The 114,226-nt window shown below is 61.4% G+C and carries 101 protein-coding genes and 6 pseudogenes (1 of these 107 only partly in view); 51 read left to right on the forward strand and 56 right to left on the reverse strand.

Annotated elements, in window-relative coordinates; all coding sequences use genetic code 11:
- The first annotated feature begins 124 nt into the window (after positions 1-124).
- From F8N66_RS11405 to F8N66_RS11455, 11 genes and pseudogenes are all read left to right on the forward strand, one after another.
- Positions 125-1,615, forward strand: coding sequence for an aldehyde dehydrogenase (locus tag F8N66_RS11405; protein WP_150770266.1), 1,491 nt, complete (start codon positions 125-127; stop codon positions 1,613-1,615).
- A 53-nt stretch (positions 1,616-1,668) separates the two neighbouring features.
- On the forward strand, positions 1,669-2,952 hold the full coding sequence (locus tag F8N66_RS11410; protein ID WP_150770267.1) for an NAD(P)/FAD-dependent oxidoreductase: 1,284 nt from the start codon (positions 1,669-1,671) through the stop codon (positions 2,950-2,952).
- 271 nt (positions 2,953-3,223) lie between these two features.
- Positions 3,224-3,772, forward strand: coding sequence for a cupin domain-containing protein (locus F8N66_RS11415; protein ID WP_150770268.1), 549 nt, complete (start codon positions 3,224-3,226; stop codon positions 3,770-3,772).
- A 115-nt stretch (positions 3,773-3,887) separates the two neighbouring features.
- On the forward strand, positions 3,888-4,661 hold the full coding sequence (locus F8N66_RS11420) for a hypothetical protein (protein WP_150770269.1): 774 nt from the start codon (positions 3,888-3,890) through the stop codon (positions 4,659-4,661).
- A gap of 91 nt (positions 4,662-4,752) precedes the next feature.
- A pseudogene (locus F8N66_RS11425) lies at positions 4,753-4,931 on the forward strand (cupin domain-containing protein); the annotation flags it as partial.
- A gap of 88 nt (positions 4,932-5,019) precedes the next feature.
- Positions 5,020-5,565 (forward strand): annotated as a pseudogene (locus F8N66_RS31705) (nucleotidyltransferase family protein); the annotation flags it as partial.
- Between the two features lie 352 nt (positions 5,566-5,917).
- Positions 5,918-6,469 (forward strand): thioesterase II family protein, encoded by a 552-nt coding sequence (locus F8N66_RS11435; protein ID WP_191622975.1) that lies wholly within the window; start codon positions 5,918-5,920, stop codon positions 6,467-6,469.
- The gene (locus F8N66_RS11440) at positions 6,459-7,376 is read left to right on the forward strand and encodes a serine hydrolase (RefSeq protein WP_150770271.1); all 918 of its coding nucleotides are present in this window, start codon (positions 6,459-6,461) and stop codon (positions 7,374-7,376) included. The genes F8N66_RS11435 and F8N66_RS11440 overlap by 11 nt, the downstream gene beginning before the upstream one ends.
- 1 nt (position 7,377) lies before the next feature.
- Positions 7,378-8,136 (forward strand): class I SAM-dependent methyltransferase, encoded by a 759-nt coding sequence (locus tag F8N66_RS11445; RefSeq protein ID WP_191622976.1) that lies wholly within the window; start codon positions 7,378-7,380, stop codon positions 8,134-8,136.
- The gene (locus F8N66_RS11450; protein WP_150770273.1) at positions 8,123-8,509 is read left to right on the forward strand and encodes a hypothetical protein; all 387 of its coding nucleotides are present in this window, start codon (positions 8,123-8,125) and stop codon (positions 8,507-8,509) included. The genes F8N66_RS11445 and F8N66_RS11450 overlap by 14 nt, the downstream gene beginning before the upstream one ends.
- Positions 8,428-8,949, forward strand: coding sequence for a hypothetical protein (locus F8N66_RS11455; RefSeq protein ID WP_150770274.1), 522 nt, complete (start codon positions 8,428-8,430; stop codon positions 8,947-8,949). Before F8N66_RS11450 ends, F8N66_RS11455 begins: the two co-directional genes overlap by 82 nt.
- Positions 8,950-8,956: 7 nt before the next feature.
- On the opposite strand, the gene proS is transcribed toward F8N66_RS11455, so the two are convergent.
- Complete coding sequence (proS, locus tag F8N66_RS11460; protein WP_150770275.1) at positions 8,957-10,447, reverse strand: proline--tRNA ligase; 1,491 nt, start codon at positions 10,445-10,447, stop codon at positions 8,957-8,959.
- 201 nt (positions 10,448-10,648) lie between these two features.
- On the opposite strand from proS, the pseudogene prfC reads away from it, so the two are divergent.
- A pseudogene (gene prfC / locus F8N66_RS11465) lies at positions 10,649-10,894 on the forward strand (peptide chain release factor 3); the annotation flags it as partial.
- Between the two features lie 96 nt (positions 10,895-10,990).
- On the opposite strand, the pseudogene F8N66_RS31715 reads toward prfC, so the two are convergent.
- Positions 10,991-11,235 (reverse strand): annotated as a pseudogene (locus tag F8N66_RS31715) (fructose-bisphosphate aldolase); the annotation flags it as partial.
- Here F8N66_RS31715 and F8N66_RS11475 point away from each other — a divergent pair.
- Positions 11,235-11,558 (forward strand): annotated as a pseudogene (locus tag F8N66_RS11475) (GTP pyrophosphokinase); the annotation flags it as partial. The pseudogenes F8N66_RS31715 and F8N66_RS11475 overlap by 1 nt on opposite strands.
- Positions 11,559-11,669: 111 nt before the next feature.
- Positions 11,670-12,338 carry an ATPase gene (locus tag F8N66_RS11480; protein ID WP_150770276.1) on the forward strand — a complete coding sequence of 223 codons (669 nt, stop codon included), beginning with the start codon at positions 11,670-11,672 and terminating at the stop codon, positions 12,336-12,338.
- 4 nt (positions 12,339-12,342) lie between these two features.
- Here the strand turns inward: F8N66_RS11480 and F8N66_RS11485 are convergent, their stop codons facing one another.
- The 6 genes from F8N66_RS11485 to speF form a co-directional block, all read right to left on the reverse strand.
- Positions 12,343-12,939 carry a cytochrome c3 family protein gene (locus tag F8N66_RS11485; protein ID WP_150770277.1) on the reverse strand — a complete coding sequence of 199 codons (597 nt, stop codon included), beginning with the start codon at positions 12,937-12,939 and terminating at the stop codon, positions 12,343-12,345.
- 9 nt (positions 12,940-12,948) lie between these two features.
- The gene (locus tag F8N66_RS11490) at positions 12,949-13,434 is read right to left on the reverse strand and encodes a nitrate reductase cytochrome c-type subunit (RefSeq protein ID WP_150770278.1); all 486 of its coding nucleotides are present in this window, start codon (positions 13,432-13,434) and stop codon (positions 12,949-12,951) included.
- 11 nt (positions 13,435-13,445) lie between these two features.
- On the reverse strand, positions 13,446-15,950 hold the full coding sequence (napA, locus tag F8N66_RS11495; protein ID WP_150770279.1) for a nitrate reductase catalytic subunit NapA: 2,505 nt from the start codon (positions 15,948-15,950) through the stop codon (positions 13,446-13,448).
- Positions 15,947-16,207 carry a chaperone NapD gene (locus F8N66_RS11500; protein WP_150770280.1) on the reverse strand — a complete coding sequence of 87 codons (261 nt, stop codon included), beginning with the start codon at positions 16,205-16,207 and terminating at the stop codon, positions 15,947-15,949. The genes napA and F8N66_RS11500 overlap by 4 nt, the downstream gene beginning before the upstream one ends.
- Before the next feature lie 23 nt (positions 16,208-16,230).
- Positions 16,231-16,398, reverse strand: coding sequence for a periplasmic nitrate reductase, NapE protein (napE, locus tag F8N66_RS11505; protein WP_150770281.1), 168 nt, complete (start codon positions 16,396-16,398; stop codon positions 16,231-16,233).
- A 241-nt stretch (positions 16,399-16,639) separates the two neighbouring features.
- Positions 16,640-18,823: an ornithine decarboxylase SpeF gene (speF, locus tag F8N66_RS11510; protein ID WP_150770282.1), complete on the reverse strand. Its 2,184-nt coding sequence runs from the start codon at positions 18,821-18,823 to the stop codon at positions 16,640-16,642.
- A gap of 421 nt (positions 18,824-19,244) precedes the next feature.
- On the opposite strand from speF, the gene F8N66_RS11515 reads away from it, so the two are divergent.
- A complete protein-coding gene (locus F8N66_RS11515) occupies positions 19,245-20,030 on the forward strand; it encodes a DeoR/GlpR family DNA-binding transcription regulator (RefSeq protein WP_150770283.1) in 786 nt (261 codons plus the stop codon).
- 123 nt (positions 20,031-20,153) lie between these two features.
- Here the strand turns inward: F8N66_RS11515 and F8N66_RS11520 are convergent, their stop codons facing one another.
- The 7 genes from F8N66_RS11520 to F8N66_RS11550 form a co-directional block, all read right to left on the reverse strand.
- Complete coding sequence (locus F8N66_RS11520) at positions 20,154-21,440, reverse strand: NAD(P)/FAD-dependent oxidoreductase (RefSeq protein ID WP_150770284.1); 1,287 nt, start codon at positions 21,438-21,440, stop codon at positions 20,154-20,156.
- A 157-nt stretch (positions 21,441-21,597) separates the two neighbouring features.
- Positions 21,598-22,962, reverse strand: coding sequence for a glutamine synthetase family protein (locus F8N66_RS11525; RefSeq protein WP_150770285.1), 1,365 nt, complete (start codon positions 22,960-22,962; stop codon positions 21,598-21,600).
- A 390-nt stretch (positions 22,963-23,352) separates the two neighbouring features.
- Positions 23,353-24,711, reverse strand: a complete 1,359-nt coding sequence (gene chrA / locus F8N66_RS11530; protein ID WP_224790463.1) for a chromate efflux transporter — start codon at positions 24,709-24,711, stop codon at positions 23,353-23,355.
- 76 nt (positions 24,712-24,787) lie between these two features.
- Positions 24,788-25,039, reverse strand: coding sequence for a MoaD/ThiS family protein (locus tag F8N66_RS11535; protein WP_150770287.1), 252 nt, complete (start codon positions 25,037-25,039; stop codon positions 24,788-24,790).
- Positions 25,036-25,542 carry a cyclic pyranopterin monophosphate synthase MoaC gene (gene moaC, locus F8N66_RS11540; protein ID WP_150770288.1) on the reverse strand — a complete coding sequence of 169 codons (507 nt, stop codon included), beginning with the start codon at positions 25,540-25,542 and terminating at the stop codon, positions 25,036-25,038. The genes F8N66_RS11535 and moaC overlap by 4 nt, the downstream gene beginning before the upstream one ends.
- 43 nt (positions 25,543-25,585) lie before the next feature.
- Positions 25,586-26,413: a formate dehydrogenase accessory sulfurtransferase FdhD gene (gene fdhD, locus F8N66_RS11545; RefSeq protein ID WP_150770289.1), complete on the reverse strand. Its 828-nt coding sequence runs from the start codon at positions 26,411-26,413 to the stop codon at positions 25,586-25,588.
- Between the two features lie 147 nt (positions 26,414-26,560).
- Complete coding sequence (locus tag F8N66_RS11550; protein WP_150770290.1) at positions 26,561-27,451, reverse strand: LysR family transcriptional regulator; 891 nt, start codon at positions 27,449-27,451, stop codon at positions 26,561-26,563.
- 345 nt (positions 27,452-27,796) lie between these two features.
- On the opposite strand from F8N66_RS11550, the gene moaB reads away from it, so the two are divergent.
- Positions 27,797-28,336, forward strand: coding sequence for a molybdenum cofactor biosynthesis protein B (gene moaB, locus F8N66_RS11555; protein ID WP_150770291.1), 540 nt, complete (start codon positions 27,797-27,799; stop codon positions 28,334-28,336).
- On the forward strand, positions 28,333-29,538 hold the full coding sequence (gene glp, locus F8N66_RS11560) for a gephyrin-like molybdotransferase Glp (RefSeq protein ID WP_150770292.1): 1,206 nt from the start codon (positions 28,333-28,335) through the stop codon (positions 29,536-29,538). The genes moaB and glp overlap by 4 nt, the downstream gene beginning before the upstream one ends.
- Before the next feature lie 128 nt (positions 29,539-29,666).
- Here the strand turns inward: glp and F8N66_RS11565 are convergent, their stop codons facing one another.
- Together F8N66_RS11565 and moaA are read right to left on the reverse strand one after the other, a co-directional pair.
- Positions 29,667-30,566 carry a bestrophin family protein gene (locus F8N66_RS11565; RefSeq protein WP_150770293.1) on the reverse strand — a complete coding sequence of 300 codons (900 nt, stop codon included), beginning with the start codon at positions 30,564-30,566 and terminating at the stop codon, positions 29,667-29,669.
- Positions 30,567-30,570: 4 nt separating this feature from the next.
- Entirely contained in the window at positions 30,571-31,569 is a 999-nt protein-coding gene (gene moaA, locus F8N66_RS11570; protein WP_150770294.1) for a GTP 3',8-cyclase MoaA, read from the reverse strand.
- A gap of 429 nt (positions 31,570-31,998) precedes the next feature.
- On the opposite strand from moaA, the gene F8N66_RS11575 reads away from it, so the two are divergent.
- From F8N66_RS11575 to F8N66_RS11590, 4 genes are all read left to right on the forward strand, one after another.
- Positions 31,999-34,323, forward strand: a complete 2,325-nt coding sequence (locus tag F8N66_RS11575) for an FdhF/YdeP family oxidoreductase (RefSeq protein ID WP_150770295.1) — start codon at positions 31,999-32,001, stop codon at positions 34,321-34,323.
- Positions 34,324-34,460: 137 nt separating this feature from the next.
- Positions 34,461-35,882: a cytochrome ubiquinol oxidase subunit I gene (locus tag F8N66_RS11580; RefSeq protein WP_150770296.1), complete on the forward strand. Its 1,422-nt coding sequence runs from the start codon at positions 34,461-34,463 to the stop codon at positions 35,880-35,882.
- A gap of 17 nt (positions 35,883-35,899) precedes the next feature.
- Positions 35,900-36,916 (forward strand): cytochrome d ubiquinol oxidase subunit II, encoded by a 1,017-nt coding sequence (gene cydB, locus F8N66_RS11585; protein WP_150770297.1) that lies wholly within the window; start codon positions 35,900-35,902, stop codon positions 36,914-36,916.
- Positions 36,903-37,037 carry a DUF2474 domain-containing protein gene (locus F8N66_RS11590; RefSeq protein ID WP_150770298.1) on the forward strand — a complete coding sequence of 45 codons (135 nt, stop codon included), beginning with the start codon at positions 36,903-36,905 and terminating at the stop codon, positions 37,035-37,037. The genes cydB and F8N66_RS11590 overlap by 14 nt, the downstream gene beginning before the upstream one ends.
- A 145-nt stretch (positions 37,038-37,182) precedes the next feature.
- On the opposite strand, the gene F8N66_RS11595 is transcribed toward F8N66_RS11590, so the two are convergent.
- Positions 37,183-38,034 (reverse strand): CAP domain-containing protein, encoded by an 852-nt coding sequence (locus tag F8N66_RS11595; protein WP_150770299.1) that lies wholly within the window; start codon positions 38,032-38,034, stop codon positions 37,183-37,185.
- 142 nt (positions 38,035-38,176) lie between these two features.
- Between F8N66_RS11595 and F8N66_RS11600 the strand changes: the two genes are divergently transcribed.
- From F8N66_RS11600 to F8N66_RS11615, 4 genes are all read left to right on the forward strand, one after another.
- On the forward strand, positions 38,177-38,794 hold the full coding sequence (locus tag F8N66_RS11600; RefSeq protein WP_150770300.1) for a cell wall hydrolase: 618 nt from the start codon (positions 38,177-38,179) through the stop codon (positions 38,792-38,794).
- A gap of 122 nt (positions 38,795-38,916) precedes the next feature.
- Positions 38,917-39,672 (forward strand): glycosyltransferase family 2 protein, encoded by a 756-nt coding sequence (locus F8N66_RS11605; protein ID WP_150770909.1) that lies wholly within the window; start codon positions 38,917-38,919, stop codon positions 39,670-39,672.
- Positions 39,669-39,947, forward strand: coding sequence for a lipid-A-disaccharide synthase N-terminal domain-containing protein (locus tag F8N66_RS11610; RefSeq protein ID WP_150770301.1), 279 nt, complete (start codon positions 39,669-39,671; stop codon positions 39,945-39,947). Before F8N66_RS11605 ends, F8N66_RS11610 begins: the two co-directional genes overlap by 4 nt.
- Before the next feature lie 3 nt (positions 39,948-39,950).
- On the forward strand, positions 39,951-41,486 hold the full coding sequence (locus F8N66_RS11615; RefSeq protein ID WP_150770302.1) for an ArnT family glycosyltransferase: 1,536 nt from the start codon (positions 39,951-39,953) through the stop codon (positions 41,484-41,486).
- A gap of 112 nt (positions 41,487-41,598) precedes the next feature.
- Here the strand turns inward: F8N66_RS11615 and F8N66_RS11620 are convergent, their stop codons facing one another.
- On the reverse strand, positions 41,599-45,141 hold the full coding sequence (locus F8N66_RS11620; protein WP_150770303.1) for a hypothetical protein: 3,543 nt from the start codon (positions 45,139-45,141) through the stop codon (positions 41,599-41,601).
- 1,212 nt (positions 45,142-46,353) lie between these two features.
- Positions 46,354-46,869: a DoxX family protein gene (locus tag F8N66_RS11625; protein WP_150770304.1), complete on the reverse strand. Its 516-nt coding sequence runs from the start codon at positions 46,867-46,869 to the stop codon at positions 46,354-46,356.
- A 627-nt stretch (positions 46,870-47,496) separates the two neighbouring features.
- Between F8N66_RS11625 and F8N66_RS32110 the strand changes: the two are divergent.
- Positions 47,497-47,943, forward strand: a pseudogene (locus F8N66_RS32110) (methyl-accepting chemotaxis protein); the annotation flags it as partial.
- 39 nt (positions 47,944-47,982) lie between these two features.
- Positions 47,983-48,369 carry a CZB domain-containing protein gene (locus F8N66_RS32115; protein ID WP_224790477.1) on the forward strand — a complete coding sequence of 129 codons (387 nt, stop codon included), beginning with the start codon at positions 47,983-47,985 and terminating at the stop codon, positions 48,367-48,369.
- 16 nt (positions 48,370-48,385) lie between these two features.
- On the opposite strand, the gene F8N66_RS11635 is transcribed toward F8N66_RS32115, so the two are convergent.
- Complete coding sequence (locus tag F8N66_RS11635; RefSeq protein WP_150770306.1) at positions 48,386-49,177, reverse strand: N-acetylmuramidase domain-containing protein; 792 nt, start codon at positions 49,175-49,177, stop codon at positions 48,386-48,388.
- Between the two features lie 177 nt (positions 49,178-49,354).
- On the opposite strand from F8N66_RS11635, the gene F8N66_RS11640 reads away from it, so the two are divergent.
- Entirely contained in the window at positions 49,355-50,857 is a 1,503-nt protein-coding gene (locus F8N66_RS11640; RefSeq protein WP_150770307.1) for an aldehyde dehydrogenase family protein, read from the forward strand.
- A gap of 46 nt (positions 50,858-50,903) precedes the next feature.
- On the opposite strand, the gene F8N66_RS11645 is transcribed toward F8N66_RS11640, so the two are convergent.
- Both F8N66_RS11645 and cynS read right to left on the reverse strand, forming a co-directional pair.
- Positions 50,904-51,563, reverse strand: a complete 660-nt coding sequence (locus tag F8N66_RS11645; protein ID WP_150770308.1) for a carbonic anhydrase — start codon at positions 51,561-51,563, stop codon at positions 50,904-50,906.
- Between the two features lie 59 nt (positions 51,564-51,622).
- A complete protein-coding gene (gene cynS, locus F8N66_RS11650) occupies positions 51,623-52,090 on the reverse strand; it encodes a cyanase (protein WP_150770309.1) in 468 nt (155 codons plus the stop codon).
- A 122-nt stretch (positions 52,091-52,212) separates the two neighbouring features.
- Here cynS and cynR point away from each other — a divergent pair, with 122 nt between their 5' ends.
- Positions 52,213-53,094 (forward strand): transcriptional regulator CynR, encoded by an 882-nt coding sequence (gene cynR / locus F8N66_RS11655; RefSeq protein WP_150770310.1) that lies wholly within the window; start codon positions 52,213-52,215, stop codon positions 53,092-53,094.
- 187 nt (positions 53,095-53,281) lie between these two features.
- On the opposite strand, the gene F8N66_RS11660 is transcribed toward cynR, so the two are convergent.
- The 3 genes from F8N66_RS11660 to F8N66_RS11675 all read right to left on the reverse strand — a co-directional run bounded on the left by F8N66_RS11660 (position 53,282) and on the right by F8N66_RS11675 (position 55,662).
- The gene (locus tag F8N66_RS11660; protein WP_150770311.1) at positions 53,282-53,611 is read right to left on the reverse strand and encodes a hypothetical protein; all 330 of its coding nucleotides are present in this window, start codon (positions 53,609-53,611) and stop codon (positions 53,282-53,284) included.
- Positions 53,612-54,135: 524 nt separating this feature from the next.
- Positions 54,136-54,639, reverse strand: coding sequence for a GNAT family N-acetyltransferase (locus F8N66_RS11670; RefSeq protein WP_150770313.1), 504 nt, complete (start codon positions 54,637-54,639; stop codon positions 54,136-54,138).
- A 132-nt stretch (positions 54,640-54,771) separates the two neighbouring features.
- Positions 54,772-55,662 carry a LysR family transcriptional regulator gene (locus tag F8N66_RS11675; RefSeq protein WP_032828620.1) on the reverse strand — a complete coding sequence of 297 codons (891 nt, stop codon included), beginning with the start codon at positions 55,660-55,662 and terminating at the stop codon, positions 54,772-54,774.
- Positions 55,663-55,829: 167 nt separating this feature from the next.
- Here F8N66_RS11675 and F8N66_RS11680 point away from each other — a divergent pair, with 167 nt between their 5' ends.
- The 5 genes from F8N66_RS11680 (at position 55,830) to F8N66_RS11700 (ending at position 62,831) form a co-directional block, all read left to right on the forward strand.
- The gene (locus F8N66_RS11680; RefSeq protein WP_150770314.1) at positions 55,830-56,912 is read left to right on the forward strand and encodes a 4-oxalomesaconate tautomerase; all 1,083 of its coding nucleotides are present in this window, start codon (positions 55,830-55,832) and stop codon (positions 56,910-56,912) included.
- 44 nt (positions 56,913-56,956) lie between these two features.
- The gene (locus tag F8N66_RS11685) at positions 56,957-58,288 is read left to right on the forward strand and encodes a dicarboxylate/amino acid:cation symporter (protein WP_150770315.1); all 1,332 of its coding nucleotides are present in this window, start codon (positions 56,957-56,959) and stop codon (positions 58,286-58,288) included.
- A gap of 139 nt (positions 58,289-58,427) precedes the next feature.
- Entirely contained in the window at positions 58,428-59,732 is a 1,305-nt protein-coding gene (locus F8N66_RS11690; RefSeq protein WP_008041516.1) for a CitMHS family transporter, read from the forward strand.
- A 91-nt stretch (positions 59,733-59,823) separates the two neighbouring features.
- Positions 59,824-61,077 carry an OprD family porin gene (locus tag F8N66_RS11695; protein ID WP_150770316.1) on the forward strand — a complete coding sequence of 418 codons (1,254 nt, stop codon included), beginning with the start codon at positions 59,824-59,826 and terminating at the stop codon, positions 61,075-61,077.
- Positions 61,078-61,157: 80 nt separating this feature from the next.
- Positions 61,158-62,831: a methyl-accepting chemotaxis protein gene (locus F8N66_RS11700; RefSeq protein ID WP_150770317.1), complete on the forward strand. Its 1,674-nt coding sequence runs from the start codon at positions 61,158-61,160 to the stop codon at positions 62,829-62,831.
- A gap of 77 nt (positions 62,832-62,908) precedes the next feature.
- Here F8N66_RS11700 and F8N66_RS11705 read toward each other — a convergent pair whose 3' ends face one another.
- The gene (locus F8N66_RS11705) at positions 62,909-64,867 is read right to left on the reverse strand and encodes a DNA topoisomerase III (RefSeq protein WP_191622977.1); all 1,959 of its coding nucleotides are present in this window, start codon (positions 64,865-64,867) and stop codon (positions 62,909-62,911) included.
- A 270-nt stretch (positions 64,868-65,137) separates the two neighbouring features.
- Between F8N66_RS11705 and F8N66_RS11710 the strand changes: the two genes are divergently transcribed.
- Positions 65,138-65,506 carry a DUF427 domain-containing protein gene (locus F8N66_RS11710; RefSeq protein WP_150770319.1) on the forward strand — a complete coding sequence of 123 codons (369 nt, stop codon included), beginning with the start codon at positions 65,138-65,140 and terminating at the stop codon, positions 65,504-65,506.
- Positions 65,507-65,596: 90 nt separating this feature from the next.
- On the opposite strand, the gene F8N66_RS11715 is transcribed toward F8N66_RS11710, so the two are convergent.
- Together F8N66_RS11715 and F8N66_RS11720 are read right to left on the reverse strand one after the other, a co-directional pair.
- Positions 65,597-67,219, reverse strand: coding sequence for an MFS transporter (locus tag F8N66_RS11715; RefSeq protein ID WP_150770320.1), 1,623 nt, complete (start codon positions 67,217-67,219; stop codon positions 65,597-65,599).
- A 221-nt stretch (positions 67,220-67,440) separates the two neighbouring features.
- Complete coding sequence (locus F8N66_RS11720; protein WP_150770321.1) at positions 67,441-69,087, reverse strand: GMC family oxidoreductase; 1,647 nt, start codon at positions 69,085-69,087, stop codon at positions 67,441-67,443.
- 132 nt (positions 69,088-69,219) lie between these two features.
- Here F8N66_RS11720 and F8N66_RS11725 point away from each other — a divergent pair, with 132 nt between their 5' ends.
- Entirely contained in the window at positions 69,220-70,116 is an 897-nt protein-coding gene (locus F8N66_RS11725) for a LysR family transcriptional regulator (protein ID WP_150770322.1), read from the forward strand.
- Positions 70,117-70,130: 14 nt separating this feature from the next.
- Here F8N66_RS11725 and F8N66_RS11730 read toward each other — a convergent pair whose 3' ends face one another.
- The 12 genes from F8N66_RS11730 to F8N66_RS11785 form a co-directional block, all read right to left on the reverse strand.
- Complete coding sequence (locus F8N66_RS11730) at positions 70,131-71,546, reverse strand: ATP-binding protein (RefSeq protein ID WP_150770323.1); 1,416 nt, start codon at positions 71,544-71,546, stop codon at positions 70,131-70,133.
- Complete coding sequence (locus tag F8N66_RS11735; protein ID WP_150770324.1) at positions 71,543-72,205, reverse strand: response regulator; 663 nt, start codon at positions 72,203-72,205, stop codon at positions 71,543-71,545. Before F8N66_RS11735 ends, F8N66_RS11730 begins: the two co-directional genes overlap by 4 nt.
- An 11-nt stretch (positions 72,206-72,216) precedes the next feature.
- Entirely contained in the window at positions 72,217-72,861 is a 645-nt protein-coding gene (locus F8N66_RS11740; protein ID WP_150770325.1) for a tetratricopeptide repeat protein, read from the reverse strand.
- Positions 72,858-73,667, reverse strand: coding sequence for an SDR family oxidoreductase (locus F8N66_RS11745; protein ID WP_150770326.1), 810 nt, complete (start codon positions 73,665-73,667; stop codon positions 72,858-72,860). The genes F8N66_RS11740 and F8N66_RS11745 overlap by 4 nt, the downstream gene beginning before the upstream one ends.
- Positions 73,654-74,328 carry a TenA family transcriptional regulator gene (locus F8N66_RS11750; RefSeq protein ID WP_150770327.1) on the reverse strand — a complete coding sequence of 225 codons (675 nt, stop codon included), beginning with the start codon at positions 74,326-74,328 and terminating at the stop codon, positions 73,654-73,656. Before F8N66_RS11750 ends, F8N66_RS11745 begins: the two co-directional genes overlap by 14 nt.
- On the reverse strand, positions 74,325-75,806 hold the full coding sequence (locus F8N66_RS11755) for an AMP-binding protein (protein WP_150770328.1): 1,482 nt from the start codon (positions 75,804-75,806) through the stop codon (positions 74,325-74,327). Before F8N66_RS11755 ends, F8N66_RS11750 begins: the two co-directional genes overlap by 4 nt.
- Positions 75,796-76,473 (reverse strand): thermostable hemolysin, encoded by a 678-nt coding sequence (locus F8N66_RS11760; RefSeq protein ID WP_150770329.1) that lies wholly within the window; start codon positions 76,471-76,473, stop codon positions 75,796-75,798. The genes F8N66_RS11755 and F8N66_RS11760 overlap by 11 nt, the downstream gene beginning before the upstream one ends.
- 169 nt (positions 76,474-76,642) lie before the next feature.
- A complete protein-coding gene (locus F8N66_RS11765; protein ID WP_150770330.1) occupies positions 76,643-77,740 on the reverse strand; it encodes a DNA alkylation repair protein in 1,098 nt (365 codons plus the stop codon).
- 143 nt (positions 77,741-77,883) lie between these two features.
- Positions 77,884-79,692 (reverse strand): monovalent cation:proton antiporter-2 (CPA2) family protein, encoded by a 1,809-nt coding sequence (locus F8N66_RS11770; RefSeq protein ID WP_150770331.1) that lies wholly within the window; start codon positions 79,690-79,692, stop codon positions 77,884-77,886.
- A 116-nt stretch (positions 79,693-79,808) separates the two neighbouring features.
- Entirely contained in the window at positions 79,809-80,873 is a 1,065-nt protein-coding gene (locus F8N66_RS11775; protein WP_150770332.1) for a sensor domain-containing diguanylate cyclase, read from the reverse strand.
- Positions 80,874-81,002: 129 nt separating this feature from the next.
- Positions 81,003-81,326, reverse strand: coding sequence for a protealysin inhibitor emfourin (locus tag F8N66_RS11780; RefSeq protein WP_150770333.1), 324 nt, complete (start codon positions 81,324-81,326; stop codon positions 81,003-81,005).
- The gene (locus F8N66_RS11785) at positions 81,323-82,387 is read right to left on the reverse strand and encodes a M4 family metallopeptidase (protein ID WP_150770334.1); all 1,065 of its coding nucleotides are present in this window, start codon (positions 82,385-82,387) and stop codon (positions 81,323-81,325) included. Before F8N66_RS11785 ends, F8N66_RS11780 begins: the two co-directional genes overlap by 4 nt.
- Positions 82,388-82,531: 144 nt before the next feature.
- Between F8N66_RS11785 and F8N66_RS11790 the strand changes: the two genes are divergently transcribed.
- Positions 82,532-82,870: an FKBP-type peptidyl-prolyl cis-trans isomerase gene (locus tag F8N66_RS11790; protein ID WP_150770335.1), complete on the forward strand. Its 339-nt coding sequence runs from the start codon at positions 82,532-82,534 to the stop codon at positions 82,868-82,870.
- Positions 82,871-83,018: 148 nt separating this feature from the next.
- On the opposite strand, the gene F8N66_RS11795 is transcribed toward F8N66_RS11790, so the two are convergent.
- The 6 genes from F8N66_RS11795 to F8N66_RS11820 all read right to left on the reverse strand — a co-directional run bounded on the left by F8N66_RS11795 (position 83,019) and on the right by F8N66_RS11820 (position 90,244).
- The gene (locus tag F8N66_RS11795) at positions 83,019-83,762 is read right to left on the reverse strand and encodes an SDR family NAD(P)-dependent oxidoreductase (protein ID WP_150770336.1); all 744 of its coding nucleotides are present in this window, start codon (positions 83,760-83,762) and stop codon (positions 83,019-83,021) included.
- Positions 83,763-84,080: 318 nt separating this feature from the next.
- Positions 84,081-85,100 (reverse strand): branched-chain amino acid aminotransferase, encoded by a 1,020-nt coding sequence (locus F8N66_RS11800; protein WP_150770337.1) that lies wholly within the window; start codon positions 85,098-85,100, stop codon positions 84,081-84,083.
- 190 nt (positions 85,101-85,290) lie between these two features.
- Positions 85,291-86,673, reverse strand: coding sequence for a dihydrolipoyl dehydrogenase (gene lpdA, locus F8N66_RS11805; protein WP_150770338.1), 1,383 nt, complete (start codon positions 86,671-86,673; stop codon positions 85,291-85,293).
- A 3-nt stretch (positions 86,674-86,676) separates the two neighbouring features.
- Positions 86,677-87,948 (reverse strand): dihydrolipoamide acetyltransferase family protein, encoded by a 1,272-nt coding sequence (locus F8N66_RS11810; RefSeq protein ID WP_150770339.1) that lies wholly within the window; start codon positions 87,946-87,948, stop codon positions 86,677-86,679.
- Positions 87,949-89,007 carry an alpha-ketoacid dehydrogenase subunit beta gene (locus tag F8N66_RS11815; protein ID WP_150770340.1) on the reverse strand — a complete coding sequence of 353 codons (1,059 nt, stop codon included), beginning with the start codon at positions 89,005-89,007 and terminating at the stop codon, positions 87,949-87,951.
- A gap of 1 nt (position 89,008) precedes the next feature.
- Positions 89,009-90,244: a 3-methyl-2-oxobutanoate dehydrogenase (2-methylpropanoyl-transferring) subunit alpha gene (locus F8N66_RS11820; RefSeq protein ID WP_150770341.1), complete on the reverse strand. Its 1,236-nt coding sequence runs from the start codon at positions 90,242-90,244 to the stop codon at positions 89,009-89,011.
- Between the two features lie 185 nt (positions 90,245-90,429).
- Between F8N66_RS11820 and bkdR the strand changes: the two genes are divergently transcribed.
- Positions 90,430-90,918, forward strand: coding sequence for a Bkd operon transcriptional regulator BkdR (gene bkdR, locus F8N66_RS11825; protein ID WP_150770342.1), 489 nt, complete (start codon positions 90,430-90,432; stop codon positions 90,916-90,918).
- 13 nt (positions 90,919-90,931) lie between these two features.
- Here the strand turns inward: bkdR and F8N66_RS11830 are convergent, their stop codons facing one another.
- Positions 90,932-91,795 carry an MBL fold metallo-hydrolase gene (locus F8N66_RS11830; RefSeq protein ID WP_150770343.1) on the reverse strand — a complete coding sequence of 288 codons (864 nt, stop codon included), beginning with the start codon at positions 91,793-91,795 and terminating at the stop codon, positions 90,932-90,934.
- Between the two features lie 163 nt (positions 91,796-91,958).
- Here F8N66_RS11830 and F8N66_RS11835 point away from each other — a divergent pair, with 163 nt between their 5' ends.
- From F8N66_RS11835 to nahK, 4 genes are all read left to right on the forward strand, one after another.
- Positions 91,959-92,765 (forward strand): sulfite exporter TauE/SafE family protein, encoded by an 807-nt coding sequence (locus F8N66_RS11835; RefSeq protein ID WP_150770344.1) that lies wholly within the window; start codon positions 91,959-91,961, stop codon positions 92,763-92,765.
- Positions 92,766-93,165: 400 nt separating this feature from the next.
- Positions 93,166-94,350 (forward strand): porin, encoded by a 1,185-nt coding sequence (locus F8N66_RS11840; RefSeq protein WP_150770345.1) that lies wholly within the window; start codon positions 93,166-93,168, stop codon positions 94,348-94,350.
- Positions 94,351-94,595: 245 nt separating this feature from the next.
- Positions 94,596-95,759 (forward strand): nitric oxide-sensing protein NosP, encoded by a 1,164-nt coding sequence (gene nosP, locus F8N66_RS11845; protein ID WP_150770346.1) that lies wholly within the window; start codon positions 94,596-94,598, stop codon positions 95,757-95,759.
- Positions 95,689-98,322, forward strand: a complete 2,634-nt coding sequence (nahK, locus tag F8N66_RS11850) for a hybrid sensor histidine kinase/response regulator NahK/ErcS' (RefSeq protein WP_150770347.1) — start codon at positions 95,689-95,691, stop codon at positions 98,320-98,322. Before nosP ends, nahK begins: the two co-directional genes overlap by 71 nt.
- Before the next feature lie 102 nt (positions 98,323-98,424).
- Here nahK and F8N66_RS11855 read toward each other — a convergent pair whose 3' ends face one another.
- The 6 genes from F8N66_RS11855 to F8N66_RS11885 form a co-directional block, all read right to left on the reverse strand.
- Positions 98,425-99,090 (reverse strand): response regulator transcription factor, encoded by a 666-nt coding sequence (locus F8N66_RS11855; protein WP_150770348.1) that lies wholly within the window; start codon positions 99,088-99,090, stop codon positions 98,425-98,427.
- Between the two features lie 56 nt (positions 99,091-99,146).
- Positions 99,147-99,704, reverse strand: coding sequence for a PQQ-dependent catabolism-associated CXXCW motif protein (locus tag F8N66_RS11860; RefSeq protein WP_150770349.1), 558 nt, complete (start codon positions 99,702-99,704; stop codon positions 99,147-99,149).
- Positions 99,705-99,931: 227 nt separating this feature from the next.
- Complete coding sequence (locus tag F8N66_RS11870) at positions 99,932-100,723, reverse strand: ABC transporter permease (protein ID WP_150770351.1); 792 nt, start codon at positions 100,721-100,723, stop codon at positions 99,932-99,934.
- A complete protein-coding gene (locus F8N66_RS11875) occupies positions 100,720-101,451 on the reverse strand; it encodes an ABC transporter ATP-binding protein (RefSeq protein WP_150770352.1) in 732 nt (243 codons plus the stop codon). Before F8N66_RS11875 ends, F8N66_RS11870 begins: the two co-directional genes overlap by 4 nt.
- The gene (locus F8N66_RS11880; RefSeq protein WP_150770353.1) at positions 101,448-102,407 is read right to left on the reverse strand and encodes a YVTN family beta-propeller repeat protein; all 960 of its coding nucleotides are present in this window, start codon (positions 102,405-102,407) and stop codon (positions 101,448-101,450) included. Before F8N66_RS11880 ends, F8N66_RS11875 begins: the two co-directional genes overlap by 4 nt.
- Before the next feature lie 26 nt (positions 102,408-102,433).
- Positions 102,434-103,618, reverse strand: coding sequence for an ABC transporter substrate-binding protein (locus tag F8N66_RS11885; protein WP_150770354.1), 1,185 nt, complete (start codon positions 103,616-103,618; stop codon positions 102,434-102,436).
- Between the two features lie 157 nt (positions 103,619-103,775).
- Here F8N66_RS11885 and F8N66_RS31960 point away from each other — a divergent pair, with 157 nt between their 5' ends.
- The 3 genes from F8N66_RS31960 to F8N66_RS11895 are packed head-to-tail and all read left to right on the forward strand — an operon-like array spanning position 103,776 to position 105,798.
- Complete coding sequence (locus F8N66_RS31960; RefSeq protein ID WP_008056536.1) at positions 103,776-103,898, forward strand: hypothetical protein; 123 nt, start codon at positions 103,776-103,778, stop codon at positions 103,896-103,898.
- A gap of 2 nt (positions 103,899-103,900) precedes the next feature.
- The gene (locus F8N66_RS11890) at positions 103,901-105,163 is read left to right on the forward strand and encodes a histidine kinase (RefSeq protein ID WP_150770355.1); all 1,263 of its coding nucleotides are present in this window, start codon (positions 103,901-103,903) and stop codon (positions 105,161-105,163) included.
- Positions 105,160-105,798 (forward strand): response regulator transcription factor, encoded by a 639-nt coding sequence (locus F8N66_RS11895; protein WP_150770356.1) that lies wholly within the window; start codon positions 105,160-105,162, stop codon positions 105,796-105,798. The genes F8N66_RS11890 and F8N66_RS11895 overlap by 4 nt, the downstream gene beginning before the upstream one ends.
- A gap of 119 nt (positions 105,799-105,917) precedes the next feature.
- On the opposite strand, the gene F8N66_RS11905 is transcribed toward F8N66_RS11895, so the two are convergent.
- Entirely contained in the window at positions 105,918-106,565 is a 648-nt protein-coding gene (locus tag F8N66_RS11905; RefSeq protein WP_150770357.1) for a pentapeptide repeat-containing protein, read from the reverse strand.
- Between the two features lie 136 nt (positions 106,566-106,701).
- Positions 106,702-108,588 (reverse strand): quinoprotein ethanol dehydrogenase, encoded by a 1,887-nt coding sequence (exaA, locus tag F8N66_RS11915; RefSeq protein ID WP_150770358.1) that lies wholly within the window; start codon positions 108,586-108,588, stop codon positions 106,702-106,704.
- Between the two features lie 254 nt (positions 108,589-108,842).
- Here exaA and pedF point away from each other — a divergent pair, with 254 nt between their 5' ends.
- The 6 genes from pedF to F8N66_RS11945 form a co-directional block, all read left to right on the forward strand.
- Positions 108,843-109,304 carry a cytochrome c-550 PedF gene (pedF, locus tag F8N66_RS11920; protein WP_150770359.1) on the forward strand — a complete coding sequence of 154 codons (462 nt, stop codon included), beginning with the start codon at positions 108,843-108,845 and terminating at the stop codon, positions 109,302-109,304.
- A gap of 3 nt (positions 109,305-109,307) precedes the next feature.
- Positions 109,308-110,183 carry a substrate-binding periplasmic protein gene (locus F8N66_RS11925; RefSeq protein WP_150770360.1) on the forward strand — a complete coding sequence of 292 codons (876 nt, stop codon included), beginning with the start codon at positions 109,308-109,310 and terminating at the stop codon, positions 110,181-110,183.
- A 9-nt stretch (positions 110,184-110,192) separates the two neighbouring features.
- A complete protein-coding gene (locus F8N66_RS11930; RefSeq protein WP_150770361.1) occupies positions 110,193-110,954 on the forward strand; it encodes a quinoprotein dehydrogenase-associated SoxYZ-like carrier in 762 nt (253 codons plus the stop codon).
- Between the two features lie 16 nt (positions 110,955-110,970).
- Complete coding sequence (locus tag F8N66_RS11935; protein WP_150770362.1) at positions 110,971-111,906, forward strand: quinoprotein relay system zinc metallohydrolase 1; 936 nt, start codon at positions 110,971-110,973, stop codon at positions 111,904-111,906.
- A gap of 246 nt (positions 111,907-112,152) precedes the next feature.
- Positions 112,153-113,928: a PQQ-dependent methanol/ethanol family dehydrogenase gene (locus F8N66_RS11940; protein ID WP_150770363.1), complete on the forward strand. Its 1,776-nt coding sequence runs from the start codon at positions 112,153-112,155 to the stop codon at positions 113,926-113,928.
- 257 nt (positions 113,929-114,185) lie between these two features.
- Positions 114,186-114,226, forward strand: partial view of an aldehyde dehydrogenase family protein gene (locus tag F8N66_RS11945; RefSeq protein WP_150770364.1) — the 5' portion only. The gene runs 1,480 nt beyond the window's last position; 41 of the gene's 1,521 nt are visible here — the first part of the coding sequence; its start codon is at positions 114,186-114,188; its stop codon lies off the right edge, out of view.

Genomic DNA, 114,226 nt, shown 5'->3' on the forward strand with positions numbered 1-114,226 from the left:
TGACTTTGCTTTTCAAGATCAAAAGATCGCAGCCTTCGGCAGCTCCTACAGGGGATCGGGTTATCAAAATTTGATTGGTGGTGTTCGCCCGCCAGTCACCAATTCCCTGCGTCGAGTCACAACCATGACAATCACTCGCAGCGACTGGGAGCAACGCTTCCAGTCCCTCAACATCGAAAGCCGTGCCTTCATCGACGGTCAATATTGCCCGGCCGCCAGCGGTGCGACGTTCGAATGCGTCAGCCCGGTGGACGGCCGTTTCCTGGCCAACGTCGCCAGCACTGACGAAGCCGACGCCAACACTGCCGTCGCCGTCGCCCACCGTACCTTCGAGTCCGGCGTCTGGGCCAACCTGGCCCCGGCCGAACGCAAGCGCGTGCTAATCCGCTTCGCCGACCTGATCCTGGAAAACCGCGAAGAACTGGCGTTGCTCGAAACCCTGGACATGGGCAAGCCCATCAGCGACTCGATGAACGTCGACATCCCGGCGACCGCCAACGCGATCCGCTGGACCGCCGAAGCCATCGACAAGATCTACGACGAAGTTGCCGCCACGCCCCGCGATCAGCTGGGTCTGGTGACCCGCGAGCCGGCCGGTGTAGTCGCCGCCATCGTGCCGTGGAACTTCCCGTTGATCATGGCCAGCTGGAAATTCGCCCCGGCGCTGGCCGCGGGCAACTCGTTCATCCTCAAGCCTTCGGAAAAGTCGCCGCTGACCGCGATCCGCATTGCGCAGCTGGCACTCGACGCCGGTATCCCCAAAGGCGTGTTCAACGTGCTGCCGGGCTACGGTCACACCGTCGGCAAGGCGCTGGCGCTGCACATGGACGTCGACGTATTGGCGTTCACCGGCTCCACGGCGATTGCCAAGCAACTGATGATCTACGCCGGGCAAAGCAACATGAAACGCGTCTGGCTCGAAGCCGGCGGCAAGAGCCCGCACGTGGTGTTTGCCGACGCGCCGGACCTGCGCGTGGCGGCCCAGGCCGCCGCCAGCGGCATCGCCTTCAACCAGGGCGAAGTCTGCACCGCCGGCTCGCGCCTGCTGGTGGAACGGTCGATCCGCGACCAGTTCATCCCGCTGCTGGTGGAAGCCCTGCAAGCGTGGAAACCGGGGCACGCGCTGGATCCGGCGACCACCGTCGGCGCCGTCGTCGACCAGCGTCAACTGGACAACGTGTTGCGCTACATCGACATCGGCAAGGAGCAGGGCGCCGAACTGATCGCCGGTGGCCAGCGCACCCTTGAAGACACCGGTGGCCTGTACGTGGAACCGGCGATTTTCGACGGCGTGACCAACGCCATGACCATCGCCCGGGAAGAGATCTTCGGTCCGGTCCTGTCGCTGATCACCTTCGACACCGCTGAAGAAGCGCTGGCGATTGCCAACGACAGCATCTTCGGCCTGGCGGCAGGCGTGTGGACCAGCAACCTGAGCAAGGCCCACACCTTCGCCCGTGGCTTGCGCGCCGGCAGCGTCTGGGTCAACCAGTACGACGGCGGCGACATGACCGCGCCGTTCGGTGGCTACAAGCAGTCGGGCAACGGTCGCGACAAATCGCTGCACGCGTTCGACAAGTACACCGAGCTCAAGGCGACCTGGATCAAGCTCTAACAACTATAAAAGCGGCGGCCGCCGGTTGTGACCGGCGGTCATCGGAGAATCCTATGAAACAATCCCATGTAAACAGTTACTACGCCGCCACCCGCAACTTCACCGGCGATTTCCCGGTGCTTGAAGAGCTGGTGGAATGCGACGTCTGCGTGATCGGCGCCGGCTACACCGGCCTGTCCTCGGCACTGTTCCTGGCCGAAGCGGGCTACAGCGTCACCGTGCTGGAAGCGGCCAAAGTCGGCTTCGGCGCGAGCGGTCGTAATGGCGGTCAACTGGTCAACTCCTATAGCCGCGACGTCGACGTCATCGAAGAGCGCTATGGCGACAGGACCGCCGAAGTGCTGGGCAGCATGATCTTCGAAGGCGCCGACATCATTCGCCAGCGCATACAGCACTACGACATCCAGTGCGACTACCGTCCGGGCGGCATCTTCGCGGCGCTGAACAAGAAGCAGTTCAAGGGCCTGGCCGAGCAGAAGAAAAGCTGGGAACGCTACGGCAACAAGAACCTGACCCTGCTCAGCGAGTCGGACATCAAGCGCGAAGTGGGGTGCGACAACTACGTCGGTGGCCTGCTGGACATGCAGGGCGGGCACATTCACCCGCTGAACCTGGCGCTGGGTGAGGCGTCGGCGATCATCGGCCTGGGCGGTAAGATTTTCGAACAGTCGGCGGCGGTGGAAATCACCTACGGCGAACCGATCACCGTGCGCACCGCCAAAGGCGTGGTCCGGGCCAAGTACCTGCTGATCGCCGGTAACGCCTACCTGCCGCAGGGCCTCGACAACCGCGTGACCAGCAAAAGCATGCCCTGCGGTTCGCAAATCGTCGTCACCGAGCCGTTGTCGAAAGAACAGGCCAGGAGCCTGATCACCCACAACTACTGCGTCGAAGATTGCAACTACCTGCTCGACTACTTCCGCCTGACCGCCGACAACCGCCTGCTCTACGGCGGTGGCGTGGTCTACGGCGCCCGCGAGCCGGACGACATCGAACAACTGATCCGCCCGAAAATCCTCAAGACCTTCCCGCAATTGAAGGACGTGAAGATCGACTACCGCTGGACCGGCAACTTCCTGCTGACCATGTCGCGCATGCCGCAATTCGGCCGTATCGAGAAAAACGCCTACTACATGCAAGGCTACAGCGGCCACGGCGTCACTTGCTCGCACCTGGCGGGCAAACTGATCTCGGAAATGATCCGCGGCGACGCCGAACGCTTCGACGCGTTTGCCTCCCTGCCACACATGCCGATGATCGGCGGGCGCACGTTCTCCGCACCGCTCACCGCCATGGGCGCCGTGTACTACTCGCTGCGCGACCGTTTCGGGATCTAGGCTTTACCTCGCCGGCGGCCGTCCCCGAGAAGGCCGCCAGCGTTTTATGCCGCAACTGGCAACACGTACCCCCTGTAGGAGCTGCCGAAGGCTGCGATCTTTTGATGTTGATCTAAAAAATCAAAAGATCGCAGCCTTCGGCAGCTCCTACAGCAACACCAACAAACGTGATTTAATAGCCGCCTTTCACGTTTCCGGGACCGGAAAACGGCGTGATCCGCGCCTGCACTCCACCCCCATTACCCTTAAGTACCAAGCACATAAGGCTGTCATGGATACGGGCTCACGACTCAAATTAGTACGCGAAAGCTACAAACTGTCCCAGCGCGAGCTGGCCAGGCGTAGTGGCGTCACCAATGCCACCATCTCGCTGATCGAGCAGAACCGCGTCAGCCCATCGGTCAGTTCCCTGAAAAAACTGCTCGAAGGCATCCCCATGTCCCTGGCGGACTTCTTCACCTTCGACCAGCCGCCACGCGAACACCAATACGTCTTCCGCGCCAGCGAACAACCCGACCTCGGTCGCCACGGCCTGCGCCTGCTGCTGATCGGCGCTTCCGTCCCGAGCCGGCAAATGCGTTTGTTGCGCGAGCAATACGCGCCGGGCGCCAGCTCCGGTGAAGAACCGATCGTGCATTCGGAAGGGGAAGAGTGCGGGTTAGTGACGCGCGGCACGGTCGAATTGACGGTGGACGGGCAGGTGAGTGTGCTCGGTGCCGGAGACGGGTATTACTTTCCGACGACGTTGCCGCACAAGTTTCGCAATATCGGCCAGGATGAGGCGGAGATCATCAGCGCGAACACACCGGCGAACTTCTGAGGTTGGGTTGGGTTGGTTTGGGCTATTGCTTAATCAGATAAGTTGCGAAAGTAAAGCCTAGTGCATTGCGCGTACGTGGATTTTATGTGGGACTTATTTAGCTAAAGGGGCTTCCATGTTTGAGCAAGTGTTTGGGTCGATAAGAAGTCAAATTGATGAACGGTTATCAAATCCGCTCGCCGGAAGTTTTCTCCTTTCTTGGTGCTTGTGGAACTATAAGTTTTTCGTCATTCTTTTTTCGGCGGAAGGTGTGGCAAAAACCTTTGAACTTATAGATGCTATTGTGTTTCCAGATGCGCAGAGTGTACTGTTAAAAGGCTTTTTTTGCCCGTTGATAACATCTGTTCTGTATATATTTATTTATCCCTATCCTGCAAAATATGTTTATGAGTTTTCTCGGACAAGACAAAGAGAAATTGCGGAAATTAAAAGAAGAATCGAGGAAGAGACTCCGCTGACAATAGAGGAGTCCAGAAGGATTAGGTCTGAGTTGGCGAGAATTGAGGCGGAGTATGAAGAGCGATTAGATAAAAAAGATAGAGAAATTGAGCGGCTGAAATCACAAGTTGCCAATGCTAGTCCTGATGTATCGGATTTGGAGGTAGAAGTTCCTTCTGATAAATTTGCCTCTATTGAACCGAGTCAGCTTAATATTCTGCGTCTTATTGAGAAGCTTGATGGAAAAGGGCCAGAAAAAACCGTAATAAAAAATAATGCTCACTCGCAAACAAAAACTGAGTTTGATCTCGGTGAGTTGGTGCGCAAAAAATTACTTGAGCGAAGCTATAGAGGTGGGATTAGTGATTATGTCTACACTTTTACCCATGAAGGGCGTAGTTATCTTTTAGCCCATTCAGATGAGTCTGACAAAGCTTTTGAAAAAGTATAAGTTCCACGGCTCATTATCTAGGGTCAAAAAAGAGTCAGGCCAACTTTCATTCTTTAGTTCAAGTCGGTAAATGGGTTTGTTGCGCGAGTAATACGCATCGGGCGCGAGTATCGGGGAAGAGCCGATCATGGCTTTAAAGGCGAGGAGTGCGGGCTTGTGACACTTGTCAAGGTTGAGCTCACCGTTGATGGGCAGATTAGCGTGCTCAATGCGGGCGATTGCTATTACTTCCCGACGACGTTGCCGCACCGGTTTCGCAATATTGGGTAGGATGAGGCGGAGATTATCAGCGCGAACATGCCGACGAACTTCTGATAGCACTCCGTCCCCGGACTGCAGTGCCTTTCAAGGAATGAACATGCCATTGACCGCCGAAGAGTTGGTCAGGATCGCAATGACCAACCCGATCAACGCAGCCATCACCTCACGCCTGCCATCACTGGGCCTTGATCAATGCATGCTCACCGCCGGCTGCCTGTTCCAGGCCGTGTGGAATCAGCAGTCGCACCGGTCGGCCGACTGGGGCATCAAGGATTACGACATTTTCTACTTCGACAGGGACCTGTCATGGGAAGCCGAGAACGAAGTGATCCAGTCGGCCCGGCACCTGTTCCAGGATCTGGACGCCAATATAGAAATCCGCAACCAGGCCCGCGTACACCTCTGGTACGGCCAGCGCTTTGGCAAGCCCTACCCCGAGCTCCAGTGCGCCAAAGACGGCATTGATCGCTACCTGATTGCGGGTAACCAAGGACGGGCGATCGACAGTGTTTTCAATTTCTCTTCGGCCACTTCGATTCTGGGTAATGGCGGACAGTCGACGTATGGTGCGGCCAGCGCCTTTCTTGACGCCGCCCATGAGGCATTGTTCCCCCAGGCGGCCAGGGTACTGACGGTCAATTGGGGGGTGTGGGGCGATGTCGGAAAACTGCGCGATAACTACCAGCGAATGCAGGTACTTAAAGCCAGTGGCTTGAACAGCCACAACAGTGAGCAGGGTTTGCTTTTTATCCGCCAGTTACTAGCCGGCCCATCCTGTATCGCTGGCTTCATGAATATTGACGCCAAGGTACTGGGCGAAAGATCTTGGGTTTGTGCACGGTTCCTGGAGCAGTTGGTGAAGTTTCGGCGTTTTCCGGGATGGCGCACGACACTTACTTTTCGGACTTGGGAATCAACTTCCTCAACTATCGCCACAGCACTGAGGTGCGCAGGATACATCGGCATTGGTCACCCGCGACGGACTGATCGACTACTTGCTGGCCCACTACGCTCGATGGTGCGTCCCCCCCTTCGCACTCTTCGGCCACAGTCTGGGCGGGCGTATCGCGTTTGAGTTCCAGTGGGTGCTGGAACAAACGCGGGGGCTCAAAGCCGTGCGCTTGTTCGTCAGCGGATGCCTGGAACCTGAACGGTTTGCCGAGGCCATGCGTATCCGCGAGCGGGATCTGAGCGATTCAACCTTATTGCGGGTGCTAGCAGGTCTGGGGGGAACACCACCGGAATTGATGGCCAATCCGGCACTGATGGACGCGGCACTGCCTATGATCAGGGCCGATTTTCAGTTGGCTATAAACCTTTCGAAAAGCGCCGTCACTCCTGTTTCCGTGCCTATCGATCTGTTGCTGGGCAGCCAGGACAAGGTCACCAGTCTCTTCGAAGACTATCCAGGCTGGACACGTCATACCTCCCGTGGATGCCAGGTGTCAGTCATTGAGGGGGATCATTTTTTTATTCGTTCCCAAGCAATATCGGTCGCCAGACTGGTGGGGCAAAAACTGCAGGAGTTTGCATTGAATGAGGGTTGAACCTGAGGTGCAGGATTGGTTGGACAGCGGTGGTTGGCCATTGCATGTTATCGGTCAGCGGATGATCGAACGGGCACAACATGAGCCGGCCTGTTCCTACCGCTGGTGCATTTACGATGTGCTTCGCGGCACTCGTCATGCGTTCAATGAGCACGCCCGTGTTCCCGCCTCTAGTACCCGCAAGCTTTACATCTTGGTTGCAGTGCTGCTGCTGATTGAACATGGAGAGCTGGCGCTGAGCGACAGCGTCTTGGTGGATAACCAGAAAGCAGGCGATCAACGTTGTGGCGGGCTTTGGTTGCTGGACAGCCCTCGGGCATTCACCGTGGCGGAACTGCTCAAGTTGATGATGGGATTAAGTGACAACGTTGCGACGTTTTATCTTGTGGACCAGCTCGGTCTTGAGCGTCTGAACGCGTTGTCGACTCTATTGGGGCTGTCCGGGACCAGGCATTTGTCGGCGGTGCCGAGTCAGGCGTTGACTGCCGATCATCCACTGAGCGCCGTCAATACAACCACAGCGTCGGATCTGGTGACGGCCCTGTCGATACTAGTCGAGGGTGCAAACAGCCGCTTACCTGCCGGTGGGGCTTTTATCCGCCGGGAGTTATGCGAGTTTGGCCTGAACTGCATGCGCGCACAGCAGGACACCACTGCCATCAGGAGTTGGCTCACTGATGTGGACCAGGTTGGTGACAAACATGGTATCGGCTACCGCAATTACAACAACGTCGGTTACCTGGCCCCCGAAGGCGCAGTGAAGATCATTTTTTCGATCGTCGTCGACGACTTGCATCTCATTGAAGGCACCATGCCGGCTTTTGCACATGCTAGGGATTTCATCGCCCTGTTTTCCCGTCTACTGGATGACAGCATCAAGCTTAAAGACCCCTATAAGGAGCTTTGAAATGGTCCATTCACTCGCCGCTGCCTACGTCAACAAATCTGAAGTTTATGACAGTGCCAGACCTTCCTATCCGCAAGAGGCCATCCTGTTCATCCATAGTCAGCTCGATTTATCGCTTGGATTGCCAGTGCTGGATGTCGGGTCGGGAACCGGGATACTGACTCGGCAACTGGCGGCTACCGGCATGCCGATGATTGGAATAGAACCTGACGCAAACATGCTGGCCAAGGCCAAAGCAAACAACGGGCAGCCAAGCGCAAATTACCGTTCCGGAACGGCCGAACAACTGGGTGCTGCTCCGTGCTCGGTAACGGCGCTGGTGTGCGGGCAATCCTTTCACTGGTTCGAACCAGGCAAGACCCAGGCTGAATTCCGACGGGTGCTGGCGACCGACAATCCAGTGATCCTCATCTGGAATATACGCAGCCCCGACTGCGATGAGTTTCACCGTGCTTACGAACAATTGCTGAACGATGCCTTCGAACGTTATGCCGAGACGTTGCAAATCGACGAAGCCTTGGAAAGCCGGATCCAGCAGTTTTTTCCCGGTCCCTACGAGGAACGCACGTTCCACAATAGTCAACAGCTGAGCGAGTCGGGTCTGCTTGAAAGAACCCTGTCCTGTTCCTATGCGGCGCAGCCAGGAACACTCGAATATCGTACGGCCAGCAACGCCCTGAACGCCTTGCATCAGGAGTACCAGCAAAACGGCCTTGTCTCACTTAACTATAAAACGCGTGTGGTCTATGGACGTATTTAACCGGATGGGCCTGAGTCGGTTGTTCAGCGGTTCGGCACTGGTAGTGCCGCTGTCGTTTTTCCCGACGTTGGCACGCGCCGCTTTTCTTTCCTACTTTCTGATTTTTCTGAAGGAGCGCTTCGACCTTTCGGTGGATCAAATCGGGCTGTTTGCCGGCGGGTTTATTCTCCTGAGTTCAGTGTCCAGCCTGGTGTTTGGCTCGGTACTGGACGGGTTGAGTCTCAAAGCCTTGACGGCAACCAGAATAAAGATCAGCGCCGATGCGCTGCAGAACAGCAATGGCGAAACACCTTGGCGATTCAGCCACAGTCCGATCAGCGGCCCCAATGCATACGCGGTGTTGGTAAAGGTGTATTTGTCACCAATGCGCTGACTTCGATCCTGTTGCAATACCAAATCGGTCGCAGGGTGGCTGCTGAACGATTCAGATACTGGACCTGCGGCTGCATTCTGGCGTTCGTGATCGGGCTGATGGGATTTGCTTTCTCCAGCACCCTCTATTTATGGGGCTTGTTCACTGCCATCTTTACGGTGGGAGAAATCATCATTCAGCCATTGGAGTTTTTCTACATCACGCGTATCGCACCGGCGCACATGGCTGGGGTCTACTACAGCTCGCAAAACATCACGTACCTGGGCGCGGCGTCGACGCCGGTGGTCTGTGGTTTTATTCTTGCCGACTTCAATCCGCTGTATTTTTTTGTTGTACTTGTTGGCGTTGCTGATGGTCGGCGGTGTGATTTTTTATGTAGAAGGGGGCAAGTTAATCCGACCGGAAACAAAACAGCCCCTGGCAAGTGGGGCTGTTGGTGATCAGGGATCAATATGACTTTGCATAGAGTGCCCAGAGTCTGGTGGGCTGACCCGTAAACAAACAGGTAGCTGCAGCCTTGGGCTGAACCAGTGGAATACAGCGAACAGTTACACCCAGTTCGCTGATGGTCTTCTCAACTCTTTCGTCATCAATGAAAGGCGCGAGAACGAATGTATTGAGTTTGTCTTTGCGCTTGAGTGCTTGCTTAAAGTCTTCGAGGGTGGTGACAGTCTTTGTATTGTAGAATAGTTTCTTTTTGGCACTTTCAAGCATGCCTATCTGGATAGTCTTCAGAATTTTTGACACGTCTTTTACAAAAATATTGATGTCCACATTCAAGATTTTCTTACTGCTGTCTCTGCAGGAATAAGTGACCATGTTCTGTTCCAGTTCCTTTATCCCGACTTCGACCCGAACAGGCACACCGCGCTTGATGTGATACCACTTTTTTTCGCCGCCATTCATGTCCCGCTTATCTACGCTAGCACGCAGGTTTTGCCCGTTCAGTCTTTTTCGGGAGATCTGCTTTTGCAACTTATCGCAGTAGGCATGGATAGCTTCGGCATCCTGCACACCGCGTACGATCGGAACAATGATGACTTGCGTCGGTGCCACCAGCGGTGGCATCACCAGGCCGTCGTCATCGCCATGGGCCATGATCATTGCACCAATCAATCGTGTGGAAACGCCCCATGAAGTGGTCCAAGCCAGTTCTTTTACCCCTTCCTTGTTAACAAAGCGGATGTCTGATGCCTGGGCAAAGTTTTGTCCCAGGAAATGTGAGGTCCCCGCTTGCAAGGCCTTGCCGTCCTGCATCATCGCTTCGATGGTGTAGGTATTGACGGCGCCCGGGAAACGTTCCCATGAGCACTTTTCGCCCTTGATTACTGGTATGGCCAAGTGTTCGACAGTAAACCGCTCATAGATATCCAGCATCTTCAGCGTCTCGTCCAAGGCCTCTTCACTGGAGGCGTGAACGGTGTGGCCTTCCTGCCACAGAAACTCTGAGGTGCGCAAGAAGATCCTTGGACGCATTTCCCAGCGCAGGACGTTGGCCCACTGGTTGATGAGTAGCGGCAAATCCCGATAACTTTGCACCCATCGTGAAAAGGAGGCACCGATCACCGTTTCGCTGGTAGGCCTGATGATCAAAGGCTCTTCCAGTTCGCCTGCAGGAGTGAGTTTTCCATCTGCTGTCTGTTCCAGGCGGTGATGGGTTACAACTGCGCACTCCTTGGCAAAACCATCGACATGTTCTGCTTCTTTTTGAAAAAAGGATAAGGGGATCAAAAGTGGGAAATATGCGTTCGCGTGGCCTGTATCTTTGAATTTTTGATCAAGCTCTCGTTGAATCTGCTCCCATATGCCATAGCCCCAAGGGCGAATGACCATGCAACCTCTAACGGGAGAGTTTTCCGCTAGTTCAGACTGGCTGATGACTTGTTGATACCATTCGGAGAAATTTTCACTTCTTGTGGGTGATATAGCGTTTTTCATAATGCACCGGTTTTTTTAAAAGACAGCGTGTGATTTGAGATTGGTATTTTGTGGGTATATGTATATTTTTTGAGGTTTGAAATTTCAAGGGGTCATATATTTTTGTTTGATCTTTCGGAAAATTCTTTCAGGCAGATCCATTTTTTTGTAAGACTCTTTCATTTTATTTACGACGTTTGAATACAATAAACGTTGCCTGACGAAATCATCGGTTTGCGCAAACACGGCACCACCCTGATCGGCGACACCCTCAGTGAAGGCGAAACCCTGGGCTTGGCCGGGATCCCGCACTTCGCTTCGGATCTATTCCGTTGCGTACGTTTGAAGGATCCGCTGAAATCCAAGCAGCTGAGCCGGTGCCTGTAACAATTGGCCGAAGATGGCGCGCCCCAGATTCTCTTCTCGGAGCGCAGCAACGACATCGTCCCCGGCGCCGTTGGTGTGCTGTAGTTCGGTTAGCCAGAGGCAAAGGGTGTCGCTATATACGGTGGTGTTAGAGGACGACGGTTCTGAAATCGCCTCCTACTCGATTCTCGCATCAGGTCACTGCGTGTCAGCTTTCTCAAACCCTCGCTGCTCAATCACGCTAAAAACGTCGAGCATATCCTGCAGCAGGATTCAGCTGATGTTTGTCACGGAGTTGATGTCGTTTTCGGCGTAGTCGGGGAGGCTAGTGCAGGCCATGAGGTGCAGGTATCGGAGGACGGCGTTGAGGCGTTCGCTGATTCCGTTGTGGAGCTCGCGGATGGGGCTTGGTTGTCAATGAGGAGAACGGTGTAGCTGGTGGCGGGTGATCCTCAAAGTCACCACGCTGGAAGAACGCATCATCGCGGTGCTGCATGACGTGGTCGAGGACTGTGACATCAGCCTTGATGAGTTGCGTGAAGAAGGCTTCAGTGAAACGGTGTTGACGGCCATTGAAGCCGTGACCAAAGTGCCCGGCGAATCCTCCGAGGACTTCATCGCTCGCGCGGCGCAGAACCCGATTGGCCGGGTAGTGAAATTGGCGGAGCTGGAAGAAAACAGCGACCTCTCGCGGATTGCCCAGCCGAGTTGGGAAGATCTGGAGCGGGTTGAGAAGTATCGGCGGGCGATTGGGGTGTTGCACTGATAGCTACCATTCATTTCCTCGATATCCATCATTAAAGAATGCAAGTTCTGTTTTTCTGTCATCGGAGGAGGATAGGGTCATACCGATCTCGCCTTTGAAGGAACCTGCGCGATGAGAATTTCGACCCTGTTGGCGGTTGTCGCCGTGTTGACTGGCAGCCTTGGCGCCACCTTGCCGGCCATGGCGGACGGGCAAACCTGCCATTTCCTGCCGATCGCCGACAGCACTGCCAGCCTGCAACAGGCCCGTTCTGTGGCGGTGCTCTACAGCGAAAACACCCTCAATACCCAGCAATACCTGGAGAGCTACCACGCGGTGGCGGTCAAGGGTGCGCAGAATCCCGAGATGAATGCGCAGATCGCCAAGGCTTTTGTCGACAGCTCCGATCCGCAGCGGGCGATCACCTGGTTGATGGGTTCGTTGCAGAAGCAATTCACCTCGGTGACGGTCTACGACAATCTTGATGCGGCGGTGCAGGCGCATCCGGATGTGGTGGTGATGCTCGACACCTACAGCCGGCTGGTGTCCAAGCGCAACAATCAGGTGGAAGCGCGGTTCCTCGCCAAGTTTTACGACGCCAACCTGCAATACATCGGGCAGGCCGAAGGCTCCCGTGCGCAGCAGATGCCATCGGTCTGGGTGCATGGCAAAGCCGCGCCGCAGATCGCCGCGCAGATCGATCAGCAGACCGAGTTGCAGGTCAACGCCCTGAAGCAGTTCGATGCATCGCTCAAAGCGTTGATGACATCCGCCAATGCGGCTCACGTCGCCAGTAACTGAGCCGCTACCAGCCTTTGACCCCGCTCATGTCCGGCAGCTTGTGCGCAATGCCTTTGTGGCAGTCGATGCAGGTGGCTTCACCCTTGGCCAGTGACGTTGAATGCATGGCGGCCGCACGTTTGCTCTGGCGGGTGAAGTCCATGAATTCGAAGTTATGGCAGTTACGGCATTCCCGTGAGTCGTTGGCCTTGAGCCTGGCCCATTCGTGTTCCGCCAGTTCACGGCGCAGGGCGAGGAACTTGTCGCGGGTGTCGATGGTGCCGAACAGCTTGCCCCAGACTTCCTTCGACGCCTGCATCTTGCGGGCGATCTTGTGGGTCCATTCATGGGGGACGTGGCAGTCCGGGCAACTGGCGCGCACGCCGGACCGGTTGGTGTAGTGGATGGTGTCCTGCAATTCGACATACACGTTGTCGCGCATCTCGTGGCAGGAAATACAGAACTTCTCGGTGTTGGTCAGCTCCAGCGCCGTGTTGAAACCACCCCAGAAAATAATCCCGGCGATAAAGCCCCCCAGCGTCAGAAAACCCAGGCTGAAGTAGACACTCGGCCGACAGAGGATGCCCCAGTAGTCCTTAAGCAGGGCGAACAGTGCTTTCATGGCGCCTCCTCAAGGTTTCTGCGCGGCGTTGGCGTCGTCTTGCAGGATTTTGTCGATGGTCTCGAAGCTGTTGCCCACCAGCGGCAGCACTTCCTTTTGCGGTACATGACACTGGTTGCAGAAGTAGCGGCGCGGAGAGACGGCGGCCAGTGCCTGGCCATCGCGGTCCATGTAGTGGGTGATGCTGATCATGGTCGCCTGGGTCCGTGCGCTGTTGGCCCGGCTGTGGCAGGACAGGCATTTGTTGCCGTTCTTGTCGATCTGGTAACCGCGAATGCTATGGGGGATGGTCGGCGGCTGGTCGGGGTAATTGCGTTCGCGCTTGAGGTCCTTGTTTTCATCGTTGGCAATCGGCGGGGCGGGCATGCTCTGGGTCAGCGTGCCACCGGGACGACGTCCGTCCGGGCCCGGCGCGTCCAGGGGGTAGTCGACTTCGGCGGCAATGGCCACACCGATGACAGCGAGAAAAACCAGCGGCAGGATTCGAAAGGTCATGACGGTTCTCCTCAAGCCGCGCTGATCAACTCGATGCGAATGGCGCATTTCTTGTAGTCGGTCTGTTTGGAGATCGGGTCGGTGGCATCCAGCGTGACCTTGTTGATCAGCTTGTTGGCATCGAAGAACGGCACGAACACCAGGCCGCGCGGTGGTTTGTTACGCCCTCGGGTTTCGATGCGCGCGCGGATTTCGCCGCGCCGGCTGATCAGTTTCACCTCGCTGCCACGCCGCGCCTTCATCGCCTTGGCATCTTCGGGGTGCATGTACACCAGCGCGTCCGGCACGGCCTTGTACAGTTCCTCGACCCGCTGGGTCATGCTGCCCGTGTGCCAGTGTTCCAGTACCCGGCCGGTGCTCAGCCAGAACGGGTATTCGGCATCCGGGGCTTCGGCGGGCGGCTCGTAGGGCAGGGCGAAGATGATCGCTTTCTTGTCCGGGTAGCCGTAGAACTGCACGCCGCTGCCGGTCTCCACATAAGGGTCGTAGCCCTCGCGATAGCGCCAGCGGGTTTCCTTGCCATCCACCACCGGCCAGCGCAGGCCGCGTTCGCTGTGGTAACGGTCGAAGGCGGCCAGGTCATGACCATGGCCACGGCCGAACTGGGCGTATTCTTCGAACAGGCCTTTTTGCAGGTAGAAACCGAAGGCCGTGGCTTCGTCGTTCTTGTAGCCGTCCTCGATCTGCCCAACCGGAAACTGGTCGACCTGGCCGTTCCTGAACAATACGTCGAACAGGGTCTTGCCCTTGTATTCAGGCGACTTGGCCAGCAGCTGGGCCGGCCAGACTTCTTCGATCTTGAAACGCTTGGAAAACTCCACCAATTGCCAGAGATCCGACCTGGCCTCGCCCGGTGCGCTCACCAACTGATGCCAGAATTGCGTGCGCCGTTCGGCGTTGCCAAAGGCACCTTCCTTTTCCACCCACATCGCACTGGGCAGGATCAGGTCAGCCGCCTGGGCGGACACCGTGGGGTAGACGTCAGAGACGATCACGAAGTTTTCCGGGTTGCGCCAGCCGGGCAGGACTTCCTGCATGATGTTGGGCCCGGCGTGCATGTTGTTGCTGGCCTGGGTCCAGTAGACGTTGAGCACGCCGTCCTTGAGCATGCGGCTCTGTTGCACGGCGTGAAAACCGACTTTCTCCTGGATGGTCCCGTCGGGCAGCTTCCAGATTTTTTCGGCGGTGGCGCGGTGCTTGGGGTTGGTCACCACCAGGTCGGCGGGCAGGCGATGGGAGAAGGTCCCGACTTCGCGCGCGGTGCCACAGGCCGAGGGCTGGCCGGTCAACGAGAAGGGGCTGTTGCCCGGCTCGCTGATCTTCCCGGTCAGCAGGTGGATGTTGTAGATCAGGTTGTTGGCCCACACCCCGCGCGTGTGCTGATTGAAGCCCATGGTCCAGAACGACACGACCTTGCGTTTCGGGTCGGCGTACAACTCAGCCAGGCTCTTGAGGCGTTCGGCCGGGACACCGGTTTCCTTGGCGGTGCGCTCCAGGGTGTAGGGTTTGACGAAGGCGGCGAATTGCTCGTAGGAGATGTCTGTCCAGGTGTTGGCCTTGTCGGCGTTTTTCGCCTGTTTTTCCCGTGGATCGTCCGGGCGCAACCCATAGCCGATGTCATCGGCGCCCTGGGCGAAGCGCGTGTGCTGGCTGATGAAGTCCTTGTTGACCGCGCCGCTTTCGATGATGTGGTTGGCGATGTAGTTGAGGATCAGCAGATCGGTCTGTGGCTTGAACACCATGGGAATGTCGGCCAGTTCGAAACTGCGGTGCTCGAAGGTCGACAGCACCGCGACCTTCACGTGCGGGTAACTCAGGCGCCGGTCGGTGACCCGGCTCCACAAAATCGGGTGCATCTCGGCCATGTTCGAGCCCCACAGCACGAAGGCGTCGGTGGCTTCGATGTCGTCGTAGCAACCCATGGGCTCGTCCATGCCGAAGGTGCGCATGAAGCCCATCACCGCCGAAGCCATGCAATGGCGGGCGTTGGGGTCGATGTTGTTGCTGCGAAAGCCGGCCTTCATCAGCTTGTTGGCGGCGTAGCCTTCCCACACCGTCCATTGCCCGGAACCGAACATGCCGATCGATTCCGGTCCCTTGGTCTTCAAGGCCTGCTTGAATTTCGCTTCCATGATGTCGAAGGCCTTGTCCCAGCTGATCGGCTCGAATTCACCCTGTTTGTCGAACTGGCCGTTTTTCATGCGCAGCAGCGGCTGGGTCAGGCGATCGACGCCGTACATGATCTTGGACAGGAAGTAACCCTTCACACAGTTCAGCCCACGATTGACCTCGGCCTTGACGTCGCCATGGGTGGCGACCACCCGGTTGTCCCGGGTCGCGACCATCACGCTGCAACCGGTGCCGCAGAAACGGCAGGGCGCCTTGTTCCAGTCCAGGGTCACCATGTCCGCTTCGGTGACCAGGTTGCTGGCCGTGGTGAAAATCGGCAGGCCAGCCGCGGAGGCAGCAATGGCGGCGGCCTGGGCTTTGACGAATGCTCGACGCGACAGGCTCATTCGATGTCTCCGGCAGGATCGAGGATTTCGTGATAGATCAACGCGGCGTTAAGTACGCCCGGCAAATTGTTGATCTGCTCGATACGTTGAAGAATCTGGTTTTCATGGTCCGCCTCAAGAACGACCACCAGTTTTCCGGCGGCACTTTCCTGATGCAGTTCAACGCCATCCAATAAGCGCAGGTTGGCTTTAACGGCGTCGAAAAGTTCCGGGCGTGCAAGTACTACAAGACTGGCAATGTGCAGGGCTTCGTCCATGCGCTGACTCCAACAGAGAGTGATCAGTTGGGCGGCCCGGGCGGGCCGTAGATCATTTGCAAAAACCAGATGATGAAGCCGTAGCCGCCGACAATAGCGACCGACAGCAGCGGGAACAGGCAGACGACCAGGAACAGGAACAGCCGGGTTTCCTTGCGCCGCTGCAGTTTTTGTTCTTCAGCCAATGACATGGAGTTCACTCCGCCGAACTTGCAATCAGGCTAGTCCATGAAGTTTTCGCGGGTTTAAGCACTTGGGTTTTTAGCGACCGACGGCGGAGCATTGTTAGTTCGCGGGCACCACAAGTTATAACGCTGATGCTTATTACAGCGGCCAGTTACCACTTACTGTGGGAGTGATAGTCATTCTTGTTTGTAATGGAGCTTCACTCAGGCAGTCAAAGGGCTGCCTGAGTGAGAGTTAACGCGCAGGTTAGTTCTTGAGCACATACCCATAGGCACGGGTACGTCCGTTTTCCTCTTTCAAGTACACCCCTTGCAGTTCCGGGGTAAATCCGGGCAATGCGTTAATGCCTTCTTCCAGCGCCAGGAAGTATTTCAATACCGCGCCGCCCCAGATTTCCCCCGGCACCACGCAGAGCACGCCAGGCGGGTAGGGCAAAGCCCCTTCGGCGGCGATGCGCCCGTCGGCGTCAGCCAGCGCCACCAGTTCGACGTTGCCCCGGATGTACTCGATTTGCGCGGCCTGTGGGTCCATGGCTTTTTTCGGGAAGTGTTCCTTGCGGAACATCGCCTTCTGCAATTGCTGCACGTTGTGGTTGCGGTACAGGTCGTGCATTTCCTGGCAGAGCTGGCGAATGGTGTAGTTGCGATAGCGTTCCGAATGCTGGGCATAGATCGCCGGCAACACCCGGCTCATCGGCGCGTCATCACTGACGAAGCGTTCGAAGCGGGCGATTTGCGAGGCCAGGTGGGTCATCTTCGCCCAGTCTTCGGCCGGGGTGAGCAGGAACAGAATCGAGTTCAGGTCGCACTTTTCCGGAACGATGCCGTTCTCGCGCAGGAAGTTGGCGAGGATGCCGGCATGAATCCCGAAGTCGGTGTAGCTGCCGTCCACCGGGTCGATGCCCGGGGTGGTGAACAGCAACTTGCAGGGGTCGATGAAGTATTGTTTTTCGGCGTATCCACCGAAGGCGTGCCAGCGATCCTTGGGGTGGAATTCGAAGAAGCGCAGGTCGGCGGCAATGTCTTCCGTGGGGTAGTCCTCCCACGCACGGCCCTCAATGGTGTCGGGCACGAACGGGCGAATCATGGTGCAGGCTTCGAGGATCAACTTGCGCGCATCGATGCCGAACTTCACGCAGTCTTCCCACAGGCGCAGGCCGCTGCGGCCGGCATGGATGCGCGCATTGACGTCCAGCGAGGCAAAAATCGCATAGAACGGGCTGGTCGAGGCCTGGGCCATGAACGCGTTGTTCAGGCGGTGATGGTTGCAATAGCGTGCCTGGCCCTTGATGTGGCGATCTTTCTTGTGGATCTGCGAGGCCTGGGAAAAACCGGCCTGTTGTTTGTGCACCGACTGGGTGACGAAGATGCCGGGGTCGTTTTCATTAAGGTCCAGCAGCAGCGGTGAACAGTCCTTCATCATCGGGATGAACTGTTCGTAGCCGACCCACGCCGAGTCGAACAGGATGTAGTCGCACAGTTTGCCAATGCGGTCGACCACTTGCCGGGCGTTGTAGACGGTGCCGTCGTAGGTGCCCAGCTGGATGATCGCCAGGCGAAACGGCCGTGGCAGGTGGGCCTTGTCCGGAGCGACTTCGCTGACCAGTTCACGCAGGTAGGCTTCTTCGAAGCAATGGGCGTCGATGCCGCCGATAAAACCGTAGGGGTTGCGCGCGGTTTCCAGGTACACCGGCGTGGCGCCGGCCTGGATCAACGCGCCCTGATGGTTGGATTTGTGGTTGTTGCGGTCGAACAGCACCAGGTCGCCGGGGGTGAGCAGGGCGTTGGTGACGACCTTGTTCGAGGCCGACGTGCCGTTGAGGACGAAGTAGGTCTTGTCGGCGTTGAACACCTTGGCCGCGTGCTTCTGCGCCCTGAGCGCCGGGCCTTCGTGGATCAGCAGGTCGCCGAGCTTGACGTCGGCGTTGCACATGTCGGCGCGAAACACGGTTTCGCCGAGGAAGTCGAAGAACTGCCGGCCCGCCGGGTGCTTGCGGAAAAACTGGCCGCCCTGGTGACCGGGGCAGGCAAAGGTCGCGTTGGCCGATTCGGTGTAGCGCTTGAGCGTGTCGAAGAACGGTGGCAGCAGGCTGTCTTCGTAGGCTTTGGCCGCCGTTTCCAGCTGATGGCCATGGTATTGGGCGTTGTTGCTGGAAGGGTCGAATATCCCGTTCACCTGCAGCAACACGTCTTCCAGGTGCTTATACACGTCCCGTGCGCGAGTGCCGGTGCCGGGGGCGGTGACCAGGAAAATCGGAATATCGAAACCGGTACGTTGCAGGGCGGCCAGGGCGCCGGCCAGGACATCCTCGACCGAGAACACGGCGACGGCGACGTCGGTGTAGTCGGTCTGGGTGATCGGGATGACTTCGCGGGAGGTCTGGAAACTGTCGTGTACGGTGTCGCTCGCGGCTATCTTCAATGCTTTCATGCGGGGAAATCTCCAGGCAGACATCCATTTGTCCACCGCTGTCCGAGAGATCAACTACTTTGGGGGACGCCTTCAAGCGACCTGAGCCAAAGCATGCCAGCATTGTTTATAGATCAAATATGACCGGGGTCATGGTTTTTGCCGATTGCTGGATCAGGTGTGCACCAGGGCGATGGTGAACGAGACCACGATCATGCACGCAAACGCGAAATTGAGATTCATGAGGTATCCATCCAGAACATTTTTGATGGCGCCATTGTGATGACCGGCCAGGGAAATAAAAAATTGGGCGTAATGATTTAAAAGATCGAAATAAATGATACCTGGGGCACCTCGCCGGGGCGGGCGCGGGTTTGTGTTTGAGCGGTGGTTTGGCTAATCTCGCACAAACACGCAAATTCACGCATAAACAGGCATGATCATGCACGACCATTCTCCCGCCGAACTGCCTCACCTGCGTCGCCAGAAAATCCTCCTGATCCTCGAACGCGACGGCAAGGTCATGGCGTCCGAATTGAGCCAGCATTTCGCCGTCTCAGAAGACACCATCCGCCGCGACCTGTCGGAACTGGCCGGCGCCGGCTTGGTGCAGCGGGTGCACGGCGGGGCCTTGCCCAGGCCCAAGGACACCGGCAAGGACTACTTCACCCGCATCAGTGAAACCGATGAGGTGAAAACCCGGTTGGCGCAGCTGGCGGCCGACCGGGTCGAGAACGGGCAGATCGTGATGTTCGATTCCGGCACCACCACCTTGCAGATCGCGCGGTCACTGCCGTCGGACATCTGCATCACCGCGGTCACCGCCTCGCCGATGACCGCGATTACCCTGTCCGAATACCCGGGCATCAAGGTGATTCTGGCGGGTGGTCAGCTCAACCCGGCAACGATGTCGGCCAGTGGCCATGAAACCTTGCGCCTGCTTGAAGGCATCAACGCCGACCTATTGTTCACCGGGGTGTGCGCGATACACCCGGACGTCGGCATCAGCTCGCTGCACTTTGACGAAGTGCCGGTGAAACAGGCGATGCTCGACAGTGCGTCCCGGGTGATTGCGGTCACCACCGCGGACAAACTGGGCGCGGTGGAACCCTTCGTGGTCGCGCCCTGTTCGCGCTTGCACACGCTGATCACCGAGTGGCATGTGGCCTCGGGGGATGTCGGGGACTACCGGGCGCTGGGGATCGAGGTGGTGCAGGTAGACGCTTGAAATCACCCCTGTAGGAGCTGCCGAAGGCTGCGATCTTTTGATCTTCGCTTTTAAGATCAAAAGATCGCAGCCTCGTTTCACTCGACAGCTCCTACACAGCTCCTACAGGGGTTGTTGGGGGAATCAGCGCAATCGTTCGAGCATCTGGTAGTACCACATGCCCGCCGCCAGCATCGGGTTGCCGAGCAGGTCGCCCATGGGCACGCGGATGTGCTGGCAGGCGGCGAAGGTGTCGAACTGCTGCAGTTGCCCGGTGATCGCGCGGCCCATGATTTCGCCCATGATGTGGGTGGTGGCGATGCCGTGGCCGGAGTAGCCCTGGCAGTACCAGACGTTGTCCGAGAGCTTGCCCAGTTGCGGGATGCGGTTGATGACGATGCCCATCGCGCAACTCCACTGGTAATCGATGGCCACGCCCTTGAGCGCCGGGAATGTCTGCTCGATGCACGGGCGCAGTTCGGCGGCGATGTCGCGCGAGTCCTTGCCGCTGTAGTTGGCGCCGCCGCCGAACAACAGGCGGCCGTCGGCGGTCAGGCGGTAGTAGTCGAGTACGAAACGGCAGTCATACACGGCCAGGTCTTCGGGGTTGATCTGCCGGGCCAGGTCGCCCAGCGGCGCGGTGGTGACGATGCCGCCCATGGCCGGGAAGATTTTGCCCTTGAGCTTGCCCGGTTCGAGCTTGTGGTAGACGTCGCCGGCCAGCAGCACCTGATTGGCGTCGATGCGGCCATGAGCCGTGCGCACACCGGGCGTGTCGCCATGGATGATCTCCAGCACTTCGCTGTTTTCGAAGATCAGCGCGCCAAGACTCTGCGCCGCCCGCGCTTCGCCGATGCACAGGTTCAGCGGGTGCAGGTGCATGTTGCGGGTGTTCTTGATGGCGCCATGGTAGAGGTCGCTTTGCAGCAGGTCGCGCACCTCACTGCGGTCAAGCAGGCTGACGTCATCGCCCATGCCCCGGTGCACCGCCTCTACGTAATCCTTGCGCAAGCCGACCATGTGGCTCGGCTTGTAGGCGGCATGCAGATGCCCGTGCTTGAGGTCGCAGGCGATGCCGTACTTTTCCACCCGTTGCTCGATGATCTGGTGGCCGCGCCAGCGCAGGTGCCAGATGAAATCATCGACGTCCTCACCGAGGGTGCGGCGCATCTGTTTGCGCATCGCTTCGTCGCCCGACAGGCTGCCGGTGACCTGGCCACCGTTGCGCCCGGTGGCGCCCCAGCCGATCTTGTGGCTTTCGACGATGGCGACCTTCAGGCCTTTTTCCGCCAGTTCGACGGCCGTGGCGACGCCGGTGAAACCGCCGCCGATGATCACCACGTCAACCCGGTGATGCCCTTGCAGGGTCGGGTAGTCGGTGTCCTGGTTGAGGGTGGCGGTGTAGTAGGAATGGGTGCGTTGTTGAGTCATTTTGGCGTCCGGGCGAAAAGCGGTAGTGAAGACAGTGGGGACCTTGTAGGAGCGAGCCTGCTCGCGATAGCGGTGTGTCATTCACCAAAAATGTGGCTGATATGACCTCATCGCGAGCAGGCTCGCTCCTACAGGGGATAGCGTGCATCCAACGGGCTTACGCCTCAGTCAAATACCAGCGCCAATCCTGCTCCCCCACCTCGGCCATGAACTGCCGATACTCGGCCCGCTTGACCGCCAGATACACCCCCAAAAATTCCTGCCCCAACGCATCCCGCGCCCACGCCGAGTTCTCCAGCGCCGTCAGCGACGTCAGCCAGTCGGTGGGCAGCAGTTGCGTGGCTTGCGCATAGCCGTTGCCTTGCACCGGCTCACCCGGATCGAGGTTCTCGCGGATACCGCGATGGATGCCGGCCAGGATCGCCGCCGCCGCCAGGTACGGGTTGGCGTCGGCACCACAAATACGATGTTCGATATGTCGGCTGTTGGCCGGTCCGCCCGGAACCCGCAGGCTGACGGTGCGGTTGTCCACGCCCCAGGTCGGCGCCAGCGGCGCATAGCTGTTGGCCTGGAAACGCCGGTAGGAGTTGGCGTTGGGGCAGAACAGCAGCAGCGAGTCGAGCAGGGAGGCGAGCATGCCGCCGATGGCCGTGCGCAGCAGCGGCGTGCCGGCCGGGTCTTCGGAGGCGAACAGGTTGCGGCCCTCGGCATCGGCGATGCTGACGTGCATGTGCATGCCGGTGCCGGCCAGGTGATCGAAGGGTTTGGCCATGAACGTGGCTTGCATGCCGTGTTGGTGGGCAACGGCTTTGACCAGTCGCTTGTAACGCACCGCCTGGTCCATCGCCTGCAAGGCATCGCCGTGTTCCAGGGTGATTTCCACCTGGCCGGGGGCGTACTCGGAAATCGCCGTGCGCGCCGGGATGCCGTGGAGTTTGCACGCGGCATAAAGGTCGGCGAGGAACGGTTCGATCTGCTCCAGTTCGCGCAGGCCATAGACCTGCGTATGCCTCGGTCGACCACCGTCGGCATCCAGTGCCGGTTGCGGGCGCCCCTGATGATCACGCTTGGCATCGAGCAAGTAGAACTCCAGCTCGCAGGCCATCACCGGGTGATAACCCTCGGCTTTCAGGCCATCGATGATCTTGATCAGCAGGTGGCGCGGGTCGGCGATGCTCGCCGGCTGGCCTTCCTGCGGGTGCATGCTGACTTGCACCGCGGCGGTCGGAATCTGCCGCCATGGCAAACGTACCAGGCTGCCTTCGAGCGGGTAGGCGCGGCAATCGATATCGCCCACATCCCAGACCAGCCCGGAGTTCTCGACGTCGTCGCCCTGCAAGGTCAGGCCGAGGATGGTGCTGGGCAGCGGACGACCGCTTTCGTACACCGCCAGCAGTTCCTCGCGGTGCAACAGCTTGCCGCGCGGCACGCCGTTGGCGTCGAGGATGAACAGCTCGATCATGTCGATATCGGGGTTGTTCGCCAAAAACAGTTGGGCATCTTCAAGGGCTGCGAATTTCATTGTTCGTCACTCACGTTGGCGCCACGCGGGCGCACGGATTCAGGCCACGACACGACGGCGGGCAAAAGCCCGGGGCGTGCTGGCAGCGATAGCGAAAAGAAGAGGCTCTACGCGTCGGGAACGCGATCAGGCGAGCAGGGTGCTATCCGGCGGACGTGCGGAGTGACGCAGTTTTGAGCGGCGCAGGGCCATGGGCAGGTTGACGATGCGTTTCATGGGGCAATGCCGTCCGCGGCCAGCAGCGAGGTGGCCTGAATCGAGACGTGTTGCTCTGGCGGCAATTGGCTCATGAATCTTTTTCCAGCAGGGGGAAAACGTCGGTGGCTGATGACACGCCATCCGGGGGTGTCTGGATACTAGGGGTGAAAGCGATGCCTGTAAATGTTTGTTTCAGCGTAGAAGGTGCACCCCCAGTCCGATCAGCCCGCAGCCGATCAACACTTCGATCACCCCGCGCTTGAACCGAAGCAGCGCGGTCGCGGCGGCGAGGGCGATCAGCAGCGAAGGCCAGTCCAGTTGCCCGGCGAAGCCGTTGGGCCAGAGGACGTGGTAGGCAAAGAAGCATGCCAGGTTGAGGATCACGCCGACCACGGCCGCCGTGATCGCCGTCAGCGGGGCGGTGAACTGGAGTTGGTTGTGCGTCGACTCCACCAGCGGCCCGCCGGCGAGGATGAACAGGAACGAGGGCAGGAAGGTGAACCAGGTCACCAGCGTCGCGGCGACCGCGCCGGCGACGAACGCCTGGTCCGGGCCGAACACCTGATGCACATAGGCACCGATAAAGCCGACGAAGGCCACGACCATGATCAACGGGCCGGGGGTGGTTTCGCCGAGCGCCAGGCCATCGATCATTTGCGTCGGCGTCAGCCAGCCATAATGGCCGACCGCGCCCTGATACACATACGGCAGCACGGCGTAGGCGCCGCCGAACGTCAGCAGCGCCGCCTTGGTGAAGAACCAGCTCATCTGCGTCAGCGTGCCGTCCCAGCCGAACAGCGCGGTGAGGGTGGCCATCGGCAGCGTCCACAACACCGCGCCCACGAGGCTCAGGCGCAGCAGTTTCCAGCGACTGAAACGGGCATGTGCGGGAGGCGGCGTGTCGTCGTCGATCAGCGCCGGGCCGAAGGATTTCCGGGCGCTGGCGTGGCCGCCTACGCTGAATGTGTCCGGCGCCAGGCGCCCCCCCAGAAAGCCGGTGATGGCTGCGCCCAGCACAATCAGCGGAAACGGCACATTGAGCAGGAAAATGGCGACGAAAGAGGCGCCGGCGATGCCCCACAGCCAGCCGTTCTTCAATGCCCGGGAACCGATCCGGTGAGCCGCCTGTACCACGATCGCCGTCACCGCCGGCTTGATCCCGTAGAACAGACCGGCCACCGCCGGCACCTCACCGAAGGCGATGTACACCCAGGACAACGCTATCAGGATGAACAGCGACGGCAGCACGAACAGCGCGCCCGCCAGCACGCCACCCCGGGTGCGGTGCATCAGCCAGCCGATGTAGGTCGCCAGTTGCTGGGCCTCGGGGCCGGGCAGCAACATGCAGTAGTTGAGGGCATGCAGAAAGCGTCGCTCGGATATCCAGCGACGGCGCTCGACCAGTTCCTGGTGCATGATCGAAATCTGCCCCGCCGGCCCGCCGAAACTGATGAAACCGAGCTTGAGCCAGAAACCGAAGGCTTGCCGCAGGCTGACCGGCGCGGGCCGTGGCAAATCCTGTTGCGTGGTGGGGGGCGTTGTGAGGCTCAAGCGTGGGCTCCTTGAATTGATGCGCCTTGAGCCAGAGACAGTAGCCATGATGCGGCGGTTTGCCCAGCCGGTGTGTTCAGCCCCCGGTGACGGGCGGGAAAAACGCGATCTCGTCAAAGTCCTCGATCCGCTGATCCGGTTGGCACAGCTCCTGGTTCAGCGCGCACATCAGGCGGCTTTCACCGAGCACGGTGTGCCACAACTCGCTGCGAGCCATGAGCAATTGACGGACGTCTTCGATGGTCTTGAGGTCGTCGGTCAATGGCAGTTTTTCACCGCCCAGGTTGAGCAGGTCGCGGTAGCGGGCGAAGTAGTTGATCAGGATCATTGCGCGTCCTCGAAGGTGAAGTGCCCGGAGCGGCCGCCCTGTTTGCTGAGCAGGCGGATATCGTCGATGACCATGCCGCGGTCCACCGCCTTGCACATGTCGTAGAGCGTCAAGGCGGCGACGCTGACGGCGGTCAGCGCTTCAAGCTCGACGCCGGTCTGGCCCTCGACGCGACAGGTGCCGACGATTTTCACGCTGTCCGGCGCGCAGGCCTTGAGTTCGATGTGGATCGAACTGAGCAGCAAGGTGTGGCACAGCGGGATCAGCTCGCTGGTTTTCTTCGCCGCCATGATCCCGGCGATCCGCGCCACGGCGAATACATCGCCCTTGGGATGGCCGTCGCTCTGGATCAGTTTCAGGGTGTCGGGGCGCATGCGCACCCAGGCCTGGGCCTGCGCCTCGCGCTGGGTCGAGCGCTTGTCGCTGACATCGACCATGTTGGCGTGGCCCTGGCTGTCGAGGTGGGTCAAGCCGCCGGGCGGTAAATCCGAAGGGGTGGTCACGGGTAACTCCTGCGCCGGTCAGCGCGGTGATCGTGTGAAGGCATCATGCCGGGCTGTAGATACGGGGGGCGTTGCGGTGAGGCACATGGATCAGGTTGAGGCGGTGTCTGATCGCCCATTGCACGGTCAGCGCGGTGGGCGCGGAGAGGCTGACCAGCGTGCCAAGCCTGGCCCTGACCGCCTTGTGAATCAGTTCCAGGCTGCACCGGCTGGTGACCACGGTGAAGCCGCGACGGCTGTCGATGCCGGCGTGCTGCAGGGCGCCGATCAATTTATCCAGCGCGTTGTGGCGACCGATGTCCTCACGGCAGACCAGCGCCGAGCCCTGGTCATCGAAGTACAGCGCCGCGTGCAGTGCGCCGCTGCTGCGCGCCATTTGCTGGGCCTGTTCGATGCGATCGCGGATGCCGATGAAATGCTCCGCCGGGGGCAGGGCGACGGGGTCGAGCATGGCCAGTTTCGGCAGCGCCTGCTCCAGCGCCTCCACGCCGCACAGCCCGCAACCGCTGGTGCCGGCCATTTGCCGGCGATGGTTTTTCAGGGCCCAGAATGCGCGGCTGGAAATCTGCACATCGGCCTGCACGGCCTGATCGAAATGGCTGAGGCGCAGGTCGTAGATTTCGTCCTGGTCCTCGACGATGTCGTTGCTGACGCTGAAACCGCGGATGAAGTCTTCGAGATTGCCGGGCGACACCATCATCACCGCCTGGCTCAAACCGTTGTAAGTGATCGCCAGGGCAATTTCCGCCGCCAGGGCGGCCCGGGAGGTGGCCGCGCCGCTGTCGTATTCGCGAAAGTTCACGTCCAGTGGTTTAGGCGCAGGGGCGTTGGTATCGCTTCGATCACTATGGTTTTCAACTTGGCACAACATGAAAAGAACCTCGAAGCACTGGGTTGAGTTCAGGCTACGGGCAACTTTTCGGGGCGTCCAATCGCTTGTTCCGATGCGCTGATTGGTGAGGTCTATCATCGCTGGCGAAGTGGTTTGGCTGAATGTTTTTAATTAATCAATTGATAGTCAGTTCTTTGGTGGAAACAGCAATCGCGCTTCGGCAAAACACTTTTCGGCGATGGCCGAGCGCGGTTCGGTCTTGCGCATCACCAGGCCCAGGGGGGCCAGCACGCTGGCGTCCGGCAGATCGATGAACGCCAGGTGTTCGATCGGTTCTTCAAGGCCGCTGTCAAGCGGCATGATCGAGCAACAGAACCCTTCGTGGATCGCCTGGAGCAGCTGGTACGTCGAATCGCTTTCCAGGATCGGTTGCGGGTTGAGCCCGCGGCTGCGGAAGCTCAGGTCGATGGATTTTCGGTAATGCATGCCGTTGCTGATCATGCCCAGGGGCAGTTCGGCGGCGTCTTCCCAGCTCATTTCGTTGCCGTCGAAATGGAAATGCCGGGTGTCGTACAGCAAGCCGACGCGGGTCTCGCCGATCTCGAAAAACTCGAAGTAGTTCGGGTTGACGTGGTCGAGGTAGCACACGCCCAGGTCCAGTTGGTTGTTGCCCAGGCTCTCGATGATCTGGTCGGAACTCAAGGACGACAGGCTGAACTTGAGCTCCGGAAAGCGGTGGGACAGGCCCTGGATGTAGCTGACGGGGTTGAAACTGCTCAGTGGCACCAGGCCCATGCGCAGGTTGCCGACCAGTTGCCCACGGCACGCGGCGGCTTCGGCGAACAGCCCGTCGTGGGCGGCCAGCAGGGTCCGGGCCCAGGCCAGCACGCGCTCGCCCGCCTCGGTGAAACCCTCGAAACGCTGGCCGCGAGTGACCAGCACCAGGTCCAGTTCATCCTCCAGGTTGCGCAGGCGCATCGACAGGGTCGGCTGGGTGATGTGGCAGCGCGCGGCGGCCTGGCCGAAGTGGCGGGTCTGCTCCAGGGCGATCAGGAACTTGAGTTGTTTAATGTCCATGACGGCACCTGCTGGCGAAGGGACGGAGAGGTAAGTATTGACGCGGACGATCGCATTGTCGTTGACAGGCGTCCAATCACTGCTGTTGAACGCGTTATCGATCGGCTCTATCACAGCCTCGATACCTGTAGGAGCGAGCACGCTCGCGAAAAACGCAAGGGCGTTGTTGGGCATCTGGTTTAACGCGTTATCGTTCACGACCATCGCGAGTGAACTCGCTCCTACAGGGGTCGGATATACCGATAGATCGCCTCGATAGTGCAGTTGGTTAGAGTGATTAGACACTGCCAGTGACCGCGCCTTAGTCTCTGAAAGTTATTTAATCGAGATTGGCCGGAGAGTCCCATGAGCGTTAAACCGGATGCATTGTTTATTCCGTTGAATATCGCCGTTCTGACGGTGAGTGATACCCGTGACTATGCCAACGATACGTCCGGGCAACTGTTGGTCAGTCGTTTGCTGGAGGCCGGTCACACCCTCGGCGAGCGCAATCTGCTCAAGGATGATCTGTACAAAATCCGTGCGCAGGTGGCGGCCTGGATTGCCGATGACCGGATCCAGGTGGTGCTGATCACCGGCGGCACCGGCTTCACCGGGCGCGACAGCACGCCTGAAGCCGTGGCCTGTTTGCTGGATAAACAGATCGATGGCTTCGGCGAGTTGTTCCGGGCGATATCCATCCTCGACATTGGCACCTCGACCGTACAGAGCCGGGCCCTGGCCGGACTGTCCAATGGCACGCTGGTCTGCTGCCTGCCCGGTTCCACCGGCGCCTGTCGCACCGCGTGGGAAGGCATTCTCGCCGAGCAACTGGACGCACGGCATCGTCCGTGCAATTTCGTCCCGCACCTGAAATCCGTTCAGGCTTGCGGGACGAGAGCGTGAGTGCCTCAGCGTTAATGCCAGTGGAGGAGGCCATCCGCCGCTTGCTGGAGATGGCCGAGGCACAGCGTCTGCAAGACAGCGAATCGGTGCCGGTCAGTGCCGCGCGGCAACGGGTGTTGGCCGCTGACCTGGTGGCGACCCTGGATCTGCCACCGTGGCCCAACAGCGCCATGGACGGTTACGCGCTGAACGTCGACGACTGGGACGGCCAGCCATTGCCCGTGTCGCAGCAGGTGTTTGCCGGGCAAGCCCCCGAAGCGCTGACACCGGGAACGTGCGCGCGAATCTTCACCGGTGCGCCCATACCTGAAGGCGCCAATGGGGTGCAGATGCAGGAAAACACCGAAGTGCTGGATGACGGCCGCATTCGCTTCACGCAAGCGCTGAACGTGGGCAGCAACATCCGCCCGCAAGGCCAGGAGAACCGCGCCGGTGATGTACTGCTGCACGCCGGCCAGCGCCTGGGGCCGTTCGAGTTGGCGGTGGCGGCGGCTCAGGGCTGCACCCATGTCCAGGTGGTGCGTCGGCCGCGCGTGGCGTTGCTGTCCACCGGCAATGAACTGGTCGAACCGGGCACGCCGCTCAAACCCGGCAGTATCTACAACAGCAACCGCACGTTGTTGAGCCATTGGTTGAGTGCCTTGGGCTGCGACGTCATCGACGCCGGCATTGTTCCCGACGATCTGCGGCAGACGCGACTCACGCTCGAACACTTGCAGCACGCAACCGACCTGATTCTGACCACCGGCGGCGTCTCGGCCGGCGACGCCGATTGCCTCGGCCAGGTGCTGCGCGAATGCGGCAAACCGCTGTTGTGGAAGCTCTCGATCAAACCCGGAAAACCCTTGACCGTTGGCCAGTTCGGCCCTGTACCGGTGATGGGCTTGCCGGGTAATCCGGCCTCGGCGCTGGTGACCTTCGGCCTGTTGGCCCGGCCGTACCTGCTGCGAATCCAGGGCGTCGAAGCGGTCGAGCCACTGAGTTTCCCCATCCCCGTCGGCTTCGCCTGGCCGAAGCCGGGAAGCCGCCGCGAATACCTGCGCGCCAGGCTGGAAGGCGGTCGCGCCGTGCTCTATCCGAACCAGAGCTCAGGCGTATTGCTGGGGGCCTCCTGGGCGGATGGGCTGTTGGAAGTGCTGGAGAACCGTACGCTGGCAGTCGGCGATACGGCACGGTTCATCCCGTTCAGCGAGTTGTCCTGAAGCCGCAATACCTGTAGGAGCTGCCGCAGGCTGCGATCTTTTGATCTTGATCTTCGACAATCACTGAGATCGCCAAAAGATCGCAGCCTGCGGCAGCTCCTACAGGATTTGCGTTGTTTTTGAAGGTGTCAGTTGAGGACGAAGTCCACCGGTTCCAGCTGCGGTGGCAGTTCGCTCACGCCCAGGGCTTGCAGGACATCGCGCTCGATGTTGCGTACGATGGCGTCGGTGGGCAGGTCGTTTTCGTCGCGGCCGAACGGGTCTTCCAGTTCATCGGCAATCGCATCCAGGCCGAAAAAGGTGTAGCTGACAATCGCGGTGAAGACCGGCGTCAGCCAGCCCAGGGGTTCGGCCATGGCGAACGGCAACAGGATGCAGAACAGGTAAATGGTCCGGTGCAGCAGCAAGGTGTAGGGGAACGGCAGCGGTGTGTTCTTGATCCGTTCGCAGACCGCTTGCGCGCGGGTCAGGTTGGCCAGGTGGCTGGCTATGATGGTGTAGCGCCATTCGCTGATGACGCCTGACTCATTGAGGTTCGAGCACTGCTGCCCGACCTGCAGCAGCACCTGCCCGCTGATGTCCGTCGTGCCGCTTGTGGGCAACGGCTGCAACCAGTCGCCACTGGCGGCCAGTTCGTTTTCCGTGCGCAAGCGGGCATTGAGCGCATGGGCGAAACCGCACAGGTTGCTGAGGAGGGTGTGGCGCTCGCCGGCATCCTTGATGATCAGGGTTTCGCGGATCATCGAACGGATCTCGACGATCACATCCCCCCACGCCTTGCGCGCTTCATACCAGCGGTCATAGCAGGCGTTGTTGCGAAAACTCATGAAGATCGACAACGACAAGCCGAGCAGGGTGAACGGCGTGGCACTGACCTTGGAGAAGTAGCTCGGGTGCAGGGTTTCGATGAGCACGATGGCCGAGGCCAGCAAGGTCACCATCAGGCTGCGCCTTGCAATGCGTTTGGCGATCGAGCCCTTGAGCGACGTCAGGACGCCGATCAGGTTGGGTTTGGGTCTGACGATCATGGTTTCAGCCGCCCGTCATGTTCATGAAGCGAACGACCTGGACATCGTCGTTCACTTCGAAGTTGTGTCGGTAAGGTTTGAGTTTCATCGCCTCGATAATGGCCTTTTCCAGGCGTTCGGGTTGTCCGGGATGGCTGCGCAGCACCGCCTTGAGGTCCGCGGAGTGCTCGTTGCCCAGGCACAGCAGCAGCCGTCCCTCGACGGTCAGCCGCACCCGGTTGCAGGTGCCGCAGAAGTTGTGGCTGTGGGGCGAAATGAACCCCAGGCGAATATGCGGCGCCTCGGCCAGCCGCCAGTAGCGCGAAGGGCCCTGGGTCGACTCGGCGGAATCAATCAGAGTGTAGCGTTCGGCAATCCGCTCACGGACCTGGGCGCTTGAATAAAACGACTCCGCGCGGCTGTGTTCACTGATGGTGCCCAAGGGCATTTCTTCGATGAAGGAGATGTCGAGGTTGCGGTCGATGGCAAAGCTCACCAGATCGTTGATCTCATGATCGTTGCGGCCCTTCATCACCACGCAGTTGAGCTTGGTGTTACGAAAGCCGGCCTGACTGGCGGCGTCGATGCCCTTGATCACCTGCGCCAGATCACCGGTGCGGGTCAGTTCACGAAAGCGTTGCGGGTCCAGGCAGTCGAGGCTGATATTGAGGCGCTTGACCCCGGCCTCGAACAACGGCCCGGCCAGTTTCGCCAGCTGCGAACCGTTGGTGGTCATGCACAGTTCGCGCAGGCCGGGCAGGGCGGCGATCTTCTGGCACAGCGGCACCACGCCCGGACGGATCAGCGGCTCGCCCCCGGTCAGGCGGATCTTGCGGGTGCCCAGCGCGACGAAACTCTGCGCCACCTGGTAGATCTCTTCCAGGGTCAGCACCCGCTGGCGCGGCAGGAACTGCATGTCCTCGGCCATGCAATACACGCAACGGAAATCGCAGCGATCGGTGACCGACATCCGCAGATAGTCCACGCGCCTGGCGAACCCATCAATCAAGACTCGTTCCGACATGACATCCTCACTTGGCACTGCGTGCATTGATTGAACTGTAGGAGCGAGCCGTGCTCGCGATGGTCGCCAACGATGACGCGTGCTTACTGGCTGAACGCGGTGCTCTTGAGTCCATCGCGAGCAGGGCTCGCTCCTACAATAAGGGGGTTGTTGAGCGCAGGCTAAGTGCAACTTGAGGGGGCGTCCAATCACTATTAATGACTGGTTGATCGACGGGCTCTATGATGAATAAAGTTTCCACTTTGAATGTTTCATAAGTTTTGTAAATCATTGATAAACAACGATAAAAAACGATGATAAATATCTTCGATCAAGTGGTCATAAATAGCGATTAGACAATAATTTCTCCCCGTTCATATGCTTTCTCCGTCAAACGATCAATGGCCTGAATCGGGCCAAAGCCTGTGTGCATTGTCACGGAGAAGCCGCATGTCTCAAGTCGACCGCTACAAACCCTACAAAGGAGCCGCCGCCGGTTGGGGCGCGCTGATCGCCGTTACCAAAAACTGGCTGGGCAGTGAAAACGCCCTGAAGAACATCCGCATGATGCTCAAGACCAACCAGAACGGCGGCTTCGACTGCCCCGGTTGCGCGTGGGGCGAGTCGCCGGAAAACGGCATGGTCAAGTTCTGCGAGAACGGCGCCAAAGCGGTTAACTGGGAAGCCACCGGCCGCCTGGTCAACCCGGCCTTCTTCAACAAGTACAGCGTCGCGACGCTGGCCGAACAAAGCGATTACTGGCTGGAGTATCAAGGCCGGCTGACCCATCCGATGCGCTATGACGCCAGCACCGACCGCTACGTGGAAACCACCTGGGACGACGCCTTCGCGCTGATCGCCAAACATCTCAATGCCCTGGAGTCGCCAGACCAGGCCGAGTTCTACACCTCGGGCCGGGCCAGCAACGAAGCGGCGTTTCTCTATCAATTGTTCGTCCGCGCCTACGGCACCAACAATTTTCCCGACTGCTCCAACATGTGCCACGAAGCCAGCGCGGTGGCAATGATCGAAAGCCTGGGCGTGGGCAAGGGCACTGTGGTGTTCGACGACCTGGAGCATGCCGACGCGATTTTCGTCATTGGCCAGAACCCCGGCACCAACCACCCACGGATGCTCGAACCGCTGCGTGAAGCGGTCAAGCGCGGGGCGCAGGTGATCTGCATCAATCCGCTCAAGGAGCGCGGGCTGGAGCGTTTCCAGCATCCGCAGCACCCGATCGAAATGCTGCTCAACGGTTCCGAACCGACCAACACCGCCTACTTCCGCCCGGCACTGGGTGGCGACATGGCGGTCTTTCGCGGCATGGCCAAGTTCCTCTTGCAATGGGAGCGTGAAGCCCAGGCCACCGGTGGCGAGCCGGTGTTCGATCACGCGTTCATCGCCGAGCACACCTCGGGCATGGACGACTACCTGGCCGAAGTCGACGCCACCGCCTGGGCACACATCGAGCAACAGTCGGGCATGACCCTGGCCGACATCGAACTGGCCGCGCGCATGTACGCCCGGGCCAAACGCGTGATCATGTGCTGGGCGATGGGCCTGACCCAGCACACGCACTCGGTGCCGACGTTGCAGGAAGTCATCAACCTGATGCTGCTGCGCGGCAATGTCGGCCGTCCTGGCGCCGGCCTGTCACCGGTTCGCGGCCATAGCAACGTGCAAGGCGACCGGACCATGGGCATCAACGAACTGGCGCCCACCGAATTGCTCGACGCCCTGGAAAAACGCTTCGCCTTCAAGCCGCCACGGGAACATGGCCACAACACGGTGATGGCGATTTCGGCGATGGAGCAGAAGCGTTCGAAGGTGTTTATCGCCCTGGGCGGCAACTTCGCCCAGGCCACCCCGGACACCCCACGCACCCACGCCGCGCTGCGCAACTGCGAGCTGACCGTGCACATCGCCACCAAGCTCAACCGCAGCCATCTGGTGACCGGGCGTGAAGCGCTGATCCTGCCGTGCCTGGGCCGTACCGACATCGACCTGCAAGCCGAAGGGCCGCAGGGCGTCACCGTGGAAGACACTTTCAGCATGATCCACATCTCCCACGGCCAGCTGAAGCCCAAGTCAAAACACCTGCGCTCGGAACCGGCGATCATTGCCGGCATCGCCGCCGCGACCCTGGGTAACCGGCCGATCGACTGGAACTGGGCCGTCGGTGACTACGGGCGTATCCGCAACCTGATTGCCGACACCATTCCCGGCTTCCACGACTTCAACCAGCGCGTGCAGCACCCGGGTGGTTTCCACATGCCGAACGACGCGGCGGATCGCATCTGGAAAACCGCGAGCGGCAAGGCGCAATTCACCCCGAGCGTGTTGCCCGAGCACCTGATCAGCGAAGGCGTGCGCAACCTGGCGGTCAAGCCGCATCTGATCCTGCAGACCATGCGCTCCCACGATCAGTACAACACCACGCTCTACGGCCTGGACGATCGTTATCGCGGGGTCTACGGCATGCGCGACGTGGTGTTCGCCAACGAGCAGGACATCCGCCGGCTCGGGTTCGAACCGGGGCAGAAGGTCGACCTGGTGGCGCTGTGGGACGACGACCGCGAGCGTCGGGTCAGCGGCTTTACCCTGATCGCCTACGACATTCCGGCCGGGCAGGCCGCCGCGTATTACCCGGAGACCAACCCGCTGGTGCCGCTGGAAAGCTACGGCGACCGTACCTACACCCCGACTTCCAAGTTCGTCGCCATCCGGCTTGAGCAGGCGAAGGCCAACGGCCTGATTTCCACTTCGGCCGCGTAGTAGCGATCACCCAAAACCTTGTAGGAGCGAGCCTGCTCGCGAATGCGGAGTGTCAGGCGCCATTGATGTTGAAGGTGCCGGCCTCTTCGCGAGCAGGCTCGCTCCTACAGTTTCAAAGCCTCGACGAGGATTTCGACATGTTCAATTGGCAGGCACTGGACCTGGCGCGGATGCAATTCGCGTTCACGGTTTCGTTCCACATCATCTTTCCCGCCATCACCATCGGCCTGGCCAGTTTCCTGGCAGTACTCGAAGGGCTCTGGCTGAAAACCCGCAACGACACTTACCGCGATCTCTACCATTTCTGGTCGAAGATTTTTGCGGTCAACTTCGGCATGGGCGTGGTCTCGGGGCTGGTCATGGCCTATGAGTTCGGCACCAACTGGAGCCGGTTCTCCGACTTCGCCGGCGCCATCACCGGCCCGCTGCTGACTTACGAAGTGCTCACCGCGTTCTTCCTCGAAGCCGGGTTCCTGGGGGTCATGCTGTTTGGCTGGAACCGGGTCGGGCGCGGCTTGCACTTCTTCTCGACGGTCATGGTCGCCATCGGCACCTTGATCTCGACCTTCTGGATTCTTGCCTCCAACAGCTGGATGCAGACGCCCCAGGGCTTCGAGATCGTCGACGGCCGCGTCGTGCCGCTGGACTGGCTGGCCATCGTGTTCAACCCGTCGTTCCCGTACCGCCTGGCGCACATGGCGATTGCCGCGTTCGTCGCCACGGCGTTTTTTGTCGGCGCGTCGGCGGCCTGGCACCTATTGCGCGGCAACGACACCAAACAAGTGCGCAAGATGCTGTCGATGGCGCTGTGGATGGCCTTGATCGTCTGCCCGATCCAGGCTGTGGTGGGCGATGCCCATGGCTTGAATACCCTGGAACATCAGCCGGCGAAAATCGCCGCCATTGAAGGGCACTGGGAAAACAATGGCACCGAAGCCACGCCGCTGGTGCTATTCGGCATCCCCGACATGCAGGCCGAGAAAACCCGATACGCCATTGAGATTCCGTACCTGGGCAGCCTGATCCTGACCCACAGCCTCGACCAGCAAATCCCGGCGCTCAAGAGCTTCCCGAAAGAGGACCGGCCCAACGCGACGATCATCTTCTGGAGCTTCCGCGTCATGGCGGGCCTTGGGATGTTGATGGTGCTGGCCGGCGTACTGGGCCTGGCCTTGCGCCGCAGCGGCGCGATCTATCGCAATCGCTGGTTTCTGCGCCTGATGCTGTGGATGGGGCCGAGCGGCCTGATTGCCATGCTGGCCGGCTGGATCACCACCGAAGTCGGGCGTCAGCCGTGGGTGGTGTATGGCCTGCAACGCACGGCGAACGCCGCGTCCAATCACAGTGTCACGCAGCTGAGCATCTCGCTGGCGCTGTTCGTGATCATTTACTTCTCGGTGTTCACCGTGGGCATCGGCTACATGATGAAACTGGTGCGCAAGGGGCCGCAGCCTCATCACGAACACGCCGTTACAGGTCATTCCGAGCAAGTGGTCACGCCGCGCCGGCCACTGTCGGCGGACGCTGACGTCTTTGAAACCGACGCCCGCGTCCATTGATAAAGGGGAGTTGAAACATGGGTATTCAAGGTATCGATTTATCGCTGATCTGGGGCGTGATCATCGCCTTCGGCGTGATGATGTACGTGATCATGGACGGCTTCGACCTGGGGCTGGGCATTCTGTTTCCGCTGATCCCGGATGCCAGGGAACGGGATGTGATGATGAACACCGTGGCGCCGGTCTGGGACGGCAACGAGACCTGGCTGGTGCTGGGCGGCGCGGCGCTGTACGGCGCGTTTCCGCTGGCGTATTCGGTGATTCTGGAGGCGTTGTATTTGCCGCTGATCCTGATGTTGTGCGGCTTGATCTTTCGCGGTGTGGCCTTTGAGTTTCGCTTCAAGGCCAGCCCGCAGAAGCGCCACATCTGGGACATGGCGTTCATCGGCGGTTCGCTGCTGGCGACATTCAGCCAGGGCGTGGTGATCGGCACCTACATTGCCGGTATCCCGGTGGTCGACCGCCAGTTCGCCGGCGGCTCGCTGGACTGGCTCGCGCCGTTTCCGCTGTTCTGCGGTGTCGGGCTGATCGTCGCCTACGCGCTGCTGGGCAGCACCTGGTTGCTGGTCAAGACCGAGGGCATGCTGGAATCGCGGATGCGCCTGTTCACCCGGCCCCTGGCCTGGCTGCTGCTGGCGGTGATCGGCGTGATCTGCGTGTGGACGCCGATCCTGCACCCGGACATCGCCACGCGCTGGTTCAGCCATGCGCACCTGGCGGTGTTCGGCGCGCTGGCGGTACTGGCCTTGCTGGCGCTGTTCGGCCTGCTCAGGACCTTGCGCCAACGCCACACCCACTGGCCGTTCGCCTTTACCTTGATGCTGGTGTTCCTCGGCTACATCGGCCTGGCGTTCAGCCTCTGGCCCAACATCGTGCCGCCGTCGATCAGCCTGTGGGCAGCGGCTTCACCGGCGACCAGCCAGTTGTTCATCCTGATCGGCGCACTGTTCATCCTGCCGATCATCCTGATGTACACGGTCTGGAGCTACTACGTATTCCGCGGCAAAGTGAGGATTGGCGATGGCTACCATTGATAGTGGGTACAAGCGGCTGGGATGGCTGGGGGTGATCTGGTTGGGGAGTGTGGTTTCGTTGGCGGTGGTGGCCGAGGCGCTGCGGATGTTGATGCAGGCGGCGGGGATGAGTAGCCACTGATCACACGCGCCTGTAGGCGCTGTGTAGGAGCTGACGAGTGCAACGAGGCTGCGATCTTTTGATTTTGTTTTTGAAGCAAGATCAAAAGATCGCAGCCTCCGGCGGCTCCTACAGGGAAAGAATATTCCAGGCTGGCCAAGGCCGCTTACTGCGCCCCGAACATCACTGTCCAGTAAATCCCCGCATCACTCTTCGGATCGGTCGCATACGCGGCGCCCACATCGCGGAACTGCGGGTTCATCAGGTTGGCGCAATGGCCGGGGCTGGTCAGCCAGCCGTCGACCACCTTGCGTACGCTGTCCTGCCCGGCGGCGATGTTCTCGCCGATCTGCTGGAAGTCGTAGCCCGCCAGTTCCGCGCGGTCGCCCGGGGTGCGGCCATCGCGGTCCTTGTGATCGAAATAATTGTTGTTGGCCATGCTGCGCGACTGGGCTTCGGCGGCGCTGGCCAGGGTGGCGTTCCAGGTCAGTGGCGTGGTGGCGTTGAAGGATTGCGCGCCGCATTGGCGCGTTCGGGTGCGGGCGACGTTAATCTCGGCCAGCAGCTTCTGGCCTTCGGCCTGCCAATCTCCCAGGCGTGCGCTCAACAGCGGGCGCGCCACCACGATGCGCCAGTCGCGGTCCTGGTGGCTGACGCCGACATCGACGAATTGCGGGTCCAGCACGATCTGGCAAAAGCTTTCCTGGATCGCCTTCATCGCCGACGCCGCATCACGCGGTCCGGACAGGCTGATCGCCTGCACGTTTTTCATCGGATAACCCGCCGTGGCCATGGCCTGTTGCAGGTTGCCGATGCTGGCGGCGTTCAGCGCCAGTCGCGGATCGGCCGCCAGCGGTGGCAGTTCCGAGGAGACCTGGCCGGCGCAGCGCTGCAACTGGCTGCGGTAGACGTTGATCGATTCGATCAGTTGCGACTCTTCGCTCGCCAACGCGGTGGCGGCGAACGACAAGCCCAGTGAAAAACCGGCAAAGCGCAGAGCGGATGATAGGAAACGCATGGAAATCCTCCTTGAGCTGACTGCGCCCATGATGCGCGAAATTGCCCCCTTGAAGACACCGGATTTTCGTGAAGGTTAGAGGCGATGTGCAATCATTTCACTACTACACTGAAGCGATCATTCCCACTGAGTCCTTCCGACCATGCGCCTCGACTGGATCGCTGCCTGTCTTGCACTGACAATCCTTGCCGCGCCGGCGTTCGCCGCAGACGAAGCAAAACAAAAAGTGGCCGAAGACAAGGCCGAGGTGCTGGAGCAAAAAGCCGCTGAAAACAGCAGCCCCGCACCGGCGCCCAAGGCCGAAGCCATTACCCAGTCCGAAGTCCAGGCCGTGGACCCCGCCGGCGCCGCGCCGCTGGACGACGCCATCACCTGCCTGGCCCGCTCGATCTACTGGGAAGCCAAGGGCAAGGACTCGGCCGACATGGAAGCGGTAGCCAACGTGGTCATGAACCGCCTCGGTCACGAGGGGTTCCCGGATACCGTGTGCGGCGTGGTCAAGCAGGGTTCGGAAACCAAGAGTTGCCAGTTCTCCTGGTGGTGCGACGGCAAATCCGATTCGGTGCAGGAAGAAGTGCCGTATGCCATGGCCAAGGAAATCGCGCGCAAGGCGCTGAACAAACAGCTGCCGGATCGCACCGGGGGCGCCCTGTATTTCCATGACCGCACGGTGAAGCCGGATTGGTCCAAGGAATACATCAAGACCGTGGAAATCGGCTTGTTCAAGTTCTACAAACCCCGTGGCGGGGATGCGAAATAGCCGCATTAACGTAGCAAAAACGTCGAAACTTTGTTGAACCACCGAAACTGACATATTTCTGTTTTACAAGCTTCATGACGGGACAACCAGGTTGGAAAAACGTCATGAACGGGAACAGAACCATGGGCCAGGACATTTTAGTATCGGTGCTGATTCCAGCGAAGAACGAAGCGAACAACCTCAAGCCGTTGCTTGAGGAAATTCGCGTGGCCATGGCCGATGAGTCCTATGAAATCATCGTGGTCGACGATGGCAGTACCGATGCCACCTTGCACGAACTGCGGCAGGTCAGGGACAGCGGCCTGGGCACCTTGCGCATCCTGCGTCATGAGCGTTCGCTGGGCCAAAGCACATCGCTCTACCACGCGGCGCGGGAGGCGCGGGGGCAATGGCTGGCCACCCTCGATGGCGACGGGCAAAACGATCCGGCGGACATCCCCGGCATGCTGGCGCTGGTACAGGGCGAGGCGGGCAGGGCGGGTGTGCAACTGGTGGCCGGGCATCGGGTCAACCGCCGCGATACGCCGAGCAAGCGCTGGGCCTCGCGTTTTGCCAATAACCTGCGCCGTCGTCTGCTCAAGGACGCCACCCCGGACACCGGCTGCGGCTTGAAGCTGATCGAGCGGTCGGCGTTTTTGCGCCTGCCGTATTTCGACCACATGCACCGCTTTATTCCCGCGTTGATCCAGCGCCACAACGGCCGAATGATCGTCCACCCGGTCAACCACCGGCCGCGCACGGCCGGGGTATCCAAGTACGGCAACCTCGACCGCGCGCTGGTGGGCATCCTCGACCTGATCGGTGTCTGGTGGCTGATCAGGCGCACCCGCCTGAATACCCATGCCCAGGAAATTCACGCCCAGGAGCTGGAAGGATGATCCTGACGCGCGAAGCCTTGTGGCTGGTGATCGGCTTTGCCGGGCAGATCGCCTTTACCGGCCGATTCGTCTTGCAGTGGCTGTACAGCGAATACAAAAAACGCAGCGTGATCCCGGTGAGCTTCTGGTACTTGAGCATCGTCGGCAGCACCTTGCTGTTCGCCTACGCCATTTACCGCCAGGACCCGGTGTTCATTGCCGGCCAGGCCTTTGGCTCGATCGTGTATTTGCGCAACCTGCAATTGATCGCCAAAAGCCGGAAAACCAAGGAATAAGCCATGCACCGAACCTTGTCGCCCAGGGTCGAGTGCCTGGGCCTGATGCTGCTTGCCTTTGTGTTGATGGGTGCAGGTCTGGGATTGCGCGAGGCGCAGAACGTCGACGAGGAACGGTTCCTCGGCGTGGCGCTGGAGATGTTGCATAACGGTGCCTGGCTGATTCCGCACCGCGCTGGCGAGATCTACGGCGACAAGCCACCGATCTTCATGTGGACGGTGGCGTTGTTCGTCTGGCTCACCGGCAAGCCCAACATTGCCCTCTATCTTCCGGGGTTGTTTTCGGCGGTGACGGTCACGGCGATGGTCTACGACCTGGGGCGGCGGCTATGGACCCGGCGTATCGGTCGCATCGCGGCACTGTTGTTCCTGGCCACGTACCAGACCTACAGCATCCTGCGCACCGGCCAGATCGACAGCTTTCTGATTCTGTTCACGACCCTGGGCCTGTACGGCCTGGCGCGTCATCTGCTGCTCGGGCCGGCGTGGCGCTGGTTTTACGTGGGCTGTGCGGCCATGGGCATCGGCGTGATCACCAAAGGCGTGGGCTTTCTTCCAGCCTTGATGCTGATCCCCTATGGCTACGCGGTGCGCCAGCGCTGGCCCGGCGTGGTGGCGATGCCGGGCGAGGCGCGTCGCTGGTTGCTGGGGGTGGGGGTGATGCTGGCGGCCATTGCGATCTGGCTGCTGCCGCTCGCCCTGTCCATCACGCTCAACGGCACGGCGGACGAACTCGCCTATGCGCGGGAAATCCTCCTGCGCCAGACTGCCGGGCGCTACGCCGCCGCGTGGCACCATCGCGAACCGTTCTGGTACTTCTTCACCCACGTCATCCCGCAATATTGGCTGCCGCTGGTGCTGGTGCTGCCATGGCTGGTGCCGGCGTGGCGCCGCCAACTGCAAAAGCGAGACGGCCGGGTGCTGGTGCTGCTGGGCTGGGTGCTGCTGGTGGTGCTGTTTTTCTGCATCAGCAGCGGCAAGCGCAAGCTGTACATTTACCCGGCGTTGCCCGCGCTGGTGCTGGTGGCCGCGCCGCTGGTGCCCTGGCTGTTGCAGCGCTGGCTGCGCCCGCGCCCGAGGCTGCGGCGGGTGTTGCCGGCGCTGGTGGTGACCTGGTTCGTGCTGTGGTTCGCCCGGGGTTTCGTCGAGCCAGTCAGGGACGGCACCAATCCCAATGAGACGATCATGGCGCGGGCGAACACCCTGACCCAAGGCGCGAACCTGGTGCTGGTCAACTGGAGCGAAGGGCACTGGTTGTTCGCGCGCCAGCCGATCGTGCACTTCGGCATGCTCGACTCCACGGTAGAAAGCGCCGCGCAATGGCTGCGCGAACATCCGCAGGACTTTGCACTGGTGCCGGACGAATTGTTGACGCGTTGCTTCCATCCCGAGGCTGCCCGGGCGCTGGGTGAAAACTCGCGGTCGTCATGGTCGATTGTCGGGGCGGATGCGGATAACGGCCAGTGTCATCCGGGGCCGGCAACCAGGGTTTATCGCTTTGCATGGAGCGATCCGGTCGCCGAACGAAAACCACTGTAGGAGCGAGCGCTGCTCGTGATGGACGCGAAAGCGCCATGTACCTGCGTCGGGTACTCGTCATCGTTCACCACCATCGCGAGCAGGCTCGCTCCTACAGGTTCAATGAGAGCCGTTAAAACTTGGCGAAATTCAACGCATCGACAATGGCCGAGCCGCCAATGCCCGTCAGTGACAGTAGCAAGGCCCGCACCAGCGGTTCCTCGGAGTAGCGCGAAAACGAGCCGGTGTTGAGTGTCGCAATGCGCTCGCGAATCATCTGGAACTTGTCATACCCGTTGGTGGTGGCAGGTGTTGCCAGCAGGTAGGCGTCTATGCGCTGCAACGCCATTCCCCGGGCTTTTTCCGCGGCGCGGCGCAACGACAGTGCGGACGCCAGCAACAGCAGCGCGGTCAGCGTGAATGAAATGACCATGCCGGGCGGTGTGGGCCAGTTATCGAACACGCTGCTGCGCGAGGCAATCAGGATCAGCATGACCACGGTCGGTGCGTAGATCAGGCGATTGACCGCCGAGGTGCGTTTGGCAATCAGCAACAGGTCGACCCAGTCATCGATGCACGGATGCTTGCCGACGCCAAAGATCTTCTGATGTTCGGCTTGCAGTTTGACCGGCCAGATCGCGTAGCGCGTGCTCAAGTGGCGGATGAACCGCGTCAGCAACAGGTTGGCGTCCACCACCCAGAACACCAGCACCTGGAAGGCCAGCGTCGGCAATAGCCAGCTGAGCAGCCAGACGGGCGAGTCACCACGAACGGGGATCCCGGCCACCGGCCAGATGACGTACAGCACGCTGGTGGCCACCACAAATATCCAGGTGGCGAGCATGGCCCGCAGCATGCGGGCACCGAATGAACCGCACACACAGTGCTCTCCCCAAAAGCGTGCGACGGACATGACGGGGCGTCCATCGGCGCTGGTTTCCGAGACCAGTGACTTGGACCTGGACCACTCGACGCTGGCGTTGGACAGTGGAAACAGAATGAGAAACAGGCACTGGCCCAATTCCTTGCACCACTGGCGCCATGTTTTGTCTTTCTTGCCCCGGGCAAAGCTCGGAAGCTGCCCCAGGAGACTCATCCGGTATTTCTGGATGTGGGGACGCAAGTGATAGGCCGTTTCGATTTCGATCCTGTTGATGCGCAAGTTGCGCTGGCCCCACGCCAGCGCCGAAATGCAGATGAGCACGGCGAGCAGGCGCAACGCAGCGGTCGGCCAGGCACTGATGCCTTCGAACAGGAACATCGGCTCACCCAGCCCGTGGTCGGTCAATGCGCTGCGCATTTGATAGGCCAGCATCAGGGCCAGGACAAACACCACCAGGGGCACCGCGATGTACCAGGCGCTGGCGTCGAACATCCCGTGGCCCACCACGGGCGGTGAAATTCTGGCCAGCGGCTGAAGCGAGCGACGGGTCAGCTTCGAGGTGATGATCCCCAGCAGAATCAGGGCGAAACTGCCCCACAGGAACTCGGCGTGCCAGTAGCGTGTGCCGATCAAGGCGCAGGCAGCCGCGGCCATGTACAACGCCATCGGTACACCTCGTACCCAGGCCAGGGGCGGGTCGTTGACCGATTGCGAGCCTTCGATCCACCACCACAGCAGGAACGCGGCCAGCAGTAACAGCGTGAACGTCAGTGGCCCTGCCCAGAAGAACGATTGGGTTTGCTTGAAGTTTTCACGTATCGAGTCTGACGGCTCGGGGTAGGGCGGGGGTGAAGGGTCTTGCAGGCAACGCAGCGCCATCAGGTCATGGGGACGAATGCCCCGATTGGATTCGGACAGTGCCGGTGCGGCGCAGTTTTCGGGACGCGACGCTGTCAGTCGGCTGGCCAGCGGAATGAATCCGCTGATCCCGACTTCGTAGATGCCCGGCGACAGGAGTTCCGATTTGGAGTAGTCGAACTTTGCCCGTTTGACATCGAAGGGCTGCGGCGCCAAGGCCGCCAGCACCGAGATAAACACCGAGCTTTGCAGGCTGTCGCGAAAGGGCGGGATGTCCTGTTGCAGGGCGCGCGTCAGTGTCAGCCCGTAAGGCGCCGCGAGGATCAGGTTGCGCGTGGTTTCCGCCTGCCCCCGTTGCAGCATCCGCGCATCCAGGTCGGTGGAGAAGTAGAGCTTGTAGGGCATCCGGGCCTTGAGGGCCTGCAGCACCAGCAACTTGTCGTAGCTGTCGACGCCCAGCACGCCGATGGCGCCGATTCCGCTGACCCCGTCGCGCCGGTAGGCTTCGTCTTCGTTGGCGATGTGATCGGCCAGGCGGCGCAAGTAGTCGAGCTGCGAGTTGCCGTCGGATTTCTCCAGCGGGCTGAGGTCCACCTGGGTGGCCGCTCGGCTGTTTTTACTGGACTCGGGGCTGGTGGATTTTTCGCTACTGGCGGACTCTTCCGGCAGGCGTCCGTCCAGGCCTCGCAGATAGCTGAAGCGCAAGACCCACTGATCGACGACGCCCTTTTTATCTTTTTCGTCGTCACCCAGGTGAGCGTCCAGCGCCACCTGATCCTTGAAACTCTCCATCAGCGCCCGACTGTAGAAACTGTCCCATTCGGCGATCAGCGCAATGCGATTGGTCTTCGCCCAGCGATTGACGTTGCAAGGCGATCCGACGCGACGCAGTTTGCCTTCGCTGCAGCGAATACCCGTGGCCGGGTCCACTTTGCGCAGCTTCAGTTCTTCGAGCAACAGGTGGGTCATGGTGCCGTCGTCGCTGACGGTACGCAGCAATTTCATGGGCTGTCTGAGGGGTGTTTCCTGCGGTGGCGTCTGCCCCGCCAGATCCGGCAAGGCTTGCACCACCTTGCGCATTTTATCGGCCTCGGAAGGCTTGAGGCTTTTCTTGAGCGTTTCGTTATCCGCCGTCGCCAGCGGTGAATAAATCTCGACAGCGGGCGTTGCCTTGTTGTCCGCATCTTGCTGGTACATGTCCAGCAGAACCGTCGAGGTCGAAGGGCCAATGACTTTCAGCACCGGTGATTTATCAGGTTGTTCGCAGGCCGTTTCGATGCCTCCCGCTTGTCCAGTGGTGCAGGCCAGGCGCCGGCGCAACGACTCCAGGGCCTCCAGGGGGTACTGCCCCAGTTCGTCCTGTTTCATCCAGAATACGTAGGTGCGATCAGGCGGCGCCGCCAGCCCCTCCAGTGCGACAGGTCGATCGAAGCGATTGGAGACGAACATTTCATAGGGAAGGTTCAGATCCCGTGAACTGGAGGGACTGACGACCAGGTTGGGCACTTTCAGGCAATGTATGTATTGCTCCTGATCCGGCACCCGCTGGGAGTTCTTGAAGCCCGCCAGGAGGGCATAGCGGATACGCCGCCGCCGTTCGACCTCATCGGCGTAAGGCCCACCCTCGACCAGCACCACCATGAGATCGGGAGCGGTTTTTTCGTTGTCTACCTTGTCGATGGTTTCATTGCACACCTCGGTTTTCCCGGACCCGCTGTCCTTGAGTTTTTTGCGATACCGCTCAAGGGCATCAAACGGGTCTTGCCACAAGCGCGCTTCGATAGGCAGTTGGGCCTGAAACTGCGCACCGATGGGCCGCGGCTCAAGAAACGGTTCGCGAGTCAATGCGAACGTCGATATCACCAGACTGAGGATGACCGCACCTCCCGGCAACCAGAACGCCAGGTTAGCGCCTGAATCCCTATTGTTTTCCATGGCCTGTCCCTCGGATGGCCGACTGTTACAAGTAATGTATAGACCCGATTAACCAAATAGTTCATGGCGGCGTTTAGTTACCTGGCTCGCGTGTGTGGCTGATTAACGCCGGTTGGTATGGGAAGCGGAGATGTTTATTTCGCGCTGTACCGGCGTCAGTAAGAACTTGCATTTGGGCGCTCTGAAAGTTTAGGGCTTGACTGTCTGGATTGATTTGTAAGTTTGAAATTTATTAGTTGTTGTGCAGGAGAGGTGAAGTACGACAGTGCCAATTAATAAAAAAGAAGTTGGTGTTTCTGGTTTAAATGCTGCAGGCAAAAATTGCCGAGTGAAGTTGGAGTTCACTGTGTGCGACCGTATCGACAAGGTGTAAGAACTATTTGTGAAGAGCATGTCATGACGCGTCTGTCTTTTAATCATGCTGGATCAGCCGGTCTAGAGCGGTTGTTCGGCTCGTCGATACGGTGGCGAGCCAAAAGGCTGGCCGTAAAAGCCTTGAGGTGATGGGCGATGGAGGGGATGGAGACAGGGTCAGCAGGCATTGGCTGCACGTCGACCCGGATTCACCTGAGATATTAATGTACGGAGAATCGTCGAACTGTCGATCTGCATGGATTTATTTGCGAGACGTTATCAGTTGATGTTGGAGTTGAACTTTTTGGATCCGTATATCGTGCAGGCATAGTAATGAGTCAAGCAAAAAACGCAATGAAAGCCAGGCGGTTGATAGACGCAAAACATCAATGGGTGCAGCCACTTGATAATAACGGTCGGACCTAATAGGCAGCTTCTAAATGTCGAAATATTCCAAGAAAAGTCTGAACTTTTTTCGGCTGTCGTTTGGTGTTTGAAGAGCTTGAAGGGTTTTTGCGTATTGGAGCGGACTGTTATTCAATCGGACTGTAAGGTTATTAATACAAGTGGGTGTCTGCATAGAAATAAGGAGGTTTAATAACTGTCCCGGTTTGAAGTCTTGTGCTTGTCCTGAAAGCAAGTATTCCCTCCTTTTGAGTCATCGCACATGTTCATGTGCATGAGCGCGGTGCGCATCCGAAACGGTCTGAAGCTGTGGCGCCGTAAGAAATCTGATCCCCCTGTAGGAGCGAGCACGCTCGCGATGGTCGCTAACGATGACGCGTACTGAGGGGGTCAGCGCGTTATCGTTCACGACCATCGCGAGCGTGCTCGCTCCTACAGGGAAAACGGGTGGGTTCAGGCGTGGCTGCGGCGCCAGAAGAAGCGTGCCAGCACGCTATCGAGGCTGAATTTGCCTGGGCCTGTGAACACCAGTGGCACCAGTGCCGCGAGGTAGATCAACGGCAGCTTGAAGTTGCCGTAACCCTTGTTGGTGATTGAGTAACCCTGGGCCAGTTCGCTCAGGCTCGACCAGTCGGCAGGCCAGTGGACGGCGGCGGTGGCGACAATGGTGACCACGATCAGGCTGATCGCCGAAAAGCGCGTGGCCAGGCCCACCAGCAGGGCGAGGGCGCAGATCAGTTCCACCCACATCGACAGTTCCCAGTTCAGCGTGGCCGGCAGGTGGTTGAACGGAAACAGGAAACGGTCCTGGATGTCGGCGAACCAGTTCTCGCCATTGAATTTTTCCAGCCCCGACTCGAAAAACTCCCAGGCCAGGAATACCCGCAGCGTCAGCGGCGCGATCCAGTTGCCGGCACGGTCAAGGTTCAGGTGCAGGCCTTTGACGGCCGATGAAATCGAAGTGCTCATGGACGGTGTTCTCCTTCAAATCAGGGATGTCGGGCGGTGGCAGGCCCGTTCAGCGCAAGGATCGGCTGGGCCAATCGACAGGTGAATTTCATCAGGCGGGTGTATCTGCGATGTGTCGCTGGCGCGCAGGTTTGAAGGTTTGTTGTGTCAGGGGCGGGGCTGTACACACTTTGATACGTAGATGACCTCCAGACGCCGATGGTCCTCTGTAGGAGCGAGCCTGCTCGCGAAGCGGACTGACCCGTCGACATCTATGTTGGATGTTGCATTGCTTTCGCGAGCAGGCTCGCTCCTACAAAGGAATGTGTGCGTTTGTGTAACGGTGGCCTGCTGTTAATTCGTCGAATTGGATCTTTTACCCGGCCCCGTAGCTTCGTATCGTCCGCGCTTTTGACGCCTTGCGTCTGGGGGAGAGTGGGGATGAATTTCACATGGCGCAGGAAGACCGCTGAATCCACCGTTGAGCCATCCGTGCCGGCGAACCCGCCATCGATCGCGGCTAAAAGCGATGACGCTCAACTGGCCGCGCGCAAGGCCGAGCTTCGCGACCGGGATTTTTTCCGCGGCCTGGCACAGCACCTGCTGACCTGCGGTAACTCGCTGTCACCGGTCAGCGAGTCCTTCTCGATGCTCAACCAGCGCCTCAAGCTCAACCACCAGCGGGCGGAAACCGTGGCTCGCGCGGCCATCGACAACCGCGAGCAGGTCAGTCATCTGCAAGAGCAATCGCGGGTCATGGCCGCCGGGCTGGATGCGCTGGAAGGCGTGATCACCCACCTGGTGGGTCGCGCCAGCGAGATCGACCGCATCGTCGACCTGATCAGCGACATCGCGCGCAAGACCAACCTGCTGGCCCTCAATGCCGCCATCGAAGCCGCGCGCGCCGGCGACACCGGGCGCGGTTTTGCGGTGGTGGCCGGGGAAGTGCGATTGCTGGCGGAAAAGACCGCCGAAGCGACCCGGGAAATCGTCAAGGAAACCTCGGCCATCCAGCAGGAAATCAGCCACGCCAAACAGGCGATTTCGCAACAGAGCCAGGTCTCCAGTGCCTTCGGTGCGGTGATCGACAAAACGGCCGAGGCCATGGCTGGCATGTATGGCGAGGCGCAACAGATGCAGCGGGACATCGACCAGTCGCACCTGCTGTCCAATGTCGAACTGGCCAACCTGCAGGAATTGACGCTGAAAGTGGCGGTGTACGACCGCCTGCTCAACCCCAAGCCCCATTCACCCTTGATCCTGCCGGATGAAACCGAGTGCCTGTTCGGCCAGTGGTATTACGGTGAAGAGAACCAGACCCAGCAGCGCGATGCGGATTTCCGGCGCATGGAAGTGCCCCATCGGCTGGTGCACAGCAGCGGCCAGGCGGCGCTGCAAGCACACGCCCGTGGCGAACTGGAAGAGGCGCTCAAGCAGGTCGGGCAGATGGAAGACGCGAATGCCGCGGTGATGCGCACGGTCAAGGGGTTGCTGCATTCGCGCCTGCAAGCGGCGGTCTGACACCGGGCTCCCGGTGCTAGAGCGGCAAGGCCAGGATGCGGTTGCGCAAGTGCTCCAGCGTCTCGTCATCCAGCACCGTGGTGAGGTCCAGGCCTTCTTTGGCCTGGTACAGGTTCATCGCGTCCCGGGTCTGTTTGCCGACGATGCCGTCGATCGGGCCGGGGTGCCAGCCCAGGTACGTCAGGTAGGTTTGTGCCGTTCGAATCCTCAGGTCCGGCGTGCCGCCATAAGAAAACTTCTGATACGCGGCGCTGAGTCGCACGTCGTAGTTGTTGATGGCGTAGTTGGGGCCGTTGTAGCGCCGGGCGAAATTCGCCCAGTCCCTGGCCCGCAGCGCCGCCACGGAGCCGCCGCCGATGAGTTCGCCGACGGTGCACAGCAGTTGTTCGTTCTCGGACACGACCATGCGCTTGACCATCGCCTCGACATCCGCCGAGCCGGCCGAGGCGAAATTGAACCCCATCGTCTGGCCCAGCCCCCACGACGTACTTTGCAGGGCCGCATTGCGGTTCAGGGCGATGGCCTGGTTCAGCCGGTCGTACTGGTGGTCCCCCGAGGCACCATAATTACCGGGGGTTTTACTGCTGATATCGGGGTGTTGCGCATCAAACTTCTGGTGGGTGAGGCGGCTGAATACGTGGCGCTCGAAAAGGATCTTCGGACGGCGGTCAGAAAAGTAGCCGTTGCCGGAGGTTTCTACTGCCAGAACAGCCCAGAGTTGCGCGGCGCTGACTTTGGCCAGGTCCAGTGCCTGTTCCAGGCCTTCGTCGTCAATGGCCACGCCATGGCCTGTGAATTCATCGCTCATGACGGCCTCCTACGTAACAGGAAACGCGGGTACACGCTTTAAGCGTAGGTGGGCCGGGCGCGGGCAGGGGGCTTTGCGATTACCGGCACAGGCCGACGGCGCAGCGCGGCGGCGGGTGACGCTCGGGGACTTTTGCTATACATTTTCCGCCCGCCCATTGCATGGTGTAACCGCTTCATGTCCTTTGCGCTCGAACGTCTAGTCGCTGGCACGCCCATCCCTTTCGCCGGTAATCGTGTCACCGTGGTCAGCCCCGAACTGGCGGCCCGCTTCCAGCCCGGGGACCACCTGCTGGTGGAGCAGGTCAGCGGTGAATTGCTGCTGATTCCGGTGGCTGACCAGCAGGCGGCAGCGGTGGCGATCGAGCGCGCTGAAGCGGCGTTTGGCGCGATGTCGGCAGTCTCGGACCAGGCCATCAGCCAGTTCTTCGATCTGTTCGCCCAACGCCTGGAAACCCCGGCGTGCTGGGCCTTGATCGAAGCGGCCAACCAGGCCGACATCGAACGGGCCAAGGCCCGTGGCCGCTCGACCACGCGCCTGCTGGCCGACGAACGCATGCGCGGCGACATGATCGCCGGCCTGCGCGCCTGGCGCGATGCGTCGGCCTCGCGCGGCAAGGTGATCAGTTGCGTCGAGCACGACGGCTGGAAAGTCGAGCAAGTGGTCTCGCCTCTGGGCATCGTCGCGTTTGTCTTCGAAGGCCGGCCGAATGTCTTCGCCGATGCCGCCGGCGTATTGCGCACCGGCAACACGGCCGTGCTGCGCATCGGCAGCGATGCGTTGGGCACGGCCCAGGCCATCGTCACCCACGCGCTGAATCCGGCACTGGCCGAAGCCGGATTGCCGGAAGGCGCGGTGTCGCTGGTGGAAAGCGTCAATCACGCCGCCGGTTGGGCGATGTTCGCCGATCGCCGGTTGTCGCTGGCCGTGGCCCGTGGTTCAGGGCGCGCCGTCAGCCAGTTGGGCAGTATCGCGCAACAGGCCGGTACCGCCGTCAGCCTGCACGGCACCGGTGGTGCCTGGCTGATCGCCGATACCGACGCCGATGCCGCGCGCTTTGGCCGCGTGGTGCGCAACTCCCTCGACCGCAAGGTCTGCAATACCCTGAACGTCTGCCTGATCCACCGCGACCGCGCCGCGCAACTGGTGCCGCTGTTTCTTGACGCGCTGCAACAGGCCGGCAAGGCACGGGGCCAGGGTTGCAAGCTGCACATCGTCGAGGGCAGCGAACAGTACCTGCCCGCCGAATGGCAAACCGCAACCGTCGAGGTTTACCGCGCTGAAGGCTACCGCACCGAAGCGCTGGCTGAAGCGCTGGCGGAAGATCAGTTGGGCCGCGAGTGGGAGTGGGAAGAAACCCCGGAAGTCAGCCTGAAAATCGTCGACGACCTGGACAGCGCCATTGCCTTGTTCAATCGCTACAGCCCGCAGTTCACGGTGTCGCTGATCAGCGAAACGGCGACGACCCAGGAGCGCTTCTACAACGCCGTCAACGCACCCTTTGTCGGCAATGGCATTACCCGCTGGGTCGACGGCCAGTACGCGCTCAACAAGCCGGAACTGGGCCTGTCGAACTGGGAGAGCGGGCGCCTGTTTGCCCGCAGCGCGATCCTGTCGGGCGACGGTGTGTTCACCATTCGCAGCCGCATGACCCAGATCGACCTGGGCGTCAAACGCTAGGACGTGCCTCATGCGACCGCCGCAATGGCGGTCGCTGTGCTTTTGATCAGGCAGCATCAACCACCTGGTCATACACGGCGCAAGTGGTCGGGTGCTCGGCCAGCGACACGAAGCGGCGGCTGCTGCCTTCGAGGGCATCGATCGAACCGGTCTCGATGTCGTATACCCAACCGTGCAACTTCAGCAGACCTTTTTCCTGGGCCAGGCGCACGCTCGGATGGGTCTGGATGTTAGCCAGCTGCGCGATCACATTCTCCCGAACCATTGAACTCACTTTCGCCGCTTCATTGGCGTGATGACGCGACTCGTTGATGACTTTTGCCGACTCGGCGTGTTGCAGCCAGCTGCCGACGGCGGGCAGGTGATCCATGCAGGTGCACTTGGCGACAGCGGTCATGGCGCCGCAGTCGGAATGGCCGCAGATCACGATATCGGTCACGCCCAGCACGGCGACGGCGTATTCGACCGTGGCTGACACACCCCCGGGATGGGGGCTGTAGGAGGGCACGATGTTGCCGGCGTTACGGATCACGAACAGCTCGCCCGGTTCTTGCTGGGTCAGCAATTCCGGCACCACACGGCTGTCGGAACAGGTGATGAACAGCGTGCCGGGGTGTTGCGTGGTGGCCAGGTGTTTGAACAGGTCGGTGCGTTGTGGAAAGACGTCTTTCTGGAACTTCAAAAAACCTTCGATGAGCGCTTTCATGGTGGTGTCCTCATGGGGGGCCGGGTTTGGCCCGCACGGAGGTGCGGGCCGTTGTCGAGTCAGAAAGGACGCAGGGGCAGGAACTTGCCGTCCAGGGTGATCACGGCGCGGTGGCCGCCTTCCGGGTCTTCAACCTTCTTCATGTCCAGCTTGAAGTTGATGGCGCTGATGATGCCGTCGCCGAACTGTTCATGGACCAGGGCTTTCAAGGTGGTGCCGTAGATCTGGATCATTTCGTAGAAGCGGTAGATGGTCGGGTCGGTCGGGACGCCCGAGAGGCTGCCGCGCAGCGGGATGATTTGCAGGCGGGCCACCGCGTCGGCGTCCAGTTCGAGTTTGTCGCCAATCACCTGGGCAGCGCTTTGCGGCAGTGGGTGCTGGCCGAGCAGGGCGGCGGTGACGTAGGCTAGGCCAAGGCCGGTGCCGTCAGTCAGGTCCTGCCAGGACAGGTTTTTACGCGCCTTGGCGTCGAGGATCTCGGTGGTCAGGGCCAGGCTTGGATCGTTGTAGGCGTGGGACTGTTGCATGATGAATCTCCGTTTGCAGTGGGGTGTGGCTGGGTGTGGGGTCATCTTCTGCCGATCCACTCATAGCGTCCAAGATCGATATACAATGCAAGGCATAAGTACTGCCTATAGATGGAGTTCCCATGCTGCTGCGTCATTTGCGTTACTTGCTGGCCGTCGCCGACCACGGCGGTTTCACCCGCGCCGCTGAAGCCCTGCACGTGTCCCAGCCCACCCTTTCGCAACAGATCCGCCAGCTTGAGGACACACTCGGTGTCAGCCTGTTTGACCGCACCTCGCGCACGGTCAAGCCCACCGACGCGGGCCAGGCCTATATCGAGTGCGCCCGGCGGGTGCTGGTGGAGCTGGAGGCGGGCAAGCGCGCGTTGCATGACGTGAAGGACCTGTCACGTGGCAGCCTGCGGGTAGCCATGACCCCGACCTTCATGGCGTATATGGTGGGGCCGCTGGTACGCGACTATGTGGCGCGGTATCCGAACATCCATCTGGAAGTCTTCGAATTGTCGATGGACGACATCGAAAGCGGGCTGGCGGATGACTCGCTGGACGTTGCGATCGCGTTCGACCAGGTGAGAAACGCCGACATCGAGTCGATCCCGGCGTTTAACGAGACCCTGGGGCTAATGGTCGGCCGGGCGCATCCGCTGTATGAAAGCCAGGACGCGTTGACGACGGGGCAGGTGGCGCAACTGGAATTTGCCCTGTTGACCCCGGAATTCTTCACGCGTACCTGCATCGACGAGTACTTCGCGCTGGCACGGATCACGCCGAAGGTGGCCATCGAGGTCAACTCGGTCAACACGCTGCTGGAAGTCATCCGCCACACCGCCATGGCAACGATCCTGCCGGAACCTATCGCCACGGGCGAGCGGGCGTTGCGCAAGATTCCACTGGTGCAGGAAGCGCCGAGGCGCGGCGCGGCGGTGCTGCGACGCAGGAACAACTATCACAGTGCGGCAGCGATGGCGTTTGTGGCGTTGGTGTTAGGCACCGATCTTCCATAGCACCACAAAACCCTGTGGGAGCGGGCTTGCTCGCGAAGGCGGTATGTCAATCGATACCTGGGCTGACTGACACACCGCCTTCGCGAGCAAGCCCGCTCCCACAGGGTTTCGATGCGGCACAAAAAAAGGCCTGCTCTTTTTGGGAGCAGGCCCTTTTTATTAATAAGCCACTAATGACTCATTTCAATTAGTAGAACCGGTCAATCACCCGAACTTCATTCTGATTCTGCATCGATGCCCACGCCTGTTTCAGCGTTTGCAGCACATTACCGATGAAGTCCTTGTCGGCTGCGGCTTTCTTGCCGACGTAGCCCTGGCCGCGACGGTACATCTTCAGTCGGGCGAGCAGGTGCTGGTTGTTCTGGTCGAACTCCGCTTCATGGCTGTGAGGCGACAGGCAGTCGATATGAACCTGGCCCGATTTGCTGATCCACAGAATATGGCTGTCGAGGCTGTCTTTTTGCGCAGCGAACATACGAGCCAGTTCTTCGATAGTGGGTTGATTGTTCAGATTCATGATAAAGCCCCCTTGACCATTTGGTGATCTTTCAAAGTTGATTCGCTAATACAAGTAGCCCATCGGTTAGTTGATCCCTGGCACCGAAACCAGGACGTCAGCAATCGTCCGCCGCAAGTGGCGAGGTCCTGCGTCTGTTGCATGTAGTCGTGTTGAATAACTGCTACGCAATAGCGTCACAACGAAGAGAAGCGGCGATAACCTTTTGGCCCCTGCCGACGTTTTCAGGGTCGGCCACAAGCTTCATGAGGACGGATCGCCAGCGCTTCTCGTCCTTGTACTGGACGTTCAGGCCAGGTCAGCTTCTTCAATCTGCCTTGTGGGCAGCGTGTATCCGGAAAAAACAGCTCGGCGGTCAGACGAGCTTGCTCAAACGTGTTGCCTGTACTCCCGATCGGGGAGACGTCTGCATCATGCAAGGGCAAATCGAAGGCGTCAACGGTTTTGTAGTGAATATCTTTGGTCACTACATATTGTCGGACAAAGCCGGGTGGAATTAGAAAAGGGTCGTTCGAAAGCACCGGTCAGGCCGACGGCGGCGAGGCGTTGAAGCGGTAGAACGTGCAGGGCAAACCCTCCACCTCCCGCTGATGCAGGGTGAACTCGCCACCCGTGAGACCCGGCATCACCCCGGCCCAGAACCGCCGCGCAGGCGGGTTCGCATCGATGTGGAAAATCTGCCATTGACCCGGGAAACGGCTCAAGAGGGTGGAAACGACAAACCTCGCGACACCTTGGCCACGAAAGCGCCGTGCGACAAACAGGTAGCCGATGTTGTACCGGGCGCCGGGCAGGTGGGTTTCATCATCCACGGTCACAAAACCGGCCAGTTCGCCGTCGACCTGGATCAGAAACGGCCGGGTCGCGGCGTTGCGCCAGTAGTCCGGCAAGGGGCGAATGTTGAAGAAGCCGTGTTCACCCAGCTGTAGCGGCAACCACTCGCTGAAATCATAGGTATAGAACTGCATGAGGTTCTCAATGATTTGCAGTTCGTCGCGCTGTGCGGCGTGCAGGGCTATCGAGGGCATCGAAGTGGCTCCCGAGACATCGTGAGAAGTGTGCCCGCATTCAGCCGCATTGCCATTGCACAGACCTCTTCGAGTCGCCCTTTCAAGTGTGAGTTGATGGTATCTCAACTCAGGCTGGCAAGAGGCGTGAGGTCATTGCTCCCACTGTTCCAGCAGTATCGAGACGAATTTTTCCGCAGCCGGGGACAATGAGGCGCCTCGTCGATAAACCAGTCCCAGGGACCGGTTCACAATGGGTTCTATCAACGGGACGCTCACCAGCGTTGGATGATCCACGGCAGGCATTGCAAGACTCGGCATGGCCGAAACGCCCAATCCCGCTTCTACCAGCCCCAGCGATGTAGACAGGTGTTGCACCTCATAGAACCACTGCGGGCGCCAGCTCAAGCCCGACAATGCGTGGTCCAGCAACATGCGGTTGCCGCTCAGGCGACCGACCCCGATCAGGCGGTAGTTGCTCAGTTCAGACCAGGTGACCGAGCTGCGTCCGGCCAGCTCATGATCGCGTCGACAGGCTAAAACAAAAGGCTCGTTGACCAGCGGCACGAACTCGATGTCCGGGTGCTGGCCGCTCATCATGTTGATGCCAAAGTCGGCTTCGCCTCGCAGAACGGCTTCCAGCCCTTCGTTGGCACTCAGGTCAAGCAGGCGAATGCGGATTTGTGGATAGCGCTCGTTGTAGAGGCGGATGACTGAAGGAAGAAAGTAGAAGGCTGCGGTGGGAATGCAGGCGAGGGTGACACGGCCGCTTTGCCGCTCCGCCAGCTCCCGGATATTGAGTATCGAGTCGTCGAAGTCGTCCAGCAGGCGTCGCGCCTTGGGCAGGAAGTCTCGGCCAACGCTGGTGAGGCTTACCCGTCTTGTGGTGCGATCGAGGAGGGCAGTGCCCAATCCCTCCTCAAGCTTTTTCATTCGGCGACTGAGCGCTGGCTGGGACAGATGCAACGCATCGGCAGCCTCGTGGAAACTGCCAAGTTCTGCGATTTTCACGAAAGATCGGATGTCATTGAGCTCGTAGTTCACTTTTTTTATCTCGACAGACCAGAGTTGTCCAGCTCGGTCACTCTAAATTTATCATTCGTAAAACGCAATAATCAGGCTGATATTTGCATTGGAAACAATTTTCAAAGCCTGCGACTCTTGCTCACAAGACATCAATTACCCCTATTGATCAACAAGAGTCAGTATTCATGCAACGAATTCCCTGTGTGCTGATGCGCGGTGGTACGTCGAAGGGCCCGGTATTTCTCGCCTGGGATCTACCTGTTGCGATCGAAGAGCGTGATGAGCTGCTGCTCAACCTCATGGGTTCTGGCCACGAGCTGGAAATTGACGGTATCGGCGGCGGTAGCCCACAAACCAGCAAGGTGGCGATCGTCAGCCCGTCGCTGCATCCTGACGCGGATGTCGACTATCTGTTTGTCCAGGTCATGGTCTCCCAGCGCCGGGTCGACACGGCGCCCAATTGCGGCAACATGCTGTGCGCCGTTGGCCCGTTCGCCATCGAGCAGGGGCTGGTCAAGGCCACCAAAGACGTCACCCGTGTGCGTATTCGCAACATCAATACCGGGACGTTTGTGAACTCGGACGTGCAGACGCCCGGTGGCACGGTCAGCTATGAAGGCGACACCGCTATCGATGGCGTGCCGGGTACCGCCGCGCCTGTGCAACTGACCTTCCTCGATGCGGCGGGCAGCAAGACCGGCAAACTGTTCCCGACCGGGCAAACGCAGGATGTGATCGACGGCATTGCCGTGACCTGCATCGACATGGCGATGCCGATGATGATCGTCGAAGCCGGCCAACTGGGTAAACGCGGTGATGAAAGCCCTGCCGAGCTGGATGCCGACAAAGCGTTCCTGCGTCGCCTGGAGTCCTTGCGCCTGCAAGCGGGCCTGGCCATGGGCCTGGGTGACGTCAGCGACAAAGTGATTCCCAAGCCAGTACTGGTGTCACCGGCCAAGGCGGGCGGCACCGTCCAGGTGCGCTACTTCATGCCACACAACTGCCACCGGGCCCTGGCGATCACCGGCTCCATCGGCCTGGCCACCGCTTGCGTCACGCAAGGCAGCGTGGTCGCGCAATTGCTGGGTGGGGTTAGCGAGCCGCGCTTGAAGCAAGTGCGCATTGAACATCCAAGTGGCGGGATAGATGTCGTATTGTCCTACACCGGTGCTCAGGGTGAGACCATTCGCGCTTCGGTGGTGCGCACTTCGCGCAGGCTGTTCTCCGGTTTTGTCTACGCCACGGCTTCCCAACGACTCGCCGGATAATTTCCCCCAGTCATTGCCGTTTTTGCATCAGCACAATTCTAAAAATGGGTGATGCCATGAAAGTTGTTAAATCGCTCTACGTCCAGATTCTCTTCGCCGTGCTGTTGGGCGTGCTGGTCGGTCATTTCTGGTCGCAACAGGCCATTGCTTTGAAACCGCTGGGTGATGCCTTCATCAAGCTGATCAAGATGATGATCGCCCCCGTGGTGTTCTGCACCATCGTCACCGGCATCGCCGGCATGAGCGACAAACGCTCCCTCGGACGGCTGCTGAGCAAGACCATGCTGCTGTTCCTGGGGTTGACGGTGATCAGCCTGATCATCGGCCTGGTGGCGGTCTACCTGTTCAAACCCGGTGTGGGCATGAACATTGACCCCGCCCAGTTGAGCACCCAGGGCCTGTCGCAGTACACCGATTCCGCCGCGAAGCTGGGCGTGGTCGAGTTTTTCATGCACATCATCCCGGATACGTTCATCGGTGCCTTCAATAAAGGTGAAGTGCTGCCGGTGTTGTTCATCGCGGTGCTGAGCGGTTTTGCGCTTTCGGCCATAGGCGAGCGGGGCAAGCCGGTGCTGGATGTACTGGAATCCGCCTCGCACATGGTGTTCAAGATTTTCTCCTACCTGATGCGCTTCGCTCCGATCGGTGCCTTCGGCGCCCTGGCGTTCACCGTCGGCCAGTACGGCATCACCTCGCTGGGCTCGCTGGCCAAGCTGATCATGACCTTGTATATCGCCTGTGCCTTCTTCGTCTTTGTGGTGCTGGGGAGCATTTGCCGGGCCAATGGCTTCAGCTTGTGGAAATTGCTGCGCTACTTCCGTGAAGAATTCCTGGTGGTGCTGGGGACTTCTTCCACGGAGCCGGTAATGCCCCGCATGCTGGAAAAGCTGCAAGCCCTGGGCTGCAAGAAAGGGGTGGTGGGGCTGGTGTTGCCAACGGGTTACTCGTTCAACCTCGACGGTACGGCGATCTACCTCTCGCTGGCAGCGGTCTTCATTGCCCAGGCCTGCAACATCGAGCTGAGCCTGACCCAGACCGTGACCATGCTGGCGATCATGTTGTTGTCCTCCAAGGGGGCGGCCGGTGTCACTGGCGCCGGTTTCGTCGCGCTGGCGTCGACACTGACGGTGATCCATGACATTCCCCTGGCCGGCCTTGCCCTGCTGATCGGTATCGACCGCTTCATGTCGGAAGCCCGGGCATTGACCAGCCTGGCAAGCAACGCGGTGGCTACCGTGGTGATGTCCATCTCGGAGAACGCCTGCGATCGCGAGACACTGATGCGCACCCTGGACGGCAAACCTTCGCCCGCTGCGACCCCCACCCCAGTCCGGAACCCGGACTGGGATGGCCTGAAGGCCACGGAACAGGCCTGACCGGTCGCGGTTGAGTCCAAACCCCTGATTACCTCAATGAACACCCCCGCCAGGCACCGTTGATCGTGCCGTCTGGCGGGCACGGGGTCGTGCGCCTGTGCGTCGGCCACGCTACTCATAAGAACAAGAGAACTGACCTATGCTCGCATTGCTTGGCTTGGCCATGGTGGTGGTCTTCACCGTCCTGATAATGACCAAACGCTTGTCACCGATTGTCGCCCTGACGGTGGTGCCGATTGTCTTTGCCGTCATTGGCGGTTTCGGTGGCACGACCGGCAAGATGATGCTGGACGGCCTGAAAATGGTTGCACCGTCGGCCGCGCTGCTGCTGTTCGCGATTCTGTTTTTCGGCTTGATGATCGACGCCGGCCTGTTCGACCCGCTGATTCGCAAGATCCTCAAGCGCGTCAACGGCGACCCGATGAAAATCGCGGTCGGCACCGCCTTGCTGTCGCTGCTGGTGGCCCTGGACGGAGATGGCACCACCACCTACATGATCACCTGTGCGGCCATGCTTCCCCTGTACAAGCGTATCGGCATGAATCCGATGATTCTGGCGACCATTGCCATGCTGTCCCTGAGCATCATGAGCGGCATGACCCCTTGGGGAGGGCCGGCGACCCGGGCGATCGCGGCGCTGGGCCTGGATGCCGGTGAATATTTCGTTCCGTTGCTGCCGACCATGATTGGCGGGGCGATGTGGGTGGTGTTCACCGCCTTCCTGCTGGGCCGTGCCGAGCGCAAGCGTATCGGTAATATCCAGCTGGAAAGCGGCGGCGGTGATTGCTACATCAAGGCGATTCTTGAAGACACGCCGCACAAGCGACCGAAACTGGCGTACGTCAACCTGCTGCTGGTAATCGCCGTGATGGTCGCGCTGGTGATGGGGATCATGCATTCCGCGATCCTGTTCCTGATCGGCTTCGTACTGGCGCTGATGATCAACTATCCGCAACTGGATATTCAGAAGGAACGCATCCTCGCCCATTCGGGCAACGCCATGACCGTCGTACTGTTGGTGTTTGCCGCCGGCATCTTTGCCGGGATCTTCTCCGGCACCAAGATGGTCGACTCGCTGGCGCAAACCCTGGTCGACTGGATCCCGCCGTCCTGGGGGCACCTGTTCCCGCTGGTGGTGGCAATTACCAGTATGCCGCTGACCTTCGTCCTGTCCAACGATGCTTACTACTTCGGTGTGGTGCCTATCCTGGCGAATGCCGCGGCGGCTTATGGCATTGACCCGGTGGAAATCGCCCGCGCGTCGATTCTCGGGCAGCCCGTGCACCTGATGAGTCCGTTGGTTGCCTCAACCCTGTTGCTGGTGGGGATGGTTGATCGCGATATCGGCGACTTCCAGAAAGCCACCGTCAAGTGGGCGGTGCTCACCTCCCTTGTGATTACCGCGTTGGCCCTGCTGACCGGGGCAATCAGTCTCTTCACCTGATCCACCCAAACCACCGGTTGTCCCCTGACGCGCCTCGCGAGCGAGGCGCGCGCTGTTCTGCACTCTAAAAAACAACAATGAGTAGTTCGCTATGACGACTTTGTTCACCCGTGGAGTTTCATTTCCTCTTCTGGCACTTGTGCCATTGGCGAGTGCCAGCGCTGAAGGATTTATCGACGACAGCAAGCTCAAGCTGCAATTGCGCAACGTCTATTTCAACGAAAACTTCCGCGACGAGCATGGCTTGAGTGCCAGGTCGGCAAGCACGGCGAAGAGCGAACGAACCGAATGGGCCCAGGGATTTCTGTTGGATTACCAGTCGGGATTTACCCCTGGCACCCTCGGCTTTGGCGTGGATGCCCTTGGCTTGCTCGGGGTCAAGCTCGACTCCGGCCGTGGCCGCAGCGGTACGGGCTTGTTGCCCGTCCATGATGACGGTCGCGCGGCTGACGAATTCGCCAGCCTGGGTCTGACGGCCAAGGCCCAACTGGCCAGGACCACGGTCAAATACGGCACCTTGTTACCCAAGACTCCGGTGTTGATCTACAACGATGCGCGTCTGTTGCCGCAGACGTACCAGGGCACACAGATCAGTAGCCTCGACATCGACAACCTCACCCTCACCGGGGGCTACCTGGATCGATTCAAACTGCGTGATTCCACCGACAGCATGCCGATTGTGCCCGACGGTTATGGCGGGGATAAATCAGGCGACTTCAACTACGCAGGGGCCGAATACAAGCTGGGGAAAACCATTCGCTTGAGTTACTTCTACGGCGAACTGGAAAACTTTTACCGTCAGAATTTCGCGGGCATCCAGCACGATCTGCCTTTGGGCGGCGGCGTGCTGACCAGTGATCTGCGCTACTTCAACAGCGTCGATACCGGCTCTGCCTACGCTGGCAAGATCGACAACGACATGCTGAGCGGGCAGCTGTCCTACGCCATCTCCGGCCATACCTTCGGTGGCGGATACCAGGCCCTCAGGGGTGACGCCGGACTGCCCTACATCAGTGGCGCCACGGTTTATTCCTTCAGCAACGCCGGTATCGGCAAGTTCATCGAGGAGGATGAAAAAACCTGGATGCTCGGTTACGGCTATAACTTTGCGGCCGTCGGCGTGCCGGGCCTGACGTTCTCGACCCGTTACCTGAGCGGCAACGACGGCAAGTCCGACACTGCGATAAAAGAGTGGGAGCGTGATGCTGAACTGGCGTATGTCGTGCAGCAAGGCACCTTCAAGGGGCTGGGTGTGCGGTTGCGTAACTACGTGTACCGCTCGGATTATTCCCGTGGCCGAGACAGCAACCGGATCTACTTTACCTACGACATCGCGCTTTGGTGATCCCCTGATCGCGGCCTTGCGATTTTCGCAGGCCGCCTTTTCAGCGTCGGCTTCATAGGATTGGGTAAAGGATTTCAACGATGTCGTTCAAAACCAAAATACTGCTGCTGACCTTGTTACCCGTGATGTTGTTTGCCCTGGTGACAGGGTTGAGCACCCGCGCCACTTTACTGTCCCAGGCCGAGCAGGAAATCGCTCAGACCCGCGAGCGACTGCTTGAGGAGAGCCGCACCCGGCTCAAGGACTACGCCAGCATTGCGCGCACGGCTATCGCCGATCTTTATGATCAGGCGGCTCCCGGGGATCCCTCCATCCGAGCCCTGGCGATCAGTCGCTTGTCGACCGTGAAGTATGGTGATGACGGTTACTTCATGGGGTACGACAGCCAGGTCGTGCGCCTGTTTCGCGGTGACAGCAGCGAAGGCGTCGGCACCAACATGAGTGATCGCAAGGACAACAACGGGGTTTATTTGAACCGTGAAATGGTCGCGGCGGCAAAAAATGACACGCACTTCGTCAATTACTCAGGTGGGGTGGTCAACACCGCTAAAGTGGTGCCAAAGCTCGCCTACAGCTTCTATTTGCCCAAGTGGGACATGGTCGTGGTCACCGCGATCAACCTGGACCGCATTGAAGTTCAGGTCGCAGAAGTGCGGGCGGATGTGGATGCGCGGGTGCACAGCCTGATGTACAGCATTGCGATCATCGCTTCGGTGCTAGTGGGCATGATCGGGGCTTTGGCCCTGCTGCTGGTCAGGCGCAGTTTGCGTCCCTTGACCCTGATCCGGACCCATCTCGACCAAATCGCTGCGGGTGAGGGTGACCTGACGCGGCGTCTGCCACTTGTCAGTCGGGACGAGCTGGGACAACTGGCCGGTTCGTTCAATGCGTTTATCGAAAAGATTCACGGCCTTGTCAGCCAGATCGTCGCCATGAGCGAGCAGTTGAATGGATCAGTGAGCCATGTGGCCGAGCAGAGCAGGCACATTGACCGCGCCATGGATAAGCAGCGCCAGGAAACCGACCAGGTGGCGGCGGCCATAAACGAGATGTCATCGGCGGCGCAAGAAGTGTCGGCCAGCGCGCAAAATGCTGCAGACGCAGCGGTCGAGACCGACAGACAGTCCCGGCACGCCAGGCAAATAGTCAACGGCAGCATGACTCGAATCCAGGCACTGACCGTGGAGCTTGATGAGAGTGGCGTCTCGATGAAGAGTCTCCAGGACGATGTCGCGTCTATCGTCACCGTACTGGATGTCATTCGCTCGATTGCCGAGCAGACCAATCTTCTGGCACTCAACGCGGCCATTGAAGCTGCGCGTGCCGGTGCTGCCGGGCGCGGATTTGCGGTGGTTGCCGATGAGGTGCGAGCCTTGGCCGGCCGGACTCAGCGCAGCACCCAGGAAATCCAGGCGATGGTTGAGCGCCTCAAGAGCACGACGGGTGGCGTAGTCACTGCCATGCACCAGTCCACCCAGGCAGCTCAAGGCGCTAACGCTCAGGCCGATCAGGCGGGTGAGTTCCTGGGCAACACTGTTGAACTGATCGCGACTATCAATGCGATGAACGCTCAAATCGCAAGTGCTGCAGAGGAGCAAACCTCGGTGGCTGAGGAGATCAACCGGGGAGTGCATCAGATCGCGCGGGCGATCGACGCCGTTGCCAACCAGACTCAGAACGGGGTCAAGACAGTCGATGAGCTGTATACGATCGGCAAACGTCTGCAAAGCTTGCTGGGGCAATTCAAAATTTGATGCGGTCCTGCACGGTGTTTGTCAGGACTCGCCGGCAAGTGCTCTGCATTCAATCGCTGATGAAAAAATTCAAAAAACTATGAAGCACTGCGCTTGCGGGGGGCCTTGGCCGTGGGTTTGGCGCCCGTCGATGGTTTGCGCTTGGCCGGCTTGCGTTTGTTTTTCCATGGCGTGGCACCTTTCCCGGCTGGGCTTGCCGGGCCGGTGATGGTCAGGTTCAGGCTGGCGCAGCGGGCAACCTGCTTGCTCATCCACGCCGCCTGTTTGGTGACGAACTCTTCGAGGCTCATTTCCCCGCTCTGCACCATGTCCAGCGCCTGCTCCCAGATGGCCGTGGTGCCCGGATCGGCAATCGCTCGCGGCACGGCATCGATCAGGCTGAACGCGGCGGGTGTGGCCGACAGGGCCTTGCCGTTCTTGACCAGATAACCACGGTCGAGCAGGCCCTGGATGATCGAGGCGCGGGTGGCTTCGGTGCCGATGCCGGTGGTGTCCTTGAGCTTTTGCTTGAGCAGCGGATCTTCCACCAGCCTGGCCACGTTCTTCATGGCTTTGATCAGGTCGCCTTCGGTGAAGGGCTTGGGTGGTTGGGTCCAGAGGTCCTTGAGCTGCACGTTGGCCACCGCGCAATCGATACCTTCGCGCAGGGCGGGCAGGGTTTGCGGGGCCGGTGTCTCCCGGCCTTTGGCCGGGGCGAGGGCTTCGGGCAGGGCGCGTTTCCAGCCGGGCTCGACAATCTGCTTGCCGACCGCGCGCAGGGCTTCGCCGGCGCAGTCGAAATCGGCCTGGGTACGGTCATATTCGTGATTGGGCAGGAATTGCGCGAGGTAGCGCGCGCGGATCAGGGTGTAGACCGCCCGTTGCTTGCCCACCAGTCGGTCGAGGTTTTTCGCCGCGGCGGTGGGGATGATGCCGTGGTGCGCGCTGACCTTGGCATCGTTCCAGGCGCGCGAGCGGCGTTGCGGTTCGAGATGATCGTGCAAGGCGTTCAGCGCCGGATCGGCCTGGCGCAGCGCCGCGAGGATGCCCGGCGCCTCGCTGTGCTGGCTCAGCGGCAGGTAGCCGCAGTCGCTGCGCGGGTAGGTGATGAGTTTGTGCGTCTCGTAGAGCGCCTGGGCGATGTCGAGGGTTTCCTGGGCGCCGAGACCGAGTTTCTTCGAGCAGACTTCCTGCAAGGTGCCCAGGTCGAACGGCAGCGGGGCCACTTCGCGCATCCGCTCGGTGCGCAGCTTGATCACCCTGGCACTCGCCGCGCCCATCATCGCCTCGGCGGCCTGCCGGGCCAGCGCCTGGTTCAGGCAGCGATCCTGATCGTCGCAGGCCTCGGAAGCCGCACGCCATTGCGCGGTGAACGGGGTGCCGTCGTGCAGCAGGTGCACGTCGATGGCCCAGTAGGCGACGGGGACGAAGTCGGCAATGCTGCGATCGCGATCCACCACCAGGCGTAGGGTCGGGGTTTGCACCCGGCCGACCGGCAGCACGCCCTGATACCCGGACTGGCGCCCCAGCAGGGTGAACAGTCGGCTCATGTTCATCCCGATCAGCCAGTCGGCCCGGCTGCGTCCCAGGGCCGAATGGTACAGGCTGAAGGTCTCGCTCCCCGGCTTCAGGGCGGCGAGGGCCTTACGGATCGAGGCATCGTCCAGCGCCGACAGCCACAAGCGGCGAATCGGTCCGCGATAGCGGCAATGCTCCACCAGTTCCCGGGCGATCATTTCGCCTTCACGGTCGGCGTCCGTGGCGATGATCAATTCGCTGGCCTCGCCGAGCAGGCGCTTGACCGCCTTGTACTGGCTGGCCGTGCGCGGCTTGACCGTCATCTTCCATTGCTCCGGGATGATCGGCAGGTCGGCCAGCACCCAGCGCTTGTAGCGCGCGTCATAGGCATCCGGCGGCGCGGTTTCCAGCAGATGGCCGATGCACCAGGTCACGGTGACGTCTGTTCCCAGCCAGCAGCCATCGCCGCGGCGTTTGGCGCCGAGCACGGCCGCAATGTCCTTGGCCTGGGAAGGTTTTTCACAAAGGTACAGCCGCATATCCACCATCGTCGATCAGTCACCGGAAGGTGCACAGAATGGCGGGTGATGGGCGCGGGGGCAATCTTTATCTGTATGGATGTACAGTTTGTGCGTGGCGGTTGGTGATGCAGGCCGTTTGGCTGTGAGGCGATCGTGAATGCAAAAACTGGGTTATACCTGATAAATCGTGGTCTCAGGTTTTGGGGCTGCTGCGCTGCCCATCGCTGTAGGCGCGAGCTTGCTCGCGATGAACGATAACGCGGTTAATCGTCATGAGGAACGAACGCCATGAAAAGCACCGGTCCCAGTCCTGTCATCACCATCGCCGAACAACCCGGCTGCCTGTTGGTGAAGTTCCACGGTATCCAGGTGGCCGCGTCCTCGCGCGCGCTGGTGCTGCTGGAGGCCAATTACCCGCCGGTGTACTACGTGCCGCGCGAGGACATCGACGAGAAGTATTACGCCCGCACCGATCACACCAGCTATTGCCCCTACAAGGGCGATGCCAGTTACTTCAGTCTGCAGATCCCGGGGCATGAAGGCGCCAACGCGGTGTGGAGCTACGAGAACCCCAAGGTGTCCGTCGCACAAATTCGCGAATACATGGCGTTCTATCCGGACCAGGTGAAGTTCGAGGTGGTTGAACTCGACGAGTGAGTCGCATGAAAAGATCGCCGCCTGCGGCAGCTCCTACAGGGACGCATTCCAAAGTAGGAGCTGCCGAAGGCTGCGATCTTTTGAGTTCAATCAGTTCTTGTCCAGATCCACGTTCCGTGTCTCACGCAGGCACAACATCCCCACCACCAGGCTCACCCCGGTAATCAACACCGGGTACCACAGCCCGTAGAAGATGTCCCCGGTGTACACCACCAGCGCGAACGACACCGTCGGCAGGAAGCCGCCAAACCAGCCGTTGCCAATGTGGTAGGGCAGGGACATCGAGGTGTAGCGGATGCGGGTCGGGAACAGTTCGACCATCAGCGCCGCCAGCGGGCCGTAGCACATGGCGGAAATGATGATCAGCGCGACGATCAGCGCCACGATCATCGGCTTGTTGATTTGCTGCATGTCGGCCTGTTGCGGGTAGCCGGCGAGGGTCACCGCGCCGCGCAGGGCGGCTTCGTCGAAACCGTCGATCTTCACGTCGCCGACGCTCACCTGCACGCCACTGCCCGCCGGGGCGGCGGCGCTGCTGTACGGCAGGCCCTGTTTGACCAGGAAGGTCTTGACCTTGTCGCAGGGGCTATCGAATTTCGCCTTGCCCACCGGATCGAACTGGAAGGTGCAGGTGGCCGGGTCGGCCAGTACGGTGATCGGTGCCTGGCGGCTGGCCTGGTCGATGGCCGGGTTGGCGTAGTGAGCCAGGCTCTTGAAGATCGGGAAGTACAGCGCAGTGGCCAGCAGCAGGCCGATCATCAGCACCGGTTTACGCCCGACCTTGTCCGACAGCCAGCCGAAGAAAATGAAGAACGGCGCGCCGATGGTCACGCTGACGATCAGCAGGCCGTTGGCCACGGCGGGGTCCATTTTCAGGAACTGGGTGAGGAAGAACAGCACGTAGAACTGTGCCGCATAGAAGGTCACGGCTTGCCCGGCGTTGATGCTGAACAGGGCGATCAGCACGACCTTGAGGTTTTCCCATTTACCGAAGGAATCGCGGATCGGCGATTTGCACAGCTTGCCTTCCTCTTTCATTTTCACGAAGGCCGGCGACTCGTGCAGGCTCAGGCGGATCCAGGTCGAGATGCCCAGCAGGATGATCGAGAACAGGAACGGAATGCGCCAGCCCCAGACTTCGAACTGATCGCCCGTGAAGTAGCGGCAACCGAGCACCACCAGCAGCGACAGCAACAGGCCGAGGGTCGCGGTGGACTGAATCCAGCTGGTATGGAAGCCGCGCTTGCCCATCGGCGCGTGTTCGGCCACGTAGGTCGCAGCGCCGCCGTACTCGCCGCCCAGGGCCAGGCCCTGGAGCATGCGCAGCACCACAAGGATGATCGGGGCGGCGATGCCGATGCTGGCGTAGGTCGGCAGCAAGCCGACACAGAAGGTCGCCAGGCCCATGAGGATGATGGTGGCGAGGAAGGTGTACTTGCGTCCGATCATGTCCCCCAGCCGGCCGAACACCAGGGCGCCGAACGGCCTGACGACGAAGCCGGCGGCGAAGGCCATCAGCGCGAAGATGAACGCCGTGGTGTCGTTGACCCCGGCGAAGAACTGTTTGCTGATCACCGCCGCGAGGGCGCCATAGAGGAAAAAGTCATACCACTCGAAGACCGTCCCTAGCGACGAGGCGAAGATGACTTTCTGGGTTTCCTTGCTGGTGCCCGCGCTGCGCACGGCTTCCAGGGGCTGAACGTGTTCTGACATATCGGTATCCCTCACAGTGATTGTTTTTGTTGTTCCACTGTCGGCGCCAGCCTTGTGGGCGGGTACCGCTACTGCGATGTATCGGGTGTACTCGTTAATCTGCTTTCTGTAGGAGCGAGCCTGCTCGCGATGGACTTCAGGGCGCCGCGGGGTATCCGGGTTCCCGCGTTATCGTTCACGACCATCGCGAGCAGGCTCGCTCCTACAGGGGGGCGCATGGTTCAGGGGTGTGTGACCAGTTCCAATGTCGGGGTGATACTCCTTGTCGCGGGATTGAGGATCAGTTCCGCGGCTTTCTCCGCGATCATCAGCGTAGGCGAACAGGTGTTGCCCGAGGTGATGCGCGGCATGATCGAGGCGTCGGCGATGCGCAGGCCCGGGATGCCGTGGACCCGCAGTTCGGCATCGACCACCGCATCGGCATCGTTGCCCATGCGGCAGGTGCCGACCGGATGGAAAATGGTGGTGCCGATGCGCGCGGCAGCCTCGTGCAGTTGCTCTTCGCTTTGCAGACTGTCGCCGGGCAGGTATTCGACCGGTTTGAACGGTTTTAGGGCCGGTGCCGCCACGATTCGCCGGGTCAGGCGAATGGCCTCGGCGGCCACCCGCAAATCTTCCGGATGGCTCAAATAGTTGGGCTGGATCAGCGGCGCGTCTTGTGGGTTCGCGGAACGAATCTCCACCCGGCCACGGCTTTGCGGACGCAGGTCACAGACCGACGCGGTGAACGCCGGGAAGGCATGCAGCGGCTCGCCGAAGCGCTCCAGCGACAGCGGCTGCACGTGGTATTCGAGATTGGCCGAGGTCTGCTCCGGCCCTGAACGGGCAAAGGCCCCAAGCTGGCTTGGCGCCATGGACAGCGGGCCGCTGCGGTCATACAGATAACGCAGGCCCATGCCCATCTTGCCCCAGAGGCTGCCGGCGATCTGATTGAGGGTGCGGGCATTTTCCAGTTTGTAGATCAGCCGCAGTTGCAGGTGGTCTTGCAGGTTGCCACCCACGCCGGACAGTTCATGGGTGACGCCGATACCCAGGCGTTGCAGCAGCGGGCGAGGGCCGATGCCCGAGCGCTGGAGGATGCTGGGCGAACCGATGGAGCCGGCGCACAGGATGATTTCCTTGCGTGCCTTGAACGTTTTCGCCTGCGCGTGCAAGCGGACACTGACCGCTGAGGCGCGGCCGTTTTCCAGCAGTACCCGGTCGACTTCGACACCCGTCAATACGGTCAGATTGGCCCGATCGCGGATCGGCTTGAGAAACGCCTTGGCCGCGTTCCAGCGAACCCCGGCTTTCTGGTTGACCTGGAAGTAGCCACAACCTTCGTTGTCGCCCTGGTTGAAGTCGTCGATGCTGGCGATGCCGCTTTGTTCGGCGGCGCTGCGAAACGCATCGAGAATGGGCCACGACAGGCGCTGGCGTTCGACTCGCCATTGGCCGGTGGCGCCATGGAACTCGGACTCTCCGGCAAAGTGGTTTTCGCTTTTCCTGAACAGTGGCAGTACGTCCTGCCAGCGCCAGCCGGGGTTGCCGTCGGCGGCCCAGCCGTCGTAATCGCCGGCCTGGCCACGCATGTAGATCATGCCGTTGATCGAGGAGCAGCCACCCAGCACTTTGCCGCGTGGATAACTCAGGGTCCGGCCTTGCAGGCCGGGTTGCGCTTCGGTCTTGAAGCACCAGTCGGTGCGCGGGTTGCCGACGCAGTACAGGTAACCCACGGGGATATGAATCCACGCATAGTTATCGCGGCCGCCGGCTTCGAGCAGCAACACCCGGTGTTGCGGGTTGGCCGATAGCCGATTGGCCAGCAGGCAGCCGGCCGGGCCGGCCCCGACCACGATGTAGTCGTATTCATCAAGGGAAGCTTGCATCCCTGGCCTCGTATTGTTGTTCTTGTTGTGTCCCATCCTAGTTGTTAGCTTTCGTTAAAAGAATGTTAGTTTTTACCCAGCTGCTGTGCGTTTTTAGACAGCGCCTTCAATTGCCTGGCCCAAGGATGATTCATGTTCGACTGGAACGACCTGCGGTTTTTTCTGGAGTTACAGCGCAGCGGGCGTTTGCTGACCGCCGCCCGCCGTTTGAACACCACCCATGCCACCGTCGCCCGGCACATCGAGGCCATCGAAAAGAGCCTCGGCACCGCGCTGTTCGTCCAGCATGCCCAGGGCTATGAGCTGACACCGGCGGGCGAAGCGCTGCTCAAGCACGCCGAGGCCATGGAAAACGTCGCGCTGCTGGCCCAGGAGGAAATCACCCAGTCCACGGCGCCGCTGGGCAAGATCCGCGTCGGGGTCACGGAAGGGCTGGGCATCATGTTCCTGTCCAGCCGCATGAACGGGTTGTTCGAGCGTTATCCGGGCCTGGAAGTGGAGTTGGTGGCGGTGCCGCGCTTCGTCAGCATCCTCAACCGCGAAGCGGAAATCAGCATCCACCTCGAACGCCCGTCCGCCGACATGCTGGTCACGCGAAAATTGACGGACTATCGCCTGGCGCTCTATGCCAGCCAGGCGTATCTCGACAAGGCGCCACCGCTGCACCATCGCGAAGACCTGGGGCGTCATGCGTGGATCGGTTACGTCGACGACTTGTTGTTCAGCCAGGAACTGATGTTCCTCAACAGTTTCTGCCGCAATCCGCAGGTGGTGTTCCACAGCACCAGCGTCATCGCCCAGCAACAGGCCGCCCGCGCCGGCCTGGGCATTGCCGTGCTGCCGTGCTACATGGCCAGCGCCGACCCCGGGCTGGTGCCGTTGTTCGCCGAGGAAAGCATCCTGCGCAGCTACTGGATCAGCACCCGGCGCGAACTGCACAAATCCGTACGCCTGCGGGTGATGTGGGACTACGTGGTGGAGTTGTGCGAGCGTGAGCAGGACCTTCTGCTGGGCGCGCAACCCTTGTAGGGGCAAGCTCGCGCCTACGCTTGCGGTGGTTCGCGGGTAGCGCGCTGCGCTGGGCGGCGCGGCTTTCCATCGGGAATCGACAGGATGGCGCGCAATCCGCCCTCCGGTCGATTGACCAGTGTGATTCGTCCGCCCAGTCGGGTGGCGATGGCGTTGACGATGGTGAGCCCCAGTCCCGCGCCCTGTGGGTTGCCACGGCTGTAGAAACGTTCGAACAGGCGGGCGCGATCCGCTTCATCGATACCCGGCCCCTGGTCTTCGACACTCAGGTGATAGAACCCCTCGGCCTGATTCAATTGCACGGTGATCACGCCCTGTTCCGGCGAAAAATTCGCAGCGTTGGTGATCAGGTTGTTCAAGGCGATGTCGATGCTGGCGGCGTCCGTGGTCAGGTTGCAAGGATGGTCGCTGCCATCGAATGCCAGTTCCAGATGCTTGCTCAGCAGCCAGGGCGTGAGTTGAACCAGGCTGTCGCGAATGCTCTGGGTCAGGTCAATGGCGCGCAGGGTCGGGGCGCCGGCCTTGGGCTCCAGGCGGGCCATGGTCAACAATTGATTGACCAGGCGGCTGGTGCGATCGACGCCCGCGATCAAAAACGCCAGGGACTCGCGACGTTCCTCCTCGGTGCCCGCTTCCAGCAGGTTTTGCGCGTGCACTCGCAGTACGGCAAGCGGGGTGCGCATCTCATGGGCGGCATCGGCGATGAAACGCCGTTCTCGGCCAAGCACTTCCTGAATCTGCGCGAGCATCCGGTTGAGCGCCGCCTGCATCGGTTCCAGTTCGCTGGGCAGCGGTGTCAGGTGCAGCGGTTCCAGCGATCCGCTGTGCCGTGCCCGCAGGGTTGCCGCCATGTCGGCCAGGGGTTTGAGGCCCCAGCCGATGGCCAGCCAGACCATCGCCGCCAGAATCAGGCTGCCCAGCACATTCGGCCACAGGGTATGGCGCACGATCCGGTCTACCAGGTCAGCCCGCACATCGTCGCGTTCACCGACCCAGATTCGCAGATCATTCTGCTTGTCTTCCAGCAAGAACGCGCGCCAGTGGCGGTTATTGAGGTCCACCACGTCACTGAAACCGGGTTTCGACGGGGGCACGGTGAAGGCGGGCGCGCTGGCGGTGTGCACCAGCACCTCGCCCTTGTGATTCCAGACCTGAAAGGCAATTTTGCTTTCGTAAGGATGGCCATCGACCCTGGGCACGGCTTCACTCAAGGCCAGGTTGAACGCCTGATACAGACGGGTATGTTCCTCGCTGGCCAGCGGCATGCGCATGACACCCTGGAGCAGTCGGGCGTTCTGGGCCAGTTGGGCGTCATAGACTTCGGCAATTTCGTGATTGCTGTCGTGCAGGTTGAGCACGCTGATCACGGCGAGACCGGCGAGCATCAGGCCGATGATCAGCGTCAGGGTACGACGCCGGATCGAGGTCACCGGCGCTCCTCCACCAGGTAACCGACACCCCGGATGGTGCGGATCAGGTCGGTGGAGAACTTCTTGCGCAAGTGATGGATATGCACTTCCAGGGTGTTGCTTTCCGCTTCCTCGCTCCAGCCATAGAGCAACTGCATCAAATGATCGCGGGTCATGACCCGGCCCGGCGGCGAAAGCAGTTCGTGGAGCAACTGATATTCCTTGGGCGTCAGGGCCACGGGTTCCCCGCGATAGGTCACTTGCTGGGTGCCGGGGTTCAGGCTGATGCCGGCATGTTCGATCAACGCATGGGCGCGGCCCGCGCTGCGCCGCAGCAAGGCCCGCAGGCGCGCCTTGAGTTCGGCGAGGTCGAAGGGTTTGATCAGGTAATCGTCGGCGCCTGCATCCAGCCCGGCGATGCGGTCTTCAGTGGCATCACGGGCGGTGAGAATCAGCACCGGAACATTCGAGCCACTGTCACGCAGGCGCCGCAGCACGTCGAGGCCATCCATGCGTGGCAGGCCCAGGTCAAGCACCGCCAGGTCAAAGGCCTCGCTGAGCAACGAATGCAGCGCACTGCAACCGTCCTGCACCCAGTCGACGGTATACCCTTCACGGCCCAGGGCCTGGTGGATACCTTCGCCCAGGGCCACATCATCCTCGATCAGAAGTAAACGCACGCGGACTCCTGTCAGTTGAGTTTCTGGTTAACGTCGACCAACAGCGTTTCGATTTCCTGGCGGCGTCCGGCATCGGCGGTTTCCCGACCTGGCCGTGGGGGCGCGTTCAGGGCCTTTTGCAGTGCCGCCTTAGCTTCACTGTAGCGTTTTTGGCGGTAGAGGTGATCGCCCCAGAAATACAGGCTGTCGATACCGTTGGGGTTCAATTGCAAGGCGAGCTTGAGCAACTGTTCAGCCTTGTCCGAGTCGCCAAAGCCGATCGGCCAGCCCGGAACACGGTCATACAGTGCCCCAAGGCTGGTGTAGGCCGAGCCCTGCAAGGCCTTGGGATCCAGGGACAGGGCTTTTTCCAGGTCAACCCTGGCCTCCTTGACCTTGCCCAGTGCGCCGAGCCCGCCTTGGGCGCCGGCCCAACTGCTGGTGACGATGCCGGACCAGATCCATGCCTCGGCCACCGATTGCCGTTCCTGGGTGAAGCGTGCGGCCTGGGCGGCCAGTTTTTCAAAAGCGGCCGTGCGTTGCCCGGCGGGCAGTTCGTATTGAATGTGGGCCCAGTTTTGCTGGATGCCGACAAGTCGTTGCTGGTCAGCGGGCTCCAGCGCCCAGACACCCTGGCTCAGCGTGCCCAGCAACAGGTAAGCGGCGAATTTTTTCATGGTTTGAGATCCTCGCTGTCGGGCTTTTGACTCAAGCGGCGAATCAGCGGCAATTGCTTGCGCAAGCCGCGATCCACCAGGTTGGGCAGCAGGCTGTTGAGGCGCACGAAAAAGCGCTCCGGCCAGCCCAGGTACAAATCACGGCGATCACCGGCGATGGCGTGAATCACGGCCGAGGCGACGGTCTGCGGATCGTCGACACTGGCTTTGAGTGCGTCATTCAAGGCCTGCGCCGCCGGGCTGTTCATGCTGGTACGCGTGGCACGGGGCGCGACATACAGGACGCCGACGCGTGTGTCGGCCAGTTCCCGGCGCAAGGCTTCGCAGAACCCGCGCAAGGCAAACTTGGTGGCGCAATAGCTGGCGTAACCGGGGTAGCCGATGGAGCCGTAGGTCGAGCCGACGTTGACCACCATCGCGCTCTCGGCTTGCTTGAGCAGCGGCAGGAACAGCTTGGTCAGGCAGATCGGTGCGCCGACGTTCACGGCCAGCATCGCCTGGATGTCACTGTCTTCGAGCTGTTCGAGCATGGCGAAGTGATTGATCCCGGCGGCGTTGATCAGCAGATTGATGCCGCCGACGGCTTCGGCGGCGGCCAGCACTTTGTGCCGGTCGGCGATCAAGGTCAGGTCGGCACCCACCCAGGACAGGGTGTGAGGGTAGCGTTCGAGTAAAGGCAACAACGGCTCCCGATGCCGGGCCACCGCCAATACACAGGCGCCACTGGCGCACAGTGCGGTGGCGATGGCCAGGCCGATACCACCGCTGGCACCGGTCAGCACGACACGAGCCTCACGCAGGCGCATGCAGGTTCTCCCCGTCACGTGGCAAGCCGCGAAACATATCGGCGTACAGTTTGTAGACCACCCTGGACGCATGAATCACCGCCGCCTGGTCTGTCGGGTCGTCCAGCGTGTTCATCAGTCGGCGATAGGTCTGCATGTGCTCGATATCGAGCGACCCGTGGGAATTGAGGTAGCTGAAGGCCGTTTCCGGCAAGTCCAGGCGCTCGCGAATGCTGCCGGCCGCGTGGGTGGCCAGGGCTATGCTGGTGCCTTCCAGCACATTGACCATGCCGAACAGGCCGACCGGGTTGTCCCGGGCAATCAGGTCGTAGAGGAAACCGACCATCAGTTCGATCGGCAAGGAAGGCCGGCCGTCGCGCACGGCGTCCTTGTCGCCGCCGCAGGCCTGGATGTCATCCAGTACCCATTGTTCGTGGCCATATTCGTCCTCGATGTAGTCGCACACCGCTTCGCGCAGCCACTCCAGGCGCGTGGGCAGACGCGCACCGCAGGCCATCATCAAGGGGACGGTGTGGCGGACGTGGTAATAGGCCTGTGTCAGGAAGGCCCGGTAGCTTTCCAGGCTGACCCGACCTTCGAGCGCGTCGAGAATGATCGGCAGGTTGAACAGCTCGTGGCGCTCCTGGTGGGTGGCGGCTTGCAGCGTGTCAAAAAAACTCATGAGGCGGGTTCCTCGAACGGTGTGGGCTCGGTGAGCTGCGCCCGGTAACGCTCGACGATGGCCTCGCGACGTGGGCGGCCATTGGCGGTCAGCAAGCCATTGGCAGGCGTGAAGGGTTCATCCAGGCGGTTCCAGTGATGGACCTGGGCGTAATCGGGCAAGGCCTCGTTGGCCTCGGCCACGGTGGCGGCCAACTGTTGGTCAGTGCAATCGGGATGGCGGGGCCAGAGCAGCGCATGGTTGCGCGGCATGGCTTCGCCGTAGACGAAGGCCTGGGCGATGTGGTGGCGCTGGGTCAATTCGGCCTCGACCCATTCCGGGTTCACATTGCGCCCGAAACTGGTAATGAATTGATGCTTCTTGCGGCCTTTGAGATAGAGGAAGCCTTCCTGATCGAATTCGCCGAGATCGCCGCTGGGCCACCATTCGTCGAGGCACGGCGCTTCCCCCAGATAGCCCAGCAGGGTGGAACCCTTGATCAGCACTTCGCCGTCATCGGCCAGGCGGACCTCAACATGGGGCAGGGGCCGGCCGACACTGCCCGGGCGGCATGCGCCCGGACGATTGAGGCACACCACCGACGCGCATTCCGATAATCCGTAGCCTTCGTAAACCGGTAGGCCGACACGCTGCGCCTGTTGCAGCAGTTCTCTGGAAACCCTCGCTCCGCCTACGGCGGCAAACCGAAGCGACTGCGGATCAAACCCGTTGTTTTGCACCGCGCTGACCAGCAAGCGCAACAATTGCGGCACCAGAATCAGGCTCTCGGGAGCCCGCGTGGCCAGGCAATCGAGCAGGCGCGGCATGTCCACACCGCTGGCGCCGTGAATGCCCAGTGTGCTCTGCGCCGGAACGCTCAGCGTGGCACCCGCATACAACGCAGCATAGCAGCCGAGGTTTTCCAGCAGGACAGCCAGGGGCAGCAAGGCAAGGTGATGCCGCGGGGCGCTGGGCTGGCTGGCCTGGTCCAGCGCGCGCGCGACCCGCAGAATGCTTTCGGCACTCAGGCATACACCTTTGGGCATGCCGGTGGTGCCGGAGGTGTAGGTCAGTTTGGCGGTGCCCTCGGGCAGGCGGGTCGGAGCGCTGAAGGTGCGTCGCCAGCATTCGCCGTTTTTCTCATACCCGGCCGTTTGCAGCGCTCCTTCGAGTTCCGGCTGGGCGATCACCCGTTCGGCTTGACTCTGCTCCAGGCAGTGATGGCGTTGGGCAGGGCTGAAAAATGGCGGTAATGTCAGGCAGGTCAGGCCTTCGAACAGTGCGGCCAGATCCCAGAGCATCGCTTCAACGCCGTTGTCCAGCGCCAGTGCAACCACCTTGACGTGTTCGTCGCGCAGCCGCTGCTGGCGATGCATCACCTCGGCGTACAGCGTGGCGTAATCCACCCTTGACTGATCGCCCCACAACGCGATGCCGTCGGGTGTTCGCTCGGCGTGGCGGCGCAGGGTTTGTTTGAAATGGTCCATTTCAGGCGACATGGATGGACTCCTCGATGGACGTCGGCAAACCGAGGCGGTTGAACAAGCCGATGTTGCGTAAATGACTGAATCCGGCGCGGATGTCGCCAACGTGGACCCAGGGCTGGCTCTCGTAGTAACTGCCCCAGCTGTGGCGGTCGTCGCCCAGCCGCTCGGGGTCGGCGGCGCACAGGGTCACCGGCTGCAAACCCAGGCGATGAAAGCTGTTGACCAGGCCGATGTTGCCGGTGAACGCCACCCACTCCAGGCCGCCCATGGCCAATAGGTAGGTGATGGCGATGATGCTCAATCGTGCGCTGCCGGAGTCGCTGGCGGCCAGGTTGCCCACCTCGACAATGCCGGCTCGATCCACCGGGCGGTCGGCGGCGGCACTGATCAACGGCTCGATCAGCTCGTCCAGGTAGCGCTCCAGAAACAGTTGCCCGCTATTCGCCAGGCGCACCCCGGCCACCGCGCAGAGTTCATGCGAGGCGTTGTACATGCCAAACAGTTCCGGCATGAAATGACGGATATCGGCGCCATGGGCCTGGCGGAAACGTTGCTGGATAAAGGCTTCGAAGGCCGGGCGCCCGGGGTCGTCCGGCAGTGCCCTGAGCAGGCTCATTGGCGCTGTTTCAGCGTTGCCCAGGTGCAGCGGTAAAGGAATGTTCCAGTTGAAATCGGGCATGCAAGACATCTCCCCGGGTCTAATGGGGAGAAGTATCCGGACCTTTTCTTAATGAAGTCTGAAGACGCCACTGTTGTAGGAGCGAGCTTGCTCGCGATGGTGTGACAGTCAACGTGATGTCAACTGACACACCATCGCGAGCAAGCTCGCTCCTACTGGGGGACGGGGTTCAGGGAAGGATTTCGAAGATCGTGCTGGCCAGCCGCTCGCCGTTCACCAACACATGCACCGCATGCTTGCCCGCGTAGTGCCGGCGGGTGGTGAGTTCCTTGATGTGCTGGCCACGGGCGAGGGTTTGGGTGGTGTTGCCCGGCAGGGTCAGGGCCTTGAGCTTGAACACCTTCGCCGACGTGCTGCCGTTGGCTTTCACGTAGTCGATGGCGTAGTCGATCACCAGGCGCTGGCTGTTTTCGACCGTGGATCTGACGGCGAAGGACAGGGTGATTTTTTCCCCCAGGCCAATCACCGGCGGGTTGACCTGTACATCGACGATCTCGACTTCAGGCTTGCCGCCGGCGCCGATGATTGCCAGTGCCCGCTGATTACCCTGTTTGATCAGGCTGCGCAGGGCATGCCGGGCGATCCAGGCAGTGTGCTTGTTGTCCAGCGACCAGCCCTCGATCAGGTCCAGCACCCATTCGGGATGGTCCTTGGTGATGTCGTTGAGGTGATTGGCTACCGATTTACGCACGTAAAGACTGCTGTCGGCCTTGAGGTTGTCGAGAATGCTGGCGGCCAGTGTCGGGTCGGCCTGGATCCGTTCCAGGCGAAACGACCACGGCAAGCGCGGGCGGCAGCCTTCGCTGGCGAGGCGCCGCACGTGCTCGTTGTCGTCCAGCGACCAGGCGTGCATCCACTTCAACGAGCGTTCGATGTCGCGGCGCAGGAACGGGCGGATCGCGAATTCCGAGGAGCCGAACGCGGTGAAATACTTGAGCGCCTCCATGGAGAGTTCGAAGCGGTCAGCGCCATAGCTCGCCACGTAATGCGGCAGGCACATGCTGACGAAGCCGCTGTTGAGGCGCGGGGCGAGGGCGCGCAAGACCTCCAGCGAGGCCTCGAAATCCAGCGGCAGCACGGCATGCAGGGATTCGCTGACGCGGGCCAGGCGTTGCATGATCGATAGCTCGGCCAGGTCTTTTTTTGCCAGCTTGAGGAATGCCTTGGCATCGAACGCCGGATAGACCGCCGTCATCTCGGTGGCGATGTGCTGGAGGCGCTCGGCGTTGAAGATTTCTTTCAGGGCGGGGGCGGGTTGGTCGGCCAAAGCAGTGTCCTTGATGTTCGGGGGTTGTCTGATCTACCGCGTTATCGTTCTTCGCGAGCAAGCCCGCTCCCACATGGGTTCGGTGTCGGTCACAAGCCCCCTGTGGGAGCGGGCTTGCTCGCGAAGAGGCCGGTACAGTCACCTCATTTCTTGCCTGCTTGCTCTTCCAGCTGATCCGATTCAAACAGCCGCGCCAGTTCCGCCCGCGCTTCCTGCGCCGTCTGCATCACTTTCGCCGCGTCGTCGTAGACCGCGTGCTGGGCTTCGAGCACCTGTTCGTCGTGGTGCTTGAAGCGCTTGATCCGCGCATCGGCCTGCTCCTGGGTCAAGCCCAGGCCGATCAGCGTTTGCCGGCTCATTTCCAGGCTCGAATAAAAGGTTTCGCGCACGGCGTGGGCACCCACGTCCATCAACCGGTGCACGTGCTGGCGGTTACGGGCGCGGGCGATGATCTTCATGTGCGGGTAGAGCTTGTGCACCAGCTCGGCGGTCTTGATGTTGGTGTCCGGGTCGTCGGTGGCAATCACAAAATACTCGGCCTGCTCGACCTTGGCCGCGCTGAGGATTTCCGGGCGCATCGGGTCGCCATAGAACACCGGCACGCCGCCGAAGCTGCGGGACAGCTCAATGGTTTCCACCGAGGTGTCGAGGGCGACGAACTTGATGTTCTGCGCCCGCAGGATCCGCGCCACGATCTGGCCCATGCGGCCCATGCCGGCGATCACCACGCGCGGTGCCTCGGTGTCGATTTCGCGGAATTTTTCCGGCACCACCACCGGTTGCACTTTGGGGCTGACCAGACGGGCACACAACAGGATCAACAGCGGCGTCATGGCCATTGACAGGGTGATCGCCAGCACCAGCAGGTCATACAGGCGCGGATCGAACAGGTTTTGATCGCGACCGATCTTGAACACCACGAACGCAAATTCACCGCCGGCGGCCAGAACGATGCCAAGGCGGATGGCGCTGACGCTGTTCAGGCCTCCGGCCAGGCGACCGAGGACGAACAGCAAGGGAAACTTGACGGCGATCAGCAGCACGGTCAGGCCCAGCACCACGATTGGTTCGTGCAGCAGCAGGCTGAGGTTCGCGCCCATGCCGACGCTCATGAAAAACAGCCCCAGCAGCAACCCCTTGAACGGTTCGATCTGCGCTTCCAGCTCATGGCGGTATTCGGAATCCGCCAGCAGCAGGCCGGCGAGGAAGGCGCCCAGGGCCATGGAAATGCCGGCGATGCCCATCAGCCATGCCGTACCGATGACCACCAGCAGCGCGGTGGCGGTAGAGACTTCAGGCAAATTGCTCTTGGCGACAATCCGGAACACCGGTCGCAGCAGGTAGCGGCCACCGATCACGACGATGGCGATGCTGGCCAGCACCCGTAATCCGTGGTTCACGTCTTCTGCCGTGCTGGTGTTGTGATCGACGCCGGCCAGCAACGGCACCATGGCGATCAACGGGATCGCGGCGATGTCCTGGAACAGCAGGATCGCGAAAGCCAGGCGCCCGTGGGGGCTGGTCAGTTCCTTGCGTTCGGCCAGGCTCTGCAGGCCGAACGCGGTAGACGACAGGGCCAGGCCCAGGCCCAGCACGATAGAACTGTTCAAAGGCTGGCCGAACACGAACAGCGCCAGTACGCCCAGCACCCCTCCCGTCAGCAACACCTGCGCCAGGCCGACGCCGAACACGGACCGGCGCATCACCCACAAGCGCCGTGGCGACAGCTCGAGGCCGATGATGAACAGCAGCAACACCACGCCCAGTTCCGAGATGTGAGCGACGCTTTCCGGGTTGCCGATCAGGCCCAGCACCGAGGGGCCGATGATCACCCCGGCGAACAGATAACCGAGCACCGCCCCCAGATGCAGGCGCTTGGCCAGGGGCACGGTGAGGACTGCCGCGAGCAGAAACACGACAGCGGCTTGTAACAGATTGCCTTCATGGGGCATGGGGAAACTCCATCTACTCGGTACGGCGGGGGGGACAAGGATAAAGGCTGGGGTCGCCAGAGATCTACCGTGGATGTCTGCCGGCCTGTGCGCAAAGCCTCCCTGTCAGTCGAGGCTCATGCCGGATGGCCCGCTACCTGTTCTCCCAATCGGTACTGATTGTTCCCGCTGCGCTTGGCCGCATACATCGCCAGGTCGGCAATATGAATCAGCCGGTCCATGTTCGGCGCATGGTCGGGGAACACGGCGACGCCAAGGCTGGTGCCGATGTGGCGCTGCTCGTTCCCGAGGGTCACGGGCGGGGAGAGTTCGATGAAGATCTTCTGGCAGATGCTGCGGGCTTCGTCCTGCAGGCTGATGCCTTGGGGCAGGCCCTGCAGGATGACCACGAATTCGTCGCCACCGATGCGGGCGACCGTATCGGTGGCACTCAGGACGCGCTTGAGTCGGGTCGCGGTCGTGACCAGCACGCGGTCGCCGGCCGCATGGCCATAGTGGTCGTTGATCGCCTTGAAACCGTTCAGGTCGACGAACACCAATGCCACGCGGGTGGCGCTGACGCGTGCCTGTTCCAGCGCGTCGGACAGGCGTTCCTCAAGCACCAGGCGATTGGGCAAGCCGGTCAGTGGATCGAAGTGGGCCAGGTGTTGCAGGTAGCTGGCCGAGGCTTTTTCTTCGGTGATGTCGCGGACCACGCCCATCATCTTGACCGTTTCATCGTGGTCGTTCCTGACCACATTGCCGGTTTCCCGTAGCCAGCGAATGGTGCCGTCGGGCCAGACCACGCGGTATTCCTCGTCGTGGTTCTCGCCGGTTGCCAGGCAGCGCAGCTCGCCGGCCCGGACCCGGGCCCGGTCGTCCGGGTGCACGCAGGCGCAAAACAGCGCGTAGGAGGGCGTCACTTCGCCGATCTTGAACCCGAACATGGCGTAGATCGCTTCCGACCAGTAGAGCTTGTCGGTGTCCACGTCCCAGTCCCAGGTGCCGATGCGGGCGAAATACTGGCTGCGCTTGAAACGCTCGGCGTCACCGTCCTGGCGGATGTTACGGCCCTCGGCGAGGTCGCTGATGATCGCCCGGTACTCGGCCAGTTGCCGGCGCGACGCGCGCTCGCGAACAATCAACGCGATGATCAGAACGATAATCACCGAGCCGAGGGCGGTGCTGATCCAGGGCCACATTAGTCGCGGGCTGCCATCATGGCGAAATGAACCGTACGGGAAGGTGGCGGTTATCTTAATTCACGGCAACGGCGGGAAACAGCGGTTAATCCCTCGTAATACAGGCTTTTCGCAGGTATTGGCTGATTTTTATAGCAATTCACCTTTATCCCACAGCCGTACCAGCTCGCCGGGGGCCCGGTCTTCAGGCACCTTCAACACCACTTCATCGTCCTGCTCGCCGGCAAAGAAGCGCACTTCGATCTGGTAGAAGCGCTGATCGCCGCCGCCGGGAGACGCGCTGGCCAGTGGCAGGCAACCTTCGAGCAACAGGCAGATGCGTGAGCGTTGGTCGATATCGCATTGCCCGAATTCGATTTCCCGAGGGCGGCTCAAGGCCTGGATGGCCGCAAAACCACCCTGGCGAGACAGGCGCACCACGGCACGCTCGTCCAGTGTTGGCAGGTTTTTCATGGTGCCTCCTGCGTCAGGTCGACGCCCGTTTCAGCCCAGCCGTGTTGCACCGCGCGGGCCGCGTGGCTGCCAAAAAGCGCCTGGGCATGGGTGACAGTCAGTTGCGCGAAGGCACTGAAGGATGCTTCGCGGCTCAAGCGCCCATCGCACAGGGCGTCGTACCAGATACGGCCGGTTTTCTCCCACGCAAAGCCGCCCAGGGCCTTGGCCGCCAGATAAAACGCACGGTTGGGAATGCCGGAGTTGATGTGCACGCCGCCATTGTCCTCCTGGGTGATGACGAATTTGCGCATGTGGTCCGGTTGCGGATCCTTGCCCAGCAGCGGGTCGTTGTAGGCGGTGCCCGGATGGGACATGGAACGCAGGCCGACGCCCTTGATGCGCGGCGTCAGCAAGTCCGCGCCGATCAGCCAGTCTGCCTGATCAGCGGTTTGTCCCAGTACATATTGCTTGATCAGCACACCGAACACGTCCGACAGCGATTCATTCAACGCCCCGGACTGATTGGCGTACTCCAGGCCGGCTTCGCTTTCGATCACGCCGTGGGTCAGTTCGTGGCCAATGACATCCAGCGAGCGGGTAAAGCGCTCGAAAATTTCACCGTCGCCGTCACCGAAGACCATCTGCGAACCGTTCCAGAACGCATTCTCGTAGTGCTGGCCGTAATGCACGCTGCCGATCAGGGTGAAACCCTGGTTGTCGATGGAATCGCGACCCAGCACCTTCCAGAAGAAATCGTAGCTGGCACCCAGTGCATCGTAGGCTTCATCGACCGCCGGATCGCCGCTGGCCGGCTGCCCTTCAAGGCGCACCGGCTGGCCGGGCAACAGCATTTTGCCCTGGGCGTCGTGAATGGCGCGTTGTGCCTGCCCGGGTTTGCGCGCTGGCGGCAGGATCGCGTTTGCCGAGGCGAGTGACGGTGGGCCGGGCGGGTGCCGCAGGGTACGCACATGGGTCAGCGTACTCAGGGCGCTGGAGCGCTGGTGTTCAGAACCGTGGGCGACGATGCGGTTGAGAATATACGGCGGAATGAAACTGCGCAGGGCGAGTGAGCCGGTCATCAGAGGGTCCCTTTCTGAGTGGAACGTCGATACTTATGTGAACGGTAGCGGGGCCTTCGGTTCCGCGATTGCCAAAGACGCCGGTTTCTGCGAAAAACACCGCCCGCGCCCTGCGGACCGGGGCGATTGTGAACGAGTAGGCATATGAACGACGAATTGCAAATCATCGACCTTGAGCCCGGCGAGGGCAAAACAGCCGTCAAAGGCGCGCTCATCACCACCCAGTACCGTGGCTGGCTGGAAGACGGCAGCGAATTCGACTCTTCCTACAGCCGGGGCAAGCCGTTCCAGTGCGTGATCGGCACCGGCCGGGTCATCAAGGGCTGGGATCAGGGCATCATGGGCATGCAGGTCGGTGGCAAGCGCAAGTTGTGGGTGCCGGCACACCTGGCCTATGGCGAGCGCACGATGGGCAAGATCCCGCCCCACTCGAATCTGCTGTTCGAGATTGAACTGCTGGAAGTGCTGACGCGGGATGATTGATCGGTTTGAAGTGTGTTTTCAGTCGGGTCGCTTTCGCGAGCAGGCTCGCTCCCATGGGTCAGGCGCCAGGTTGAAGTCGGCGCTGGACCTCTGAGAGCGAGACTTCTCGCGAAGAACACGTTCTTACCTGTTGATATTGATGGGTTTTCTATCGAATCGAGTAGCCGCTATCGACGATCCAGTCCTGGCCGATCACGTTGCGTGCGCCGTTGCCCAGCTGGAACAGAATCACATCGGCTACCGCCCCAGGCTCCAGGAACTGACCGCCGAGCAAGCGCTCATTGACCGTGTTGGCGACTGCGCTCAGTTCTTCGTTCTTGAGTCCCAGCGTCGACCAGATCGGCGTCGCGGTCGGGCCGGGGGACACGGTGTTGATGCGGATGCCGTGGGGCGCCAGTTCCACCGCCAGGGTGCGCGCATGGTGGATCAGCGCGGCTTTGGAGGCGATGTAGGCCGCCAGGCCCGGGAAGGTCACTTGTGCCAGGAAGGTGCCGATAAACACCACCGAGGCGGTCGCCGCCAGTTGCCCGCGCAGGCAAGCCAGGGTGTTCAACGCGCCCGCGCCGTTGACCGCCCATTGCCGGTCGAAAGCCCCCAGGTCAAGCCCGTCGGCCAGTTGTGCAATGCCGGCGTTCGGCACCAGGTAGCTCACGGGGCCCAGGGTCGAGGCCTGTTTCGCCAGGCGCTCCAGGTCGGCCGGGCGGGTCACGTCGCCGGCTACCCACGACAGTTGCGTCTTGAAGCGTTCGGCCAGTTCACCGAGGCCGCCGATCTGGCGCGACATCGCCAGCACGCGCGCGCCTTGGGCGAGCAAGCGTTCGGTAACCGCCAGGCCAATGCCGGAACTGGCACCGGTGACGACCGCCAGACGGTCTTGAAAAGTGTTGTTCATACAGAGGTTTCCTTTTGGTCAGTGAGCTTTTACACAACACCTACCAAAAATCAGGCCAATGTGACGGGCCTTTAAGTACGGGCGTTCCAGGTTGGTTGTGGTTGTTTTGACTCTGGTCATTAAGACTGCGTCTGGTCTTAATGACCGTTATCCGTAGGAGCGAGCTCTGCTCGCGATGAAGGGCGGGGTGGAGTGTCAGGTTTCCATTGTCATCGTTGAAGACCATCGCGAGCAGGCTCGCTCCTACAAAGGGCACAAAAAAAATCGCCGCCCCCGGAAGCCGGGGGCGGCGATTTTTCAGTGCGGGCGGGCGTCAGGTCAAACCTTGACGATCCAGCCGGCTGGCGCTTCGATGTCGCCGGTTTGCACGCCGGTCAGCTCTTTGTAGAGCTTCTGGGTGATCGGGCCGACTTCGGTTTCGCTGTGGAACACGTGCAGGTGATCGTTGTAGTGGATGCCGCCGATCGGGGTGATCACGGCGGCCGTACCGCAGGCACCGGCTTCCTTGAAGTCCGAGAGCTTGTCGATGAACACGTCGCCTTCGATCACTTCCAGGCCCAGACGGGTCTTGGCCAGCTCGATCAGCGACAGACGGGTGATGCCCGGCAGTACCGACGGCGAATTCGGGGTCACGAACTTGTTGTCGTGGGTGATCCCGAAGAAGTTGGCCGAACCGACTTCCTCGATCTTCTTGTGGGTCATTGGATCCAGGTAGATGGCGTCGGCGAAGTGCGCCTTCTTGGCCTGGGAGCCCGGCATCAGGCTGGCGGCGTAGTTGCCACCGACCTTGGCGGCACCGGTGCCTTGTGGCGCGGCGCGGTCGTAGCCGGAGATCTGGAAGTTGTGCGGGGTCAGGCCGCCCTTGAAGTAGGCGCCGACCGGGATCGCGAACACCGAGAAGATGAACTCGGGGGCGGTACGCACGCCGATGTTGTCACCCACGCCGATCACGAACGGACGCAGGTACAGCGCGCCGCCGGTGCCGTAAGGCGGGATGAAGCGTTCGTTGGCGCGGACCACGTCCTTGCACGCTTCGATGAATTGCTCGGTCGACACATGCGGCATCAGCAGGCGGGTGCAGCTGCGCTGCATGCGCGCGGCGTTCTGGTCCGGACGGAACAGGTTGATCGAGCCGTCCTTGCAACGATAGGCCTTCAGGCCTTCGAAGCATTGCTGGCCGTAGTGAAGGGCCGTGGAGCCTTCGCTGATGTGCAGCACGTTATCTTCGGTCAGGGTGCCTTTGTCCCACTCGCCATTACGCCAGTACGACAGATAGCGCTTGTCGGTCTTGATGTAGTCAAAACCCAGCTTGTCCCAATTGATGCTTTCGTTACCCATGACACCCTCTATCACTTAACAACCGCCGAAACGGTTCAAGGCTTCTGACGTTTTTCCGGATGGGCACAACAATACTTCATTCCAAGGCTGTTTCGCAGTGTAAAAAAGCTAAAAGATCGCAGCCTGCGGCAGCTCCTACATGATCGGTGAACCCCCGTAGGAGCTGCCGAAGGCTGCGATCTTTTGATCTTTACAGGTGCAAAGCATGCCCCAAGGCTCGCAACGCCGCTTCCTGCACTGCCTCGCCGAGCGTCGGATGGGCATGGATGGTGCCGCCGATGTCTTCCAGCCGCGCGCCCATTTCCAGGCTTTGCGCAAAGGCCGTGGACAACTCGGACACCCCGACACCCACGGCTTGCCAGCCGACAATCAGATGATTGTCGCGACGGGCGACGACGCGCACGAAGCCGCTTTTCGACTCCAGCGTCATCGCCCGGCCGTTGGCGGCGAACGGGAAGCTGGAGACGATGCAGTCCAGGCCGGCCGCCTTGGCCTCGTCCGGGGTCTTGCCGACCACCACCAGTTCCGGGTCGGTGAAGCACACGGCCGCAATGGCAGTGGGGTTGAACTCGCGGGACTTGCCGCTGATCAGTTCGGCCACCATCTCACCCTGGGCCATCGCCCGATGGGCGAGCATCGGTTCGCCGCTCAGGTCGCCAATGGCATACACGTTGCGCATGCTGGTCTGGCAGCGGTTGTCGATCTTGATCGACGAACCGTTCATGTCCAGGTTCAGCGCTTCGAGGTTCCAACCCTGGGTGTTGGGTTTACGGCCCACGGCCACCAGCACCTGGTCGGTTTCCAGGCTCAGGGTGTCACCGTCCGGTGTGCTGACTTGCAAGGTATTTTCATTTGAATCAAAGGCCTGCACGCTGTGCTTCAAGTAAAGCTTCACACCGAGCTTCTTCAGTTCGTCGTGCACCGGCTGGGTCAGTTCGGCGTCGTAGGCCGGCAGGATACGTTCCTGGGCTTCGACCACGCTGACCTCGGCGCCGAGCTTGCGATAGGCAATCCCCAGTTCCAGGCCGATGTAGCCGCCACCGACCACGATCAAGCGCTTGGGCACGGAGGCGGGTGCCAGGGCTTCGGTGGAAGAAATGATCGGCCCGCCAATCGGCAACATCGGCAGGTTGACGCTTTTCGATCCGGTGGCCAGGACCAGGTGTTCGCACTGGATGCGCGTGTCGCCGACGTCGACGGTTTTGCCGTCCACGACCTTGGCCCAGCCCGGGATGACCTGGACCTTGTTCTTTTTCAGCAGCGCCGCGACACCGGTGGTCAGGCGATCGACGATGCCGTCCTTCCATTCGACGCTCTTGCCGATGTCCAGCGTCGGCGCCGGCACATTGATGCCCAGCGCCGAATGCTGGCTGTGATGTCGGGTCTGGTGAAACTGTTCAGCGACGTGAATCAGGGCCTTGGACGGAATGCAGCCGATGTTCAGGCAGGTGCCGCCCAACGATTGGCCTTCCACCAGTATGGTCGGGATGCCCAACTGACCGGCACGGATCGCCGTCACATAACCGCCAGGGCCGCCGCCGATGATCAGCAGCGTGGTGTGCAGAGTCTGCATGTCTTACTCCATAAACAGCGTGGCGGGTTGTTCGAGCAGGCCGCGCACGGCCTGGATGAAGAGCGCCGCGTCCATGCCGTCGACCACGCGGTGATCGAAGGAGCTGGAGAGGTTCATCATCTTGCGGACCACGATCTGGCCTTTGATCACCATCGGCCGTTCGACGATCTTGTTCACGCCGACAATCGCCACTTCCGGCAGGTTCAGCACCGGGGTGCTGACGATCCCGCCCAACGCGCCGAGGCTGGTCAGGGTGATGCTGGAGCCGGAGAGTTCATCGCGGCTGGCCTTGCCGTTGCGCGCGGCGGTGGCCAGGCGGGCGATTTCCGCCGCGCTGTCCCACAGGCTGCGAGCTTCGGCGTGACGCACGACCGGCACCATCAAGCCGATGTCGGCCTGGGTGGCGATGCCCACATGCACCGCGCCGAGGCGGGTGATGACCTGGGCTTCGTCGTCGTAGCGGGCGTTGATCTGCGGGAAATCGCGCAGGGCCACGACCAGGGCGCGGACCAGGAACGGCAGCAAGGTCAGCTTGCCACGGGTCGCGCCGTGTTTTTCGTTGAGGTGCGCGCGCAGTTCTTCGACGGCCGTGACGTCGATTTCCTCGACGTAGCTGAAGTGAGCGGCGCGTTGCGTGGCGTCCTGCATGCGCTGGGCAATCTTGCGGCGCATGCCGATCACCGGGATCTGTTCTTCGTCGATACGCTGGGCGTAGGCGCTGCTGGCGGACGAGGCATTGGACTGGCCCTGGGCCAGGTAGGCCTCCAGGTCATCGTGCAATACCCGACCGGCCGGGCCGGAACCGCGTACCAGACGCAATTGAATGCCCAGGTCCAGCGCATGTTTGCGCACCGCCGGGGAGGCCAGCGGACGTTCATCGGCTTCACGAGCGACCATCGGCCCCTGGCAGGCGGCTGCCGGACGAGGGGCGGCTGGCGCCGGCTTGTTTTCCACGACGGGCTCAACCTTCGGTGCTTCCACCGGGGTTTCCTTGACCGCGGCTGGATGAGCCGATTCTTTAACGTTGCCCGCGCCTTCGACTTCAATGCTGATCAGCACGCTGCCGACCGCCATGACTTCGCCCGGCTGCCCGCCGAGGGCGATGACCTTGCCATGCACCGGCGAGGGAATATCCACCATCGCCTTGTCGGTCATGACATCGGCCAGCACCTGGTCCTCGACGACCAGGTCGCCGACTTTCACGTGCCACTGAGACAATTCAACTTCTGCGATGCCTTCGCCAATGTCCGGCATCTTGATAACGTGCGTGCCCATTCAGACCTCCATGACCCGTTTCAACGCCGCGCCCACACGGGACGGCCCTGGGAAATACGCCCACTCCTGCGCGTGCGGGTAGGGGGTGTCCCAACCGGTGACGCGTTCGATCGGCGCTTCCAGGTGGTGGAAGCAGTGTTCCTGCACCAGCGCCGCCAGTTCGGCGCCGAAACCGCAGGTGCGGGTCGCTTCGTGAACGATCACGCAACGGCCGGTTTTCTTCACCGACCGGGTGATGGTTTCCAGGTCCAGCGGCCACAGGCTGCGCAGGTCGATGACTTCGGCATCGATGCCGCTTTCTTGCGCGGCGACTTGCGACACATACACGGTGGTGCCGTAGGTCAGGATGGTCACGTCCTTGCCAGGACGGGTGATGGCGGCAACGTCCAGCGGCACCGTGTAGTAGCCGTCCGGCACCTGCGCGGCCGGGTGTTTCGACCAGGGGGTCACCGGGCGGTCGTGGTGGCCGTCGAACGGGCCGTTGTACAGGCGCTTGGGCTCCAGGAAGATCACCGGGTCATCGTTTTCGATGGAGGCAATCAGCAGGCCTTTGGCGTCGTAGGGGTTGGAGGGCATGACGGTACGCAGGCCGCAGACCTGGGTGAACATCGCCTCGATGCTCTGGCTGTGGGTCTGGCCGCCGTAGATGCCGCCACCGCAAGGCATGCGCAGGGTCATCGGCGCGGTGAATTCCCCGGCCGAGCGATAACGCAGGCGCGCGGCTTCGGAAATGATCTGGTCGGACGCCGGGTACACGTAGTCGGCGAACTGGATTTCCGCCACCGGGCGCAAACCATAGGCGCCCATGCCCACGGCAACACCGACGATGCCGCTTTCGGAGATCGGCGCGTCGAACACCCGCGAGGTGCCGTACTTGGTCTGCAAGCCTTCGGTGCAACGGAATACGCCGCCGAAGTAGCCCACGTCCTGGCCGAACACCACAACGTTGTCGTCACGCTCAAGCATCACATCCATGGCCGAGCGCAGGGCCTGGATCATGGTCATGGTGGTCGTGGTCATGGCGGTTTCCAGCGCAATATTGTTGTTGTGATCGTTCATGTCAGATCCCCAGCTCTTGACGCTGGCGCTTCAAATGCTCCGGCATCTCTTTGTAGACGTCTTCGAACATGGTCGCGGCGCTTGGAATCTGGCCACCGGCCAGGGTGCCGTACTGCTCGGCCTGTTTCTGTGCGCCGATCACTTCGGCTTCCAGTTCGGCGCTGACGGCGGCGTGTTCCTCTTCGGACCAGTGGCCGACCTTGATCAGGTGCTGCTTGAGGCGCGCGATCGGATCACCCAGCGGGAAGTGGCTCCAGTCGTCGGCAGGGCGGTATTTGGACGGATCATCGGACGTCGAGTGCGGGCCGGCACGGTAGGTGACCCATTCGATCATGGTTGGCCCGAGGTTGCGGCGGGCGCGTTCGGCGGCCCAGGCGGAGGCGGCGTAGACCGCGTAGAAGTCGTTGCCATCGACCCGCAGGGACGCGATGCCGCAACCGACGCCACGACCGGCGAAGGTGGTGGCTTCACCCCCGGCAATGGCCTGGAAGGTGGAGATGGCCCACTGGTTGTTGACCACGTTGAGGATCACCGGCGCGCGGTACACGTGGGCGAAGGTCAAGGCGGTGTGGAAGTCCGACTCGGCGGTGGCGCCGTCGCCGATCCAGGCCGAGGCGATTTTGGTGTCGCCCTTGATGGCCGAGGCCATGGCCCAGCCGACAGCCTGTACGAATTGCGTGGCCAGGTTGCCGGAAATGGTGAAGAAACCGGCCTCTTTGACCGAGTACATGATCGGCAGTTGACGTCCCTTGAGCGGATCGCGCTCGTTGGACAGCAGCTGGCAAATCAGGTCGACCAGCGGGACGTCGCGGGCCATCAGGATGCTTTGCTGACGGTAGGTCGGGAAGCACATGTCGTCGATGTTCAACGCCAGGGCCTGGGCGCTGCCGATGGCTTCTTCGCCGAGGCTCTGCATGTAGAACGACATTTTCTTCTGGCGCTGGGCGACCACCATGCGGTTGTCGTAGATCCGCGTCTTGAGCATGGCGCGCATGCCTTTGCGCAAGATCTCGACCGGCACGCCTTCGGCCCATGGGCCGAGGGCGTTGCCCTGGTCGTCGAGCACGCGGATCAGGCCACGGGCCAGGTCGGCGGTGTCGGCGGGTTCAACGTCGATGGAAGGTTTGCGCACCGTGCCGGCATCGGTCAGGTGCAGGTAGGAGAAGTCGGTTTTACAGCCGGGACGGCCCGAGGGTTCAGGGACGTGCAGACGCAGCGGTTCATACGCTTGGTTCATGGCTTCTACGCTCGATCTTGTGAATTTCTTGTAGTGAGCTGACCGTCATTCTTTGATCAAAGAAATCTTGTCCTACAACAATCATAGGCCCGGCCAAGAAGAATATTTCTCTCTGTTTCGTTGCGCTTCAGATCATTTGCAGATAAAAAATCTGCATAAACATAAAAAAAAGGTGGTTTTGTCTCATGCGCAAACTGGACCGTACCGATATCGGCATTCTCAACAGCCTTCAGGAGAACGCCCGCATCACCAACGCTGACCTGGCGCGCTCGGTCAACCTGTCGCCGACACCGTGCTTCAACCGGGTCAAGGCGATGGAGGAACTGGGTGTCATTCGCGAGCAAGTCACACTGCTCGATGCCGACCTGCTGGGGCTGCATGTGAACGTGTTCATCCATGTCAGCCTGGAAAAGCAGGTGGAAAGGGCGTTACAGCATTTCGAAGAGGCGATTTCCGATCGCCCGGAAGTGATGGAGTGCTACCTGATGGCCGGCGACCCGGACTATTTGATCCGGGTGCTGGTGCCGAGCATCCAGTCGCTGGAGCGTTTCATGATGGACTTCCTCACCAAAGTCCCCGGTGTCGCCAATATCCGTTCGAGCTTTGCGCTCAAACAGGTGCGCTACAAGACGGCGCTGCCGTTGCCGGCCAACGGTTTGACCCTGGATATCTGAAGATCTATTGACCTTAAAATTTATTGAGGGGGATTTTCAGGTAGGTCACGCCGTTGTCTTCGGCCGGCGGCATATTCCCCGCCCGCACATTGACCTGAATTGCCGGCAGCAGCAGCGTCGGCATGCCCAGCCCGGCATCACGCGTCGTGCGCATGGCGACAAAGGCCGCCTCGTCGATGCCATCGCGCACATGAATGTTGCCCTGGCGCTGTTCACCCACCGTGGTCATGCAGCGCGGCTCGCGGCTTTCAGGCGGATAGTCATGGCAGACGTAGAGGCGCACGCCGGCGGGGAAGGCCAGCAGCTTGCGGATCGAGGCGAACATCTGGTGGGCGTCACCCCCCGGAAAGTCGCAGCGCGCCGTGCCCACGTCAGGCATGAACAGCGTATCGCCCACCAGGATCACATCGCCGTCGATCAGGTAGGCCATGTCCGCCGGGGTATGGCCAGGTACATGCAGGGCCGTGGCCTTGAGGTTGCCGATGCGAAACGACTCGTCGGGGACGAACAGGTGATCGAACTGCGAGCCGTCGATGCAGAATTGCGGCTCCAGGTTGAACAAGGCCTTGAACACGTTCTGCACCTTGCAGATCGACTGGCCGATGGCGATTTTCCCGCCCAGTTCGCGGCGCAGATAGGGGGCGGCGGAGAGGTGGTCGGCGTGGGCATGGGTTTCCAGCAGCCATTGCACCTGCAACCGGTGCTCGCGCACGAAGGCGATGATGCGGTCGGCCTGCACGGTGGTGGTGCGCCCGGCGGCGGGGTTGTAGTCGAGCACCGGATCGACGATCGCGCACTGCCCGCCATCGGCTTCGAAGATCACGTAGCTATAGGTGGACGAGGCGTCGTCGAAAAAGGCTTCAATCAGGGCGGGCATGGGGGTGGATTCGTTCGTGGAGAAGCCATGAGGTTAGTTTCCTTTTCCCTGCGCTGACCAGCCCCCTCGTCAATTCTGTTGATGAAAAAAACCGTGCGGGCTCTATCCTGTCACTCATCGATACCGGGCGTTCCCGGCTTTTGTCATGGATTACGAGCGTTCTATGTTGCTGGCGAGTTTTTTTGGTGTGGTCATGGGGTTGGTGCTCGGTTTGACCGGGGCCGGCGGCGGTATTCTGGCGGTACCGGCGCTGGTGCTGGGCCTGGGGTGGGGCATGACCACGGCGGCACCGGTTGCGCTGTTCGCCGTGGGCAGCGCGGCGGCGGTCGGCGCCATCGATGGCCTGCGCCATGGCCTGGTGCGCTATCGCGCGGCGCTGTTGATTGCCTTGCTGGGAGCGGTTTTTTCGCCGGTGGGCATCTACTTCGCCCATCAGTTGCCGGAAAAAATCCTGATGATCCTGTTCAGCCTGCTGATGGTCATGGTGGCCGCGCGGATGCTGCGCCGCGAGCGCAAGGACGAGGGGCCCAGCGATCACGGTCACGCCAACTGGGGCCAGAAGAACTGCATGCTCGACCAGCACACCGGACGCTTTTCCTGGACCGCCAAATGCACCGCGACCCTGGCGGCCCTCGGTGCGGTGACCGGCGTGGTGTCGGGGCTGCTCGGCGTGGGCGGCGGTTTTCTGATTGTGCCGGCCTTCAAGCAACTGACCGACGTGCAGATGCGCGGGATCATTGCCACTTCCCTCATGGTGATCAGCCTGATTTCGGCGATCGGCGTGATCGGCGCCTTGCACGCCGGGGTGCGCATCGACGGCCTCGGGGTGGCCTTCATCGTCGCCAGCATCGTCGGCATGATCATCGGCCGAAAACTCTGCGCGCGGGTACCGGCGCGGGCGTTGCAGGTGGGGTTTGCCAGCGTCTGCCTGGTGGTGGCGGTTTTTATGTTGTTCCGGGCGGTTGGTTGAAAGTGGCTGCCTGATAGCCGACCTGATTGCAGGTGCGTCCGCGATCCGTTGTGGGAGCGGGCTTGCTCGCGAAGGCGGTGTATCAGTCAATGCATGTGTCAACTGACACACCGCCTTCGCGAGCAAGCCCGCTCCCACATTTGAACTGATCCGGGCGCCCCGTTAAACCACGCTGGACTCGCCGTAAGGGCGAGGATATCCCCCCCAATCCCAAAACCCACCACCACCGACCTACACCCAAAGTGGCGAGCCCTGCCGACAGACGGTCTTACGCCCTGATTGCCAAGCCCCCGCAGCCCCTCCAAAGCACCCGGAAACCGCGCCCAAGGCAGCGTATTTCGCTACCCGCCAGCTTTCGATAATCGCCTCCGACACCTCGTCCCCCGTCGCGGAGCGCGCCATGCACAACAATAAGAACTTCACGCATCGTTTTTTACCGGCGTTCATCGCCAGCCTGTCCTCCCTTGGCCTGAGCGCCACGGCCGAGGCCGAGATCATGCTGTACGACAAGGACCAGACCACGTTCTCCACCGATGGCTACATCAATGCCTTCTACGTGAACAGCGACGTCGACCGCGCCGGCGAGCAGTACGACCGCCGTCAGTCGCGGGTGAAAATGGGTTTCTTGCCCAACTACCTGGGCTTCAACATGGGCAAGCAGGTCGATGACCTCAAGCTCGGCGCCCGCGCCTCGTTCTGGGTGACCATCAACGACAGCCAGACCAATGGCACCGACACCGCCATCGACGTGCGGCAGTTCTACGGCACCGTGGCCAATCCGCAGTGGGGTGAGGTGCTGGTCGGCAAGGACTTCGGCCTGTTTGCCCGTTCCAACATCCTCCTGGATGAGCTGCTCGCCGGCTACGGCCAGGTCAGCGATACCCTGGGACTGGTGGATGGCGGCGGAGTGTCGTTCGGCAACATCGGCACCGGTTACCCGTATCCGTTCCCGACCTCGCAGATCACCTACCGCACCCCGGTGATGGACGGTTTGCGCGTGGCGGTGGGGATCATGGACCCGGTGGACACCAACGACAGCAGCCCGACCGGCAAGGCGTACCAGGAAAACCCGCGCACCGAGAGCGAGATCACCTACCAGTTCGACGTCGCCGGGGCGAAGATCTACAGCTGGGTCAACGGCAGCTACCAGACTTCAGACAACACCGATTCGACCGTCAACAGCGTCACCTCCAAAGGCGTCGGCTACGGTGTGCAGGCAAAGATGGGCGGTTTGTCCCTGACCGGGTCCGGTTTCCAGGCCAAGGGCATCAACCCGTTCTTCACCAACAACGCCGGCGAGCCGACCCTGCGCAACGTCGACAGCGACGGCTACCTGTTGCAGGGCTCCTACAAGCTGGGCAAGAACCGGTTGGCGCTGTCCTACGGCAAGACCAAGGACGATGGCAACGGCGCGGTCGGCAGCGGCGCGGACTATGAAACCCGGGGCATTGCGCTGTTCCATGACGTCAATGACAACCTGAAGCTGGTGGCCGAGTACAACCAGTTCGAGATCAACGGCCACGACACCAGTGACCAGAACGAAGACACCGATACCTTCGCGGTGGGGGCGGTGTTGACCTGGTAAGCCCCATCCGGCGCAACAGACTTCCCCCTGTGGGAGCGGGCTTGCTCGCGAAAGCGGTCTTCCAGTTGATCGTTCGGTTACCTGACACACCGCCTTCGCGAGCAAGCCCGCTCCCACAGGGGGCTTGCGGTGATTTGCGGCTCTCATCCCATTGAATCGCTCAACCGCTACCCAAGTAGCATACGACCAGGCCCTCGGCCTTCGTACACTCGTGCCTCATACACACGCACCTGCGGGGGGCGACGATGCAGCAGGTCCACAACGAAGGTGTCGTCAGTGCAATGTCCCTGGCCACGGATCCCCGGCAAGTAGCGCAGGAACTGGCGCGGCAGTTGCTGCATCCGAACCTGGGCTTCGTGCTGTTCTTCTGTTCCGCCGAGTACGATTTGCAGGCGTTGGGCCCGGCCTTGCAGCAGGGTTTCGGCGGCATACGCCTGGCCGGTTGCACCAGCGCCGGGGAAATCACCCCGCTGGGCTACGGGCGCAATTGTGTGACGGCCGTGGGGTTCGATCACCGGCACTTTTCCATCGCCCTGGAACTGATCGACGAAATGGAGCACTTCAGCCTGATCGACGCGCAGCAGATGGTCGAGCGCCTGGTCGGCGGCTGTCGCAGCAACACGCTTGCACCGATCAAGGGCAACAGCTTCGCCCTGACCCTGCTCGACGGCCTGTCCAGCCGCGAGGAGATGGTCCTCGCGGCCCTGAGTGCCGCATTGGGCGACATTCCGCATTTCGGCGGCTCGGCCGGGGACGACAACTACCTGACCCACACCCACGTTTACTTCGACGGCGGGTTCCACAGCGGCGCGGCGGTGGTGGTGCTGGTCAATACCTGGCTGGACTTCGAAGTGTTCACCACCCACCACATCCTGCCCAGGGCAGAGAAACTGGTGGTCACTGGAGCCGACAGTGCCTCGCGGCAGGTCTTCGAACTGAACGCCGAGCCGGCCGCCGCCGAGTACGCCCGGCACATCGGCGTGCCGGTGGCCGAACTCGACCACCGGATCTTCGCCGCGCACCCGCTGGCGGTGCGGTTCAACGAGCAATATTACGTGCGCGCCATCCAGCAGGTTCATCCGGACCTGAGCCTGAGTTTTTACTGCGCGGTGGAGAACGGCATCGTCCTCACCGCCATGACCCCAGGCCCCATGCTGCCGAATCTGCAACAGCTGTTCGACGGCTTGCAGGCGCGGCTCGGCGAGCTGTTGCTGACCATCGGCTGCGACTGTTTCCTCAGGCGCCTGGAGCTGGAAAGCGACGGCAGCCTGGAACAGATCGGGCGGTTTTTGCGCGAGCAGCGGGTGATGGGTTTCAACACCTACGGAGAACAGTTCAATGGCATGCACATCAACCAGACCTTCACCGGCGTTGCCATTGCCCGGGGCCGGTCCCTCGGACAGCGCTGAATTCCAGGCGCGGATCGCCGGCCTGCAGCATGACAACGAAAAGCTGCAACGCATCAACGCGGCGCTGATCGAGCGCATCGAGTCGGGCATCACCCGCGGCAACGACCCCTACGCGGCCTTCCAGCATTCGGTGGTGCTGGCCGAGCAGGTGCGTGAGCGCACCGACGCCTTGAACCAGGCCATGGCCGAACTCAAGGCCGGCAACCACTTGCTCAGCGACGCCCGCCTGCGCGCCGAAACCGCCCATCAACACCTGATCGATGCCATCGAGAGCATTTCCGATGCCTTCGTGCTGTTCGACGCCGAGCAGCGCATTGTCTTGTTCAACAGTCGGTTCAAGGCGTTCTGGCGCAACAGCCGGGTGCGGATCAACGCCGGCATGCGCCTGACCGAGGTCAAGCGCCTGATGCAGGGCAACGGGCTGTTTACCGAAGAACCCCGCGGGCATGCCGACGAAAACCTGTTGTATCGCCTGCAGGACGGTCGCTGGCTGCAAGTCAGCGAACGGCCGACCCAGGAAGGCGGGCGGGTGATCCTGTTCACCGATATCACCGACGTCAAACTCAGCGAAACCGTGCGCCGCGAGCAGGCGGTGGCGCAGAAGTCGCATCTGCTGCAACGGGCGGTCGACAACCTGTCCCAAGGGGTGGCCATGGTCAACGCCGAGGGCATTCTGGAGTTGTGGAACCGGCGCTTCCTCGAACTCAGTGGCCTGGCGCCGGTGGCGGCCCATCGTCCGTTTGCCGAAGTGATCGCCGACAGCGAATTGACCTTGCTGACCCCGGCCAGCCGTGGCGCCAACGGGCGCCCCGTACAGGAATGCGAGCAGCGCCTGTACGATGGCCGGGTCCTGGAAATCCGCACCCATCCGCTGCCCACCGGCGGTTTCGTCAACACCTTCACCGACATCACCGAACGCTACCAGCACGCCGAAGCGCTGAGTGAAAGCGAACGCTGGATCCGCCTGATCACCGACCATGTGCCGGCGTTGATCGCCTACCTCAACGCCGACCTGGTCTACGAGTTCACCAACAAGGTCTACGAAGAATGGTACTGCTGGCCACGTGGCGTGATGCTCGGCCAGAGCCTGCGCGAAGTGCACAGCGAGCAGCACTACCAGCGCCTGGAGGCCTACGTGGCCCGGGCGCTGGCCGGGGAGAGCGTGACCTTCGAATTCGCCGAGACCAACGTCAACAACCAGGAGCGCTACATGTTGCGCTCCTACGTGCCCAATCGCCTGGCGAGCGGCGAGGTGGTGGGGATTTTCGTGCTGATCCGCGACATCACCGAACGCCGGCGCACCGCCGAAGCGTTGCACCAGGCTTATCAAAACCTTGAACTGCGGGTGCGCGAACGCACCGCCGAATTGACCACCCTCAACGACCAGTTGCTGCGTGAGATCGATGAGCGTCGCCGGGTCGAGTCACGCTTGCGCGAGGCCAAGCTGGAGGCGGAGCGGGCCAACCTGTCGAAGACCAAGTTCCTCGCCGCGGTCAGCCACGACCTGTTGCAGCCGCTGAATGCCGCGCGCCTGTTCACCAGTGCCTTGCTGGAACGCCGCGAGCCGATCTCCAATGAGATTCTGGTGCGCAATGTCAGCAATTCCCTGGAAGACGTGGAGAACCTGTTGGGCACCCTGGTGGATATTTCCAAGCTCGATGCCGGGGTCATCACGGCCGATATTGCACCGTTCGCCTTGAGCGAACTGCTGGAAAACCTCGCCGCCGAGTACACCCAGGTCGCGCGCAGCGAAGGCCTGCAACTGCACTTCCTGCCGTGTTCGGCACTGGTGCGCAGCGACATCCAGTTGCTGGCGCGGATCCTGCGCAATTTGTTGAGCAACGCCATTCGCTACACCTACAGCGGCCGCGTAGTGCTGGGTTGCCGGCGTCATCGCCAGCGCCTGTCGATCCAGGTCTGGGACAGCGGCATGGGCATTGCCGAAAACCGCCTGGAAGAAATTTTCCAGGAGTTCAAGCGCGGCGATGTGCAGCGCCCGGACCAGGATCGCGGCCTGGGCCTGGGGCTGGCGATTGTCGAGAAAATCGCCGGCATTCTCGGGCACCGCATTCAGGTGCGTTCGTGGCCGGGCCGGGGCTCGATGTTCTCGGTGGACGTGCCGTTGAGCGCCACCGCCCCCAAGCCGGTGCCGAGCCTGTTGATGAGCGAACCGATGCTCGAACGGCTGCGCGGCGCGCGGGTCTGGGTGCTGGACAACGACGCGACCATTTGCGCCGGCATGCGCACGCTGCTGGAAGGCTGGGGTTGTCGAGTGGTGACGGCGCTGTCGGAGGAGGACCTGGCGCGGCAAGTGGACAACTACCACGCCGAGGCGGACTTGCTGATTGCCGATTATCACCTGGACAACGATCGCAACGGCGTCGACGCCGTGGCCCGGATCAATGCCCGCCGTGCCTGCGCGATCCCGGCGATGATGATCACGGCCAATTACAGCAACGAACTCAAACAGCAGATCCGTGAACTGGGTCATACCCTGATGCACAAACCGGTGCGGCCGATGAAGCTGAAGACAGCGATGAGCCATTTGCTCGCCAGACCCTGATTTCCCGGGTGTTGTTGCTGGCCTCTTCGCGAGCAAGCCCGCTCCCACAGGTACAACACTGTCCCTGTGGGAGCGGGCTTGCTCGCGAAGGGATCGACGCGGTCAACGCCGCAAGTAAGACCCGAAATCTATATCCCCGGCACTCAGGATCGCCTGCACGCGGTTATGCACGTTGAGCTTGCGCAGGATCGCCGAGACGTGGGCCTTGACCGTGGTTTCGGCGATTTCCAGGGTGTAGGCGATCTGCTTGTTCGATTCGCCCTTGGTCATGCGCTCCAGCACCTGCAATTGCTTGCGGGTCAGGGCCTGGAGCAGTTCCGGCGGGAAGCTCGGGGTGTCGTTCATCCGCCGGTGGGTGCTGCTGCGGGCCGTGCGAATGATGTCCGGGGGCAGGTAGACGTTGCCATTGAGAATCTGCTGGATGGCATCGGTCATCTGCGCGCGGGGCGAGGATTTGGTGATGAAGCCCACGGCGCCATAAGTGATGGCCTGCAGGACGATCTGTTTGTCTTGCTCGGCGGAGACGATCACCACCGGAATGGTCGGCGCTTCGTTGCGCAGGTTGATCAGGCCATTGAGCCCGTGCATGCCGGGCATGTTCAGGTCGAGCAGGATCAGGTCCAGGTCATCGTGTTCCTGGGTCAGGGCCAGGGCGCTGTCGAGGTCGGCGGTTTCCATCACCTCGCTGCCGGCAAACCCGTCGCTGATGACGTTGTGAATGGCTTCGCGAAACAGCGGGTGATCGTCGGCAATCAGAATTTTGTACATAGCCTTTCACCTCATTATTTTGATTATGGTGTGGCAACAACACGCACGCGTAAAGCTCAGGGAAAGGGAACGGGCCTGGCTGGCGTCACCGGCAGTCTGGCCGCTTGCCAGGCGTCCAGGCCATCGCGGTACCAATACACTGATTTATAGCCCAGAGATGTGGCGCGTCTGGCTGCGTTCCAGCTCAACCAGCAGTCGGCGCGACAGTAGAAGACCAGCGGTTGCGTCGGGTCACCGCCGGTCAGCTTTTCCAGGTTGCCCGCGAAATAGGCCTGCCAGGGCGGCGTCAATGCGCCGTCACCGGTGTTGGCCAGCCAATGGCTGCCGGGCAGGTTTTCATGGGGCTGGTCTTCGATGAAACGGCCTTGCAGCCATTGACGGCGATAGACATCGATCAGCACCGGTCGCGGGTGTTGCTCAAGCAGGTGTTGCAGGATGGGGGTATCGATGAGGGTCGCGTCTTGCATCACGTCCGGCGTCGGGCTGCGGTAGAGGTCGATGCGGTAGCCGTCAGCGGAAAACAGCGGGGGGCTTGCGTGTGCGCCACCCAGCCACAGGCTGAGGGACACGGCAGCGAGAGTGGGACGCAACAGGCGACGTCGGGCACGCGGCATGGGGATTGATCCTTATCGTTATGCGCCCATTACATGCCAGTCGGGGTGCATTGGGAATGCGACGATAGGCAGGCAGAACCAGTACTAAAGTCGTAATTTCCCCCCTGTTTATCGCCGATCCAGTGTGGGAGCGGGCTTGCTCGCGAAAGCGGTGAATCAGGCGGTGCAACTGTTGGCTGGCACACCGCTTTCGCGAGCAAGCCCGCTCCCACATCTGGATGGGGTGGTCAGCTGGATTTGCGCAGGGCCGCATGTTGCGGGTTGAAGGTCAGTACGGCGAGCAGGGTGAAGGCCAGGGTCAAGCCGGCACACACCATCAGCGCCAGCGGATTGAAGCGCTCGTACAGGGCAAAGCGCACCAGCTCCACCGCATGGGTGAACGGGTTCACCGAGCACAACCAAAACAGCCACTCGCTGGCCTCGCGCATTTTCCACAGCGGATACAGCGCCGAGGACAGGAAAAACAGCGGGAAGATCACGAAGTTCATCACCCCGGCGAAGTTCTCCAGCTGGCGGATCGCGTTCGACAGCAACAGGCCCAGGGCGCTGAGCATCAACGCCACCAGCAGCAACGCGGGCAGGGCGATCAACAGGCCCATGGCCGGTGGCTGTACACCGTAGAGCCAGGCGATCGCGAGGAAGGCATACACCTGCAACAGCGAAATCAGCGACGTGGCCATCAGCTTGCTGCACAGCAGAAAAGTCCGGGGCAGGGGGCTGGTCAGCAGCACGCGCATGCTGCCCATCTCGCGGTCGTAGACCATCGACAGCGAACCCTGCATGCCGTTGAACAGCAGGATCATGCAGGCCAGGCCCGGAATGATGTAGACCTCGTACGGAATGTAGGTGTCGTAGGGTTCGATGATCGCGATCCCCAGTGCCGCACGAAACCCCGCCGCAAACACCAGCAGCCACAACAACGGCCGCACCAGTGCGCTGAGGAACCGTGTGCGTTGCAGCACAAAACGCAGCCACTCGCGCAGGACGATGCCGCTGAAACATTGCCAATAGGCGTTCATAGCTGCGCTCCGGTGGTGGTCAGGCGAGTGAAGGCCGAATCCAGGTCGCCGCCGTGTTCCAGGCTCAGTGCGGCGGCTTGTCCGCGGGCCACCAGCCGGCCCTGATGGAGAATCAGCAGGTCGTCGTGGGGCTGCACTTCATCGAGCAAATGCGTGGTCCACAGCACGCTGATCTGCTGCTCGCGGCACAGGTCGCGAATGTGCTGGTTGAGCGCCAGGCGACTGGCCGGGTCCAGGCCGGCGCTGGCTTCGTCGAGCAGCAGCAGGCGCGGTTCATGTAACAGGGCGCGGGCGATTTCCACCCGCCGACGATGGCCGCCATTGAGTGCGCGCACCCGCTCACTGCGGCGCTCGGTCAGGGTCTGGCGCTCCAGCTCCGCATCGACCCGCAGGCCGGTCTGGCGGCGCGACAAGCCGTGCAATGCAGCGTGATAACGCAGGTTCTGCTCGACGCTGAGGTCCAGGTCCAGGGTGCTTTGCTGGAACACCACCCCCAGCTGCCTGAGTGCCGGACGCGGCGCGCTGCGTAACGAACAGCCGCCAACGCGGATATCGCCGCGCTGCACATCATAGAGCCGGGTCAGCAGCGCGATCAGGGTTGATTTGCCGGCGCCGTTGGGTCCCAGCAGCGCGGCGAAACGCCCCGGTGCCAGGTTGAAACTCACGTGTCGCAGGGCTTCCCGTGGGCCGTAGGCAAAGCTCAGGTCGCTGACGTCCAGGGCGTTCATGGGGTCACCACCACGCCCCACGGATAACGCCCGACCTTCACCGATTTACTGACCTTGAGGCTGTCGACATCGATCACCGACACATCGCCGCTGACGCCGTTGGTGGCGAGCAATTGCTTTTGATCCGGGGTGAACGCCAATTGCCAGACACGCCGGCCCACCAACAGGTAGTCGAGGATCTCGAAGGTGCTGGCATCGATCACCGCCACGTGATTGGCCGGGCCCAGGGCGACGAACGCGTATTTGCCGTCGGCGCTGAGCTTGATGCCCACTGGCTGCACCTTGTCCGGGTGCACACCCTTGATCTGGAAATTCAGGGTCTTGAGGATGTGGCGGCTGGCGACGTCGAGAATGGTCACCGTGCCGCCGATTTCCGCCGAGGCCCAGAGTCGTGAACCGTCGTTGCTGAACTCGACGAAGCGCGGCCGCTGGTCCACCAGTGTGCTGTCGGCGAGGGTCTGGGTGCTGGTGTCGATCCAGTGCAGCATGTTGGTGGTTTCGCTGGTGTTCACCGCCCACTTGCCGTCGGGGCTGACCGCCATGCCTTCGGGCTCGACGCCGACGTTGATCTGGCCGAGGACCTTGGAGGTCTCGGTGTCGATCACCGTGACCAGCGCATCGTCCTCATTGGAGACGTACAGCCAGCGGTTGTTGGGGTGCAGGGCGAATTGCTCGGGGTCCTTGCCCGAGGGCAGTTCCTTGATGATCTTGCGGGTCGCCACGTCCATCACCTGCACCCGGTCCGAGTCGCTGGCGCAGATGTACAGCAGCTTGTTGTCGTGGGACAGCAGCAGGCCGCGGGGGCGCTGGCCGACGGGCAGGGTCTCGGTGACTTGCAGGGTCTGCATGTCGATCAGGCTCAGGCTGTTGTCCTTTTCGTTGGAGACCCAGGCGGTGCTGGCGGTGGCGTGGCCGGCGGCGAGCAGCAGGGCGCACGTTAAAAGAGTGAGGCGCATGGCAGTGTCCTTTTTGTAGTTGTTGTTCAGGGGAAGCGGCAGCTGACCTCGGGCTTGTCGTAACCCAGGCTGTCCATTTCGTTGAAGGGGTGCAGGAAACCGTCCTGTGGCGAGGTGCTGACCAGCGCCCGGGGCTGCACGATCGGGATCGGCTGGCGCAACTGGCCGTTCCACGGGCGATAACTGAGCTTGCGTCCCTTGAAGCCGTCCAGTGGCAATTGATCGCTGATTTCCAGCGCGCGGATCGCCATCGGCTCGGTCTGGCGCAGTTTGCTCACGGCGCTGGCGATGCTGCGCACGGCCATCCAGGCGGCGAAATCCCGATCATTCATCCAGCGCCCGGCCAGGGCTTCGAAGCGTTTCTGCAACTGCGCGGCGCCGTAGGTCTCCACGGTCTTGTGCCAGCCCGTCGGGGTCAGGCCCTGGGTGCCGGCGACCGGGCGCGGATACCAGGTCTGGTAGGGCACGTATTCGCCGAAGTCGCCGCGCTCGTCCGCCACCAGCACCACGTCGTATTCGGCGGTCTGGGTGAACAGCGGCATGTCGGCCTGGGCGCTGCGGCGTTGATCGTTATCGAAACTCCAGGGTTTCTCCGCTATCAGTTGCATGCCAAAGCGCTTGGCCGCGCGACGCAGGGCCGCCGCATAGGCTTGATCATCGGCGGTCGGGCCGACGATCAGCAGCGCCCGTTGCCATTTGCGCACCACCAGGAATTGCGCCAGCGCATCGGCCAGCATCGCCCGGCTCGGCAGGCTGTGCAGCACGTTGGGCAGGCAATCGGTGCTGCGCAGGCTGTCGTCGGGGCTGCCGGCATTGAACAGCAGGCTGTCGGGCAGCGCTGCACTGAGTTGGCGCAGGCTGGCGGCCGGTGCGTTCACCACAAACAGGCGCAGGCCTTGTTCATGCTGGGCTTTTGCCGCGTCGAGCAGGGCTTGGGGGCTGTCGACGCTGGCGCTGGTCAGGCTGTAGCTGTGATTGAGGAAGCGCCCGGTGCTGTTGCTGTCGGTGATCGCCAGTTCGGCGCCGCGCAGGCCGGTATCGACGGGTTCGGGAATGACGTTGGACAGCAGCGGGCCGGGGTCGGGGCGATAACCCAGATAGCCGATCCGTACCTGCAACGGCGCATCCGCGGCCTGGGTCTGGGTGCCCGGGCTGGCGGCGCAGGCGATCGCCAGCAGGTAGATCAGGGCGTATGGGGCAAGCTGGCGCATAGGGCACTCCATGACAGGTAGCGCCAGCATAGGAAGCCCGTGACGTGCTGAACATATGCAGAAAGTACCAGCGGGCCAGTACCAAGGTAGTAGCCCGGCCCGGGCGGCGCGGTTTTAGCATGGACAACCACGGCCATGACTCTGGAGGGGATTGCCCATGCGTATCGTCAAAGCGCTGCTCCTGCCGTTTCTGCTGATCCTGACCCTGATCGGCGTCGACCGGCTGCACGGCCCACGGCCCGTGCCGTTGCAGGTCATGCCCGCGACACCGGGGCGCTAGGCGTGTCGGCCCTGTGGCGGATCAACCTGTGGGTCTGCGGCTTTTTCGCCCTGGTCACCCTGGCGTGCACGGGGCTGCTGGTGCATCAGGCCGTGGAGGATGTCGAGCGTGAACTGCAATCGGCTGAAGCGGTGGTCGCGTATGTGAGCGAAACCGCCGCGCGTGATCCTGTCAGCCTGCAACCGCGACTGACCCAGAGCCTGCGGCATGTCCGTGTGCGCTGGCTGGCGCCGGATGAATCGCCACCGCTGGCCGAACAACGCGGGCTGGATGCCTGGCTCGGACGTCTGTTGTTCGCCGATGTTCGCCACGGCACACAGGTGGTGGATCTGTCGGAGGGTCGCCGGGTGCAGATCGCGGTCGATCCGCGCGATGAAATCGACGAGGTCTGGGACTCCCTGCAACAACTGCTGAGCCTGTGCGCGCTGGCGCTGACGGTCAGCCTGTTGACCATCCGCTGGGCCGTGCGTCGCGGCATGGGCTTGCTCGATGAGCTGCTGCGGGCGTTGCAGCAGGTGTGCGCCGGCCAGCTCAAGGTGCGCCTGCCCACCCAAGGGTTGCCGGAGGCGCGGCAACTGGCGCTGCATTTCAACCGCATGACCGCCGCGCTGGAACAGGCCGGCGCCGACAATGCCCGGCTGACCCAGGCCTTGCTGGCCGTGCAGGAGCAGGAACGCACGCAACTGGCCCAGGCCCTGCACGACGACCTCGGGCAGTACCTGGCCGGCATCCGGGCCCAGGCGTGCCTGTTGCGCCTGGTGGCCGATCAACCGCATGCCGTCGAGCGCACGGTGCGCGAACTGGAGCACAACTGCGAACACCTGCAACAGGGCTTTCGGGCACTGGTGCACAACCTCTATCCGGTGGTCCTGCAACACCTGTCGCTGGCCGACGCCTTCGCCTTGCTGGTGGAGCAATGGCAGGGCCGGCAGGGCATTGCGTGTCAGCTGCGGATCAGTGCGCAGTTGCCGGCGCTGCCGGCAGCGGACAAGACTCATCTGTACCGCTTGCTGCAGGAGGCCCTGACCAACATCGCCCGGCATGCCGGCGCCAGCCAGGTGCGGGTGCGCCTGCAACACCACGGCGCACACCTGCGCCTGCTGGTGCGTGATAACGGTCGCGGCGCAGCGTCACCCCGGCGGCCCGGCGTCGGCCTGCATTCGATGCGCGAACGCGCCCGCAGCCTGGGCGCGGATTTGCGCATCATCAGCCACCCCGGTGCCGGATGGGCGCTGGCCTTGTACATGCCTTTGGAGGCTTCATGAATATTTTGCTGGTCGATGACCACGCGGTAGTCCGCCAGGGCTACGCCAGCCTGTTACGCGCCGTGTTGCCGGCGATGGACGTGCGGGAGGCGGCGACCGGCGAAGAGGCGTTGATCCGGGTCCAGGAAAGCGTGCCGCAGCTGGTGATCATGGATTTCGGCCTGCCGGGTATCAGTGGCCTGGAAACCACCCGACGCCTGCGCCAACGCTTGCCGCAGCTGCGAGTGCTGTTCTTCAGCATGCACGATGAGCTGCCCTTGGTGCGCCAGGCGCTGGACGCCGGGGCGACGGGCTACCTGACCAAAAGCTCGGCGCCTGAAGTGCTGATCGAAGCGGTGCGGCGCGTGCTCGCCGGCCATGCCTACATCGAACAGCCGCTGGCCACTCAACTGGCCTGCCATGCGCAGCAGGATGCCAGCGATCCCCGCTTGCAAAGCATGACCCAGCGCGAGCTGGAGATCTTCGTCATGCTCGCCAAAGGCACCCCGGCGCGGCAGATTGCCGAGCAGCTGAGCATCAGCAGCAAGACCGTTTCCAACCACCTGACGTTGCTCAAGAGCAAGTTGCAGGTCAGTTCCCATGCCGAACTGGTGCACCTGGGGATTGATATGGGCGTGGTGCGCAAGGCGGGGTGACGCGGTAGCCGAACCCCTGTGGGAGCGGGCTTGCTCGCGAAAGCGGTGTGTCAGTAGTCACATGCATTGACTGGCACACCGCTTTCGCGAGCAAGCCCGCTCCCACAGGAATGAGCGGCTCATTTATCCCACGTCGTCGGGCATCCCGTGCAGCCCTCCATGTTCGCATCCTGAAAATTCGCATAGTGCTGGCGCGAGCCGTTGAGGTTGGCGTGTTCCAGGTTGCTTTCGCCCAGCTTGGCCTCTTGCAGGTTGGCGTCGCTGAGGTTCGCGCCTTTGAGGTCGGCCTTGCTCAGCCAGGTCATTTCCAGGTCGGCGGCGCGCAGGTTGGTGTGGTGGAATCGGGCGCCGGAGAGACGGGCGAATTGCAGGTAGGCGGCGCTGAGGTCGGCGTTTTCGAATTGCGCACCCTGGGCGAACATCCCCCAGCCCTGGATCGCCACCAGTGTCGCGCCGCTGAAATCGGCCAGGCGCAGGTTGCTTTGTTGCAGACTGGCGCGGGTCAGGTTGGCGCCTTGCAGGCGGGCCTTTTCCAGGTTGGCCAGGTCGAGGCGGGCGTGGCGCAGGTCGGCCTCGCGCAGGTCGGCGCCGCTGAGGTTCATGTTGCGCAGGTCCTGGTTGCGCAGGTTGGCGCCCTTGAGATTGGCGCCGGGGCATTGGCTGTGTTCGGCGATGGTGCAGCCGTTGATGATCAACGGGGCGTCGTCGCCGTCGTCGGCGTACGCCGTGGCAACGCTCAATAGCAGCAGTAGCGGCAGGTAGTTCATGGCAAGGTCTCCGAATGCCCCTGTAGGAGCGAGCACGCTCGCGATGGTCGTCAACGATGACGCAGGGTGTCTGCTGCCCCGCGGTGTGCTTGAGACCATCGCGAGCGTGCTCGCTCCTACAGGGGGGGGTGGGGGGTTATTTCTGCGCGGTTTTGTTATCCCAGCTCGGGATCTTGAACACCCAGAACGACCCGCCCTGAGCCACCGGCTTGGTCAGTTCGGCCATGTCGCCGCCCCACAGCGGCACGGCGCCGCCATAGCCGACGGTTACGCCGATGTATTGCTCGCCATCCTGTTCCCAGGTGATCGGCGGCGAGACGATGCCGCTGCCGGTCTGGAACTTCCACAGCTCCTTGCCGGTTTTCGCGTCGAAGGCCTTGAAGAAACCGTCGCCGGTGCCGGTGAACACCAGGTTGCCCTTGGTCGCCAGCACACCGGCCCACAGTGGCAGGTGTTCCTTGTGCTCCCACACCACTTTGCCGGTGGTCGGGTTCATCGCCCGCAGGGTGCCGACGTGATCGTCGTACATGCGCTTGATGCGGAAACCCATGCCCAGGTACGCCGAGCCTTTCTTGTAGTTGACCTCCTCGGTCCAGTACTCCTCCTTCCACTGGTTACCGGGAATGTAGAACAGCCCGGTGTCCTGGCTGTAGGCCATGGGGTTCCAGTTCTTGCCGCCGAGGAACGGCGGCGAGACTTCCACCGGCTTGCCTTTGGTTTCCCCCGGTAACGGCTTGGCCGGACGCTGGCCTTCGTTCTCCACCGGGCGGCCGGTCTTGAGGTCGATGTGGCTGGCCCAGGTGATGTTGTCGACGAAGGGGAAGGCGTTCTGCAATTTGCCGTTATTGCGGTCGACCACATAGAAGAAACCGTTGCGGTCGGCGTGGCCGGTGGCCTTGACCGTTTTGCCGTCCTTGTCCTTGTAGTCGAATAGCACCAGCTCGTTGTTGCCGGAGAAGTCCCAGGCATCGTTCGGTGTGTGCTGGTAGAACCATTTCACTTCGCCGGTGCTCGGATCGACACCGACCTGGCCCGAGGTGTAGAGGCTGTCGTAATCGTGAGGGTTGCCGTCCTTCGACGTGCGCGCCCAGGTGTTCCACGGGCCCGGGTTGCCGGCGCCGACGATGATCGTGTTGGTCTCGGCATCGAAACTGGCGCTCTGCCAAGGGGCGCCGCCGCCATGGCTCCAGGCCTCGACCTTGCCGGTTTCGGTGGTCGGGTCGTTCGGCCACGACGGCGCCTTGACGTCGCCGGTCGGTGTACTGTCCTTGCCGTTCAGGCGGCCCATGTGGCCTTCGACGAACGGCCGCATCCAGACCTCTTCACCGGTGTCCGGGTCGCGGGCGTAAAGCTGGCCAACCACACCGAACTCATCGCCGGAACTGCCATGGATCAGCAGCACCTTGCCGCTGGTCTTGTCCTTGATCAGCACCGGCGCGCCGGTCATGGTGTAGCCGGCGGCGTGGTCGCCGAACTTCTTGTTCCACACCACTTTGCCGGTGTTCTTGTCCAGGGCGATCAGGCGTGCATCGAGGGTGCCGAAGTAGATCTTGTCGCCAAAGATCGCCGCGCCCCGGTTGACCACGTCGCAGCACGGGCGAATGTTGTCCGGCAGGCGATGGTTGTAGGTCCACAGGCGTTTGCCGGTCTTGGCGTCCAGCGCGAATACCCGCGAGTACGAGCCGGTGACGTACACCACGCCGTCACTGACGATGGCCTGGGATTCCTGGCCGCGCTGTTTCTCGTCGCCGAAGGAGTAGGACCAGGCCGGGGTCAGCTTGAACACGTTCTTGTCGTTGACCTGGGCCAACGGGCTCCAGCGCTGGGCATTGGTGCCCATGCCGTATTGCAGCACGTCCCTGGTGGTCAGGTGATCGTTGGCAATGTCTTCCCAGCTCACGTTGCGGGTGGCCGGTGCGTTCTCGGCATGCCCCGCCGCGCTCAGGGACAGGCTGCCGACCAGCAAAAAGGCCTGGATGGCGACGGTCAAGGGGGAAAGGGCGGGTAGCGATCTTATTGTCATGTTTGCAGTTCCCAGTGGAGGTTTTGACCTGCACAGGGTGGGGCGCCGGCACGTTCGGCGGATACGGAAAAAGTCCCGCCGTTGCCGGGAAAACTTCCCATGGGCCACCTGATTTCGACGTCCGTCCAAGGCCTTACTACCAAGGGAGTAGACGGCGGCCACCAAAGCAGCATGGGGCCTGTGCACCGGGGTTTCTAAGATGGTTGCCATAGCCTCTGCCAAGAGGTTTTGCGTGCAATCCTGAGGGCATAACAATGACAACAAAACGCAACGCCTTGCTCGTGACCGGGCTGTTGGCCGGTCTTCTCTGTGCGGGTTCCGTCTGGGCCCACGGCAATGTGGTGCCGCAGGCCGTCGCCACCCAGGGCCTGACCCCGATCAAGGAGGCCGGCGTCCCGCTGGATGCCGATGGCTGGGCGGCGGTGAACCCTTATCGCACGGCGCCGGAACACGACAAGGCGGTGGAAATCGGCGCGTCGGCCTACAACCAGAACTGCGCGGCCTGTCATGGCCTGGAAGCCAAGTCCGGCGGTATCGCCCCGGACTTGCGCATGCTCGACGTCGGCGAGGCCGGTGATGAATGGTTCGTCGAGCGGGTGCGCCACGGCGCCGTGCGCGACGGGCGGGTGTACATGCCGAAAATGGCCGACTACCTGAGCCAGGAAGCCCTGTGGGCGGTGCGCAGTTACCTGGACAGCGTCCACGTCGAGGAGTGACCCATGCGCCTGCTCGCGGTATTGATCAGCGCTGTGTGGCTGTGCTGCCAGTCAGTGCAGGCGCAGGTTCGCAACTATGACGAAATGATCGCCGCCGGCGAGCTGAAGGTGGCGGTCTACAAGGACTTCGCCCCCTACAGCTTTGAACAGGCCGGTCAGCCCCGGGGCGTTGACGTGGAACTGGCCCAGGCCCTGGCCAAGGCGTTGGGCGTGCGCCTGGTGCTGATCTGGGCGCCGGCCGGCGAGAAGCTCGACGACGACCTGCGCGATTACATCTGGCGCGCCAGCCAGTTGCACAACCAGCAACTGGCCGACCTGATGATGCGCGTGCCCTACGATCGCGACTACGCGCAAAAGCGCAACGAATTCGGCGAACTGGAAAACGGCCATGTGGTGATGTTCGGGCCGTACCAGAACGAGCAATGGCAAGTCGCCTATGACCGCCGCCGACTGGACAAGGTCGCCAGTGTCGCGGTGTTCGAACAGCACCCGATTGGCGTCGAAGTCGACAGCGTGCCGTCGTTTTACCTGACCTCGGTGTTCAACGGCATGCTTGCCGGCAAGACCCGCCATTATCCGGGTGTGCCCCAGGCGTTTGCCGCGATGAAGGCCGGCGAGGTCGATGCGGTCATGGCCATGCGCGGCGAGATTGACTGGCAAGTGCATCAAGCGGCCGATCCACAACTGGCCCTGGCAGAGAACGCCTACCCGAACATGGGCAAACAGGTCTGGGAGATCGGCATGGCGGTGCACGAAAGCAACCGGCAACTGGCCTATGCCGTGGAAGAGGCGCTGGAAAGCCTGATCCGCGACGGCTCGGTGAACACCCTCTACGGCCATTACGGCCTGCGCTATGACGTGCCCGACATGTATCAATAGGAGCCGGCGATGAAATGGCAAAGGCGTTGTCTGTTGGCCTGCTGTCTGAGCCTGGCGGCCCATGCCGCCGCTGTCGATCCCGGCAAGGACCCGGTGCCGTCGGTGATGTGGGCGTTCTATCACAAGCAAATGCTCGGCGATGCACCGTTCGTGTTCGATGAGCGGGTCAAGCTGCTGGCGCCGCCGTTTGCCGAAGACGCACGCCAAGTGCCGCTGGAAATCGACGCCCGGGCGTTCAAGGGCGACGTGGTGAGAATCCTCGCCTGGGCCGAACTCAACCCCTTGCCGAAAATCGTCGATTTCCAACCGCTGAGCGGCGTGCTGCCCTGGTTGTCGATCCGCATCCGCGTCGAACAGGCCACGCCCTTGCGCGCGGCGGTCTTGACCCGCGATGGGCTGTGGCATGTCGGTTCGACCCTGATCGATGCGGCCGGTGGCGGCTGCACCGCGCCCAGCGTGGTGCGCACCCAGCCGGGTTGGGAAGAGCGCATCGGCGAGGTGCTGGGCGGTCGTTATCCGCGTCAGGATTTCAGCCGCCTGCGCGTGCAGGTGGCGCATCCGATGGACAACGGCATGGTCGGCGGCATTCCGGAATTCTTCATTAACCATGCGCAGCTGCGCGATCAACATGATCAACCGTTGGCCCGCCTGGAACTGTTCCCCGCCGTCAGCGAAAACCCCAGCCTGGGGTTTGATATCGAGGGGGCAGGGCAGACGCGTCTGTTGTTGCGCGATAACAGCGGCAACCAATTCGATGCGGCCATTCCCTGACTTGAAGGAGCGTCTCATGCGCTGGATGCTGCTGTTGTTGATCGCCCTCGGCCTGCCGGCCATGGCTGACCTCGAATACTCGCTCAAGCCCCGGCTGATTGCCCCCGATACCTGGCTGCTGGAAGGCAGCACCGATAATTTCGGCAAGGACAATGGCGGCAACATCGTCAACACCGCGTTCATCGTCACCGAGCGCGGGGTGGTGGTGATCGATACCGGGCCGTCGAAGCGTTATGGCGAAGCCCTGCGCCGGGCGATTGCCGCGACCACCGACAAACCGGTGATCCAGGTCCTGCTGAGCCATCATCACCCCGACCATGTGTTGGGCAACCAGGCGTTCAGCGACGTGCCGATTGGCGCACTGGCCGGGACCACCGAGCTGCTGCAAAAGCAGGGCGATGCCATGGCCGAGAACATGTACCGGCTGGTGGGGGACTGGATGCGTGGCACCGAGGTGGTGCTGCCGAACCAGACGCTGGTCCCCGGCGTTTCAAGTTTTGGGAATCATGATCTGCGCCTGCTAAGCCTGGGTGGGCATACCGGTGCGGATCTGGCTATTCTCGACCAGCAAACCGGCGTGCTGTTTGCCGGGGACCTGGTGTTTTATCAACGGGCCCTGACCACGCCCAACAGTCCGGGGCTGTCGGTGTGGCTGGCCGACCTCGCGACCCTGCAGGGACTGCCCTGGACCCTGATCGTGCCCGGCCACGGGCCGCTGGCCAGCGATGCCCGGCCCTTCGAGCAAATGCACGACTACCTGAGCTGGCTCGATCAACTGATGGGCGAGGGCGCGGCCAATGGCAGCGACATGGCCGAGATGATCCGCAGCCCCATCCCCGAGCGCTTCGCCGGCATCAGCCTGGGTCGTTATGAGCTGATTCGCAGCGTCAGTCATCTGTACCCGCGCTATGAACGCGCGCAGATGACGCGGGTCGATTCCACAAACCCCTGACCTGCCCCAATCCCCTGTGGGAGCGAGCCTGCTCGCGAAAGCGGTCTGCCTGACACATTGATGCTGGATGTGCCGGCGCCTTCGCGAGCAGGCTCGCTCCCACAGAGGAGCGATCATCTGAACCTGTACCAAGGAACTAGAAATCTCCACATTGCGGGCAATTGTTGTCCGGGCGGCGGCGCCCAAGAATCTGCACCAGACCGGGAAAATTTCCCGGGAACAACAAAAACCGCAGAGGAAGCCGTCATGACTCAACCCGTACGTCGCCAGCCCTTCGTCTTGAGCATGTTGCTCAGTGCCATGCTGTTGTCCGGCCAGGCATTGGCCGGGGTTTCCGACCAGGACATTCTCCAGGACCCCAAGAACCCCGAGCAGATCGTCACCAACGGCCTGGGCGTCCAGGGCCAGCGCTACAGCCCGCTGGACATTCTCAACGTCGACAACGTCAAGGAGCTGCGACCGGCGTGGGCGTTCTCCTTCGGTGGCGAGAAGCAGCGCGGGCAACAGGCGCAGCCGATGATCAAGGACGGTGTGATGTACATGACCGGCTCCTACTCGCGGGTGTTCGCGGTGGATGCGCGCACCGGCAAGAAACTCTGGCAATACGACGCGCGCCTGCCCGATGACATTCGCCCGTGCTGCGACGTGATCAACCGTGGCGTCGCGCTGTACGGCGACCTGGTGATCTTCGGCACCCTCGACGCCAAGCTCGTGGCGCTGAACAAGGACACCGGCAAGGTGGTCTGGAGCAAGAAAGTCGCCGACCACAAGGAAGGCTACTCGATCAGCGCCGCGCCGCTGGTGATCAACGGCAAGCTGATCACCGGGGTGGCCGGTGGCGAGTTCGGCGTGGTCGGCAAGATCGAGGCCTACGACCCGAAAAACGGCGACCTGCTGTGGACCCGGCCGACGGTCGAAGGCCACATGGGCTACCTGTACAAGGATGGCAAGGCCGTGGAAAACGGCATCTCCGGCGGCGAGGCGGGCAAGACCTGGCCGGGGGACCTGTGGAAGACCGGCGGCGCGGCACCCTGGCTGGGTGGCTACTACGACCCGGAAACCAACCTGTTGCTGTTCGGCACCGGCAACCCGGCGCCGTGGAACTCGCACCTGCGCCCGGGCGACAACCTCTACTCGTCGTCGCGCCTGGCGCTCAACCCGGACGATGGCACCATCAAATGGCATTTCCAGAGCACGCCCCACGACGGTTGGGACTATGACGGCGTGAACGAGCTGGTGTCGTTCAACTACAGCGAAGGCGGCAAGGAAATCAAGGCAGCGGCCACCGCCGACCGTAACGGCTTTTTCTACGTGCTGGATCGCACCAACGGCAAATTCATCCGTGGCTTCCCGTTTGTCGACAAGATCACCTGGGCCACCGGCCTGGATAAGGCCGGCCGGCCGATCTACAACGAAGCCAGCCGCCCCGGCGCCCCGGGTTCCGAAGCCAAGGGCAGCTCGGTGTTCGTCGCGCCGGCGTTCCTCGGCGCCAAGAACTGGATGCCGATGGCCTACAACCGTGACACCGGGTTGTTCTACGTGCCGTCCAACGAGTGGGGCATGGACATCTGGAACGAGGGCATCGCCTACAAGAAAGGCGCGGCCTTCCTCGGCGCCGGGTTCACCATCAAGCCGCTGAACGAAGACTACATCGGCGTGCTGCGGGCCATCGATCCGAAAACCGGCAAGGAAGTCTGGCGCCACAAGAACTTCGCGCCGCTGTGGGGCGGGGTGCTGACCACCAAAGGCAACCTGGTGTTCACCGGCACGCCGGAAGGCTTCCTGCAGGCGTTCAATGCCAAGACCGGTGAAAAGGTCTGGGAATTCCAGACCGGTTCCGGCGTACTGGGTTCGCCCGTGACCTGGGAAATGGACGGCGAGCAGTACGTCTCGGTGCTCTCCGGCTGGGGCGGCGCCGTGCCGCTGTGGGGCGGCGAAGTGGCCAAGCGGGTGAAAGACTTCAACCAGGGCGGCATGCTCTGGACCTTCAAGCTGCCCAAGGACCTCGTGGCCAAGCATTAATCACACCGCCCCCCCTGTAGGAGCGAGCCTGCTCGCGAAGGCGTCGTGTCAGCCACCCATAGGCTGAATGACACACCGCTTTCGCGAGCAGGCTCGCTCCCACAGGGATTGTTCCCACATCTGGATTTGTGCAAAACCTACGACCAAATAACGAGAGCCCCTCCTGCCAACGATGCATTCGTCTGGCGCGCGGGGCTCTCTAGTATCGGTTCATCGCCCGTCGACACGACAGGCATCGACCCAGACAGAGGCCCATCATGATCTACGCCCAACCCGGAACACCCGGCGCCGTCGTTTC

Origin of the sequence: Pseudomonas fluorescens (genome assembly GCF_902498195.1) — a bacterium.
In the GTDB taxonomy this organism is placed as follows: Bacteria; Pseudomonadota; Gammaproteobacteria; order Pseudomonadales; family Pseudomonadaceae; genus Aquipseudomonas; species Aquipseudomonas fluorescens_BU.

Bases quoted from the DNA above. Each gene is read 5' to 3' on its own strand.
- F8N66_RS11405 (WP_150770266.1), top strand. From the start codon at position 125: ATGACAATCACTCGCAGCGACTGGGAGCAACGCTTCCAGTCCCTCAAC.
- F8N66_RS11410 (WP_150770267.1), top strand. From the start codon at position 1,669: ATGAAACAATCCCATGTAAACAGTTACTACGCCGCCACCCGCAACTTC.
- F8N66_RS11415 (WP_150770268.1), top strand. From the start codon at position 3,224: ATGGATACGGGCTCACGACTCAAATTAGTACGCGAAAGCTACAAACTG.
- F8N66_RS11420 (WP_150770269.1), top strand. From the start codon at position 3,888: ATGTTTGAGCAAGTGTTTGGGTCGATAAGAAGTCAAATTGATGAACGG.
- F8N66_RS11440 (WP_150770271.1), top strand. From the start codon at position 6,459: ATGAGGGTTGAACCTGAGGTGCAGGATTGGTTGGACAGCGGTGGTTGG.
- F8N66_RS11445 (WP_191622976.1), top strand. From the start codon at position 7,378: ATGGTCCATTCACTCGCCGCTGCCTACGTCAACAAATCTGAAGTTTAT.
- F8N66_RS11450 (WP_150770273.1), top strand. From the start codon at position 8,123: ATGGACGTATTTAACCGGATGGGCCTGAGTCGGTTGTTCAGCGGTTCG.
- proS (WP_150770275.1), bottom strand. From the start codon at position 10,447: ATGAAAAACGCTATATCACCCACAAGAAGTGAAAATTTCTCCGAATGG.
- F8N66_RS11480 (WP_150770276.1), top strand. From the start codon at position 11,670: ATGAGAATTTCGACCCTGTTGGCGGTTGTCGCCGTGTTGACTGGCAGC.
- F8N66_RS11485 (WP_150770277.1), bottom strand. From the start codon at position 12,939: ATGAAAGCACTGTTCGCCCTGCTTAAGGACTACTGGGGCATCCTCTGT.
- F8N66_RS11490 (WP_150770278.1), bottom strand. From the start codon at position 13,434: ATGACCTTTCGAATCCTGCCGCTGGTTTTTCTCGCTGTCATCGGTGTG.
- napA (WP_150770279.1), bottom strand. From the start codon at position 15,950: ATGAGCCTGTCGCGTCGAGCATTCGTCAAAGCCCAGGCCGCCGCCATT.
- F8N66_RS11500 (WP_150770280.1), bottom strand. From the start codon at position 16,207: ATGGACGAAGCCCTGCACATTGCCAGTCTTGTAGTACTTGCACGCCCG.
- napE (WP_150770281.1), bottom strand. From the start codon at position 16,398: ATGTCATTGGCTGAAGAACAAAAACTGCAGCGGCGCAAGGAAACCCGG.
- speF (WP_150770282.1), bottom strand. From the start codon at position 18,823: ATGAAAGCATTGAAGATAGCCGCGAGCGACACCGTACACGACAGTTTC.
- F8N66_RS11515 (WP_150770283.1), top strand. From the start codon at position 19,245: ATGCACGACCATTCTCCCGCCGAACTGCCTCACCTGCGTCGCCAGAAA.
- F8N66_RS11520 (WP_150770284.1), bottom strand. From the start codon at position 21,440: ATGACTCAACAACGCACCCATTCCTACTACACCGCCACCCTCAACCAG.
- F8N66_RS11525 (WP_150770285.1), bottom strand. From the start codon at position 22,962: ATGAAATTCGCAGCCCTTGAAGATGCCCAACTGTTTTTGGCGAACAAC.
- F8N66_RS11535 (WP_150770287.1), bottom strand. From the start codon at position 25,039: ATGATCCTGATCAACTACTTCGCCCGCTACCGCGACCTGCTCAACCTG.
- fdhD (WP_150770289.1), bottom strand. From the start codon at position 26,413: ATGTTGTGCCAAGTTGAAAACCATAGTGATCGAAGCGATACCAACGCC.
- F8N66_RS11550 (WP_150770290.1), bottom strand. From the start codon at position 27,451: ATGGACATTAAACAACTCAAGTTCCTGATCGCCCTGGAGCAGACCCGC.
- moaB (WP_150770291.1), top strand. From the start codon at position 27,797: ATGAGCGTTAAACCGGATGCATTGTTTATTCCGTTGAATATCGCCGTT.
- F8N66_RS11565 (WP_150770293.1), bottom strand. From the start codon at position 30,566: ATGATCGTCAGACCCAAACCCAACCTGATCGGCGTCCTGACGTCGCTC.
- moaA (WP_150770294.1), bottom strand. From the start codon at position 31,569: ATGTCGGAACGAGTCTTGATTGATGGGTTCGCCAGGCGCGTGGACTAT.
- F8N66_RS11575 (WP_150770295.1), top strand. From the start codon at position 31,999: ATGTCTCAAGTCGACCGCTACAAACCCTACAAAGGAGCCGCCGCCGGT.
- F8N66_RS11580 (WP_150770296.1), top strand. From the start codon at position 34,461: ATGTTCAATTGGCAGGCACTGGACCTGGCGCGGATGCAATTCGCGTTC.
- cydB (WP_150770297.1), top strand. From the start codon at position 35,900: ATGGGTATTCAAGGTATCGATTTATCGCTGATCTGGGGCGTGATCATC.
- F8N66_RS11590 (WP_150770298.1), top strand. From the start codon at position 36,903: ATGGCTACCATTGATAGTGGGTACAAGCGGCTGGGATGGCTGGGGGTG.
- F8N66_RS11595 (WP_150770299.1), bottom strand. From the start codon at position 38,034: ATGCGTTTCCTATCATCCGCTCTGCGCTTTGCCGGTTTTTCACTGGGC.
- F8N66_RS11600 (WP_150770300.1), top strand. From the start codon at position 38,177: ATGCGCCTCGACTGGATCGCTGCCTGTCTTGCACTGACAATCCTTGCC.
- F8N66_RS11605 (WP_150770909.1), top strand. From the start codon at position 38,917: ATGGGCCAGGACATTTTAGTATCGGTGCTGATTCCAGCGAAGAACGAA.
- F8N66_RS11610 (WP_150770301.1), top strand. From the start codon at position 39,669: ATGATCCTGACGCGCGAAGCCTTGTGGCTGGTGATCGGCTTTGCCGGG.
- F8N66_RS11615 (WP_150770302.1), top strand. From the start codon at position 39,951: ATGCACCGAACCTTGTCGCCCAGGGTCGAGTGCCTGGGCCTGATGCTG.
- F8N66_RS11620 (WP_150770303.1), bottom strand. From the start codon at position 45,141: ATGGAAAACAATAGGGATTCAGGCGCTAACCTGGCGTTCTGGTTGCCG.
- F8N66_RS11625 (WP_150770304.1), bottom strand. From the start codon at position 46,869: ATGAGCACTTCGATTTCATCGGCCGTCAAAGGCCTGCACCTGAACCTT.
- F8N66_RS32115 (WP_224790477.1), top strand. From the start codon at position 47,983: ATGCAGCGGGACATCGACCAGTCGCACCTGCTGTCCAATGTCGAACTG.
- F8N66_RS11635 (WP_150770306.1), bottom strand. From the start codon at position 49,177: ATGAGCGATGAATTCACAGGCCATGGCGTGGCCATTGACGACGAAGGC.
- F8N66_RS11640 (WP_150770307.1), top strand. From the start codon at position 49,355: ATGTCCTTTGCGCTCGAACGTCTAGTCGCTGGCACGCCCATCCCTTTC.
- F8N66_RS11645 (WP_150770308.1), bottom strand. From the start codon at position 51,563: ATGAAAGCGCTCATCGAAGGTTTTTTGAAGTTCCAGAAAGACGTCTTT.
- cynS (WP_150770309.1), bottom strand. From the start codon at position 52,090: ATGCAACAGTCCCACGCCTACAACGATCCAAGCCTGGCCCTGACCACC.
- cynR (WP_150770310.1), top strand. From the start codon at position 52,213: ATGCTGCTGCGTCATTTGCGTTACTTGCTGGCCGTCGCCGACCACGGC.
- F8N66_RS11660 (WP_150770311.1), bottom strand. From the start codon at position 53,611: ATGAATCTGAACAATCAACCCACTATCGAAGAACTGGCTCGTATGTTC.
- F8N66_RS11670 (WP_150770313.1), bottom strand. From the start codon at position 54,639: ATGCCCTCGATAGCCCTGCACGCCGCACAGCGCGACGAACTGCAAATC.
- F8N66_RS11680 (WP_150770314.1), top strand. From the start codon at position 55,830: ATGCAACGAATTCCCTGTGTGCTGATGCGCGGTGGTACGTCGAAGGGC.
- F8N66_RS11685 (WP_150770315.1), top strand. From the start codon at position 56,957: ATGGGTGATGCCATGAAAGTTGTTAAATCGCTCTACGTCCAGATTCTC.
- F8N66_RS11690 (WP_008041516.1), top strand. From the start codon at position 58,428: ATGCTCGCATTGCTTGGCTTGGCCATGGTGGTGGTCTTCACCGTCCTG.
- F8N66_RS11695 (WP_150770316.1), top strand. From the start codon at position 59,824: ATGACGACTTTGTTCACCCGTGGAGTTTCATTTCCTCTTCTGGCACTT.
- F8N66_RS11700 (WP_150770317.1), top strand. From the start codon at position 61,158: ATGTCGTTCAAAACCAAAATACTGCTGCTGACCTTGTTACCCGTGATG.
- F8N66_RS11705 (WP_191622977.1), bottom strand. From the start codon at position 64,867: ATGCGGCTGTACCTTTGTGAAAAACCTTCCCAGGCCAAGGACATTGCG.
- F8N66_RS11710 (WP_150770319.1), top strand. From the start codon at position 65,138: ATGAAAAGCACCGGTCCCAGTCCTGTCATCACCATCGCCGAACAACCC.
- F8N66_RS11715 (WP_150770320.1), bottom strand. From the start codon at position 67,219: ATGTCAGAACACGTTCAGCCCCTGGAAGCCGTGCGCAGCGCGGGCACC.
- F8N66_RS11720 (WP_150770321.1), bottom strand. From the start codon at position 69,087: ATGCAAGCTTCCCTTGATGAATACGACTACATCGTGGTCGGGGCCGGC.
- F8N66_RS11725 (WP_150770322.1), top strand. From the start codon at position 69,220: ATGTTCGACTGGAACGACCTGCGGTTTTTTCTGGAGTTACAGCGCAGC.
- F8N66_RS11740 (WP_150770325.1), bottom strand. From the start codon at position 72,861: ATGAAAAAATTCGCCGCTTACCTGTTGCTGGGCACGCTGAGCCAGGGT.
- F8N66_RS11745 (WP_150770326.1), bottom strand. From the start codon at position 73,667: ATGCGCCTGCGTGAGGCTCGTGTCGTGCTGACCGGTGCCAGCGGTGGT.
- F8N66_RS11750 (WP_150770327.1), bottom strand. From the start codon at position 74,328: ATGAGTTTTTTTGACACGCTGCAAGCCGCCACCCACCAGGAGCGCCAC.
- F8N66_RS11755 (WP_150770328.1), bottom strand. From the start codon at position 75,806: ATGTCGCCTGAAATGGACCATTTCAAACAAACCCTGCGCCGCCACGCC.
- F8N66_RS11760 (WP_150770329.1), bottom strand. From the start codon at position 76,473: ATGCCCGATTTCAACTGGAACATTCCTTTACCGCTGCACCTGGGCAAC.
- F8N66_RS11770 (WP_150770331.1), bottom strand. From the start codon at position 79,692: ATGCCCCATGAAGGCAATCTGTTACAAGCCGCTGTCGTGTTTCTGCTC.
- F8N66_RS11775 (WP_150770332.1), bottom strand. From the start codon at position 80,873: ATGTGGCCCTGGATCAGCACCGCCCTCGGCTCGGTGATTATCGTTCTG.
- F8N66_RS11780 (WP_150770333.1), bottom strand. From the start codon at position 81,326: ATGAAAAACCTGCCAACACTGGACGAGCGTGCCGTGGTGCGCCTGTCT.
- F8N66_RS11785 (WP_150770334.1), bottom strand. From the start codon at position 82,387: ATGACCGGCTCACTCGCCCTGCGCAGTTTCATTCCGCCGTATATTCTC.
- F8N66_RS11790 (WP_150770335.1), top strand. From the start codon at position 82,532: ATGAACGACGAATTGCAAATCATCGACCTTGAGCCCGGCGAGGGCAAA.
- F8N66_RS11795 (WP_150770336.1), bottom strand. From the start codon at position 83,762: ATGAACAACACTTTTCAAGACCGTCTGGCGGTCGTCACCGGTGCCAGT.
- F8N66_RS11800 (WP_150770337.1), bottom strand. From the start codon at position 85,100: ATGGGTAACGAAAGCATCAATTGGGACAAGCTGGGTTTTGACTACATC.
- lpdA (WP_150770338.1), bottom strand. From the start codon at position 86,673: ATGCAGACTCTGCACACCACGCTGCTGATCATCGGCGGCGGCCCTGGC.
- F8N66_RS11810 (WP_150770339.1), bottom strand. From the start codon at position 87,948: ATGGGCACGCACGTTATCAAGATGCCGGACATTGGCGAAGGCATCGCA.
- F8N66_RS11815 (WP_150770340.1), bottom strand. From the start codon at position 89,007: ATGAACGATCACAACAACAATATTGCGCTGGAAACCGCCATGACCACG.
- F8N66_RS11820 (WP_150770341.1), bottom strand. From the start codon at position 90,244: ATGAACCAAGCGTATGAACCGCTGCGTCTGCACGTCCCTGAACCCTCG.
- bkdR (WP_150770342.1), top strand. From the start codon at position 90,430: ATGCGCAAACTGGACCGTACCGATATCGGCATTCTCAACAGCCTTCAG.
- F8N66_RS11830 (WP_150770343.1), bottom strand. From the start codon at position 91,795: ATGCCCGCCCTGATTGAAGCCTTTTTCGACGACGCCTCGTCCACCTAT.
- F8N66_RS11835 (WP_150770344.1), top strand. From the start codon at position 91,959: ATGTTGCTGGCGAGTTTTTTTGGTGTGGTCATGGGGTTGGTGCTCGGT.
- F8N66_RS11840 (WP_150770345.1), top strand. From the start codon at position 93,166: ATGCACAACAATAAGAACTTCACGCATCGTTTTTTACCGGCGTTCATC.
- nosP (WP_150770346.1), top strand. From the start codon at position 94,596: ATGCAGCAGGTCCACAACGAAGGTGTCGTCAGTGCAATGTCCCTGGCC.
- nahK (WP_150770347.1), top strand. From the start codon at position 95,689: ATGGCATGCACATCAACCAGACCTTCACCGGCGTTGCCATTGCCCGGG.
- F8N66_RS11855 (WP_150770348.1), bottom strand. From the start codon at position 99,090: ATGTACAAAATTCTGATTGCCGACGATCACCCGCTGTTTCGCGAAGCC.
- F8N66_RS11860 (WP_150770349.1), bottom strand. From the start codon at position 99,704: ATGCCGCGTGCCCGACGTCGCCTGTTGCGTCCCACTCTCGCTGCCGTG.
- F8N66_RS11870 (WP_150770351.1), bottom strand. From the start codon at position 100,723: ATGAACGCCTATTGGCAATGTTTCAGCGGCATCGTCCTGCGCGAGTGG.
- F8N66_RS11875 (WP_150770352.1), bottom strand. From the start codon at position 101,451: ATGAACGCCCTGGACGTCAGCGACCTGAGCTTTGCCTACGGCCCACGG.
- F8N66_RS11880 (WP_150770353.1), bottom strand. From the start codon at position 102,407: ATGCGCCTCACTCTTTTAACGTGCGCCCTGCTGCTCGCCGCCGGCCAC.
- F8N66_RS11885 (WP_150770354.1), bottom strand. From the start codon at position 103,618: ATGCGCCAGCTTGCCCCATACGCCCTGATCTACCTGCTGGCGATCGCC.
- F8N66_RS31960 (WP_008056536.1), top strand. From the start codon at position 103,776: ATGCGTATCGTCAAAGCGCTGCTCCTGCCGTTTCTGCTGATCCTGACC.
- F8N66_RS11895 (WP_150770356.1), top strand. From the start codon at position 105,160: ATGAATATTTTGCTGGTCGATGACCACGCGGTAGTCCGCCAGGGCTAC.
- F8N66_RS11905 (WP_150770357.1), bottom strand. From the start codon at position 106,565: ATGAACTACCTGCCGCTACTGCTGCTATTGAGCGTTGCCACGGCGTAC.
- exaA (WP_150770358.1), bottom strand. From the start codon at position 108,588: ATGACAATAAGATCGCTACCCGCCCTTTCCCCCTTGACCGTCGCCATC.
- pedF (WP_150770359.1), top strand. From the start codon at position 108,843: ATGACAACAAAACGCAACGCCTTGCTCGTGACCGGGCTGTTGGCCGGT.
- F8N66_RS11925 (WP_150770360.1), top strand. From the start codon at position 109,308: ATGCGCCTGCTCGCGGTATTGATCAGCGCTGTGTGGCTGTGCTGCCAG.
- F8N66_RS11930 (WP_150770361.1), top strand. From the start codon at position 110,193: ATGAAATGGCAAAGGCGTTGTCTGTTGGCCTGCTGTCTGAGCCTGGCG.
- F8N66_RS11935 (WP_150770362.1), top strand. From the start codon at position 110,971: ATGCGCTGGATGCTGCTGTTGTTGATCGCCCTCGGCCTGCCGGCCATG.
- F8N66_RS11940 (WP_150770363.1), top strand. From the start codon at position 112,153: ATGACTCAACCCGTACGTCGCCAGCCCTTCGTCTTGAGCATGTTGCTC.